99 protein-coding genes and 1 pseudogene (1 of these 100 only partly in view) are annotated in these 115,343 nt (G+C 61.5%); 52 read left to right on the top strand and 48 right to left on the bottom strand.

The genetic code is table 11. The features are described 5' to 3' along the window. The 5 genes and pseudogenes from GH665_RS28055 to GH665_RS28040 all read right to left on the bottom strand — a co-directional run. Nucleotides 1-7 carry the 5' portion of an SDR family NAD(P)-dependent oxidoreductase gene (locus GH665_RS28055; RefSeq protein ID WP_153140490.1) on the bottom strand. The gene continues 806 nt to the left of window position 1, outside the view, so only the first 7 of its 813 coding nucleotides appear in the window; it begins with the start codon at nucleotides 5-7; the stop codon falls past the left edge of the window. Beyond that, nucleotides 4-843: a carbohydrate ABC transporter permease gene (locus GH665_RS38825; protein WP_246216389.1), complete on the bottom strand. Its 840-nt coding sequence runs from the start codon at nucleotides 841-843 to the stop codon at nucleotides 4-6. Before GH665_RS38825 ends, GH665_RS28055 begins: the two co-directional genes overlap by 4 nt. Further along, entirely contained in the window at nucleotides 843-986 is a 144-nt protein-coding gene (locus GH665_RS39245; protein WP_246216388.1) for a hypothetical protein, read from the bottom strand. The genes GH665_RS38825 and GH665_RS39245 overlap by 1 nt, the downstream gene beginning before the upstream one ends. A gap of 71 nt (nucleotides 987-1,057) precedes the next feature. Then, nucleotides 1,058-1,444 (bottom strand): annotated as a pseudogene (locus GH665_RS39705) (carbohydrate ABC transporter permease); the annotation flags it as partial. A gap of 336 nt (nucleotides 1,445-1,780) precedes the next feature. Then, nucleotides 1,781-3,061, bottom strand: coding sequence for an extracellular solute-binding protein (locus GH665_RS28040; protein ID WP_167531016.1), 1,281 nt, complete (start codon nucleotides 3,059-3,061; stop codon nucleotides 1,781-1,783). A gap of 274 nt (nucleotides 3,062-3,335) precedes the next feature. Here GH665_RS28040 and GH665_RS28035 point away from each other — a divergent pair, with 274 nt between their 5' ends. The 3 genes from GH665_RS28035 to GH665_RS28020 all read left to right on the top strand — a co-directional run bounded on the left by GH665_RS28035 (nucleotide 3,336) and on the right by GH665_RS28020 (nucleotide 8,978). Further along, the gene (locus GH665_RS28035) at nucleotides 3,336-5,198 is read left to right on the top strand and encodes an SMP-30/gluconolactonase/LRE family protein (protein ID WP_246216386.1); all 1,863 of its coding nucleotides are present in this window, start codon (nucleotides 3,336-3,338) and stop codon (nucleotides 5,196-5,198) included. 440 nt (nucleotides 5,199-5,638) lie between these two features. Continuing rightward, nucleotides 5,639-6,730, top strand: a complete 1,092-nt coding sequence (locus GH665_RS28030; protein ID WP_153140487.1) for a porin — start codon at nucleotides 5,639-5,641, stop codon at nucleotides 6,728-6,730. Nucleotides 6,731-7,130: 400 nt separating this feature from the next. Further along, complete coding sequence (locus GH665_RS28020) at nucleotides 7,131-8,978, top strand: golvesin C-terminal-like domain-containing protein (RefSeq protein WP_167531015.1); 1,848 nt, start codon at nucleotides 7,131-7,133, stop codon at nucleotides 8,976-8,978. 382 nt (nucleotides 8,979-9,360) lie between these two features. Here GH665_RS28020 and GH665_RS28015 read toward each other — a convergent pair whose 3' ends face one another. The 5 genes from GH665_RS28015 to GH665_RS27995 all read right to left on the bottom strand — a co-directional run bounded on the left by GH665_RS28015 (nucleotide 9,361) and on the right by GH665_RS27995 (nucleotide 15,022). After that, on the bottom strand, nucleotides 9,361-10,290 hold the full coding sequence (locus GH665_RS28015) for a 2-dehydro-3-deoxygalactonokinase (protein WP_153140484.1): 930 nt from the start codon (nucleotides 10,288-10,290) through the stop codon (nucleotides 9,361-9,363). Between the two features lie 83 nt (nucleotides 10,291-10,373). Then, complete coding sequence (locus tag GH665_RS28010; RefSeq protein ID WP_153140483.1) at nucleotides 10,374-11,558, bottom strand: mandelate racemase/muconate lactonizing enzyme family protein; 1,185 nt, start codon at nucleotides 11,556-11,558, stop codon at nucleotides 10,374-10,376. 19 nt (nucleotides 11,559-11,577) lie between these two features. Beyond that, nucleotides 11,578-12,537, bottom strand: coding sequence for a dihydrodipicolinate synthase family protein (locus GH665_RS28005; RefSeq protein WP_153140482.1), 960 nt, complete (start codon nucleotides 12,535-12,537; stop codon nucleotides 11,578-11,580). Between the two features lie 425 nt (nucleotides 12,538-12,962). Beyond that, entirely contained in the window at nucleotides 12,963-14,312 is a 1,350-nt protein-coding gene (locus tag GH665_RS28000; protein ID WP_153140481.1) for a HAMP domain-containing sensor histidine kinase, read from the bottom strand. After that, nucleotides 14,309-15,022 (bottom strand): response regulator, encoded by a 714-nt coding sequence (locus GH665_RS27995; protein WP_167531014.1) that lies wholly within the window; start codon nucleotides 15,020-15,022, stop codon nucleotides 14,309-14,311. Before GH665_RS27995 ends, GH665_RS28000 begins: the two co-directional genes overlap by 4 nt. A 161-nt stretch (nucleotides 15,023-15,183) precedes the next feature. On the opposite strand from GH665_RS27995, the gene GH665_RS27990 reads away from it, so the two are divergent. Both GH665_RS27990 and GH665_RS27985 read left to right on the top strand, forming a co-directional pair. Next, nucleotides 15,184-16,140 (top strand): MipA/OmpV family protein, encoded by a 957-nt coding sequence (locus GH665_RS27990; protein ID WP_153140479.1) that lies wholly within the window; start codon nucleotides 15,184-15,186, stop codon nucleotides 16,138-16,140. Nucleotides 16,141-16,342: 202 nt separating this feature from the next. Further along, on the top strand, nucleotides 16,343-16,678 hold the full coding sequence (locus GH665_RS27985) for a hypothetical protein (RefSeq protein ID WP_153140478.1): 336 nt from the start codon (nucleotides 16,343-16,345) through the stop codon (nucleotides 16,676-16,678). A 26-nt stretch (nucleotides 16,679-16,704) separates the two neighbouring features. On the opposite strand, the gene GH665_RS27980 is transcribed toward GH665_RS27985, so the two are convergent. The 7 genes from GH665_RS27980 to GH665_RS27950 all read right to left on the bottom strand — a co-directional run bounded on the left by GH665_RS27980 (nucleotide 16,705) and on the right by GH665_RS27950 (nucleotide 23,314). Beyond that, a complete protein-coding gene (locus GH665_RS27980; RefSeq protein ID WP_153140477.1) occupies nucleotides 16,705-17,304 on the bottom strand; it encodes a hypothetical protein in 600 nt (199 codons plus the stop codon). A gap of 153 nt (nucleotides 17,305-17,457) precedes the next feature. Then, nucleotides 17,458-18,090, bottom strand: a complete 633-nt coding sequence (locus GH665_RS27975; protein ID WP_153140476.1) for a LysE family translocator — start codon at nucleotides 18,088-18,090, stop codon at nucleotides 17,458-17,460. 171 nt (nucleotides 18,091-18,261) lie between these two features. Then, entirely contained in the window at nucleotides 18,262-19,200 is a 939-nt protein-coding gene (locus GH665_RS27970) for a helix-turn-helix domain-containing protein (protein ID WP_153140475.1), read from the bottom strand. 123 nt (nucleotides 19,201-19,323) lie between these two features. Further along, entirely contained in the window at nucleotides 19,324-19,692 is a 369-nt protein-coding gene (locus GH665_RS27965) for a cupin domain-containing protein (RefSeq protein WP_153140474.1), read from the bottom strand. 42 nt (nucleotides 19,693-19,734) lie between these two features. Continuing rightward, a complete protein-coding gene (locus tag GH665_RS27960) occupies nucleotides 19,735-21,036 on the bottom strand; it encodes an NAD(P)/FAD-dependent oxidoreductase (protein ID WP_153140473.1) in 1,302 nt (433 codons plus the stop codon). Between the two features lie 283 nt (nucleotides 21,037-21,319). Beyond that, nucleotides 21,320-22,012, bottom strand: coding sequence for a methyl-accepting chemotaxis protein (locus GH665_RS39485; RefSeq protein WP_153140472.1), 693 nt, complete (start codon nucleotides 22,010-22,012; stop codon nucleotides 21,320-21,322). A gap of 90 nt (nucleotides 22,013-22,102) precedes the next feature. Then, nucleotides 22,103-23,314, bottom strand: coding sequence for a porin (locus tag GH665_RS27950; protein WP_153140471.1), 1,212 nt, complete (start codon nucleotides 23,312-23,314; stop codon nucleotides 22,103-22,105). 467 nt (nucleotides 23,315-23,781) lie between these two features. Here GH665_RS27950 and GH665_RS27945 point away from each other — a divergent pair, with 467 nt between their 5' ends. Both GH665_RS27945 and GH665_RS27940 read left to right on the top strand, forming a co-directional pair. Then, nucleotides 23,782-24,060 carry a DUF1488 family protein gene (locus tag GH665_RS27945; RefSeq protein WP_028194798.1) on the top strand — a complete coding sequence of 93 codons (279 nt, stop codon included), beginning with the start codon at nucleotides 23,782-23,784 and terminating at the stop codon, nucleotides 24,058-24,060. A gap of 18 nt (nucleotides 24,061-24,078) precedes the next feature. Further along, nucleotides 24,079-24,870 (top strand): phosphate/phosphite/phosphonate ABC transporter substrate-binding protein, encoded by a 792-nt coding sequence (locus tag GH665_RS27940; protein WP_153140470.1) that lies wholly within the window; start codon nucleotides 24,079-24,081, stop codon nucleotides 24,868-24,870. Nucleotides 24,871-24,896: 26 nt separating this feature from the next. On the opposite strand, the gene GH665_RS27935 is transcribed toward GH665_RS27940, so the two are convergent. From GH665_RS27935 to GH665_RS27920, 4 genes are all read right to left on the bottom strand, one after another. Then, nucleotides 24,897-26,930, bottom strand: a complete 2,034-nt coding sequence (locus tag GH665_RS27935; protein WP_153140469.1) for an acetyl/propionyl/methylcrotonyl-CoA carboxylase subunit alpha — start codon at nucleotides 26,928-26,930, stop codon at nucleotides 24,897-24,899. A 97-nt stretch (nucleotides 26,931-27,027) separates the two neighbouring features. Next, entirely contained in the window at nucleotides 27,028-27,813 is a 786-nt protein-coding gene (locus GH665_RS27930; protein ID WP_153140468.1) for an enoyl-CoA hydratase/isomerase family protein, read from the bottom strand. A gap of 28 nt (nucleotides 27,814-27,841) precedes the next feature. Next, the gene (locus GH665_RS27925) at nucleotides 27,842-29,449 is read right to left on the bottom strand and encodes a carboxyl transferase domain-containing protein (RefSeq protein ID WP_153140467.1); all 1,608 of its coding nucleotides are present in this window, start codon (nucleotides 29,447-29,449) and stop codon (nucleotides 27,842-27,844) included. A 146-nt stretch (nucleotides 29,450-29,595) separates the two neighbouring features. Beyond that, the gene (locus GH665_RS27920; protein ID WP_153140466.1) at nucleotides 29,596-30,777 is read right to left on the bottom strand and encodes an isovaleryl-CoA dehydrogenase; all 1,182 of its coding nucleotides are present in this window, start codon (nucleotides 30,775-30,777) and stop codon (nucleotides 29,596-29,598) included. Between the two features lie 288 nt (nucleotides 30,778-31,065). On the opposite strand from GH665_RS27920, the gene GH665_RS27915 reads away from it, so the two are divergent. The 4 genes from GH665_RS27915 to GH665_RS27900 all read left to right on the top strand — a co-directional run bounded on the left by GH665_RS27915 (nucleotide 31,066) and on the right by GH665_RS27900 (nucleotide 36,538). Beyond that, a complete protein-coding gene (locus GH665_RS27915; protein ID WP_153140465.1) occupies nucleotides 31,066-31,797 on the top strand; it encodes a TetR/AcrR family transcriptional regulator in 732 nt (243 codons plus the stop codon). A gap of 906 nt (nucleotides 31,798-32,703) precedes the next feature. Continuing rightward, a protein-coding gene (locus GH665_RS27910; RefSeq protein ID WP_408279059.1) for an IS3 family transposase occupies nucleotides 32,704-34,250 on the top strand; the annotation gives its coding sequence in 2 pieces (ribosomal slippage) (nucleotides 32,704-33,169 and nucleotides 33,169-34,250; 1,548 coding nt in all). Between the two features lie 251 nt (nucleotides 34,251-34,501). Further along, nucleotides 34,502-35,308, top strand: coding sequence for a DUF72 domain-containing protein (locus GH665_RS27905; protein ID WP_153140464.1), 807 nt, complete (start codon nucleotides 34,502-34,504; stop codon nucleotides 35,306-35,308). 111 nt (nucleotides 35,309-35,419) lie between these two features. Next, entirely contained in the window at nucleotides 35,420-36,538 is a 1,119-nt protein-coding gene (locus GH665_RS27900) for a 3-deoxy-7-phosphoheptulonate synthase (RefSeq protein WP_153140463.1), read from the top strand. 294 nt (nucleotides 36,539-36,832) lie between these two features. Here the strand turns inward: GH665_RS27900 and GH665_RS27895 are convergent, their stop codons facing one another. Continuing rightward, nucleotides 36,833-37,111: an HU family DNA-binding protein gene (locus tag GH665_RS27895; RefSeq protein ID WP_006049832.1), complete on the bottom strand. Its 279-nt coding sequence runs from the start codon at nucleotides 37,109-37,111 to the stop codon at nucleotides 36,833-36,835. Between the two features lie 657 nt (nucleotides 37,112-37,768). Between GH665_RS27895 and GH665_RS27890 the strand changes: the two genes are divergently transcribed. Next, a complete protein-coding gene (locus GH665_RS27890; protein ID WP_153140462.1) occupies nucleotides 37,769-39,736 on the top strand; it encodes a putative bifunctional diguanylate cyclase/phosphodiesterase in 1,968 nt (655 codons plus the stop codon). A 74-nt stretch (nucleotides 39,737-39,810) separates the two neighbouring features. On the opposite strand, the gene GH665_RS27885 is transcribed toward GH665_RS27890, so the two are convergent. Further along, a complete protein-coding gene (locus tag GH665_RS27885; protein WP_153140461.1) occupies nucleotides 39,811-40,539 on the bottom strand; it encodes a DUF899 family protein in 729 nt (242 codons plus the stop codon). A gap of 345 nt (nucleotides 40,540-40,884) precedes the next feature. Here GH665_RS27885 and GH665_RS27880 point away from each other — a divergent pair, with 345 nt between their 5' ends. Both GH665_RS27880 and GH665_RS27875 read left to right on the top strand, forming a co-directional pair. Beyond that, nucleotides 40,885-41,868: a LysR substrate-binding domain-containing protein gene (locus GH665_RS27880; protein ID WP_153140460.1), complete on the top strand. Its 984-nt coding sequence runs from the start codon at nucleotides 40,885-40,887 to the stop codon at nucleotides 41,866-41,868. A 141-nt stretch (nucleotides 41,869-42,009) separates the two neighbouring features. Continuing rightward, the gene (locus GH665_RS27875; RefSeq protein WP_153140459.1) at nucleotides 42,010-43,260 is read left to right on the top strand and encodes an MFS transporter; all 1,251 of its coding nucleotides are present in this window, start codon (nucleotides 42,010-42,012) and stop codon (nucleotides 43,258-43,260) included. An 88-nt stretch (nucleotides 43,261-43,348) separates the two neighbouring features. On the opposite strand, the gene GH665_RS27870 is transcribed toward GH665_RS27875, so the two are convergent. Further along, nucleotides 43,349-43,954 (bottom strand): peroxidase-related enzyme, encoded by a 606-nt coding sequence (locus GH665_RS27870; protein ID WP_153140458.1) that lies wholly within the window; start codon nucleotides 43,952-43,954, stop codon nucleotides 43,349-43,351. A 151-nt stretch (nucleotides 43,955-44,105) separates the two neighbouring features. Here GH665_RS27870 and GH665_RS27865 point away from each other — a divergent pair, with 151 nt between their 5' ends. After that, on the top strand, nucleotides 44,106-45,059 hold the full coding sequence (locus GH665_RS27865) for a LysR family transcriptional regulator (RefSeq protein WP_153140457.1): 954 nt from the start codon (nucleotides 44,106-44,108) through the stop codon (nucleotides 45,057-45,059). A 242-nt stretch (nucleotides 45,060-45,301) separates the two neighbouring features. Then, on the top strand, nucleotides 45,302-46,321 hold the full coding sequence (locus tag GH665_RS27860; protein WP_153142331.1) for a VTT domain-containing protein: 1,020 nt from the start codon (nucleotides 45,302-45,304) through the stop codon (nucleotides 46,319-46,321). Between the two features lie 87 nt (nucleotides 46,322-46,408). On the opposite strand, the gene GH665_RS27855 is transcribed toward GH665_RS27860, so the two are convergent. From GH665_RS27855 to GH665_RS27820, 8 genes are all read right to left on the bottom strand, one after another. After that, a complete protein-coding gene (locus GH665_RS27855; protein WP_153140456.1) occupies nucleotides 46,409-48,721 on the bottom strand; it encodes a TonB-dependent receptor in 2,313 nt (770 codons plus the stop codon). 327 nt (nucleotides 48,722-49,048) lie between these two features. Continuing rightward, complete coding sequence (locus GH665_RS27850) at nucleotides 49,049-50,119, bottom strand: ABC transporter substrate-binding protein (protein ID WP_153140455.1); 1,071 nt, start codon at nucleotides 50,117-50,119, stop codon at nucleotides 49,049-49,051. A 56-nt stretch (nucleotides 50,120-50,175) separates the two neighbouring features. Further along, nucleotides 50,176-50,586 carry an ExbD/TolR family protein gene (locus GH665_RS27845; protein WP_153140454.1) on the bottom strand — a complete coding sequence of 137 codons (411 nt, stop codon included), beginning with the start codon at nucleotides 50,584-50,586 and terminating at the stop codon, nucleotides 50,176-50,178. Then, nucleotides 50,586-51,293, bottom strand: a complete 708-nt coding sequence (locus GH665_RS27840) for a MotA/TolQ/ExbB proton channel family protein (RefSeq protein ID WP_153140453.1) — start codon at nucleotides 51,291-51,293, stop codon at nucleotides 50,586-50,588. Before GH665_RS27840 ends, GH665_RS27845 begins: the two co-directional genes overlap by 1 nt. A gap of 108 nt (nucleotides 51,294-51,401) precedes the next feature. Beyond that, nucleotides 51,402-52,241 carry an energy transducer TonB gene (locus GH665_RS27835; RefSeq protein WP_246216385.1) on the bottom strand — a complete coding sequence of 280 codons (840 nt, stop codon included), beginning with the start codon at nucleotides 52,239-52,241 and terminating at the stop codon, nucleotides 51,402-51,404. A 44-nt stretch (nucleotides 52,242-52,285) separates the two neighbouring features. Continuing rightward, on the bottom strand, nucleotides 52,286-53,371 hold the full coding sequence (locus GH665_RS27830) for an ABC transporter substrate-binding protein (protein ID WP_153140452.1): 1,086 nt from the start codon (nucleotides 53,369-53,371) through the stop codon (nucleotides 52,286-52,288). A gap of 48 nt (nucleotides 53,372-53,419) precedes the next feature. After that, nucleotides 53,420-54,601, bottom strand: coding sequence for an LLM class flavin-dependent oxidoreductase (locus GH665_RS27825; protein ID WP_153140451.1), 1,182 nt, complete (start codon nucleotides 54,599-54,601; stop codon nucleotides 53,420-53,422). A gap of 215 nt (nucleotides 54,602-54,816) precedes the next feature. Then, nucleotides 54,817-54,990, bottom strand: a complete 174-nt coding sequence (locus GH665_RS27820; protein ID WP_153140450.1) for a hypothetical protein — start codon at nucleotides 54,988-54,990, stop codon at nucleotides 54,817-54,819. 76 nt (nucleotides 54,991-55,066) lie between these two features. Between GH665_RS27820 and GH665_RS27815 the strand changes: the two genes are divergently transcribed. The 4 genes from GH665_RS27815 to GH665_RS27800 all read left to right on the top strand — a co-directional run bounded on the left by GH665_RS27815 (nucleotide 55,067) and on the right by GH665_RS27800 (nucleotide 58,992). Further along, nucleotides 55,067-56,143, top strand: a complete 1,077-nt coding sequence (locus GH665_RS27815) for an ABC transporter substrate-binding protein (RefSeq protein ID WP_153140449.1) — start codon at nucleotides 55,067-55,069, stop codon at nucleotides 56,141-56,143. Nucleotides 56,144-56,289: 146 nt separating this feature from the next. Further along, nucleotides 56,290-57,348 (top strand): ABC transporter substrate-binding protein, encoded by a 1,059-nt coding sequence (locus GH665_RS27810; protein WP_246216384.1) that lies wholly within the window; start codon nucleotides 56,290-56,292, stop codon nucleotides 57,346-57,348. Continuing rightward, on the top strand, nucleotides 57,332-58,186 hold the full coding sequence (locus tag GH665_RS27805; RefSeq protein WP_153140447.1) for an ABC transporter permease: 855 nt from the start codon (nucleotides 57,332-57,334) through the stop codon (nucleotides 58,184-58,186). The genes GH665_RS27810 and GH665_RS27805 overlap by 17 nt, the downstream gene beginning before the upstream one ends. 26 nt (nucleotides 58,187-58,212) lie before the next feature. After that, entirely contained in the window at nucleotides 58,213-58,992 is a 780-nt protein-coding gene (locus tag GH665_RS27800) for an ABC transporter permease (RefSeq protein ID WP_153140446.1), read from the top strand. Here GH665_RS27800 and GH665_RS27795 read toward each other — a convergent pair. Together GH665_RS27795 and GH665_RS27790 are read right to left on the bottom strand one after the other, a co-directional pair. After that, complete coding sequence (locus GH665_RS27795) at nucleotides 58,983-60,137, bottom strand: sigma-54 interaction domain-containing protein (protein WP_153140445.1); 1,155 nt, start codon at nucleotides 60,135-60,137, stop codon at nucleotides 58,983-58,985. The two genes, GH665_RS27800 and GH665_RS27795, sit on opposite strands and share 10 nt — an antisense overlap. Nucleotides 60,138-60,325: 188 nt before the next feature. Continuing rightward, the gene (locus tag GH665_RS27790) at nucleotides 60,326-61,006 is read right to left on the bottom strand and encodes a class II aldolase/adducin family protein (RefSeq protein ID WP_153140444.1); all 681 of its coding nucleotides are present in this window, start codon (nucleotides 61,004-61,006) and stop codon (nucleotides 60,326-60,328) included. Between the two features lie 369 nt (nucleotides 61,007-61,375). Here GH665_RS27790 and GH665_RS27785 point away from each other — a divergent pair, with 369 nt between their 5' ends. The 3 genes from GH665_RS27785 (at nucleotide 61,376) to GH665_RS27775 (ending at nucleotide 64,551) form a co-directional block, all read left to right on the top strand. Then, the gene (locus tag GH665_RS27785) at nucleotides 61,376-62,683 is read left to right on the top strand and encodes an alpha/beta fold hydrolase (RefSeq protein ID WP_153140443.1); all 1,308 of its coding nucleotides are present in this window, start codon (nucleotides 61,376-61,378) and stop codon (nucleotides 62,681-62,683) included. A gap of 126 nt (nucleotides 62,684-62,809) precedes the next feature. Further along, a complete protein-coding gene (locus tag GH665_RS27780; RefSeq protein WP_153140442.1) occupies nucleotides 62,810-63,343 on the top strand; it encodes a MarR family winged helix-turn-helix transcriptional regulator in 534 nt (177 codons plus the stop codon). Continuing rightward, nucleotides 63,340-64,551, top strand: a complete 1,212-nt coding sequence (locus tag GH665_RS27775) for an MFS transporter (protein WP_153140441.1) — start codon at nucleotides 63,340-63,342, stop codon at nucleotides 64,549-64,551. Before GH665_RS27780 ends, GH665_RS27775 begins: the two co-directional genes overlap by 4 nt. Nucleotides 64,552-64,602: 51 nt before the next feature. Here GH665_RS27775 and speB read toward each other — a convergent pair whose 3' ends face one another. The 3 genes from speB to GH665_RS27760 form a co-directional block, all read right to left on the bottom strand. Further along, the gene (gene speB, locus GH665_RS27770; protein WP_153140440.1) at nucleotides 64,603-65,577 is read right to left on the bottom strand and encodes an agmatinase; all 975 of its coding nucleotides are present in this window, start codon (nucleotides 65,575-65,577) and stop codon (nucleotides 64,603-64,605) included. Between the two features lie 136 nt (nucleotides 65,578-65,713). Then, nucleotides 65,714-67,207: an aldehyde dehydrogenase gene (locus tag GH665_RS27765; RefSeq protein WP_153140439.1), complete on the bottom strand. Its 1,494-nt coding sequence runs from the start codon at nucleotides 67,205-67,207 to the stop codon at nucleotides 65,714-65,716. Between the two features lie 89 nt (nucleotides 67,208-67,296). After that, on the bottom strand, nucleotides 67,297-67,848 hold the full coding sequence (locus GH665_RS27760) for a cupin domain-containing protein (protein WP_153140438.1): 552 nt from the start codon (nucleotides 67,846-67,848) through the stop codon (nucleotides 67,297-67,299). Nucleotides 67,849-68,257: 409 nt separating this feature from the next. On the opposite strand from GH665_RS27760, the gene GH665_RS39700 reads away from it, so the two are divergent. The 11 genes from GH665_RS39700 to GH665_RS27705 all read left to right on the top strand — a co-directional run bounded on the left by GH665_RS39700 (nucleotide 68,258) and on the right by GH665_RS27705 (nucleotide 81,160). Then, nucleotides 68,258-68,479, top strand: coding sequence for a hypothetical protein (locus tag GH665_RS39700; protein ID WP_171983793.1), 222 nt, complete (start codon nucleotides 68,258-68,260; stop codon nucleotides 68,477-68,479). A gap of 304 nt (nucleotides 68,480-68,783) precedes the next feature. Next, entirely contained in the window at nucleotides 68,784-69,578 is a 795-nt protein-coding gene (locus GH665_RS27750; RefSeq protein WP_153140437.1) for a gamma-glutamyl-gamma-aminobutyrate hydrolase family protein, read from the top strand. A 32-nt stretch (nucleotides 69,579-69,610) separates the two neighbouring features. Further along, on the top strand, nucleotides 69,611-70,945 hold the full coding sequence (locus GH665_RS27745; protein ID WP_144193447.1) for a glutamine synthetase family protein: 1,335 nt from the start codon (nucleotides 69,611-69,613) through the stop codon (nucleotides 70,943-70,945). A 37-nt stretch (nucleotides 70,946-70,982) separates the two neighbouring features. After that, nucleotides 70,983-72,419, top strand: a complete 1,437-nt coding sequence (locus tag GH665_RS27740) for an aspartate aminotransferase family protein (RefSeq protein ID WP_153140436.1) — start codon at nucleotides 70,983-70,985, stop codon at nucleotides 72,417-72,419. Between the two features lie 73 nt (nucleotides 72,420-72,492). After that, nucleotides 72,493-73,614, top strand: coding sequence for a polyamine ABC transporter substrate-binding protein (locus tag GH665_RS27735; protein WP_153140435.1), 1,122 nt, complete (start codon nucleotides 72,493-72,495; stop codon nucleotides 73,612-73,614). 196 nt (nucleotides 73,615-73,810) lie between these two features. Beyond that, complete coding sequence (locus GH665_RS27730) at nucleotides 73,811-74,974, top strand: ABC transporter ATP-binding protein (protein ID WP_153140434.1); 1,164 nt, start codon at nucleotides 73,811-73,813, stop codon at nucleotides 74,972-74,974. Then, nucleotides 74,971-75,942, top strand: a complete 972-nt coding sequence (locus tag GH665_RS27725) for an ABC transporter permease subunit (RefSeq protein WP_153140433.1) — start codon at nucleotides 74,971-74,973, stop codon at nucleotides 75,940-75,942. Before GH665_RS27730 ends, GH665_RS27725 begins: the two co-directional genes overlap by 4 nt. Beyond that, a complete protein-coding gene (locus GH665_RS27720; protein WP_153140432.1) occupies nucleotides 75,939-76,850 on the top strand; it encodes an ABC transporter permease subunit in 912 nt (303 codons plus the stop codon). The genes GH665_RS27725 and GH665_RS27720 overlap by 4 nt, the downstream gene beginning before the upstream one ends. 38 nt (nucleotides 76,851-76,888) lie before the next feature. Beyond that, on the top strand, nucleotides 76,889-78,472 hold the full coding sequence (locus tag GH665_RS27715) for a DUF3138 family protein (RefSeq protein ID WP_153140431.1): 1,584 nt from the start codon (nucleotides 76,889-76,891) through the stop codon (nucleotides 78,470-78,472). A 73-nt stretch (nucleotides 78,473-78,545) separates the two neighbouring features. After that, entirely contained in the window at nucleotides 78,546-79,838 is a 1,293-nt protein-coding gene (locus tag GH665_RS27710) for an NAD(P)/FAD-dependent oxidoreductase (protein ID WP_153140430.1), read from the top strand. Beyond that, the gene (locus GH665_RS27705; RefSeq protein WP_153140429.1) at nucleotides 79,838-81,160 is read left to right on the top strand and encodes an NAD(P)/FAD-dependent oxidoreductase; all 1,323 of its coding nucleotides are present in this window, start codon (nucleotides 79,838-79,840) and stop codon (nucleotides 81,158-81,160) included. The genes GH665_RS27710 and GH665_RS27705 overlap by 1 nt, the downstream gene beginning before the upstream one ends. A 16-nt stretch (nucleotides 81,161-81,176) precedes the next feature. Here the strand turns inward: GH665_RS27705 and GH665_RS27700 are convergent, their stop codons facing one another. Next, entirely contained in the window at nucleotides 81,177-82,058 is an 882-nt protein-coding gene (locus GH665_RS27700; protein WP_153140428.1) for a LysR family transcriptional regulator, read from the bottom strand. Nucleotides 82,059-82,390: 332 nt separating this feature from the next. On the opposite strand from GH665_RS27700, the gene GH665_RS27695 reads away from it, so the two are divergent. Genes GH665_RS27695 through GH665_RS27675 form a run of 5 tightly spaced genes read left to right on the top strand, consistent with a single transcriptional unit; the run spans nucleotide 82,391 to nucleotide 86,968 of the window. Continuing rightward, entirely contained in the window at nucleotides 82,391-82,528 is a 138-nt protein-coding gene (locus GH665_RS27695) for a hypothetical protein (RefSeq protein WP_153140427.1), read from the top strand. Nucleotides 82,529-82,560: 32 nt separating this feature from the next. Beyond that, a complete protein-coding gene (locus tag GH665_RS27690) occupies nucleotides 82,561-82,779 on the top strand; it encodes a DUF3311 domain-containing protein (protein WP_153140426.1) in 219 nt (72 codons plus the stop codon). Next, the gene (locus tag GH665_RS27685) at nucleotides 82,776-84,263 is read left to right on the top strand and encodes a sodium:solute symporter family protein (protein ID WP_153140425.1); all 1,488 of its coding nucleotides are present in this window, start codon (nucleotides 82,776-82,778) and stop codon (nucleotides 84,261-84,263) included. Before GH665_RS27690 ends, GH665_RS27685 begins: the two co-directional genes overlap by 4 nt. 5 nt (nucleotides 84,264-84,268) lie before the next feature. Further along, nucleotides 84,269-85,465 (top strand): amidohydrolase family protein, encoded by a 1,197-nt coding sequence (locus tag GH665_RS27680; protein ID WP_153142329.1) that lies wholly within the window; start codon nucleotides 84,269-84,271, stop codon nucleotides 85,463-85,465. A gap of 51 nt (nucleotides 85,466-85,516) precedes the next feature. After that, nucleotides 85,517-86,968 (top strand): amidohydrolase family protein, encoded by a 1,452-nt coding sequence (locus GH665_RS27675; protein WP_153140424.1) that lies wholly within the window; start codon nucleotides 85,517-85,519, stop codon nucleotides 86,966-86,968. Nucleotides 86,969-86,981: 13 nt separating this feature from the next. Here GH665_RS27675 and GH665_RS27670 read toward each other — a convergent pair whose 3' ends face one another. The 6 genes from GH665_RS27670 to GH665_RS39695 form a co-directional block, all read right to left on the bottom strand. Further along, nucleotides 86,982-87,818: a bifunctional allantoicase/(S)-ureidoglycine aminohydrolase gene (locus GH665_RS27670; RefSeq protein WP_153140423.1), complete on the bottom strand. Its 837-nt coding sequence runs from the start codon at nucleotides 87,816-87,818 to the stop codon at nucleotides 86,982-86,984. 82 nt (nucleotides 87,819-87,900) lie between these two features. Further along, nucleotides 87,901-89,118 (bottom strand): amidohydrolase family protein, encoded by a 1,218-nt coding sequence (locus GH665_RS27665; RefSeq protein ID WP_153140422.1) that lies wholly within the window; start codon nucleotides 89,116-89,118, stop codon nucleotides 87,901-87,903. Nucleotides 89,119-89,304: 186 nt separating this feature from the next. Further along, a complete protein-coding gene (locus GH665_RS27660; protein ID WP_167531013.1) occupies nucleotides 89,305-90,453 on the bottom strand; it encodes a porin in 1,149 nt (382 codons plus the stop codon). A 90-nt stretch (nucleotides 90,454-90,543) separates the two neighbouring features. Continuing rightward, the gene (locus GH665_RS27655; RefSeq protein ID WP_153140420.1) at nucleotides 90,544-91,323 is read right to left on the bottom strand and encodes a transporter substrate-binding domain-containing protein; all 780 of its coding nucleotides are present in this window, start codon (nucleotides 91,321-91,323) and stop codon (nucleotides 90,544-90,546) included. A gap of 70 nt (nucleotides 91,324-91,393) precedes the next feature. Further along, entirely contained in the window at nucleotides 91,394-92,389 is a 996-nt protein-coding gene (locus tag GH665_RS27650; RefSeq protein ID WP_425496057.1) for an amidohydrolase, read from the bottom strand. Between the two features lie 36 nt (nucleotides 92,390-92,425). Beyond that, on the bottom strand, nucleotides 92,426-92,557 hold the full coding sequence (locus tag GH665_RS39695; RefSeq protein WP_425496056.1) for a hypothetical protein: 132 nt from the start codon (nucleotides 92,555-92,557) through the stop codon (nucleotides 92,426-92,428). A 135-nt stretch (nucleotides 92,558-92,692) separates the two neighbouring features. Here GH665_RS39695 and GH665_RS27645 point away from each other — a divergent pair, with 135 nt between their 5' ends. The 4 genes from GH665_RS27645 to GH665_RS27630 all read left to right on the top strand — a co-directional run bounded on the left by GH665_RS27645 (nucleotide 92,693) and on the right by GH665_RS27630 (nucleotide 96,627). Beyond that, nucleotides 92,693-93,601, top strand: coding sequence for a LysR family transcriptional regulator (locus tag GH665_RS27645; protein ID WP_153140419.1), 909 nt, complete (start codon nucleotides 92,693-92,695; stop codon nucleotides 93,599-93,601). Between the two features lie 347 nt (nucleotides 93,602-93,948). Next, nucleotides 93,949-94,656: a DUF969 domain-containing protein gene (locus GH665_RS27640; RefSeq protein ID WP_153140418.1), complete on the top strand. Its 708-nt coding sequence runs from the start codon at nucleotides 93,949-93,951 to the stop codon at nucleotides 94,654-94,656. Next, a complete protein-coding gene (locus GH665_RS27635) occupies nucleotides 94,656-95,606 on the top strand; it encodes a DUF979 domain-containing protein (RefSeq protein WP_153142328.1) in 951 nt (316 codons plus the stop codon). Before GH665_RS27640 ends, GH665_RS27635 begins: the two co-directional genes overlap by 1 nt. Nucleotides 95,607-95,616: 10 nt before the next feature. Further along, nucleotides 95,617-96,627, top strand: a complete 1,011-nt coding sequence (locus GH665_RS27630) for a DUF2891 domain-containing protein (RefSeq protein WP_153140417.1) — start codon at nucleotides 95,617-95,619, stop codon at nucleotides 96,625-96,627. 218 nt (nucleotides 96,628-96,845) lie between these two features. On the opposite strand, the gene GH665_RS27625 is transcribed toward GH665_RS27630, so the two are convergent. Beyond that, nucleotides 96,846-97,271, bottom strand: a complete 426-nt coding sequence (locus GH665_RS27625; protein WP_153140416.1) for a PRC-barrel domain-containing protein — start codon at nucleotides 97,269-97,271, stop codon at nucleotides 96,846-96,848. 218 nt (nucleotides 97,272-97,489) lie between these two features. Here GH665_RS27625 and GH665_RS27620 point away from each other — a divergent pair, with 218 nt between their 5' ends. Further along, a complete protein-coding gene (locus GH665_RS27620) occupies nucleotides 97,490-99,856 on the top strand; it encodes a DNA polymerase II (RefSeq protein WP_153140415.1) in 2,367 nt (788 codons plus the stop codon). A 6-nt stretch (nucleotides 99,857-99,862) separates the two neighbouring features. Here GH665_RS27620 and GH665_RS27615 read toward each other — a convergent pair whose 3' ends face one another. Together GH665_RS27615 and GH665_RS27610 are read right to left on the bottom strand one after the other, a co-directional pair. After that, nucleotides 99,863-101,344 carry an MFS transporter gene (locus GH665_RS27615; RefSeq protein ID WP_153140414.1) on the bottom strand — a complete coding sequence of 494 codons (1,482 nt, stop codon included), beginning with the start codon at nucleotides 101,342-101,344 and terminating at the stop codon, nucleotides 99,863-99,865. A 137-nt stretch (nucleotides 101,345-101,481) separates the two neighbouring features. Further along, a complete protein-coding gene (locus GH665_RS27610) occupies nucleotides 101,482-103,440 on the bottom strand; it encodes an aconitase family protein (RefSeq protein ID WP_153140413.1) in 1,959 nt (652 codons plus the stop codon). A 363-nt stretch (nucleotides 103,441-103,803) separates the two neighbouring features. Between GH665_RS27610 and GH665_RS27605 the strand changes: the two genes are divergently transcribed. From GH665_RS27605 to GH665_RS27585, 5 genes are all read left to right on the top strand, one after another. Further along, the gene (locus GH665_RS27605; RefSeq protein ID WP_153142327.1) at nucleotides 103,804-106,104 is read left to right on the top strand and encodes a TonB-dependent hemoglobin/transferrin/lactoferrin family receptor; all 2,301 of its coding nucleotides are present in this window, start codon (nucleotides 103,804-103,806) and stop codon (nucleotides 106,102-106,104) included. 64 nt (nucleotides 106,105-106,168) lie between these two features. Further along, the gene (locus GH665_RS27600) at nucleotides 106,169-107,245 is read left to right on the top strand and encodes a hemin-degrading factor (protein ID WP_153140412.1); all 1,077 of its coding nucleotides are present in this window, start codon (nucleotides 106,169-106,171) and stop codon (nucleotides 107,243-107,245) included. A 44-nt stretch (nucleotides 107,246-107,289) separates the two neighbouring features. Beyond that, nucleotides 107,290-108,198 carry a heme/hemin ABC transporter substrate-binding protein gene (locus GH665_RS39225; RefSeq protein ID WP_153142326.1) on the top strand — a complete coding sequence of 303 codons (909 nt, stop codon included), beginning with the start codon at nucleotides 107,290-107,292 and terminating at the stop codon, nucleotides 108,196-108,198. After that, the gene (locus GH665_RS27590; protein WP_153140411.1) at nucleotides 108,198-109,286 is read left to right on the top strand and encodes a FecCD family ABC transporter permease; all 1,089 of its coding nucleotides are present in this window, start codon (nucleotides 108,198-108,200) and stop codon (nucleotides 109,284-109,286) included. The genes GH665_RS39225 and GH665_RS27590 overlap by 1 nt, the downstream gene beginning before the upstream one ends. Nucleotides 109,287-109,326: 40 nt before the next feature. Beyond that, on the top strand, nucleotides 109,327-110,157 hold the full coding sequence (locus GH665_RS27585) for a heme ABC transporter ATP-binding protein (protein WP_153140410.1): 831 nt from the start codon (nucleotides 109,327-109,329) through the stop codon (nucleotides 110,155-110,157). Nucleotides 110,158-110,165: 8 nt separating this feature from the next. Here GH665_RS27585 and GH665_RS27580 read toward each other — a convergent pair whose 3' ends face one another. Then, complete coding sequence (locus GH665_RS27580; protein ID WP_153140409.1) at nucleotides 110,166-111,071, bottom strand: LysR family transcriptional regulator; 906 nt, start codon at nucleotides 111,069-111,071, stop codon at nucleotides 110,166-110,168. Nucleotides 111,072-111,420: 349 nt separating this feature from the next. On the opposite strand from GH665_RS27580, the gene GH665_RS27575 reads away from it, so the two are divergent. The 3 genes from GH665_RS27575 to GH665_RS27565 are packed head-to-tail and all read left to right on the top strand — an operon-like array spanning nucleotide 111,421 to nucleotide 115,336. Next, complete coding sequence (locus tag GH665_RS27575) at nucleotides 111,421-112,185, top strand: gluconate 2-dehydrogenase subunit 3 family protein (protein WP_246216383.1); 765 nt, start codon at nucleotides 111,421-111,423, stop codon at nucleotides 112,183-112,185. Next, complete coding sequence (locus GH665_RS27570) at nucleotides 112,185-113,963, top strand: GMC family oxidoreductase (RefSeq protein WP_153140408.1); 1,779 nt, start codon at nucleotides 112,185-112,187, stop codon at nucleotides 113,961-113,963. The genes GH665_RS27575 and GH665_RS27570 overlap by 1 nt, the downstream gene beginning before the upstream one ends. Further along, complete coding sequence (locus GH665_RS27565) at nucleotides 113,960-115,336, top strand: c-type cytochrome (RefSeq protein WP_153140407.1); 1,377 nt, start codon at nucleotides 113,960-113,962, stop codon at nucleotides 115,334-115,336. Before GH665_RS27570 ends, GH665_RS27565 begins: the two co-directional genes overlap by 4 nt. Nucleotides 115,337-115,343 lie beyond the last annotated feature (7 nt).

Here is a 115,343-nt window from a genome sequence, read left to right as displayed (position 1 = left end):
GTCTCATGATTTCACCGCACCGGCCGTCAGGCCCTGAATGAAGAAACGCTGCAGGAATGCAAACCCGATAACGACCGGCAACGAACTGACGATCGAGGCCGCCATTGCGCCACTCCAGTCACTGCTGCCTTCGCCCATGTAGCTGAGCAGCAGGCCCGGGCCCACCGTCCGCAATTCCGGCGACGTGATAAGCGTCAGCGAAAACAGCAGATCGTTCCATGCCCACATGAACGAATACAGTCCAACCGTGACGAGCGCCGGCATCGCAAGAGGCAGCACGATGCGATGGAGGATGTACAACTCGCCGGCTCCGTCCACCCTGGCCGCCTCGATGATTTCGGTCGGTATGTTGACGAAGAAGCTGTAGAGCATGTACGTACCGCTCGGCAAAGCGAGGATGATGTACGCCAGGATCAGGCCGAACCGCGTATTAAGCAGGCCCAGCGCCTGCAGCATGGGGTACAGGCTGATGAGCAACATCGCAAAGGGAAACATCTGTGCCGACAGCATCAGCATCATCAGCGGTTTGCGTCCCCGGTAGCGGAATTTCGCAAAGCTATAGGCGGCATAGGTCGCAAGCACGACTGTCAACAACGCCCCGCCACCCGCAGTGATCAGGCTGTTGCGAAGATGCTCGACCATATCGCCACGAGAGAAGAGCTCGCGGTAGTTCTCCAGCGTGGCAGCCTTCGGCCACAACGAGGGAATCCGCACAAATACCTCGCCTTGCGGCTTTATCGACGTGAGCATCATCCAGATGATCGGCAGGAACAGAAATGCCGCGATCACCGTAAATCCCGCCGACATCGTGACGCGCGCGCGCCAGCCTTGAAGTCTCAACATCACGATCCTTCCCGCTTGAATAGAATGCGCAGATAAAACACGGTGGGAACAGCGATGGCGATAAACCACAGCACGCCGACCGCGCATGCCATCCCCATGTCCCAGTTTTCGAACGCCTGCTTGTAGACCTCGACGGACAGCATCGTGGTAGCACCGACAGGCCCCCTTGCGTGAGGGCATAGATCACGTCGAAAGCCTGGAGATTGCCCATCGCGCCAAGGATTGTCACGATGATCATGGTCGGCGCGAGGTGCGGCAGAACGACGTGCCGGAGCACGCCGAAGTTCTCGCATCCATCAACCCGGGCGGCGTCCACCTGATCTTGCGAAACCCCTTGCAGACCGGCAAGAAAGAAAGCCATGAACAAAGGTACGGAAAGCCATACTTTGGTAATGATCACGCATGCCAAAGCACCATTGCGCTCGGCCAGCCACGTCACAGGCTCGGAAATCAGGCCGAGTTCGAGGAGAATGGCATTGAGTACGCCATACTGTCCGTTGAAGATCCAGGCTGCGAGAAATGCCGTCACGGTTGACGGCAGCACCCACGGCAACAGCGATACCGCCCGTACAAAAGCACGTCCCTTGAACGTCTGGTTCATCATGAGCGCCCATGCCAGCGCGATGACAAACGTCGCAGCGGTGGCGGTCACGACGAAGATCAGCGTGTTCAGCCATACCATCGCCATCTTTGGATCACTAAGCAACTTGACGAAGTTGTCCAGCCCAACGAACTCGGGTTCGGACATCTGGAGCGTGTAGCTGAAAAGCGAAAGTCGCAGGGACTGCAAAAACGGAATCAGAATGATCGCGACAAACGCGATCATCGCGGGGACCAGGAGCATCACGCCGATCCTGCGCTCCCGTTGTTTCAGTGACGATCCGTTCTGTTTCATTTGTTCAGGCAAGTCGACAGCAATGCGTGTTGACATCATGAATCAAAGCCTCATCGTTCCGGCAGTTCCGGCCTCGAGCCGCTTTGCCATGCTTTCGATAGCCGCGGCGGGCGATTTCTGGGCAAGAAGCGCGGCCTGCACTTCTTCGCCAACGATCGTTGTCAGTTCTGCGGCGTTCCCCCAGTACGAGGTCTCATCTTTCAGGGCGGTGCGCGCGGATTTCGACCAGGTCGACACATAGGGATCGGATGCCAGCTTGGCCAGTGCGCTGTTCGTCACCGGGAACAGACCGATGTCCCGGTAGTAATGCAGTTGGGCGTCGTCGTTGAGCACCAGATAAGCCAGCAGTTTCGCTTGTGCCGACTGCGCGTCGATGGGGGTCTTGCCGTCGCCGAATATAGTCAGCAGATGCCCCCACGCCAGCGAGCGCGGCGTATCGGCTGCGCGCATCACAGGCGTTGGCATGGCAATGACGAACGAATCAAACTTGTCGCCTTGCCCCGAGTTGCTGCGAGCAAAACCACGCGCGAGCGGCGCGTCGTTATAGAACCCCGATTGATGCTGGGCGAACATGCGCCGCGCGTCTGGCCGGTCGATATCCTTGGCGGCCAGACCTTCCTTGATCAAGTCGGACATGAAGGTCAACGCGCGAACCGATGCAGGGCTATTCACCGCGACCTTACCCTTTTCGTCGAATAGCCGGCCGCCAAAAGTCCAGAGCCAGACCTGAAAATCCGGACTGAGCGTATTGTTGTTCTTGCTGCACATTGCATACGGCACGCTTTCCGGATTCGCCTTCTTGATAGACCTGAGCGCCCCGACAAAAGCCTCGACGGATTTCGGCACATCGCTAACCCCCGCGTCATGCAAAACCTTGGCATTGGCAACCATGCCGATCGAACCGGCGGTCCAGGGCAACCCGAGTTGCTTGCCCCGGTATTCGCCCAGCGCGAGCACACCGGGACTGATCTGTTTCTGGAGTTGCGCCTTGCCGAACACCTGATTCATGTCGGCGAGTCTTCCTGTGGCGCCGAACTGTGGCAGCCAGCGCTCGGCCAACTGCACGATATCGAGAGGTTGTCCCGAACGCATGCGCAGGAGCACGTTCTGCTGCATTTGCGCCCAGGGAAATCCGATCACGTCCAGTTTATTGCCAGTGGAAGTGCGATATCCATCGAACAACGCCGCAATGGTCGGCCTGCTCGCGGCTTCTTCCGGCGACCAGCCTACGAAAGTGATGCTGCGGGTCTGCGCACGAAGCCCCATGGCCGCCAGGCTTGTCGCCGCGGCAATTGTCCCGACGAAATGTCTACGTGTAACCATCATGTCTCCAAGTTTGTTCCATTCATCGGAACCAGATTGTTTGCGCACTATAGCACCGCCAACTGAGTCGTTAATCAGCGTTAACCATTATTCCGACACAAAAAATGCCACTGATCGCATGCAAATTCGTCGTTTACACGATTAGTGGCGATGCATGGATGTTTCCGCCGATTGAAACTCGCACGGAGGCATAAGCCCGCTGTTAAGGCTCCCACCTCATGAACAAGCAGTGACCGGCGCGGGATCGGATGTCTGATCGCCCCGAAAAATTTCGATGAATGAAACGTCGGCAGGAAAAATTGAACCGACGGGACGTTTTGTTCCGTTAACTGTGGAACCTGATAAAATTGGGGCCCCTTTTCTTTCTTCCATTTGCCTCTGGATACCGGTCCAAGCCCCGTCTACGGTTCCAAGCAACGGAAGCGCAATTAAAAATATGTCTGACGACGTTCGTACCGTGACCGCTTCCGCAGGCTTGGGCGTGCTCGAGAAAGCCATGGGACTGCTCAACATCGTTTCCGCCAAGCGGTTGCCGATGACTTTTACCGACCTGCTGCGCGCGTCCTCGCTTCCAAAGGCCACACTGCATCGGATCCTCGGCACACTGGTTCAGGAAGGACTCCTGAGGCATGACACGTACAACAAGACTTTTCAGCTAGGCTTTCGCTTGCTGGAACTGGCGCACGAGGTGTGGAGCGACTTTGATCTGCGGCTGGCGGCGCAAGACACGCTGATGCGCCTCAGAGATAGCCTCGGCGAATGCGTCCAGTTGTCCGTCATGAACGGCAGTCAGATTGTTGTCGTAGCCAGCGAAGAGGCGGGACGCGATGCCAACCGCGTTTCGAGCGTCGGCATGCGCCTGCCGGCACATGCTTCGGCGGCCGGCAAGGCTATCCTGGCGAATCTCGATCCGGTGCTCCAGTCGACCCTGCTCGACAGCCTCGATCTGCAGCCATTTACCTCGCGCACACTGTGCTCGATCCCCGCCTTGCGAGGCGACCTGAATCTCGCTCGAGCACGCGGTTACGCGCTGAACGATCGTGAGCTCGACGACGAAACGGTCTCGGTCGCAGCACCGATTTTTGACTACGAAGGCAGGCCCATCGGCGCCGTCTCGGTCACCGGCGATTTCACGCGGCTCGATCTGTCGCGCGCCCATAGCCTGAGCACGACGCTGATCAGCGCCGCACGCAGTATTTCGCATACCGCCGCCGGCGAAGCAATGTCGATTTCCCCCAATGCCAAGCCGCAAACGGCTGTCACGGTAGATGTACGCTGCGTGAGCCAATCCCGGGCACTGCTTGGCGAGGGCCCAATGTGGTCGCCGCGGGACAATGCGCTTTACTGGGTCGACATTCTCACGCCGTCGGTACACATCTTTCACGCGAGCGACGCCAGCAGCTTCGAGATCAAACTCGGCGCCATGGCCAGCGTGGCGATACCCAAAGCGACGGGTGGCTTGCTCGTTGCAACACCAGGCGGAATCATGACGTTGGACCCGGAGAGCAAACGGCAGACATTGCTGTGCCATCCGGAAGCCGAACGCCCCGGCAATCGCTATAACGACGGCAAGTGCGATCGTCGCGGACGTCTGTGGGTCGCGTCGATGGACATGGCGACCGCCAGCAATCGCGGCAGCCTGTTCAGGGTCGATCCGGACGGCGCGTGGAAGAAAATGGACAGCGGTTTCACGGTGCCCAATGGGATTGGCTGGAGTCCGGACGACACGCGCATGTACTTCACCGACACGTTCCGCAAGACCATCTACGAATATGATTTCGATCTGATGTCCGGCACCATTGCCAACCGGCGCGAACTCATTACGTTTGACGCGGCGGACGGCCGCCCTGACGGCCTGACGGTCGACGACGCCGGCTGCATCTGGGTCGCCATGTGGGACGCCTGGCATATTGCGCGTTTTGCTCCGGACGGTCGCGAGATGCAACGCATCCGAATGCCGGTGCCGCGCCCGACAAGCTGCTGTTTTGGTGGCAGCAGTCTTGAAACGCTTTATGTCACGAGCGCGTCCGTACGATTGAGCGAAGAGGCCCTCGCCAGCGCCCCGCTATCGGGATCGCTGTTTGCGATGGAAATTCCCGGTGTTCGCGGCCTTCCTGAAGCAACCTTCGCCGGATAAGCGCCCTCGGCTCCCGCGCACAGCGGGAGCCGTCCGCACATAGAAGATCAAGCGCGGCGCCGTAGCCGCCCCGGCCCTGAACCGGAAATCCCCCTTCTCGCGCCCCGCTTCGCAGCACGTCTTTTTCTCTTCCCGCACAGGCTATAGGAAAACGCAGGCACAGCACCGCGTTTTCCCTGCGACTTTGCTGCGCCACTGATCCTTTGCTCCGATCTCCACCCGTTTGACTCAGGCGGCGAATATCAAACGCCGTCGGCCGTCGAGTTTGCCACTCCTGACGGCGAGCGCGCCGTCCACCGGCTCCAAGACACCTCACCAGTTCGGCAGCGGATCTTTTGAACGGTAGTAGTAAGGGAAAGTACCGCTAGTTGAAACAAACAACCACAAGCAGAATTCGTCTCACGCATAAAGTTCCATTCAATGGAAAACCAAGGAGACTTATGAAAAAGTGGTCAAAAGCATCAGGCACAGAGTCCGATGCGTTCGCAGAACGGGGGAAGCGGCAAATAAAAGGCCGCAAGGCCTTACGCCGGACGCGCAACGTCTCGCTGCTCGGCTTTCTTGCACTATGCACGGCGCCAGGTGTCGCGAATGCCCAGTCCATGGTGACCATCTATGGGGTGGTCGACGTCGCAATAGCCAAATACGACGGCAAAAACACCGTCACCGAAGGTAACGGCTCAACCAGTCGTCTCGGGTTTATCGGTTCGGAAGACCTCGGCAACGGCCTGAAGGCCATTTTCCAGCTCGAAACGCAGATCAATCCGAACAACGGCACGCAGTACAACCCCACGTCATTCTGGAGCGGCCGGTCGACCGTGGGACTCGAGGGTGGTTTCGGACGGGTCACCGTCGGGCGGGAAGTGAATCCCAGTCACTATGTCGAGTCGAGCATCGACCCCTTTACGCAAGACGGGATGGCGGGCGGTTATGGGGCGCGAGGCGGCATTTCTCAGGCCAATGGTGCTCCGGGCGCAATCGACACTGTCAGAACGAACAATTCGATTAACTATTACGTCTCCGGTGCCGGCCTCACCTTCCGCGCCCAGACAGCCGTGCAGGACGGCGTCAATACATACTCAAACCGGCCACTGGCAGCCTCGCTGATATATAAGAATGGGCCGTTTCAGATTGGCGCGTCGTATCTCAACCCCTCACTGCCTAATGATCATTGGTCTTATATAGGGACTGTGTACGATCTGAATTTTGTCAAACTGTCTGCCGGATTTGGGACCGGCTCCAATACATTCAAGCAATCCATCAAGAATATGATGGTCGGTGCAAATATTCCGCTTGGCGCGACAAGCGGAATCAGAAGCACCTTCTCGCTCACAAGGTCCGAGGGCACCACGATTCAGGCTAAAACAGCACTCGGCTATTACTATTCGCTATCGAAACAGACCGTCGTATACACCGACGCCGTATACGATTCGAAAGCGGGTGCCTATACCTATACGACGAAGGGCTGGACCGCCACAGGCCAGACACTCGGAAAGCTTGGCTACGAAATGGGGCTTAAGCATCTGTTCTAGTATCCGGATTTCAGAAACGAGCACGGCTAAGCTGGCTTGCTAAAACCGGGGCAAGCGGCTCGATAAGTAGCGCCGCCTTACTGCATTTTCCGGAAAACATCAGATCACATCGAAGTCTTGCGTTCGTATGTGGAATTCATGCCTGCCGACTTGAAATCTGGCGCCATTTTTTAATACCAGCAATTCCAGGAACGTTTCAGATATACGCGAATTTCAATCGATCTCCGATCAGCTCATCATTTTAAATTCGGACAACTGAGGACTGTACCGACTTCTCGATTCCCCATCGAAAATCTGCGTGAAGATCGTGTGTTGAAGATCACTGTCCGGATTAAATGAGATTGGACATAACCAGACAAGGAGGCATCATATGTCTAGTATTACGACGTGGGCGGCGCCATTGCGCGCCGCCTTGCGGTTGCTGCTTACGATATCGGTATTCTGGATAGCTCAGGCCAGCTTCGGTGTGGCGCAGGCGGATGTCATCGTCGACAACACCGGCGCAACCGTCACGGGCAACTGGACGTCATCGTCTTTTGCGCCCAATTACTACGGGTCTGACTACCTGTATTCGACGGCGGGCGGCACCAGCGCATCCGTGGTCTGGCGTCCCAGCTTGCCGTCGGCCGGTCGCTACAACGTCTACTACTACCTGCCCAACGGCGGATCTGACCGGACAACGGCGGCAAATTTCCAAATCAACTACCAGGGCGGCGTCAAGTCCTACTCGGTAAATGAGCAGGTAGCAGGTGGGCAGTGGTTGCTGCTCGACACCCTGGACTTCGCCGCAGGCACCACTGGCTTCGTCACGCTGACCAACCAGGGCGGCCAAGGCTATGTGATTGCGGACGCAGTGAAATTCGCGCCCGCTTCAGTGTTCAGCATTACTAATAATGCCAAACAGACGATCCTTGGGCTGGGCGTTGAACTGCAAACCGACAGCATCGGATCGGGTAACAACGGCCTGCCGCCGCAAGTGGAAGGTATCCCACATGATCTGATTGCCTCGGAACGCGTGCGCTTGTACAAAGACATGCTCAGTGGCTTTCGATACGCGCGTCTGGCAATGGGTCTGTTTTACCGCGGGCTGTCCGCCGACCAGAAGACGATCGGCCCTCGCTATGCGAGCCAGAACGCCGACCTCGCCGAGCTGATCAATCAATCCGGAATGGAAGGTGTGGCTGCGGAATACTGGTCGCCCGCGCCAGGCTGGAAAACGAACAACAACTACATTAACGGCGGCAAGCTGAAGCAATTCGACGCCGGATTTCTAGGTCAGTTTGGTGACAACGTCGTGGCCGAACTCAATCAACTCAAGAACGCAGGCATCCCGGTCGTCATGTGGGGACTGCAGAACGAACCCATCTATTCCACCCCCTATTCATCGTGCACCTATTCCGACCAGGAGTATTACCAGACCTTCAAGGTGGTCGCACCCAAGGTAAGAGCCGCGTTTCCAAACACGCTTATCCACGTCAATAGCCTCGATGGGCAGGACGAACTCGTCAGCAGCCGGACTGGACCGGGACCGATTGCCTCGGACCCATCCACCCTGTCCTATGTCGACGCATGGACGTGGCATCGCATCGGCACCAACTCCTCCGAGTTGATCAACAATCCGATGTTCACGGGCAGTGCGTCGGGAAAGGCCGTGTTCAATAATGAATTCGAGTACCTCGACGGGCAAACCAGCAGCGCGCGGCTCATCAACACCGCTAACTCGATCATGAACTGGATGACGTTCGAGAACTCCCCGACCTGGTTCTGGTTACACGCGCTGAAACCGTCTCGCGACACGGTAGCTATGGGATATGGCCTTGGCGTGTGGCGCGTTCCGGCCGACTCCGACTATACGAAGTGGCCTAATGTCCAACCGGGTTACTGGGACTACATCCCCACTAACTACAACGCTGTCGCCGGCTTCCTTGCCCATATGCCATGGAATTCGGTGCGCTACGAGGTCACGGAAAGCAGTGTCGATCCTTTGCGCCGCGTGATGGCCTGGAAGACGCCTGCCGGCAAGCTGGTGTTCGCCGTGACGAACAGCATCGGTTCGGAGATGGGCTATCGCATCAACCTGCCTTCTGCCCGGCTCTTCACCGGCTACGCCTACGACTCCATGCCTCGTAACCAGACGCAAGCCGACGGCACCGGCCAATACCAGGGCAAGACGCTTGGCATCAAGTCAGGCAACGTGCTGGACATTCGCATACCGGATCAGACGATCCAGTTCTGGGTCGAGAACTGATCGGAGGCCGCTGCTTCAACCCGTAGCAGCTATGTGCGGAGAATTCCACGCAGACGATTCGAGAAGGCGTCACCTGACGGAAATTGTGGACGGTAACGGAACCCAGTTTCAGTCTTTCGAGGGGATTCTCTCAGGCGAAACTCATCCCCTCGATCTTTTAACCTGCCGCTCCCTCGGGTGGCAGGTTTTTTTTAGGGACTTTTGTATTGCAATACCGGACGACAAGGATCACAGCAGGAGCGACTCGTGGTCGAGTGGCTTTCGAGGGGAAAATGCAGCTACCTGACGTAAGTAGTTTCAGCAAAGACTGGCAGCCTGCCTCACCGCATTACCTGCCCCGGAAGTCATAGAGTATCCGATGCAGGCGCACTCCCGATACGAGTCAGGCCGACGCTCTTTCCATAATCCCCGCCTCTGTGGCGATCCGGATATGACCTCGAACCGTGGCGCCTTCCCCGGCACGGACCGACTGGAATCCGGCTAACCGTAAAACGGTCTCGTAACGCTGGCACAGACTATCGTCTCCGATCAGGGTGACTGGTTTTTCTGCAGCACTTGCGATCCGCTCCCGCTCCCTCGCACTCTTCACTTCCAGACCGATAAGAATCCCCGACAGATAGTCCGGCAATCCAGCCGGCGGCACTTCGTCCATCAAACCAGCAGTACGCGCCGCGAAGATCACGTGCGTAGCCTGTGACTGGTCGTCCAGTCCCAGTTGTGCGCCAGCCACGAAAGCCTCGTGATCGCTGGCTCCGAACTGCATCAACCGGCCCAGGATGCCGTGTTTCGTCAACAGGCCATACAACTCACCGGTCATATAGGTGGCGAACTTCCTGATGCGGGATTGCTCGCCAACAAGCGCCCATTTGCTGTGCGTACCGGGAAGAACGCAAATGGTGTCCGGGCCTACATCGGCGCCCCATATTTGCGTCTCCTCACCGCGCATCACGTCGTACATCCGGGTTCCCGCGCCGCAGCGCAATCCGGGAATAATGTGCATCGTGACCCTGTCGGACAGTGGGAACGACGTGAGCGAGCGGGCGACGCTCGCCGGCGTAGCCGGGCAATCCACGTACGGCGCCTCGACCCAGCCTTGCCGGCTACCGATCATGCCGCTCGCGATTATCGGGCAGCCATGATCAGCAATCCAGTCACTGCATAGCGAGTTGAATGACTGTAGAAACTGTCCGTCTTTCACCGCCATCACGCCGCCTTCGGCACTTCTTGATCCGACTATCCAGCCTTGCGCAGACACGAGCGTTGCTCGCAGATTCGATGTCCCCCAATCCAGGCTGATAAACGGTTGGTTCATAATTTGTAATCCTTATTATTAGTTAGAAAACTCAATGTGAACCGCAGTAGCGAAAATGCGCTTCTGCCGGGTAGCTCTAACAGCTAGATGACCGCTTTCTTCTGGACGAACTGCCACAGCCCGTCACGCGGCTCAACGCCGAGCCCCGGACCATCCGGTAGCCGGAACGCACCGTCCTCGCAACACATGGTCGTTTCGAGGTACTGGAGATTGCGATCGAAAACGGTATGCTGATATTCGTGCATCGGTACGTTCGGGAGCGCTGCGGCCGCATGCAGACTCGCCGCCTGAAAAATACCGATCCCAATGCTCGCATGTGGAATCACTTTCACATGGAACGCGTTCGCCATGCGCGCAATCTGCATAAACTGGCTGATGCCGATGTGTCCCATCTCCGGCTGGACAATCGACATCGCCCGCTTCTCGAGACGCGGACGGTACTCGTAGACAGTTCGCCACTCCTCTCCCAGAGCGAGTGGCACCCGGATGTGGCTGCCCACGTGGGCCTGGCCCTCGATATCTTCGGGTTGGCATGGGGCTTCGACGAAATACGGGCGATACGGCGTCAGCCGGTCAACCAGCTGAATGGCTTCCTGAGCCGTGAACTTCCAGTGCAGATCGACCATCAGCTCGACACTGTCGCCGAGCCCTTCACGCAATGCACGCATCTCTTCGACGATCCCGTCGGACGATACCGCAGAGTGATACTTGAACGAGCTGAAGCCTTTCTTCACGAACGATCGGGCCAAAGCGACACGTTCGTCGAGAGACTTGCCGGGGAGTCCGGAAACGTAGGCAGGTATCGACGTATGGCGCTGTCCGCCGATGAGTTTGACTACAGGTTGACCGACCAGCTTGCCGAACAGATCCCAGATCGCGATGTCGACACCCGCGATCGCGTCGACATAGTAGCCGCCAAAGAATCCGCGCACGCGCATCATGTCGTACAGGTCTTCCTGGATCACGACCGCGTCGCGCGGATCACGGCCCGTCACTGCGGGTCCAAGCACATCGTCGATGATCGCGGTCACCGCTTCCGGCGCGACAATGCCGTACGTTTCGCCCCAGCCGATCGTACCGTTTTCGGCGGTGACCTTGATCAGCACCGACATGTCAGTTGTCGGATAGATTGTCTTGTTGCCCTTTCGGATCAGATAGCCGCGGCTATTCACCTGCTCGTCTTTACCAACTCCGCCGAGATACGGTACTTCGCGAGGAATCGATATGATGAACGTCTCGACCGATGTGATCCTGAGTGAGTGATTCATATTGTGAACCTGCCTTGAGCTAGACCGTGCCATGAATACCGGCCCCGACAGCGGAGAGCACCTGCATGGGAACAAGAAGATCTTCGATGTCGCGCAGGAAACCATCGACGTCTGCTGCATCCACCTCGTCCAGCAGCGGGCCCGCCGCGCGCTGCAGCCTGCATTGAATCAGTCCGCGCCGGTGTAGCACATATTTCGTCAACGACCAGCGGAACACGGCCTGTACATTCAGTATCGGCAGCATGCGAGTAAACAGTTCCCGCACCCGATCCGCCTGCCCCGCCCGATGTGCGTTGAACAGCGCGACGTGAATCTCGGCAAGCTCGATCGCCGGCATCGTGCCGCATGCGCCGCGCCGGAGTTCGTCGGTAATGTACCGGCCGCCCGCGCCGCCAAACACGCCGAGCATCGTCCCTGGCGCATCGCGAATGACGATAGACAGGCGCTGTCCGCTCGGCAACGTCTCTTCCTTGACGTACCTGATATCCGGCACCGCGTTCAGAATCTCGATCAGCACAGCCGGATCGAGCCCGGCCCCCACCGGCGCAGGAACATTCTGCAAGACGATAGGCGTGTGAGGCAGGGCTTGCGTAATCGCGCTGAAGAATTCGATCTGCGCGTGTGCCGTCTTGCGATCTGGCGGAACCGCGATCATCAACGCCGCTGCGCCGGCATCGACAGCAGCCTGCGCGAGCTGGACGAGCAGTTCGAGATCGGTAGTTGACACCCCCGCAACCAGGGGGACCCGGCCGCCGATTTCATCGAGCACGATCCCCGCAAGCGTCAGCCGCTCCTGCGCGGTCAACTGGCCAAATTCGCTCGCGACGCCGGGATAAGTGATCCCATCCACGCCCACTGCGATCAGGTACCGCACCAGCCTGCGAAGACTTGCAACATCGGGCTTGCCATCCTCCCCGAAAGGCGTGGGCAGCACGGGAAACACTCCCGATAGCGGCTCGCGTTGTTCCGGTACATTCATTACTGATTTCTCCGCAGTGTGAGAGAGAAACGATCCCGTCGACCGTTCGCATACGTGATGCGACTCTATCACAGCAGCTCAAAAAGTTCCATTGAATAGAACTTAATGCGGAGATGCTGCCGTCTCATCCCATTTGGGAATCTGCACTTTTAAACGCTCGGCTTCAGATATTTTCCATACACAACATCGATAAAATCGCATAATTTCAATGTGTTATTAGCGAAAATGCCTTTCAGCCGAATTACATCTCGTGCCATGAACGTCAAGGAATGACGCCAAATCAACTGGGGATGATGAGATATTTGTTTCGATCAATGGACCAACAATGATAATCCGGGCACCCCACCGATGCACGCCGTCACTGCCGGCAAGGCCAGCGTCGCGAGCCTCGATTCGGCTCGCAAGACACAACAACGCCTTGTCAATCAAGACACCATGGGCATCGCAATCCTTGCCACCAATCCCCCGCCCTCGCGGTTACGAAGCGTGATATCGCCACCATGAGCCTGAATGACAGCCCGCGCTGATGTGAGCCCCAATCCCATCCCCCCAGTGGCACGATTTCGCGACTGTTCAAGGCGGAAAAAGGGGGTGAATACCTGGTTGAGTGCATGAGGCGGAATGCCGGGGCCTTCATCGCTAACTTCGACAATGATTTCCGCCATGGAGCAGTTGAGTTCCAGTTGTGCGCAATATCCATATTTCAAGGCATTGTCGACCAGGTTCATGCAGGCACGCCTGAAGGCGAATGGACGCCCACTGAACGCGAAGCGATTGGGACCCATATAGACGACAGGCTTTCCGTGGTCGCCGCAATCATCCGCAATGGTGCGCAGAAGTCCCGCGAGGTCAAAAACCGTTGCCTCCTCGTCCTTGTAGTCGTCCCTGAAGAAGGACAACGCGGAATCTGCCATGGCTTGCAAGTCGTCGACGTCCCGGAAGAGGCGCGCTCGCTGATCTTCGTCTTCGATGAACTCTCCCCGAAGGCGGATCTTTGTTAAGGGCGTACGCAGGTCGTGAGACATGGCCGCGAGCATCACAGTCCGGTCCTCCACGAACGTCCGGAGTTGCGCCTGCAATGCATTGAACGCCGCAATTGCCGCGCGCAATTCTCTCGGCCCGGTTTCGTGGACAGGGCCGGCACGCGGATCGCCACCGATCCGCCGAAGCTCCTCCGCGAACCGCCTGATTGGCTTCGAGAGAAAATAGGTGGCAAGCACGGATGCCGCGAGAATCGACAGTGCAACAAATCCTAGTGCTATAACTATCTGGGTAGGTTGCGGCCCCTCCCAGTCGCGGTGCATGCCTATAAAAACAAGCCAGCTGCTATCGCGGAGTTGAACCGCAAGAAAAAAAGCATCGGGATGTTTACTCCGATCGAATCGCACAGCATCGGATAGCGGATCATTCAAATCGAACAATACGCTTCGGAGTTGGCGCCCATCTATCCAGAACCACTTTGCCAGGTGTGGAGACGCGTCACGCGGCTTGGCCGCAGCGAGGAGCCTGGAGGTCGGCGAGGTGGCGGGATACCATTCGGCCTTATTGGAAAAAATATCGACAGCACCAGCCAGTCGCGGGCGATCGATCGCTGAAGCGGCGTCTATCATGCGGACAGTATCGTCGGCCCGGTCCAGTCCAGCCACCTCGCGAGCCGTCGGCCCGGTGAACTGGCTAAGGATTGCGCTCAGAATCAGTACCCCTATGATTGCCGCGCCAACCGTCATGGCGATCCGCCACGCGATCGTATCCGGTGGCCGCAGTCTGATCTTCATCCCCGTCGAACTGATGGAGTAAACATGTAGCCACCGCCCCGAACAGTGCGGATGACGGAAGGCGTCTCCATATCGATATCGAGTTTTCGGCGAAGACGGCCAACCTGTACGTCGATGCTTCGATCGTAGACCTCACGTGACGACCCACGCGCGAGGTCGAGGAGCTGGTCACGCGTCAGTACCCGTTGAGGGTGCTCCGCAAACGCGAGCAGAAGGTCGAATTCGCTACTGGAGAGGATAATCAGCGTGTTGTCCGCAGACCGCAGTTCCCTTCGGGCGATATCCAGACACCAGCCGCCAAACGAAAGTACCGGTCTCGTACTTGTGCCCGGCATGGCTGCCTCGGTTTGTATCGTCCTTCGCAGCACGGCTTTGACCCGTGCGAGCAACTCCCTTGCGTCGAATGGCTTTACCAGGTAATCGTCGGCGCCCATTTCGAGCCCCACTACACGATCGACATGATCGGCTACCGCTGTGAGCATGATGACCGGTACCTTCGATGTGGCGCGTATCCGCCGGCATAAGCTGAACCCATCCTCGCCCGGCAGCATGATGTCCAGAATGACGATATCGATCTGCTGGACATCAAGTGCAGCAAACAGACTTTGTCCGTCGATCGCAACACTCACGTCATGGCCATGTTTACGAAAAAAAGCCGTCAGCAAGGACCTGATGTCCTCTTCGTCGTCAACCACCAGTATGTGCGGCATGTAAGTCATTCCCTATGCTAACTCGCAGCGCGCCACGATTGATGTCAGTTGCGTGCCCCCAATATTTCAGTGCAGACACATTGTATCGACGCTGAAACATAACGCACATCATGCCGTTGAATCTCCTGCGTAGTCTTGAAGTCCCCAACTGGAGGTTTTGAATGGCAATCTCACCGAAATCCGGGCTTCGCGTCAAAGCATTCATTCTCAGCGCCTGCAATGTTTCAGCTCTGACAGGAGCGCGACAAAGAAAGCATCGGTGGGTCTTCTTCGGTAATGACCGCGGCGATGTCGTGCTGTTTCAGCCAACCAGGAGAGACCGCCCGCGAGAATATGGGGTGCTGCTGGCTGTGGCATCGTTTTTCCTGAGTTCCGGTATCGCCAGAGCGCAAAACGTCAACAACCCGGAGAACTCCAGCTTGACCATCCTGAGCAATGCCGCCAACGTTACTCACTGGGGACTCGGTGGCGGCGTGGGTATTGAACCATCGCCATACAGAGGCGACAGCATGAGGGTCCTGCCGATCCCGCTTTTCTATTTCGATAACAAATGGATAAGTGCCTTCGCGACGACCCTCGATCTAAAAGTCGGTCAATGGAATGGCGTGACCCTGGCCTTACGTGGCAGGGTGGGAATTCTGGAGGGATATAAGGCATCCGACGCACCGATCCTGAACGGTATGTCGAATCGGGACGGTGCCACGTTCTGGTATGGCCCGGCAATCGGGTGGCATTCCGGATTCGGCACGTTGACGGCCAACTACCTGATCGGTGGAAACAAGGGACAACAAGCCACCGTTGAATTCAGAAAGGCCTTCGAATTGGGGAGCTGGACCATTGAACCTCATGCCGACGCCAGGTGGCTCGACGACAAATACGTCAGCTACTTCTATGGCGTGACGCCATCGGAGGCGCTGGTGGGACGGCCTGCCTATGACGGGAAGTCCACTGTAAACGCCACAATCGGGACGAAGATCGGCTATCGGATAACGCGACATCAGTCAGTTAGTCTTGATCTACAGGTAACCCATCTCGGTAGCGGAATTTCCGATAGTCCGCTCGTTGGGAAACGTTTCATTCCCGCAGCCAGACTAGGCTACCTGTATCGATTCAAGTGAGAACAACGATGCTGCCTGGATCCGACTCCCACTGCAATCAAGTCGCCAGACGCTATTGCCCAAACGTAGATCGCATGTTTTATTGCATTGGGCGCGTGAGTAGGACGGATATTCGGGCGAACACCGCGCGATAAATACCTTGCCACCTCGCGTGCCTGTAGCGGCCGCGTGATTAACCCGCCGCTCTTTCCGGAGTAGATCAATGCTGTTTGCCGCGTCTCCAACGCCGTTTGCCACGTCTCGCACCAGACATGCTGTTCGCGAGAGATACCGGTCCAAAGAAATCACGGACTCGCCTCCAGGTCTCAGCACCCTTGCCGGCTGGTACGCATACCGTTCAGAACCGAATGAACCCGGTACGCCGCAGGACAATGACTGCATCGAATTCGCGAACCTATCCGAAGCTATTCAACAGATTATCCAGCTTCGTGAGAGTCTTCGTGAAACGCGAGAAGAGATCGCAGTCCTCGCCGAAGCGCTGGAGTATGCCCGAAGCATCTACCATGAAAAAAATGAGGATAACCAGTCGAGCAGCTGAAGACGTCGCGTCCGGGAATGCATCGATTATCGAAGCTCTGTTTTGGGAAGCAGCTTGCGCCGAACAATGATCAGGATACAAACACCAACCGACGCCACAATGTTGACCGTTGGATAAAATGCAACGGCCACGCTCCACGTTCCGAGCGCCAGCACGGCCAGAAAATATTTGAGAACACACAACGCAAAATAAGTGAGATTCTCACTCCAGGGATCGTGAACAGTCTTTCGGACGGTCGGACCAAGACCCGCAAGTTCAATGAGCGTCACAAGACAGACTGATATCGTAGGGTTCTTCGTAAGCACCCAGATCGGGATCGCTGACAACGCGATACCCAGGAATAACCAATCCGACTTTGCCCTGCTTCTCTCGCCTCTGAAAATGCTGGCCACGAGCGTGAGAAAGCATGTGATCGCGATCGCCGCCGTGCACCATGCTGAAGGACCCGCACCCGCAACAAATCGACCAGCGGCAGCGATCGCGGTCACGACCGACCAGATTAACCAGCTAAACAGATGAGGGCGAGTGGTTCGCCTATAGATCGCATAGCCATACGGAATGGCCGCTAAAAGAGACACGGCAGAGCCGATAATTCCCGCTAAAAACTGCAACTGATCGTTATCCACTACCTCGACCTTTCGCAAAAGAACTTGCCACGTGCTGTCTCATGCAAATTGACGTGTGCGGCTTCAACCTCGCCATGGCCATAGCCGGCAGCGTCCAGCCCGGAACGGCCATTCAAACACCCGATTTCACGGCCTGCCGCCGGGGAGAACCTGCTAGGCGGTGTGACGCCGGTATAGAGCCAAAGACCCCGCGAGCGCGACCAACACAGCGCCGCAAGTCCGCTCGAGCCATAGCGCGCCAGACTCCTTCAGCAGCCGAATTGCTCGTGCGCCGAGCAGCGCATAGCCGAACATGATCGAGCAATCCAGCATCGCGAAGGTTATGGCGAGTGCCACGTACTGCGGCGCAAGCGGTGCGGACGGCGCGATAAACTGGGGCAGAAATGCGGAGAAGAACAGATACCCCTTCGGATTGGTGACCGCGGTAAAGAAACTCTTGAGGAAAATGGCGGCGTTACTGTCACGGCCTGCTTCGCCAGACATGCTCGCGACGCTCAGTGAGCCTTTTGACATCAACATCCGGACGCCAATGTACGCGAGGTAAGCCACGCCCACCCATTTGACGACGTTAAACCAGAACGCCGACGCTGCCAGCAGCGCACCAAGGCCAAGCGCCACTGCGAAAATCAATACGAAATCAGACGCGACCGCCCCGATGAACCCATACGCGGCGCGGCGAAGACCATAGCGGGAGCCATTGGTCAACGCCAGCAGAACCGTCGGTCCGGGCGTTACGATACCTATAAAGGCTACAGCGGCAAAAATCAGCAACGTACTTTCTTGCATGACCGTCTTCTCCGTTTCGAATAACAGGAAAATCAACTGGTCGCCAAGTATAGTTCCGCTTTCTTACCTGCGCGTCAGATATAGCCCCAGCGAGCCGCAGCGCGAAAATGCCACGCGTCTATCGCAAGAGATGCTCGCGCTAGCATCGGCAACGGTGGCACGTGACCGGATTCAGCCCTTGCGCGGTGTCTGCGAAGGCAATTCGCCGAAGAGTTGCCGGTATTCACGGGCAAAATAACTGGGGTGCATGAAACCCCATTGCGCGGCAGCGTCACCTACCATGAGCGCTTCATGACTGGTTGAGCGCAACAGGCGGTGTACCCCGTTCAGGCGAACCGAGCGTAGATATTCCACGGGCGAAACGTTAGTGACGCGCTGGAAACTGGTTTGCAGCGTGCGGCGGCTGCACCGTAACGCCACGCACAAATCGAGGATCGTCTGCGGCTCCTCCGCATGGTCTTTGAGAATGCGCTCGCTGCGCCGGACGATTTCCGTATAGGTCGCGTGCGTGACGTCACGCTTTTCAGCGCGCCCAGGGTTGAACAGCTCCAGCAGCACGCTGAGGATTTCGTCCTTGAAACGCTTGCTGGACACGGGATTCTCGAATGCGCCGGGTTGCCGCTGAAATGCGTCGAGAAAGCGGGTCAATTCTGCGCCAACGCGCTCGCCCTCCTCATCCGCTACAGGCACCAGGTTGCGCTCGAGCAACGTGCCGGCGTTCTCACCGAGTACGGCAGTAGCAAGCGTGTGCATCTCGGCACGGGGAATGCTGACGCCCAGGTAGTGCAACGTCTCCGGAGTGTAGAAACGAAACTCCTCGCCCACATCCAGTAACCACAGTGCGTAACCCTCCAGACGATATCCCTGGAAGGTTCCCGATATCGGGCGCTGGAGTGGCAACGCGAGCGACGAAAAACCCCGCGGCGGGAAACCTGCCTGCGCGACACTGCGGTTGGTCGATTCCCGGAAAAACAGGAAGTCGGGTGCCTGCACCTGCATGACGACGCTTTCGAAGCGGCCTGGCGTGAGCTGGCTATACACCTGCTCCCATCCATTCACGGCGAACGAATGATCATGCACATCGGACATTGCCCGAACCCTGAATTCCATCCCATTCTCCTACCCGCGCGCTTCGCGCCTGCCGCCCGCCACGACGAACCGGGCATCGTTCGACCGAACCGGCGCCCCGACACGCGCGGCTCGGCATCATGGCGCCGGCATGACACGCGGCACTCAGACGAATGCGAGGTAATGCTTCACGAAGCCGTCCGAGACCACTTCCCAGACCGTCGAAGTCCCCTTCGTAACGAACCACGAATCGCCGGCCTTGAAGCTACGGGTTTCGCCCGTCGACTCGTCTGTAATGCGGACCTCGCCCTCGACCACCGTCGCTTGCTCCGAGAACGGGTAAACGAGCCGGAACTTGCCCTTGGTGGTCCCGAAGTATCCCGCCGAAACAGGATCAGTCGGCGCCCCGTGCGTCATTCTGCCGAACGCCGCGACATCGCCCCCTTCGAGGATTTGCCCACCGATGTCGCTCAGTTTTCCCCAGGCGTCGAGTTCGGAAATCTTGATGCCATGTTGAATCGCGGTAAGACTCACGTATTGGTACTCCTTATCAATCAGTTGGCGAATTAGAAAAAATCAACGCCGGCCATGCCAGTAGCCTGACGTCTGGTGCATCACTTTACCGAGCGAGACCAGGAACGCCCGATATTGATCCTTGCCCCGGATGCTCTCCCGCGGAATCGAACTCAACAGACGGTAGCGATCTGAGCCGCCTAGAATCCCCTCTGCCAGAATCTTGCAGATGATCTGGCTGGGCGTGACGCCGAATCCACAATAGCCTTGCACGAAGAACGCGTTGGGCCGGTCCGGCAGCGTGCCGATCTGCGGAAAAAGATTGAGCGTGGTGGCCATTGGGCCGCCCCAGGCCAGGTCGATCTTGACGTCCTTAAGATAGGGAAACACTTCGAGCATCAGCCGCCGGTTCCACTCTTTCAGGTCGCTCGGCATATGCTCGACGAGCGCCGTGGACGAGCCGAACAACAAACGATTCTCGTTCGTCACGCGATAGTAATTAATGACCGGCCGGATATCGCTGTACGCACCGCGAATCGGACTGATACGTTCGATCAGTTCGTCGCTCAACGGCTCCGTCATGGAGTTGAACGCGTAGACATTGATCGTGCTTCTGTGCAGTTCCGGTTCGAGTCCGTTGATGAAACCATCGCATGCCCAGACGATCTTCCTGGCCCTGACGCTACCCTTCGCCGTGCGCACATGAACCATGTCGCCGTAGGTTATCTGGAGTGCCGGGCTGTACTCGAATATACGCACGCCATAAATTTCCGATACCGCCTTCGTTTCGCCGAGCAGCAGGTTCAACGAATGCACGTGCCCGCCGCCCATATGCAGCAGGCCTGCGTGATAGACATCCGACCCGATGATCTGTTTGACGTCGGCACCTTCCACGTAGCGAATTTCGTGCTGGCTGCCGAGCGACTTGAAGTCCTTCTCCCAACTGCGCAGCGTTTTCGCCTGACGGGCGTTGTAGGCCAGATACCCGTAACCACTGCAAAAATCGGCGTCGATGTTGTATCGCTCGATGCGTTCGCGCATGATCTGCGGGCCGAGATCGCTGAGTGCGAAAATGGCACGCAGCCCCTCTTCACCGACATCCTTCTTGATCGCATCGAGGTCATGGCCGATTCCCGCCATTACCTGGCCGCCGTTGCGACCGCTTCCGCCGAACCCCAGGTAACGGGCCTCGAGTACGACCGTGTTTGTCACGCCGTTCTCAGCCAGTTCGAGCGCGGTATGAATGCCCGAAAAGCCTCCTCCAATGATGACCACATCGGCCTGGATATCCTCCTCCAGCGACGGGAAGCTCAGCTCGTATTTTTTCGTAGCCGTGTAGTACGTAGCAGTTTCGTCAATGTGCATCGTATTTCCTGCTGGCGCGTTGCGTCATCAAAGCGCGCAAAATTAATCGATCAGAGCACCAGGTCGCGTGCCCTCGTCCGGCCGAGAACGGACTCGCCGTGTTTAATGCTTGTTTAATGCTGTACATCGAGCCGCGCCGCCGGTACCTGCGGTTGCTCCCGCGCTTGCATCGCGAGGCGGTCTGCAAGATGCGATTTACTTTAAGCGCCCAAAAAGGGCGACCGTTAGCGCATATCGGCAACGCGTGACGCGCGCCACCGTGTGCACGGACGGCGCAGATCGGTCAGGTCGTCACGGAACCGGCAAGAACCTGTCGTGCCACCTTCACTCGTGCGGATATCTGCTTGGCCAGCTTGTCGGTATCGTCGGCAAGCCGTTTCATTTCCGATGCCACCACGGTGAATCCGCGCCCCGCTTCGCCCGCTCGCGCGGCTTCGACCCTCGCGTTGAACGACAGAATCGACAAGGTCCGGATCGTCTTCAGGATTTCGTCCACGTCGGCAAGAATCGGATTGGTAGCGGCCGTCATCGAGGCGAGGCGGCTCTGTGACGCCAGTTGGGCCGCCCGTTCACCCTGCACCTCAATGACAAGTCCTTCCAGAAACTGCAGTTCACCGGTTTCCGAAAACACGCCGCCGCCCACTTCACGCACCCAGATCGCTTCGCCGCCGGCTGGCCGGATCCGATAATCGATCGTCCAGGGCTCACGCCTCGCGAGGGCTTTCTGGACGACGCCGACCACGTACGTTTCGTCTTCCGCTTCTGTCAGCGAAGGCAAGGTACGGACCGCGTTGTTGACGAAGTCGGACGCCGGATAGCCAGTCAACGTTTCGATCGACGGTGTCGCGTACACCACCGTATAGTTCGTGTCATTGAGCTGGCGATAAAGGAACCCTCTCATCTTGCCCGTGATGCTATGCATGATGCCGAGTTCGTCACGCGGCTCCACGTCAGCCTTTCTGGTAATTTCCCGCATTCTCCCTGTCCCTATCCCTCAACCCGTGAAAGGCCGGCTGCGTTGCGCCCAACCGCCCGGCACGAGTTGTAAACCGATGCTGCCGCCGCATCAAAAATTCACTCGCACCCCTGCCATGACGGCGAGCTGCCGGTCGGAGTTGCTATTCACCAGGTTGGGAATCTGCGCGTAGTTGACGTTCGAACCCGTGGCCGGATCCACGCCGAGGCCCGCGCCCGACGACTTCTGCGCGATGGCGACCGTGTACAGCGCAGTCCGCTTCGAGAGCGCGTAGTTCGTGCCGAGGTTGATCTGGTGAAAGCGCGTGGAACTGCCGCCGCTCACTTTCGCGCTGTTGAAGATGTACGCGGCGGCAAGCGTCCATGCGGGCGTGAAGTTGTAGACGGCATTCAGTTCGGCAATGTCGAACGAGACACCGGTGCCACCGGGGTTAGCGGCGCTGGCAAAGTACTGGCTGTTCTGAAGGCGCGTATGCGTATAAACCAGCGCCAGCGTCGCCTTGTCAATCACAACCGATCCGCCTGCGCCCCAGGCCTTCAGCGACGATGCGCTCTGCAACGTGCAATAGTTGGCAGCCGCATTCGCGCACGAAAGGTCCCCAATGTATCCGCTCGCGCCGCCAAGGGCCGCATCTAACGGCTGGTTCAACGAAAGATAGCCGGCACTCAGGGACACGGGACCGTGGTTATATGCAGCGGCCAGCGAATAGCCGCGTTTGGCGGCGAAGTTACCGGCCTGTCCGCCTAAACTGAAGGTACCGCCGAACGTCAGACCGCCAAAATCGACGCTGGTGAATTTGAGCGCGTTGTTGAAGTTGAAGGCTTCGTTCAGATTGTCGATATCGCCGAAGTGGGACCCATATTGCGTCGCCCAGCTATTACTCGACGCATAAACGCCGAGGAAATCGGAATACGAATCGTACTGCCGGCCCGCCGTCAGCGTGCCGAAGCGCGCATCCCCCAGACCGACCCATGCCTGCCGGTTAAAGAGCGATCCGCTCTGCAGCATGGCGCCCGTCCCGGTCAGGAACTGATTTTCGAGGTCGAAACTTGCCTTGATGCCACCGCCGATATCTTCGGTACCCATCAAGCCCCAACGGGACGGTACGAGGTTGCCACCGCCCAATTGAACGGCATGACCGCCGCTGACCGAGCCGTTCGCGTTGGTCACCTGCTGGTTAGTCGAGTAAATCACGCCGGCATCGACGGTTCCATAAAGCGTGACGCTGCTTTGTGCGTACACGCTGCCCGACAATCCAACAGAAAGTACTACTAATGTGCTCCCGGCAAAGTTCTTCTTCATGGCTATGTCCAGTTGGTTTTATAGTTGGTCAATGCCGCCGCGGCACCGACATCCATGCGCCGCGGCGGTAACGCGGATCAAAGTTTCGACACGCCGAGTCGCGCGAAGGCCTGCGGGTTGCGCCACTTCAGTCTGGCAGCGGTGCAGGCGCCCAGGCGCAGGGCCCGCGCAGCAACGTGCCGTCGAGACGCAATGTAGGAAGCCAAAAATGAAGAGCGGCAGCACAAATCGGCAATCCGCGCGGACCGCGGGTTAAATCAGGGTTTGTGCGGAGAGGTCGCGGTGATGCGAAAGCCCGCTGAGTTCTCGTGCAAATGGGTGCACGAGCCGGGAAATCCGATTCGGCTCAAGGTGTCTCGCGACCTCGTACTCGCCGCGCTCTTTTGCCCTCAAATGCCGGTTTTCCCACAGACCGGAAGCTCACGCCCTGTCACCGTGATGACTCGGGCAGGTGGCAGGAGATGGCGATGTCGGTATATGTCGATGAAGGATTCAGGCCCTGTGTCACAGAATGCGCGACCGTCGCGTTCCGGGTCTGTTTTGACGATCGGGTGCGGATCTTCGAGGTCAGCGCCGAGGCACTGATGACCTATTGTGGCGCAGCAAGCAAGCGGCGCCGCGACTTGCTTGTTGCGTTCGAAGCCGCGCAACTCGAGATACTGAAAGTGGTGGAGTGTAAATGGCCATTCAAACAGAGCGAGCCCGTGCGCCTGGGACTCGACGAATTCCGAATGGTCAGACATTAGGTATGCCAGAATTGCGTCATGACCTGGATCGCCGCCCTGCCGATGTACAACGTGACGCCCGCGCTCGCGACTGCGTGGCGCGATTGGCTGGGCGACGTCTTAAGCAGGGTGAAGCCGGCCTGCCGCATCGTCGAGCCTGACGAGGAGCTGCACGGCTTCTGGCGGCGCCCTAACGTATTGCTCTCGCAAACCTGCGGCTATCCCCTCATGCATGGGTTAAACGAGCAGGTTCAATTGATCGCCACGCCGCAATTCGACGCGCCGGGCTGCGAAGGCGCGGATTATTCGAGCGTGCTGGTCACGCGGGTCGATGCGCCGTTCGATTCGCTCGCGGCGTGCCGTGGCGCACGGGCGGCCTACAATCAGGACGATTCGAATAGCGGCATGAACGTGTTTCGCCACGCGGTGGCGCCGCTTGCGCGCAACGGCGCATTTTTCAGCGCTGTCCTGCGCACCGGTTCGCATCTCGGATCATTGCGCGCGGTCGTGGAAAATCGCGCGGACGTCGCCGCGATCGACTGCGTGACATTCGCGTTTGTCTGCGATGAACTGCCGGAACTGGCGCAGCGGGTTCGGCAAATCGGCATGACGGCGGCGTCGCCGGGCTTGCCTTTGATCGCCTCCGGCAACGTGCCGTCCGCAACGATCGAGACGCTGCGCGAGGCCCTGAGCGAAGCACACCGCACTCAGCCCGAGCGCGCCAAACGCTTGCGTTTGAAGGGCTTTTCCACGTTGCCGCTGACGGATTACGAACGAATCGAGCAACTCGAAAACGAAGCGCGCGCTAACGGTTACGTGCGCCTCATTTAAGCCTTCTGAGCCTCTGGCCTGGATTACTAGCTTACGTCCAGCACCAGAAGCTGCGCCCCATCGGCGACCTGATCGCCAACCGCATACAGCACTTCCGACACCGTGCCTGCCGCCGGCGCACCGATGGTGTGCTCCATCTTCATCGCTTCCATCACGATCAGCGGCGTACCCTTCTCCACCACCGTGCCCGGCTCGACCAGCACCGCGATCACCTTACCCGGCATCGGCGCGGTCAAACGGCCTTCGCCGCCTTCGGCATCCGCGGCATGCGCGAGCAGGTTCTGCCACTCGAATGCCAGCGCCTCGCCGAGGCAGAACACGTGGAACGTGTCGGCGTCGACGAAAACGCGCCCTGTGACCCGCGCATCGCCAATCGTCGCACGGTATTCGTGCTCGCCCGTGCCGCCCGACCACGTGAAGTTCTCGCGCACACCGTCGTGTTCGAGCGTTTGCGTGGCGCCGTCACGGGCAAACGTGACCGTGAAAACGCTGTCGCTTTCGTTTGCGCTGCGGTTGCTGTCAATGTCGCGCCAGCCGAGCGTCTGCGTGTAGCCGCTGTTCAGGCGCCAGTGCGATAGCGCATCCCATGGCGACGCGCCATGCGCGCTGCCGCCTTCGCGCGTCAGCAACGCGGCGCAGGCGAGCGCCAGGGCCTCCTTGAAAGGCTTCCTGGCCGGCGCGAACAAGGCATCGTGATGACGTTCGATCAAACCCGTATCGAGATCGCCCGTTGCAAACGGTTCGCTCGTAACAATGCGTTGCAGGAATTCGACGTTGGTATGCGGACCCACCACTTCGCAGGCACGGAGTGCGCGATTCAGCCGCGCGAGCGCTTCTTCACGCGTCGCGCCGTGAACGATCAGCTTGGCGATCATCGGATCGTAGAACGGCGTGATGGTATCGCCTTCACGCACACCGCTGTCGATGCGTACCGAGGCCTTGCGGCCCGGCTCACCGATCGAAAACTCGACGCCTTCCGACATGCGCAGATGCTTGAGCGTGCCCGTCGACGGCAGGAAACCGCGTGCGGGGTGCTCGGCGTAAATACGCGCTTCGATCGCGTGACCGTCGATTTTCAGTTGCTCTTGCGAGAGCGGCAGCGGTTCATCGGCGGCGACGCGCAGTTGCCATTCCACCAGGTCCTGCCCCGTCACCATTTCCGTGACCGGATGCTCGACCTGCAGACGCGTGTTCATCTCCATGAAGTAGAAATCGCCGGTGCTGGTCATGATGAACTCGACCGTCCCTGCCCCGACGTAATTCACCGCGCGCGCGGCGGCCACTGCCGCCTCGCCCATCTCGCGCTTGATCTCCGCGGACAAGCCCGGCGCCGGCGCTTCCTCGAGCACCTTCTGATGACGCCGCTGTACCGAGCAATCGCGGTCGAACAGATACACCGCGCCGCCGTGACGGTCCGCGAAGACCTGCACTTCCACGTGACGCGGCCGCGTCAGATATTTTTCGATCAGCACGCGATCGTTGCCGAAACTGCTGGCCGCTTCGCGTTTGCACGATGCCAGCGCCGCTGCGAAATCCTCAGTGCGTTCGACGACCCGCATACCTTTGCCGCCACCACCCGCGCTCGCCTTCAGCAAGACCGGATAGCCGATCGCATCGGCTTCGCGATGCAGCAGTTGCGCATCCTGATCGTCGCCGTGATAACCCGGCACGAGCGGCACGGCAGCCGCATGCATCAGCGCTTTCGCGGCCGCCTTCGAGCCCATCGCGGCGATCGCTTCGACCGGCGGTCCGATGAAGACGATGCCGGCCGCTTCGCAGGCATGCGCGAAGTCTTCGTTTTCCGACAGGAAACCATAGCCCGGATGCACCGCCTGTGCGCCGGTGGCGCGCGCGGCTTCGATGATGCGTTCGACCCGCAGATAGCTTTCCGCCGCGGTCGATCCGCCGATGTGCACCGCCTCGTCACAGGCGGCCACGTGTTTCGCGTTGGCGTCCGCATCGGAATACACGGCCACGCTCGCGATGCCGAGCCGCTTGCAGGTCGCGGCGACGCGGCAAGCAATCTCGCCGCGGTTGGCAATCAGGATCTTGTTGAACATGAGGTGTCTCGGTGATTGTCCCGAAGTGTCCCGTTAGGGGCCGGGTTGTTCTGGTGGAGGCCTGCATATGCCTCGGAATAAGTACCTGCGCGGCGTGTCAACTGCGCCAGGACGGCGTTCGCTTCTCAAGGAACGATGCAACGCCTTCGCGGCCTTCCGCCCCGGCGCGCGTACGCGCAATGCGCGCCGCCGTGTCTTCGATCATCGCTTCGTTCAACTCGTGCCCGGCGATGTCCTGCACCAGCTGCTTGCAGGCACGCACCGCTTGCGGACCGTTTGCGCAAAGCGTTTGCGCGATCTGCTGCACGGTAGTGTCGAGTTGCTCCATGCCCACCACCTCGCTGACGAGCCCGAGGCGATACGCCGTCGCGCAATCGAACTGCTCGGCGGTGGTGAAGTAGCGGCGCGACGCCTGCTCGCCCAGCGCGCGGATCACGTACGGTGCAATGGTCGCCGGGATCAGGCCAAGACGCGCTTCCGAAAGGCAAAAACGCACGCTCTCCACCGCGACGACGATATCGCACGCCGAGATCAAACCCATGCCGCCCGCGTACGCGTCGCCATTTACGCGCGCGATCACCGGTTTGTTGCAGCGATAGATCGACGACAGCATGTTGGCCAGCAGCATGGCGTCGGCGCGGTTCTCCGCGTCCGAGTAACCGGCCATCTTCTTCATCCAGTTCAGGTCGGCGCCCGCACAGAATGCCTTGCCGTTCGCGGCGAGCACCACCGCGCGGACGTCGTCGCGTGCATTGAGCGCCGTGAAGGCCGACGTCACTTCGGCGATCATGGTTTCATTGAACGCATTGCGGACGTCAGGCCGGTTCAATGTGACCGTGGCGATCTGGCCGGCGAAAGCGAGATTCAGCGTTTCGTATTGCATCGTTGCAGCTCCTGCGCGTAGCGTTTCGTCACATTCTGAACACGCCGAAACGCGTGTCTTCGATCGGCGCATTCATCGTCGCGGAGAGGCCGAGACCGAGCACGTCGCGCGTTTGCGCCGGATCGATCACGCCGTCGTCCCACAGACGCGCACTCGCATAGTACGGGTGGCCCTGGTGTTCGTATTGATCGCGAATCGGCTGCTTGAACGCCTCTTCCTCCTCGGCGCTCCACGAACCGCCCTTGCCTTCGATGCCGTCACGCTTGACCGTAGCCAGCACCGACGCCGCCTGCTCGCCGCCCATCACCGAAATGCGCGCGTTCGGCCACATCCACAGGAAACGCGGCGAATACGCACGGCCGCACATGCCGTAGTTGCCGGCTCCGAACGACCCGCCGATGATCACCGTGAACTTCGGCACCTTCGCCGTAGCCACCGCTGTCACCATCTTCGCGCCGTTACGCGCGATGCCTTCGTTTTCGTACTTGCGCCCGACCATGAAGCCCGTGATGTTCTGCAGGAACACCAGCGGAATCTTGCGCTGGCAGCATAGCTCGATGAAGTGCGCGCCCTTGAGCGCCGACTCCGAAAACAGAATGCCGTTGTTCGCGATGATGCCGACCGGATGCCCCCAGATATGCGCGAAGCCGCACACGAGCGTGGTGCCGTAGCGGGCCTTGAATTCGTCGAAGGCCGAGTCGTCGACGATGCGCGCGATTACCTCGCGAATATCGAACGGCTTGCGTGTGTCGACGGGAATCACGCCGTACATGCTCTTCACGTCGTAGCGTGGCGGCTTCGGCTCCTGCAACGCCACCGGTACCTGCTTCGTGCGATTCAGATTGCCGACGATGCTGCGCGCAATGCCCAGCGCATGCGCGTCGTTCTGCGCCAGATGATCGACCACGCCCGATAGCCGCGTATGCACGTCGCCGCCGCCCAGGTCTTCCGCGCTCACCACTTCGCCGGTTGCGGCTTTGACGAGCGGCGGGCCGCCCAGAAAAATCGTCCCCTGATTCTTGACGATGATCGACTCGTCGCTCATGGCGGGAACATACGCGCCACCTGCCGTGCACGAACCCATCACGACGGCGATTTGCGGAATGCCCGCCGCGGACAGATTCGCCTGGTTGAAGAAGATGCGGCCGAAGTGATCGCGATCAGGGAACACGTCGTCCTGATTCGGCAGATTCGCCCCGCCCGAGTCGACCAGGTAGACGCACGGCAAATGGTTTTCGGCGGCGACCTCCTGGGCCCGCACGTGCTTTTTCACGGTCACGGGATAGTACGTGCCGCCTTTGACCGTTGCGTCATTGCAGACGATCACGCACTCCTGCCCCGCGATACGGCCAATGCCCGTAATGACGCCCGCGCCGGGCGCGTCGTTGTGGTACATGCCATAGGCCGCGAGTTGCGAGAACTCGAGAAACGGCGTACCTGGATCGAGCAGTTTCTCGATCCGGTCGCGCGGCAGCAGTTTGCCGCGGCCCGTATGTTTGTCGCGTGCCGCCTGACCGCCGCCCAGCGCGAGTTTCTCGATCTTCTCGCGAAGATCGGCGACCAGCGCTTCGAGCGCCGCCGCATTGGTGCGGAAGTCATCCGAGCGCGGATTCAGCTTTGATTCGATGATCGGCATTGCGTGGCTTCTCCAGTGTCGACCACAGTTAGCGCGTTGACCAAAGTTAGCGTGCCGACCAGAGTTGACGCTTTAGCGCCGACTCTGGTCCCAAAGCGCTTACGCTGCTCCTATAGCGCTGACTCCGGTCCCATGCAAAATTTGGTTCAAGCCGTCTCGGCAAACAGTTCGCGGCCAATCAGCATACGGCGGATTTCGCTCGTGCCCGCGCCGATTTCATAGAGCTTGGCATCGCGCCACAGACGGCCGACCGGGTACTCGTTGATATAGCCATTGCCACCGAGAATCTGGATCGCCTCGCCGGCCATCCACGTCGCTTTTTCAGCGGTGTAGAGAATCACGCCCGCGCAGTCTTTGCGTACCTGGCGCACGTGCTCCTTGCCGAGCGTATCGAGTTGACGGCCCACTGCGTAGAGATACGCGCGGCACGCTTGCAGTGTGGTGTACAGATCGGCGACCTTGCCTTGAATCAGCTGGAATTCGCCGATCGGCTGACCAAACTGCTTGCGATCGTGGATATACGGCACGACCGCGTCCATGACCGCGACCATGATGCCGGTCGGACCACCGGCGAGCACAGCGCGTTCATAATCGAGGCCGCTCATCAGTACCTTCACGCCGCCGTTCAACTGGCCGAGAATATTTTCTTCCGGCACTTCGACGTCCTGAAACACCAGTTCGCCGGTGTGCGACCCACGCATGCCGAGCTTGTCGAGCTTTTGCGCGACCGAGAAGCCCTTCATGCCCTTCTCGACGATAAACGCGGTGATGCCGCGCGAATTCGCTTCAGGATCGGTCTTTGCGTAGACGACCAGCGTGTCGCAATCCGGGCCGTTGGTGATCCACATCTTGGTGCCGTTCAGCACATAGTGGTCGCCCTTCTTGTCCGCGCGCAGCTTCATGCTGACCACGTCCGAGCCCGCGTTCGGCTCGCTCATGGCGAGTGCACCGATGTGCTCGCCGGACACCAGCTTGGGCAGATACTTTTCCTTTTGCGCCGTCGTGCCGTTGCGATGAATCTGGTTGACGCACAGATTCGAGTGAGCGCCGTACGAGAGACCGACCGATGCCGACGCGCGCGAGATTTCTTCCATCGCGATCATGTGCGCCGTGTAGCCCATATTCGCGCCGCCGTATTCCTCCGAGACCGTCATGCCGAGCACGCCCAGATCGCCGAATTTGCGCCACAGGTCCATGGGGAACTGATCCGTGCGATCGATTTCCGCGGCACGCGGGGCGATTTCTTTGGCGGCGAAGCCTGCAATGCTGTCACGCAGCATTTCGATTTCTTCGCCGAGCGGGAATTGCAAACCGGGCAGGTTGCTCATTGCGGTGTCTCCAGAGTTCGTTGGCGGCCGGTCAGCCTGGGTAGGCGCGGCTGGTCCGAGTGCGGCTCAGCGGACGGCGGCGGCCTTCTGGGCCGCCTGCACCGCCCCGCACGAGGCGCGAAACGTTCAAGCCGCATTTCACGCTAGATTTACGTAAGCGTCAATAGGTATTTTGAGTAACACTCAGAAACTGGCCCCTCTGCATCTTCCACATTTCTGGCGGGGCTATAGCGTGATAATATCGTCGCTACCGGGGCTATCTGCCTCACAAAACTGAACTTAACTCATATGACGGTTGCATTGAAGGCCGAGTTACCTGCCTCGCGCCGCCAACCGGCCGGGCGCAAGTCGCAGCAGCGCGTGAAGGAGATCCTGGAGGCGGGACGCGACGTCTTCTCCGAGAAGGGTTACGAGCGCGCGACGACGGCGGAGATTGCGCAGCGCCTGGGCATTTCCGAAGCGACCGTATTCAGTTATTTCCGCGGCAAGCGCGAGTTATGCGCGCGGGTGATTGGCGACTGGTATGACGAGATCATTGAAGCGATCGAGTCCGGGTTGCCGCGTGACGGCACGGTGCGGCAGCAGTTTGCATTTATTGTGCGCACGCATTTGCGGCTGATGCTGGTTAATGGCACTGACCTGTGCGCCCTGGTGTTGTCCGAGGGCCGGGCCCGGCATCATGAGTTGAGCGAGGCGCTGACCGAACTGCAGCGGCGCTACACGGCGCCGTTGATGCGGGTGCTGGCACGAGGCCAGGAGACTGGGCAGATCCGCGCCGACATGCCACTGAGGCTGCTACGGTCGATGGTGTTCGGGCCGATGGAACATGTGCTTTGGGATGCCACTTTGGCGAATCGGCATATTGATATTGACGCTACCGCGGATCAGTTGATCGATGTTTTGTGGGCGGCGTTAATGCCGGTGGATTTGGCTGTCAGTGCGTTGCAGCAGTTCAGGGCTGAAGTGGCTGAGGCGAATCGGCGGTTTGATGAGGCCGCTCGCGCGGCGGGTGGGGAGTAGAGGTTTTTTTTGCCTGCTCGGCGGTTTTGCTGTTGGTCTGGATTTTGGCCTTTCCTTGCTTTGTTAGTGGTCCGTTCTGCTGTTGGTCTTTTGGCCTTTCCTTGTTTTCTTATCGGTCTATTAGCGTTGCCCCTGTGCGGGGCGGCACCTACTTCTCTTTGCCAGCCGCAAAGAGAAGTAGGCAAGAGAAAGCGGCTCAAACCGCTAATTCTTAAGCGGGTCCCCCGCACAGTAGCGGTAGTGGTGCATCTGGAATCTGTGCCCTCGCACATTCAGCCCTGGCGACAAGGCCGTCATACCTCCGGCGGCGCTGCGCGCGCCGATACCCAGTTCATAAAACCGCCCGGCGGATTTTCACTTCCGCGGTTTCATCAGTTCCCCGACTCGTCGTTGTATCGCTGCCACCAGGTGCGTTCGCTTTCCCGCTTTCCCGCTTTCCCGCTTTCCCGCTTTCCCGCTTTCCCGCTTTCCCGCTTTCCCTTGCCCCCTGATTCGCCGTTGCCTCGCTGCTGCCAGCACAACGGCGGCAGCGATCGTACCTCGAATGCGATGCACCGACATTTCATTCGAAGTGGGGGTTCGCTGATCAAAGCGGGAGCACCTCGCCGAGGCGAAGCCGACGGCTCCCGCTGCGCGAGGCGAAGCCGCTGGTTTCCCTGGCAGACCCGTCCGCGACGCGCGTAGTGCGGAGTGGGAGCTGATGAGCGCCTTGTCGCTAACGCGGAGTGTGCGAGGCGACAGATTCCAGATGCACCACTACCGTGACTGCGCGGGGGACCCGCTTATGAGCTAGCGGGGTAAAGCCGCTTTCTTTGCTTATCTTTCTTTGCGGCCCTCCATGTCAGGCTAGTTGTCGCCTCACTCGAACGATTGATGTAAAGATGGAGGGCGGACAGCGAATGGAATATGAGACGCTATTCAGCAGAGACGCGGGAATGGGTAGTCAAACAGATGATGCCGCCGTTCAATCGTGCGGTCATCGAGCTGGCAGGGGCGACGGGCATCACGACGGTGACACTGCGTGCCTGGCGGCAGAGCGCGAGACAGGCTGGGGGATTCATGCCGGGCAATGGCAAGACAAGCGATCAATGGTCGAGCGCCGACAAGTTCAGGGTGGTGCTGGAGACGGCATCGCTGAACGAGGTGGAGACCTCAGAATACTGCCGTAGCAAGGGCATTTATCCGGAGCAGATCCGGCAGTGGCGTCAGGCGTGCGAGCAGGCCAACGTGCCGGAGGCGAAACTCACGGCTGCCCAGCGCAAGGAAGTGAAGGCTCACCAGAAGCGCATCCGTGAACTGGAGCGCCAGCTCAAGCGCAGCGATGCGGCCCGTGCGGAGGCGGCGGCGTTGCTGAACCTGCGAAAAAAAGCCGACGCGATCTGGGGCAAGGAAGAGGAAGACTGATCAGCAGCCCGGATCGCGATGAAGCCATGCAGTTGATCGATGAAGCCGTACGGCAAGGGGCATGCCGCTCGCGAGCATGCGAGCAGTTGGGGCTCAGCATACGCAGTGTCCAGCGCTGGCGCCTGTTGCCGCATGACGGGCGCACTCAGGTGAAGCGTGCAGCGCCGCCCAACAGGCTGAGTGAAGCCGAGCGGCAGGCCGTACTCGATGCGGCCAACCGCCCGGGCTACGCGAGCCTGACGCCGCACCAGATCGTGCCGAAACTGGCCGATGAGGGGGTTTATCTGGCTTCCGAATCGACGTTCTACCGGGTGCTGAAAGCGGCAGGACAGGGCCAGCGCCGGGGCCGCGCGCGTGCCCCGCAACGACGCACGCTCACGACGCATTGTGCCGATGGTCCGAATCAGGTGTGGTGCTGGGATATCACCTGGATGCCGACCACGGTAAGGGGCCGGTACTTCTACTGGTACATGATGAAGGACATCTACAGCCGCAAGCTGGTGATGAACGAGGTCTGGGAGCAGGAGTCGGCCGAGCACGCGAGCGTGCTGCTGGCCAAGGGGTGTCTGCGTGAAGGCGTCGCCGGGCGTCCGCTGGTGCTGCACTCTGATAACGGCAGTGCAATGAAAGGCGCCACCATGCGCGCGGCGATGATCGATCTGGGTGTGCAGCCTTCGTTCAGCCGGCCGCGTGTGAGCAACGACAACGCTTTTGCCGAATCGCTGTTCCGAACGGCGAAGTACTGTCCGTTGTGGCCAGAGCAGCCGTTCGACACGCTGGAGGCGGCTCGGCAATGGGTGCAGCGCTTCGTGCAGTGGTACAACGAAGAGCACTGTCACAGCGGTCTGAAGTATGTCAGCCCGGGCCAACGTCACCGGGGCGAAGCCAGTGACCTGCTGGCCCGACGGCGAGCGCTGTACCGGAGCGCACGCATGCGAAACCCGGCGCGCTGGTCAGGAGCTATCCGGAACTGGCATCTGGCAGACGCGGTCTATCTGAATCCGGAACGAACCTCGGCCTCGGCCCAAATGTACAGGCAGGCAGCGTAACGGTTCACGCGACAACTACCTTGACACACACCGCGGCAGGCAAAGAAAAGTAGGTGCCCCCCCGCACAGGGGGAACGCTAATAGACCACTAACAAAACAAGGAAAGGCCAAAAGACCAACACCAGAACAGACCACTACGACAGCAAGGCACCGCCCAAAACCCAGATCAACAACAAAACCGCCGAACAGGCAAAACCCAAAAAATACGCTAATCTACCCCTCCCAGCAAAGCTAAAAAACCGAGCCCCCAAATGCCCTCACCGAAAACCGGCAAAATCCGAATCGGCATAGGCGGATGGACCTATGCCCCCTGGCGAGGCACCTTCTACCCTTCAGACCTCACCCAAACCCGCGAACTCCAGCACGCGAGCAAAAACCTCACATCGATAGAAATCAACGGCACCTTCTACGGCCTGCAAAAACCGGCAAGCTACGAGAAGTGGTATCAGGAAACCCCCGAAGACTTCGTCTTCTCGCTAAAAGCCCCCCGCTACGCAACCAACCGAAAAATCCTGGCAGACGCCAACGAAACCATCGAGCGTTTCTTCGCCAGCGGTGTGCTACTGCTAAAACAGAAGCTAGGCCCAATCAACTGGCAATTCGCCACCACCAAAAAGTTCGACCCCGAAGACTTCGAAGCCTTCCTGAAACTGCTGCCCGCCAGCATAGAAGGCCAAAAGCTGAAACACGCAATCGAAGTGCGTAACGACACCTTCAAAACCCCCGAATTCATCGCGCTAGCCAGAAAGTACAAAGTCGCCGTCGTGCTGGCCGCCGACAGCGATTACCCGCAAATCGCCGACATCACCGCACCCTTCGTCTACGCCCGCATCATGGGCACGAGCGACAAGGAAGCCAAAGGCTATTCGGCCAAAGCGCTCGACAGCTGGGCCGAACGCGCCCGCCAGCTCGCCGCAGGCACGACGCCAGACGACCTCGAAACCTCGGCCGCGCCGCCCGCAAAAACCACCGCGCGCGACGTCTACCTCTATGTCATCAGCGGCTTCAAGGAACGCAACCCGGCCGCCGCCATGGCGTTGATCAAACGCCTCGAATAACGGTCATCCAGTCGGCACGCGCGAGTGTCATAATCCCGGCAGCCAGGCAACGCACCGCCCCCACGCATTCAGGCCGCAAGGCCGCTCCACATACAAGTCCGGGAGAATATTTTGAGCGCCATCGACAATCCTTTGCACGATCAGGAAGTCGGCTCGGCCGACGCCACCCAGGACACCACGCGCATCGACGACGTTCGTATCGGCGCGGTACGTCCGCTGATTTCCCCCGCCCTGCTGCAGGACGAATTGCCCGTGCCGCCGTCGGTGCAGACGCTCGTCGAGAAAACCCGCGCGGAAATCGCCGACATTCTGCACGGCCGTGACGACCGGCTCGTGATGATCGTCGGCCCGTGTTCGATTCACGACCACGACCAGGCGATCGAATATGCCCGCAAGCTCAAAGCCGCGGCGCAAACCTACAAGGACGATCTGCTGATCGTCATGCGGGTCTACTTCGAAAAACCGCGCACAACGGTAGGCTGGAAAGGCTATATCAACGACCCGCGTCTCGATGGCAGCTTCCGCATCAACGAAGGCCTGCGTCTCGCGCGGCAACTGCTGCTCGACATCAGCGGTCTCGGCTTGCCTACGGCCACCGAATTTCTCGATCTGCTCAGTCCGCAATACATCGCGGATCTGATCGCGTGGGGTGCCATCGGCGCGCGTACCACGGAGAGCCAGAGTCACCGTCAGCTTGCCTCGGGGCTGAGCTGCCCGATCGGCTTCAAGAACGGCACCGACGGCGGCGTGCAGATCGCCGCGGACGCGATCGTCGCGGCACGCGCGAGCCATGCGTTCATGGGTATGACCAAGATGGGTATGGCGGCGATCTTCGAGACGCGTGGTAATGACGACGCACACGTTATCCTGCGCGGTGGCAAGCAAGGGCCGAATTACGACAGCGCATCCGTGGAAGCCACCTGCGCGGCACTCAAGTCAGCCGGGCTGCGCGAGCAGGTCATGATCGACTGTTCGCATGCGAACTCGGGCAAATCGCATTTGCGTCAACTGGAGGTAGTACAGGATCTGGCGCAGCAACTCTCACAGCGCGAGCGCCGCATTATCGGCGTCATGCTCGAAAGTCATCTGGAAGAAGGCCGTCAGGATCTGAAAGCCGGTGTGCCGCTGCGTCACGGCGTATCGATTACGGACGCCTGCGTGAGCTGGGCGCAAACCGAACCGGTGCTCGAAACGCTGGCCGAAGCAACCCGAAAACGGCGCGCGGGCTGAACTCGCCAACGCAGCCTGCACGATCTCGCCCAACCGGCAACCGGAACTAACGGCCAGGAGGCGAGCGTGCATGACGCAAAACCAGAAGCAAACAACGACGGCATGAACGTCAGCGCGCAACCCATGCCCGCCCAACGTCCAGGCAACGCGCACCACACGCGCCGCACGCGCCGCGCTAACCGCCGATTAAACACGCTCACGGGATCAGGCAGCGCGTGATTCCTCACACCCGATGCATCGGACGCCGCGCGTTACAGCAACGCGCGTGGATGCTCCGGCGCGAGGCGCGTTGCATTACGACGCGTTGACGGCTTCCTTGAATGCCTTGCCAGCGGTGAACTTCACCGTCTTGGCTGCGGCGATCTGGATTTCGGCACCGGTCGACGGATTGCGACCCACGCGTGCTGCGCGCGCGCCGGTCGAGAAAGAACCGAAACCGACCAGTTGCACCGTATCGCCACCCACCACGGCTTTGGTCACCGCTTCGACGATAGCGTCGATGGTTTGGCCGGTGGCCGCTTTGCTTTCGCCCGTCGCTGCGGCGACTGCATCAATCAGTTCCTGTTTGTTCATAGCACTTCCCGTATGGTAATCATGGAACCGGCGCCACATCTGTTGCGCCGGGACCGACACACTAACGCATAGGCGCATATTCGCGCAAACGTTGGATGTAAGCCTTGTATCGCCCGCCCAGCGGCAATTTGACGTTTTTTTGTGCCAAAGTCCTATAAGAATCGTGCGCTTACGCATTTCTCCCGCTTTAGAGCGCCTCACGCCGTATCACAATCCGTTGCAATTTCAGTGCTTTAGGGTCGGCAAACTGACCGCCGCCATGCTTTTTTACTATGTTATGGTGGATCTAGAGATTCGACATTCAGCACCGTGCGCGCTCAGTAATAAAAAAATCCGGGAAGATTAAAATAATGAAAATTCTCCATATTGCAACATGCGCAATGCTCGCCGCATGGTCCCACGCCACCGCTCCGTCCTGTGATATCGCCCGTGCCGGCCGGGTCGGCACGGCGAATCCGCCCACTCCCGGCGCCGAAAACCGACGGCTTCTGCGTAAATCGATGCAGCATAAATGACTCACGCCTGATCGACTCTCCGGGCGTATTTACCGCTCGATCCATGCGCGCGCTTTATTTCCCGTGAAAACGCCCTCAAGGTCTGCCCGACGCTGCCGATATACAAAGCTGCGTGTGCGGCGCAAACGTTACAAGGACGGGAATGGTTCGATTAGCCAGATTGAGGGAGGCGCTGTCGGTCGCGAGAAGCGATCCTGAACTCGTACGCGCGCAACTTCAGGCATTCAGCCGCCAGGTACCGCTGCTCTATTTCATTCTGCTCGTGAACACGCTGGCGGTCGCCGTCACGCATCTGGCGTCGGCGCCCGCATGGTTGTCGATCTACTGCCCCGGAGCGCTTTGCGCACTGTGCATCATCCGTTGCGTGCGCTGGTGGCGTGTCCGGCACCGGACCCTGACGCACGCGAAGGCCGTGCTCGAACTGCGCAAGCTGATCTGGCTCTCGGGCATCTTCGGCGTCGCCTTCAGCAGTTGGTCGCTGCTACTGTTTTCCTATGGCTCGCCCTATGAGCAGGCACACGTCGCGTTCTACATGGCGACGACGGTGATCGGCTGCGTGTTCTGCCTGATACATCTGCGAGCGGCAGCGCTGCTTCCGCTTTCAATCGTCATCCTAAGCTTTTCGACGTTTCTCGTTTCCACGGGTTCGTCTGTCTTCATCGCGATGGCGCTCGACATGATGCTGGTCGGCATCGCACTCGCCTTCATCATCGAACTCTATTACCGGAATTTTGTCGGTGTGGTGCACGCGCAGCACGAGTTGCAGGTCAGCCAGCAGAACACACAAAGACTCAGCGACGACAATTTCCGGCTCGCGAGCATCGACAGCCTGACCGACCTGCCCAACCGGCGCAGCTTCTTCGCCTCGCTGCGCGCGCTATCGGAACAGGCGCTCGGCATCGGCAGCGGTTTCAATGTCGGGTTGATCGATCTCGACGGCTTCAAACAGGTCAACGACATCTACGGACATGCAAGCGGCGATCTCGTGCTGCAGGAAGTCGGCGTACGCCTGCTGGCGCTGGCCGAGCCCGGCATCTTCTTCGCGCGCCTGGGCGGTGACGAATTCGGCGTGCTGGCTCAGCACAAACTGGCGAACGAGACGCTCGTCGAGTTGGGCGAGCGTATCTGCGAAGCGCTCAGCCAACCGTATCGGGTGGCCGGCAATGTTGCCGAACTAACAGGAACGATCGGTTGGGCCGCGTTTCCTGAAGCGGGCACGACAGTGCAGCAGGTTTTCGAGCGCGCCGACGCGGCCTTGTACGTCGGCAAGGAAGGCCGTCGCGGCACGCCGGTGATCTTCTCGACCGAACATGAAACACGAATCCGGCGCTCGAGTCTCGTCGCCCAGGAACTCCGCCATGCGAACCTGGAATCCGAACTGTTCCTTGAGTTTCAGCCGATTTACGACGCGCACTCGCAACGCACGATCGGCATGGAGGCGCTCGGGCGATGGCACAACGAACGGCTAGGCGCGGTCAAGCCGGAGGAATTCATTCGGATTGCCGAGCGTACCGATCTGATTCTGCGCGTCACCGAAGTGCTGCTGCGCAAGGCACTCGATGAAGTATCGCACTGGCCGTCCGATCTCTATCTGTCGTTCAATCTCTCCGCGATCGATATTTCGACTTCGCCGCGCGCCCGCCGTCTGGTCGATATCGTGCTGGGCAGCGGCGTGCCCGCGCACCATGTCAACTTCGAGATCACGGAAACAGCGGTCACACGCGATTTCGAGCAGGCCCACAGTTCGCTCACGATGATCAAGCAAGCCGGCTGCCGCGTCTCGCTCGACGATTTTGGCACCGGTTATTCAAGCCTTAGCTACGTGCATCGCCTGCCTTTCGATACGATCAAGATCGACCGCAGCTTCATGACCGACGTGGATTCCAATAGCGCATCGAAGAAGATCGTCAAGTCCGTGCTCGACCTGTGCAGAAACCTCGGACTCGAATGCATCGTCGAAGGACTCGAAACCTCATCGCAAGCGGACGTCGTCAAGGCGCTGGGCGCCCGCGCAATGCAGGGCTATCTGTTCGGCAGGCCGATGCGGGCGAGCGCGGTGCCGACCTACCTGGAGGCGGCGCGCGCGCAGAGTCGCATTCTTGCGACGTAAACAACGCTCGCCTCCTCCTGCTTTGCGCGAATCAGCGCGATGCGCGTCAGCCGCCCACGCATGCCCCCACTCGACTAGCGTGGCACAGTGTCGTATTCCAGCTTCGGATACCAGTCGCTGCCACGGCCGCCGGGCGTCATGTCGAGCACCGTCCAGATCGGCATCACGTCGGGGGCCCCGCGCGGATCCTGACCGGGGTCCGCGGTCCACGCGCCCATCTCCGCGCCCCAGAAGTGCCGCACCGTGCCGCCTGAACGCGTGAACACGTTGAAGGCGGGAACATCGCCGCCGTCCGGATCTTCATCGGCGTAGTCGCGGTTAAAGGTGTTGCCGCCCGACGAATACAGCCGCAGATGCCGCCAGCCGCGCTCTTTCTTGAATGCCACCAGCTTGTCGATCGGCGAGCGGCCGATCACGGCAAAAGCCACGCGTTGCAGGATGTCGGGCATTTCGCCGTCGTAAGCGCTCAGCAGCGAAGTGCACATCGGACAGGGCCGCGCCCGCTGCGGACCGTACATCCAGTTGTAGGTGACGAGCGTGTCGTGCGCGCCGAACATCTCCGCCAGCGTGACCACGCCCGCTTCGCCCTCGAAGCGATAATCCTGCGGCACGACCCCGCCGGGCGGCAGCGCGCGGCGCTGCGCGGCTACGCGTTCGATGTGGCGGCGCAACTCGATTTCCTCGGCCAGCAGATCGTTGCGGGCACGGCGATATTCCGTGCTCTCGCCCGGAAACCGGCGCGGCGAATCGGCCAGCAAGCTGGCCGGTTTCAGCGTTGATGCGGATGGGTCTACGTTGCTCATCAGCCACCTCCTCTCACGTAAAAAGGGATAAAGGGCACGATTGCGGCGTGCGGCAAGCGCGCATTTTTTGCCCTTATAGAGCGACGACGAACGGCGTGCCGGCAAATCGACAACGCTTATGAATTTTTCTGTACGCGGTCCGCAATGTCCGCAACGGCATTCGAGCATCGCCGTTCGACATGCGGACAAAACCCTGGCAAGCCGTAGCCGACCCTCGGCTAACAATCGAAACCCTATTGCAAGGTATCCTTTCGCGAATCAACCCGCGCGCACCGACGCGCCCCCGCACCGTCACCGTCACCGTTACCATTACGGCGCCCGCCACGCCGCCCCTGGGGATGCACCATGCCGCTTCGTCTGCCACCTCTGCCCGCGCTTCGCTTCTTCGAGGCCGCCGGCAGGCATCAGAGTTTCAAGCTCGCCGCCGCCGAGTTGAACGTCACGCCAAGCGCGATCAGTCACGGCATCGTTGGCCTCGAGCAGTCACTCGGTGTGGAACTGTTCGTGCGCGAGCCGCGTGGCATTTCGCTTACGGCAGCGGGCGCCGATTATCTCTCGTACGTATCCGAGGCGTTTTCGCTGATCGCAATCGGAACGCAGCGCCTGCCGAACCACCGCGCGAACCGCCCGATCGCGCTAAGTTGCGCGCCCACGCTGGCCTCGCGCTGGCTGCTGCCGCGCCTCGGCGCGTTTCGCTCGCGCTGGCCGGACGCAAACATCACCGTCGACACATCGCATCGTCAGGTCGGTTTTCCCGTCGACGGTTTCGACTTCGCCATTCGCCTGAGCCGTGCCCCGGTCGCGGGAACCGCCTGGACCCGTCTGTTCGGTGAACGCCTGGTGCCGGTGTGCAGTCCCGCCTACCTGGACAATCTGCGCAACGGGCACGGGCATCTCGATCTGCGCCGCGCGACACTCATTCACGTGAACTCAGCCAGCGAGGACTGGCAGGCGTGGCTCGACGGTGTCGCCGTCGAGGGCGACACCGTCGATGGCGACACCGTCGAAGGCGACCCCGTCGACCTCAGCGATGGGTTGCGCGTCGACACGATTCAGCTCGCTTTCGAAGCCGCGAGCATGGGTCTCGGCGTCGCGCTTGGCAGAAGGCCGCTGATGGACCGCGATCTGGCGAGCGGCGCACTGGTCGAGGCCTGTCCGCAAACCATCGCCTCAGCCAACGCCTATTGGCTGGTGAGCGCGCAGAACGCGGATAGCGCGGCGCATCGCCCCGAATTGCTCGACTTCAAACAGTGGCTGCTCGGCGAGGCAAAGCAATTCGCCAATCCGTCCGGTAGCGAAGCCACTGAACTGCCTCACCCCAATCGCTGAATCTCTGAAGCGCTAAATCCCTGAATCTCTGAACCGCGCCGTCAACCCGAACAGGTGAGTCACGCTCACCTGTCGTCAAAATCATTTCCTTTGTCGCGTCTGATGCTCGCTGCGACCATGGTGTCGAAGGAGATCAGAACCATGTCCACCGCCAATAGCAAACGCTTCGCCTTCCCGTTGAGCCCAACGACACTCGTGATCATCGCCGGCGCGCTGATTCTGAGCGCCGCAATGGGCATCCGGCAGACCTTCGGCCTCTTCATCGGGCCATTTTCGTTCGATCGCGGCCTGCCGGTCACGTTGATCGCTTTCGCCATCGCACTGCACAATCTGGTGTGGGGTTTCGCGCAACCGTTCGCGGGCGCCGCCGCCGACCGCTACGGCTCGGCGCCCGTAGTCGCGTTCGGTGCCACGACGTTCGCGGCCGGCCTGGGTATCGCGGCGGTCGCGCCTTCCGGCCCAATGCTGATCGTCGGCATGGGTCTGCTGGTCGGGATCGGTGTCAGTTGCACGACGTTCGGCGTGGTGTTGCCGGCGGTCGGCCGCATCGCCTCGCCCGAGAAACGCAGCATGGCAATGGGTCTTGTCAGCGCGGGCGGTTCGGCGGGACAGGTGTTGATGATTCCGCTCACGCAGAGCATCCGGCTCAGTTCCGGCATCGCCACGTCGCTGTTCGCGCTGGCTTTTGTGATGCTGCTGGTCGCGCCGCTCGGCATGGTGCTCGATCGGCGTCAGCGCGCCGGCATGTTCGTTCAGGAGCCACCTGCCGCGCCGCTTCGCAAGGTACTCGGCGAGGCGGTCCGGCATCGCGGCTACCGGCTCCTGACACTCGGCTTCTTCACCTGTGGATTTCAACTCGCGTTCATCGCCACCCATCTGCCTGAATATCTAACGCTCTGTCATATGCCGATCGGCCTGGGCGCCACGGCGCTGGCGCTGATCGGCCTGTTCAACATGGCGGGCAGTTGGGGATGCGGCTGGCTCGGCGGCCGCTTCCGGCAGCACTACGTGCTCGGCTGGCTCTACCTGATTCGAAGCGTGACGATCGGCGCGTTCTTCCTGCTGCCGAAAACCTCCACGTCGGTCGTCGTCTTTGCGGCCGTGATGGGGCTGACCTGGCTCGGAACCGTGCCGCTTACGAGCGGACTCGTGGCAAAAGTGTTCGGCACGCGGCACCTCGGCAGCCTCTTTGGCGTCTGCTTTCTGAGCCACCAGATCGGCTCGTTTCTCGGCGCGTGGCTAGGTGGCCTGGTATTCGATCTGACGGGTTCCTATTCGCTGCTTTGGGAAGCCACGATGGTCGCCGGACTCATCGCCGCAATGCTGCATTTCCCGATCGACGACAAGACGGTCGTTACGCCGGCCATCCGGTCCGAGCCGGCAGGCGCATAGGCGAGCGCTTGGGCGTAGGGGCAAGCGTGCGTGAACACGCAGCCGCACGCCGCCCGTCAGCCCCGGCCCCACGGCAAGCGCTCCGAGGCTATTTGCGTGGCGCATCCGCCGCTGCTTTCGGCACGCGTCCCATCAGATAGAACTCGTCGTTCGGACGCATGGAAATGACGTTGGCCATCCGGTTCGACAAACCGAAGAATGCCGTGATGGCCGCGATATCCCACACGTCTTCATCGGCAAAACCATGCTCCCGCAAGGTCTGAAAATCGGCATCACCGACCGTGCCGGAGTCACGGCAAACCTTCAGGGCAAAGTCGAGCATCGCCGCCTGGCGCGCCGTGATATCCGCCTTGCGATGATTGACGGCCACCTGATCCGCCAGTAGCGGCGCCTTTTCGTAAATGCGCAGAATCGCGCCGTGCGCGACCACGCAGTACAGGCACTGATTCACCGCGCTCGTGGCGACCACGATCATCTCGCGCTCGCCTTTGCTTAAGCCGCCCTCTTTATGCATCAACGCGTCGTGGTACGCAAAAAACGCGCGGAATTCGTCCGGCCGGTGCGCCAGCGTCAAAAACACGTTTGGAACAAAACCCGCCTTCTCCTGCACGTCGAGAATGCGCGCCCGGATATCGTCCGGCCATTCGCCCGGTTCGGGCACGGGGTAGCGGCTGATCGGTTGAAGCGTTGCCATGCGGTGTCTCCGTTGTATCTGTCTATGCGGCGATTGTAGCAACCGAGCCGCGAAACACAGTTGCGCGACACGCATTCCCGTAACCCGCCTTCCGGACGTCCATGTATTCCTGTATTTTCGCTGGATTAATTCTCGAAGACCGAGAGGGTCCATGGATCGTCTGGAGGCAATGTCAATTCTGGTGGCCGCGGTGGAGACCGGCAGTTTTTCGGCCGCGAGCCGCAAACTGGGGACGCCGCTGCCCACCGTCAGCCGCAAGGTGGCGGAGCTGGAGGCGCATCTGAACGTGCGGCTGCTGGTGCGCTCCACCCGCAAGCTGACCTTGACCGACGCGGGCGAGGCCTACCTCGCCGCCTGCAAGCAGATCCTCGAACAGGTGAGCGAAGCTGAAAGCGCGGCCGCGGGCGAGTACAGCACGCCGCGCGGCGAACTCGTCGTCACGGCGCCGATGGTGTTCGGACGCCTGCACCTGCTGCCCATCATCAACGACTTCCTCGCGACCTTCCCGCAGATCGCCGTGCGTCTGGTCCTGGCTGACCGCACGCTGCATCTGCTCGACGAACATATCGACGTTGCCCTGCGCATCGGCAAACTGCCGGACAGCAGCATGGTCGCGACCCAGGTCGGCACGGTCTGCCGGGTGGTGTGCGCGAGCCCGCGTTATCTCGCGCAAGCCGGCGTACCGGAAACCCCCGCCGATCTCGCCCGCTTCGCCTGTGTCAATGTCGACTCGCTGCCGTCCGGGCCGATCTGGACCTTCGCGCCGCGCGGCGCGAAACAGCAGGCCGTGCCGGTCCATCCACGGCTGTCCGTCAATAATGCTGAGGCCGCCATCGATTCGGCTGTCGCCGGTGTGGGCCTCACCCACGTGCTCTCGTACCAGGCCGCGCGGGCTGTCGAAGAAGGCAAGCTGCAACTGGTGCTGCGGGAATTTGAACCCGAACCGATACCGGTCAGCCTGATGCACGCGGGACAAGGGCCATTGCCGCTGAAAACCCGCAGTTTTATCGACTTCGCAACGCCGCGTTTGCGCGCCGCGCTAAGGAGCGACAGGGACCGGTTACTCGGCGGCAGGGCCGCACATGTGGCCGCCCCGCCACCTTGAATTTCCGCGGGTGTTCAGCCCGCCTCGCAGCGTCTTTTCACAAACCTGTGCTTAAATCCACAATGTGCGCGGCTGCATTCGCGGCGGCCGGTGAACGAGCTGCCTCATCCCGTTTCCCGCCGTCCGGCAAGAAGCAGCAATGCGTGACGTATTCGCAGCGCACGCCGACTGAGCAGGAACCTGAGCAGGGACTCGGCGCCGACTGTGTCAAATCCTTCCAGGGCATCAAGAGGAGCGTGGTTGTGTGGCATTTTCCGGTTGCGATTCCACCCTCGCTGGGCGTATGGGCCGTCTTCATGAGCGTGCTGGTCACGCAATTGGGCCTGCCGATTCCAGCGGCGCCGATGCTGATCCTCGGCGGAACCATGGCCGCAATGGGACAGACCACTTACGCCAGCGTCGTGGGCGCCGCTGTCGGCGCAACCCTGATCGCGGACACGCTATGGTTCTTTACCGGGCGGACGTACGGCCGGCGCCTGCTGAATCAACTGGTGCGCTTCTCGCTCTCGCTCGACACCACCGTGCGTGTCGCCCGCAACACTTATGAACGGTACGGCGCGCCGATTCTCACCGTCGCGAAGTTCCTGCCCGGCCTCGGCCTGATCTCGGCGCCGCTGCTCGGCACCACGCCCATCAATGTCGGCGTATTTCTGCTGTGGGATTTTATCGGCGCGGCGTTGTGGGCCAGCGTATGGGTGATCGGCGGCGCGGCCCTGCATGATCAGATCGTGCAACTCGTGCTGCTCGTGCGCCATAACGGCGGCACGATTTTCGACGCGTTCGCGGTGATCTTCGTTGTCGCACTCCTCTATCGCTGCGTACGCCGCTGGCAGTTTCGACGCTGGCTCGCGCACGTGCGAATCTCACCGGATCAACTCGACGAGTTGATGAAATCCAATGAGCCACCACTGATCCTCGACGCGCGGCCACGCAGCATACGCGCGAAAGAATCGCACCGGATCGCGGGTGCGCAGTTGCTCGACCTCGACTCGCCGGAGCCGCTGCATCCCGAGTTACTGAAGCGGCCGATTGTCGTTTATTGCGTCTGCCCGAACGAAGCAACGGCCAAGCGGATCGTCAATCAGTTGCACCGGAAGAACATCCACCACGTCCGCGCGCTCAAGGGCGGTCTCGACGCATGGGAAAAACGCGGCTATCCGGTCGAACCGCTGCCGCCCGACTTCGAAACGGCGATGACTCATATGGCGGAAGACACGGGTGAAGAAGGCGAGTACACCGTGAGGGCGAGATTGGCAAAGTGACACCGGCACGACTGCGCGCCACGAATGATGTGGCGCGGCAGCCCGCCGTTCAATCGGACTGCCACGCCATACCGTGCGGGCTCCCGGTCAGATCCTGGCGGTAAACGTCAGGCCAAAAACACGCGGGTCGCCATACAGCACCGGATACGCGCCATAAGACGGCAACAGCTCCAGTTTTTTATAGACCTTGTTAGTCAGGTTCGTCACGTAACCGGTCAGGATATATTTCTGATTCGATGACACATAGGACACGTGCGCATTCATCACGGTATAGCCCGACTGCCACAACTGCGGAATAGTCTGACGCGTCGCGCTGAAGTACTCCGTGCTGCGATAGTTGATATCGCCCCCTACTGCAATCGAGCCGACCGGCAACGGCACACGGTACTCGCCGCCGACGTCGATCGTCGTGTGCGGCGAACGTGCGAACGAATTGCCCACTGCGGTCGGCACATTGGCAAACTCGGTGTAGCGCGTATTCAGCAGCCCGAGGTTAGCGAACAGGTAGAGGCTGTTAGTCGGCTGCGCCTTCAATTCCAGCTCAAACCCATCGGCGCGCCCCTGCCCGGCGTTCGACAAGGTAGACACCGGCGCGCCGCCCAATGGATTCGGCGCCAGTGCAAACACCTGAATGTCGCGATAGTCGTAGTGGAAGACGCTTGCGTTCACGGTCAGGCGTTTGTCGAACCATTCGCTTTTGATGCCTGCCTCATAGTCGGTCAGGTACTCGGGCGTGACCGTCGAGACCGTGCTTTGCGTATAGGCGCTGCCGTTGTAGCCACCTGAACGGAAGCCGCGCGCATAACGGATATAGGCCCGCACGTTGTTGCTGATCGCGTATTCGGGCGTCAAATCCCAGGTCGGCGCGCGCCACGTGTTGGTCTGGTTCTGCCGCGCGCTGACGGCAAGTGGCGACGTGATCGACGACGGGTCCCACCAGTTGTTCACATCGCTGAACGAAACGGGGCCGCTATTCTGCAAGCCGGTCAGATTGATCGTTTTGCGTTCGATCGTATAGCGCAGCCCGCCGGTCAGGTTGAAGCGATCGGTGAAACGATACTTCACGCTGCCGAACACCGCGGCGCTTTGCGTATGCTGGGTCAGTTCAGTCAGGTGGTAATACGTTGAAGACGGACCACCCGGCGCATCCGGCAAGCCGCCGCCCGCCCCCTCCTCGCTCAGTTCCTCGGTGAAGAAATGCGCGCCGGCGATCCAGCTCAGGCGATCGTTCTGCGGCGACTCGAGACGGAACTCCTGTGAGAACTGGTGCGATGCGAGCGTATCGTGCGAACGCGCGGCGTCGTAAGGTGAATAGTCTTCATCGTCCTGATACCAGCGGTTCAGGCCTTCCAGCGCGGTAATCGAGGTCAGCGTCAACGCGCTGTTGATATGCCAATGCGCGGTCAGCGAGCCGCCATACGACGCAATATGATCGCTCGACGGCGCATTGAGTGAAACCGTTTGCGGATCGCTCGACCCGACGAAACCGAACTGGTTGGCACCGTTCGCGCCAGCCCCTTGTGCGTGCCATGGGTCGCCGCCGCCCGTGTAATTGCGGCCATGGATGTTGAGCAGGAAATCGGAATTCGAAGTCGGCACCGCCAGTAACTGGAAGCGCACCGCGTTATCGTGGAAGCCGCCGAAACGGCCGCCCGACACGGTGTTGGTGTAGAAGCTATCGCCGTTCTCGTGATAGACGGAAAGGCGTGCCGCCAGTACGTCGTTGCTGCCGATCGGACCGCCGATCGCGGCTTCGGCGAGGCGGCTGTTGTACTGACCGATACCGACCTTGCCGTAGCCATCCACGTCGAAGGTCGGCTTCTTCGACGTCAGACTGACTGCGCCGCCAATCGTGTTCTTGCCCCATAGTGTGCCCTGTGGACCGCGCAACACCTCGATATGGTCGAGGTCGAAGAGCGGAAAGCCCTGGCCAAACACGCTGTTGATATAAACGTCGTCGAAATAGACGCCGATCGGGCTCAACGACAGGTCCGACGGATCGTTGCTGCCGACGCCACGCAGGAACCAACGCGGCCTTTCACGCCCTTCGGTGGACTGCGCCGTGAAGTTCGGCACGTACTTGGTGATGTCGTTGACCACCCGCAGTTCATTATTCTTGATGCTGTCGCCGCTCAATGCGGTCACCGCAACCGGCACCTCCTGAATGCTCTCCTTGCGTCGGCGCGCGGTCACCGTGACGGTTCCCAGATTGGTATCGGCCACGGCCTTGTTCGCGCTCTTCGCTTTCGGCTTCCCCTGTACCGCTGGTCCGGTTGCGTCAGCAGAAGCGCCGCCTGCCGCATCGGTTGACGTGTTGTCAGCGGCCCATGCAGGCGATATCAGCACGCCACCAGCAAGCACTCCCCCGAGCGCGACGACGAGTGTTTTTCTCTTGAACATTGACTTCGCTATCCTTATTCAATTGTTGTTTGATTTCGCCCGCAACGGGGCTGCCATCTTCGTGCGCGAGCGATGCACCACGCATGGCGTTCTCTAATGCAAGTCGGATGCCAGCCGAGGAGGTCCGTCACACAAGGCTTGCGTGAATGAAGCGAGGAGGTATTGCTGCTGGTGCACCCGTGAGATGGTGTTGAGGTGTTGCATACGCAGCACCTCAACGCGAACGGCTACGGATTAGCGATGGGAAAAGATGATTCTGAATCAGTCCATCAGGATGTCGAATCTGTTCTAGCGCAAGAGCCACAGCACACTTCGCAACTCATGCTGCTAACGCGGCGCCGCGTAACGATGCGATTGGGCGAGCGCGCGCGGATCGATCCACGCGTGGATATCGAAGTCAGTCGGCAGAAAATCCCATTCCACGAGGAAACGCTTGAAATCGTCGAGCGCGGCGATCGATGTATCGTCAAGATCGGTGCGCAGGCGTTGATGTACGTCGTCGCCATAAGCAAGTCGCAGCCAGTCGTCTCCCGAGCCGGTTTCCCGGCCCAGATAACCGAGCACTTCCTGCTTGTGCCCGCGCGCCCAGCCGTCCACGTCGATCACCCGGGCCAGAAAGCGGCTAACGATGTCCGGATGGTTGTCGAGTGTGGCCGCATTGACGGTCAATGGCCGTGGCGAGCCGTTGTTGATACGAACCTTCGGCTCCGGATGAAAGCCGATGTCGATCACGATGCGTGCGCCGATCAGGTAGGCACTCTCGAGACCGAGCGAGCCCTTCACATAGATCGCGTCGACTTCGCCCCGCACCAGCGCCGCGATTTCCGCGGAATAGAGACGGCGGCTGCTGACGCTGCCCGGATTGCTGAACGACGCCGTGGGCAACGCGCCACCATCCATAGGCTCGCGCACGTTGACAGCCTCGATGTCGATCAACTCGACGTCGCGCGCGGACAAGCCTTCGAGTTCCAGCACGCTGACGAAACCGCGCAACGCCGCCGCGCGAAAAATATCGATCCTCTCGCCCGCACGCTTGGGCAAACCGACGCGGCGCCCACGCAGGTCCTTCGCCGTGCGAATGCCCGATTCGGGCAACGCGACGATCGCCTGCGCTTCGTCCACCCACGTTAGCGCGATAACCCGGGTATCCGCCCCGGCCGAGCGCGCCCACAGCGCTGGAATGCTGCCACCCTGGCGAAACGAATTGTCCAATGTGTGATCGACGTGCGAGGCGCGCAGCGCCGCGTGCTGCGTTTCCTGCAACGAGCGTACGGTAATGCCGTCGCGCGCGAATTCATCGTCGAGCCAGCCGAGATGCGCGGCGATGCCAAGTGGCGTCGGCACCGGACAGCGCGTGTACCAGATCGACTGGATGTTGTCTGAAACCGAAGTGCTCATGAAGTGTTCCGGTGAGGAATCGCGAGATCGCGAGGTTGAGAAGCCGACGCGATTGATTAGCCGTTGTTGGCCGTCAATACCGATAGCCTGCTGATGCCGGCGTGCTCGATCGCCGCCATCAGCTTCGCCACGGTGCCGTAGGGCACGCCTTCATCAGCCTGCAGATTGAGCGCGACGTCCGGGTTGCTCGCCTTGAGCGCCGACAGTTCGGCGCCAATCAGGTGTAGATCGGTGGCCCGCTTGTCGAGGTACACCACGCCCTTCGCGTCGACACTGACGGTCACCGCCGGTTTCTGGTCGGCGGCTGCGGTGGCGACCGTTCTGGGCAGATTCACGTGCACTGCATTGTTCAGCAGCGGTGCGGTCACGATGAACGCGACCAGCAGCACGAGCATTACGTCGACGAGCGGCGTGATGTTGATTTCGCTCAGCACGTCGTCGTTATCGGAAGAGGATGAGAAAGCCATTATGCGAATGCCTCGTTGACGGTTTTCAGGCTCGGCTGCGCACGGGTGGCCACGCCCTGCACGCGGAATCCGGCTTTCTGCGCGAGCGTAACGAAGTCGGTGGCAAAGCCGTCGAGATCGGCGGAGGCCGCTTTCACCCGGCGTACGAAGAAGTTATACGCAAGCACAGCTGGCACCGCGACCGCGATGCCGATGCCGGTTGCCACCAGCGCCTCGCCGATTGGGCCCGCCACCACGTCGATACTGGCCGACGCGCTGTGTGTGATCGCCGTCAGCGCGTGAATAATGCCGAACACAGTGCCGAACAGGCCGACAAACGGCGCGGTGCTGCCGATCGATGCGAGCACGGCGAGACCTGCTTCGAGACGGCGGCGTTCATTCTGGATCTGCTGGCGCAGGTGACGCTCCAGCAGATCGTGGCGGCTCCAGCTATGTTCGAGGTCCTGACCATTGCCTTCGTCGGCGCGCTGCAAGGTCTCGAAGCCAGTCGCGGCCACGCGGCCCACCGGGCTCAGCCCGGGCTCCACCGCGGCTGCCGCCTGGAAACTGCTGGCCGCCCAGAATTGCCTGGCGAAGCGCCGGCTCTGCACGCTCGCGCGCACGCTTTGCACCGCCTTGACGACAATGAGGGTCCACGTCACCACCGAGAAAATCCCCAGCAGCCAGAGGGCGCCCTGCACGATAAAAGTCGTTGAAATGCCATTCATGATGATCGATTCCTTGTAGTTCAAAATCCGGCGCGAAACTCCGTTCAAGATCCGGATCCGGTGTTGAAGAGTCAGCACGCGCTTCGGCCGCCATGCGGATAGCACAGGTCAACCCAGCTTGAAGTCGATCGGTACGTTGACCCAGCCGTCGATCGCTTCGTCTCCTCGTTTGGCCGGCACGAAAATCCAGCGCCGGACCGCGGCCAATGCGGCGTCGTCCAGCATCCTGCGGCCGCTGCTGGTCCTGATATCGACCGAGTCAGGTTTGCCGTTCGCCAGCACATGCACGCGCAGCAGCACATGTCCTTCCCATCCCTGGTCCTGCGCGATCGGCGGATAGTCGGGTGCCGGGTTGTGCAGATACGCGGCGTTGCCGATCGGCGCGGTTTCGGCCAGCGGCGCGGGTGCTGCCGCCGGCACGGGCACGGGCGGCGCCGGAACATGCACGACGGCTGTGTCGGCCGGGGCCGGTGCCGGCGCGGCTGCCACAAATGGCGCGGGTGGCGCGGGCGAAGGCTTCGGCGCGGCTCGCGTCAGCGGGCGTGGCGGCGGCGCTTGCTGTTTGAGCGGCTGCGGCACGGGCGGCGGCGCCTGCCTCGCCTGTGGCAACGGCACCGGTGGCCGCGTCAGCTCGACCGTCATCGGCAGCGGCCTGGGCGGCACGACAGGCGCGAGCGGTGCATCGTGTCCATGTCGTGCCACAAGCAGGAATCCTGCGTGCAACGCGAGGATCAGCAGCGCGGCGGCGCCGGTCCCGCCCCATGTCCTGTGTGTCGCGCGGGTCTCAAGTTCAGCCTCACGTTCGACCTCATACTGCGCCGCAGGCACACGCTGCGGCGGCGGCAGCGTGACTGCGGGCGCATTGAACCGGTGCACCGCCGAGCCGCGCCAGCGCGCCGCATGACGGCGCGTATGCGTACCCGAACCCTCCATGGTGAGAAACGTCACGGTCTACTCCTTACTGGTTTGCGCGCCGCGCAAGAGCGCTCCAACTAAGCGACCCAGGCACGGCGATACTTCGATATGTCGGTGTACGGTTGCGGCTCGACCCAGGCGCGCGCATCGAAGTCGTGTTCGAGAAAGCCCCACTCGAACAGGAAGTCCTTGAACGCCACCAGACCGTCGATCGAGGTCTGCGTGAGATTGGTTTCCAGATGCCGGTGCACTTCGCTGCCATACGCGTAGCGCACCCACTCGTCCGATGAACGGGTCTCACGGCCGATGTAGGCAACGGTCTCGGCCGGATGTTTCGTCGCCCAGTCGCCGGCCGCCACCACGACGGACACGAACCGGCTGACGAGATCGGGGCGCTCGTCGATGAGCGCCTGATCCACTGTCAAAGTGCGCGGCGTGCCGTTGCCGATACGTACCAACGGATCGGGATGCGCGCCCAGGTCGATCACCACGTGCCCGTCGATCAGATGCACGGTTTCGAGTCCGGCCACGCCCTTCACGAAAATCGCATCGACATCGCCGCGCACCAGCGCAGCAACCTCGAGCCCGTACTCATGCGGCCGGCGAAACGGCGATGCATTTCCTGGCGCGTCCTCCAGGCGGCCGATAGCGATCCGCGCTTCAGCCTCGGCGCGCGTCGGCTCGGGTAGATCGACCCATTGCGCGTCGCCGTGTCCGAGACCTTCGAGCTCAAGCGCGGTTAGAAAACCCTTGAGCGCCGCAGCGCGCCAGAAGTCGATACTGATCGCATGCTGGGGCAAACCGAGACGCCGTCCGCGCAGATCGCGCGCATGGCGGATGCCACTTCGGGGCAGCGTGACGATCGCCTGGAATTCATTGGTCCAGGAAAGGCCGACGACGCGCGTCGCTGCGCCTCGTGAACGTGCCCACAGCGCCGGGATGTTGCCGCCCTGACGAAACGACGAGGGCAAGCTGTGATCGAAATGCGACTCGCGTTTGGCAGGCTCGCGGGTCTCCTGCAGCGAATTCAGGGTGATGCCGTCCGGTCCGAACTCCTCGTCGAACCAGCCACGGTGAACCGCAATGCCGAGCGCGGTCGGCACGGGACAGCGGGTGTACCACAGTGCGGTGGACGTCGCGGCTTGCGCAACGGTTGTACTCATTGTTGGATTCCTTGGTTGTTGTTGTCGGTGGACCTGAGCGCCACCGGCTTACGCCAGCGCGACCCGCAATGCCGAGGCCGTTCTGCGCGCATCGATCGCTCCCGCCACCAGCGGTAAAACCTCCTCGCCCACGCGGTACGCCTCTTCCAGATGTGGATTGCTCGCCAGAATGAAGGTCGATACGCCAATGTCCACGTACTCGGCCAGCCGCTCGGCGACCTGCTCGTGGCTGCCCACGATCACGCAGCCGGGACCGCCGCGGATCTTCGACATGCCGGCCCACAGGTTCGGCCCGACAATCAGATCGTCGAAATGCTGGGTATTGCCCTGGTGCAGCGCGAACTGCCGCTTTGCCCCAACCGACTCCGAATCGCCCACGCCTGATGCGCGCCGCGTGCCACCCAGTTGCGTCGTTTCGCTGACGGTGGCGAACATCTGCCGCAACTCGGCCCACGCCTGCTCTTCCGTCTCTCGCGCGAGAATGTCGATGCGCATGCCGAAGCGCAGATCGCGCTCCGCGTTTTGCGCATCGAGCGCCTGGCGGGCGCGGTCGATCACCTCCTTCTGTTTGGCCAGCGGCTCGCCCCAACTCAGATGCACGTCGCCGTGTTTGGCGGCCACCGCCATCGCGGCGTCGCTGGCGCCAGCCAGATAGATGCGCGGCACGGACTGACTGGAGAGCGGCGCGACCAGGCCGCCTTCTTCGACCTGATAGAAGCGGCCCTTGTGCGTGTAGGGCGCTCCGGCGGAGTAGCCCTTCACCACGTCGAGAAATTCATCGGTGCGGGCGTAACGACTGTCATGATCGATAAAGTCGCCGTACGCGCGCTGATCGGCTCCGCCACCGCCCGTCACGATGTTCCACTCCACCCGGCCGCGGCTGATCCGCTGCAGACTGGCGGCCATTTGCGCGGCATACGCCGGATGCATGAACCATGGCTGCATCGCGATCAGCAAACGCAGGTTGCGGGTTTCACGCGCCAGCGCGGCGGCCACCACCCACGGCTCCTCCGTAAAGCGGAAGATCGGAATCAACGCGCCATGAAAGCCGACCAGGTCCGCTGCGCGCGCCACCTGGGACAGGTAGTCGATGTAGCCGAACTCGTCGCTATCCGTTTTCGGCGCGACCCGCGAGGCCGTCTGGTTATTCCATTCGCCACGGGTATGCCGGTCGTGCGCGCGTCTGCCGTCGCCATGCATCGGCAAGCGCCACAGAAATTCGACAGCCATTGATCTGTTCTCCTTGGTTTAAGCGTCAGGTCGGACTCGCACTGACACGAGCCGCAACCGCTTCGGCACCTCTCTAAGCACGGCCTATGCCAATTGCAATTAACCGGTCTCCGATCGGCATGTGAATGCGCGATGGCCACACGCGTTGCGGCCCCATCGGCCCGTGTCGGTCCGCATCGATCCCGGCTCTGACGGAGCGCGCACCAGGTGCTGCATCAGCACCCCACGTGTTGCCAGCGCAACACCGCTTCGCGCAACTGCTGCTGCAGCAACACTCGCCCGCGCGGCCGCCACCCGATCCGCACAGCCTGCCCCGGCGTGCGCAGCCGAGCCGCATGCCTACCGAGGCCTGCCACGGCGACCGCGCGTGCCTGGCCTGGAATTTGCATTTATCCGTCCGCGCCGCCGCTACCGCTTTCGCGCGCCGGCCGGTGCGCAGGACGAACCTCGATATGGAAAACACACATGACAGACAGGCCCGATTCGTCATCGGACAAACAGCATCCCTTCTGGTACGCACGTTCACCGGTACCGACGCCGCTCGGCATCGCCGTGCATCTCGGCTGGCTCAACGGCGAATCGTCGGCCGACGGCGTCGCGATCCGCTCATTGCGCGACTCGGCCGGACACGACGCGTCGTCGATCAGCGATCACACGCTGGCGATGTCGTTTCGTCAGGGCGGCAGCATCCCGGCGATGTGGGCGCGCTCGCATCGAGCGGATACGCGCGTGATCGGTTTATCGTGGGTCGATGAATCGCAGTTGGTCCTGACGCTGCCGGGCTCCGGCATTCAGTCGGTGAAGCAGCTACGCGGCCGGCGCCTCGCGATTCCGCGCCGCCCGACTGATCGCATCGACATTTTTCGCGCATCCGCATTGCGTGGCTTCCTCAATGCACTGAGCCTGGAGGGCATGACAACGCGCGATGTCGAGTTGATCGATGTTGAAGCCCGCACGCTGCAGGCTGTCGGAGACGATCCCGCCACGGAGCTCTTTACCTTGCCGCTCGGCCTTTCGAGCCGCGCGTTGTATGCCGCCGAAGCGAGCGCCCTGTTGCGCGGCGCGGTGGATGCGATCTACGTGAAGGGCTCGGTTGGCCTGGAGGTGGCGCAACTGATCGGAGCGCAAGTGGTAATCGATATCGGGTTTCATCCAGAACCGCATATCCGCAATAACAACGGCACGCCGCGTCCGCTCACGGTGAACGCGGAAGTGCTCGCCAATCATCCGGATATCGTCGCCGGCTTTCTGAAGCTCGTGGTCGCCGCGGGCGACTGGGCGCGCACGCATCCTGACGAAACCGCGCAATACGTATCGCACGAAACCGCTTCGGCGGTCGAGTGGGTTCACGCGGCCTATGGCGGCAACCTGCATCACCACCTCGGCGTAAACCTCGAAGCCGAATCGGTCGCGGCGCTCGACGACTTCAAGAAGTTCCTGTTCGAGTGGGGTTTCCTCGAAGCCGACTTCGAGATCGCCGACTGGATCGATCCGCGCCCGATGGCCGATGCGCTGCATTCGCCACTTAAGCGCCGGGCATGAACGAATGCGCCGCCCGCTTCCACACACTACGTTCAAGGTCTGATCCGCACATCATGAAACGCTCATTTGCTCTCTCCCCGTTGTTGAGGCCTGCGTTAAGGCGTGCGTTAAGGCGCGCGTTAAGGCGCGCGTTCGTCGCATGGTCGATGACACTGCCGCTCACCGCTACCGCGCTGCTGGGCCCCTCCCTCGCACGCGCCGAGGACGCGCCGAAAGTCGTGCGAATCGCCGTGGTCGCCTATTCAAGCGGCGGCAAAACGCAGTACGCGGGTGCGTCCGCTTTAATCGACGCCGACAAGTCGCTGGAAAAAGCGCTTGCCGCACGCCATATCCAGCTGCAATGGGTGCCGGTCTCGACCGCCGCCGTGGGCACGCTGGTCAACGAGGCCTTCACGAATCACAGCATCGACTTCGCCGGCTACGGTGACCTGCCCTCGGTCGTGGTCAACGCGTCCGGCACGCATACGAAACTGATTGTGCCGGGCGGCGTGGGCAGCAACACCTATCTGGTGGTGCCGGCCAACTCGACGGCGAAGTCGATCGTCGATCTGAAAGGCAAGCGGATTGCGCTCAATCGCGGCCGCCCGTGGGAAGTCACGTTCGGCAAACTGCTGGCGGCCAACGGCCTGAAACTGTCCGACTTCAAGATCTACAACCTCGACCCGCAAGCGGGCGCCGCCGCCGTCAGCGCGGGCCGGGTGGACGGATTCTTTACGCTGTCGGACGCTTATCCGCTAGTGGACAAGCAGGTCGGCAAGATCATCTGGTCGACCAAGGAAGCCCCCGACGCATGGAAGATGCGTGCGGAACTCTGGGCCTCCGACGATTTCGTGCGTCAGTACCCCGACGTCACGCAATTGGTCGCAACCGCCTATGTACGAGCGGCCTACTGGATCTCGCAAACGCAGAATCGCGATGCGTTCATCAAGATTCTCAGTGCTTCGGGTCAACCTGAAAACGTGGTGCGGCGCGAGTACGACGACGAAAAACAGCCATGGAAGGAACAATGGGCGCCGCTTTTCACACCGTCGCTCAGCGCGCATTACCGCGATGTGTCGGCCTATAGCCAGCAGGCCAGACTCACGTCCGGCGGTGTGGACGTCAATAGCCTGCTCGCGCCACAGTTCGTGAACAACGCGTTGAAGGAACTCAAGCTGGAACACTACTGGGATGCGAGCGCTACGACGAATGTCGCAAACCGTTGATACGGTGGTGGATGCCACGGCATCCAACCCACCCATACCATCCACGCCATCCGCAGCGTTCGCCCAGGCGCGTGCCTTGACGCGCCACGTTTCCTGGTTGCTGTGGTGGGTTTCGCCGGCACTGCTGTTTCTGCTCTGGTGGTACGCAAGCGCGCAACACTGGTTCGCGCCGCAGCTCCTCGTCCCGCCGCACAAGGTCTACGACACCTTCCGTACGCTTGCTGCCGGCGGCGATCTGCAGGACAACCTGCTGATCACGTTGCGTCGTCTGGCAACCGGTTTTGCGTGGGGCTGCCTGTCCGGCATCGCGTGCGGCACCCTGCTCGCCGTGAACCGTACCTTCTCCGACTACGTACGCCCGCTCTTCGACATTCCGCGGCAGGTGCCGACGCTCACGCTGATCCCAATCCTGATTCTGCTCATCGGCATCGATGAACCGTTGAAGGTGGTCGTGGTCGCCAAAGCCGTGTTCTTTCCCGTCGCGCTGGCCACCTACGGCGGGGTGCAAGGCGTACCGCGCGATCTGATCGAAATGGCGCGTCACTATGGGTTGGGTCGCGCCGGGTTGTTGCGCGACGTGCTATTGCCTTCGGCCATTCCGTCGCTACTCACCGGCATTCGCATTGCGATTGCGCGTTCATGGCTCGCGCTGGTCGCGGTCGAGTTGCTGAGCGCCGACAGCGGCATTGGCGAAATGATGGAAATGGCGCGACAGATGCTGCGTATCGACATCGTGATGGTCGACGTGATCGCCATCGGCCTGATCGGCTTCACCCTCGATCAGAGCATCGCCCTCGTGCAGCGCCGCGTGTTGCGCTGGCAAACGCCCAACCGTTGAACTCTTCTTCCGGTAAAACGCCCTCCATGATCGCCCTGCACGCTACGTCCCCGCTACGCCGACGCGCCCGCGGCTTTGTTCTGCCGCTCGTCCTGCTCGGACTCTGGCAATTCGCCGCTTACCGTGATGCCGTGCATCAGTACGCGTTCGTGCCGCTCGAGCAGGTGTTCAGCGCCCTTCTCGAACTGGTCCGAAGCGGAGAACTGGTCGTCGACCTCGGCGCGAGTCTGCGTCGCACTACCTTGGGTCTTGCCACCGGTACGATCGCCGGTGTCGCGGTAGGCGCGTTGACCGCGTTGTCGCGCAGTGCCGAAAAACTGGTGCATCCGTTATTTCAGGCCCTGCGCCACGTCCCGCTGCTCGGCTTGATTCCATTGATCAGTCTCTGGTGCGGCACGGGCGAGTTCGCCAAGGTATTCATCGTCTTCCTCGCGGCTTTCTATCCGATGGTGACAAGCAGTTTCGATGGACTGCGCCGTATCGATCAGCGTTATTTCGAACTCGCGCAGTCGTACGAATTGACGCGGCGTGGCTGGCTGCGCGACGTGCTGATTCCAGGTGCGTTGCCGGACGTGTTCGCCGGCATTCTGCAAGCGGTACCGTTCGCATGGATTACGGCGACCAGCAGCGAACTGTTATTCAACGCCGGGGCTGGCGTCGGCAATCTGATGCAGACAGCGCAGGCCGGCGCGCGCGTGGACGTGCTGCTGGTATGCGTGACAGGCGTCACGGTGCTGGCGGTGGCAATGGGCATGCTGTGCGAGCGCGTCGCACAGCGCTTGCTGCGCTGGCGCGATCACGCCTGACGGCGGTCGCCGGCTTCGCTCGCGTCGGCGGAATCCGGCTCGCCGGCGTCACGCAGCTTGAGGATGCCGAGTTGCGCGAGCCGCGCCCGCACGATGTTGCGCGACAAGTCGAGCAGGCGTGAGGTACGCAGCTGATTGTTCTCGGAGAATTCGAAGGTGCTGCGATAGACGGTGTCTTCGATGTGCTGCCAGAGCCTGGGCGTGCCGAGTTCCAGCAGATCGACGATGGCCTCGCGCAAAGCGCCGGTGGCTTCCGCGATATCACGCGGACGGCGCGCCGGATTGGCCGCAAGCGCCGCCGTTGCCGCAGGCGCATCTGCTGCCGGTGTGTGAGGCGCCAGCGAGAGCGCGGAAAACTGCAGATCGGCGACATCGATGAAACCGCCGCTGCTCACCAGCAGCGCATGATGAATCACGTTTTCCAGCTCGCGAATATTGCCGGGCCACGAGTGTGCATGAAGCCGTTCGAGCGCGGCATCTGTGAGCGCCGGCGGCGTGATCCGCAAGCGCCTGGCGTAGCTCTCGAGAAAGTGCTGGATCAACGGTCCGATATCGCCCGGCCGCTCACGCAATGGCAGCAGGTTCAGTTTGACGACGTTCAGGCGGTAATACAGATCCTCCCGAAAGTGCCCGGCACGTACCGCGGCTTCGAGATTCACGTTGGTCGCAGTAACCAGACGCACGTCGATCTTGACTGTTTTGCGCGAGCCTACCGGCACCACTTCGCGCTCCTGCAATACACGCAGCAGCTTGACCTGGGCGGCAAGCGGCAAGTCTCCCACTTCGTCGAGAAACAGCGTGCCGCGATTGGCCGATTCGAACCAGCCCGGCTGACTGCTGATCGCGCCGGTGAACGCGCCTCGTTCGTGACCGAACAATTCGCTCTCGATCAGCGTCTCCGAGAAGGCGCCGCAATTTACCGCCACGAACGGCCCGTCACGGCGTTCACTCAGTGAATGCACGAGCCGTGCAATCAGTTCCTTGCCTGTGCCGCTTTCGCCGGTGACGAGTACGGTGGCGTCGCTCGGCGCGACCAGATGGATACGTTCGAGCAACACCAGCGACTTCGGGTCGTCGAATGTCAGCGCTTTCGCACGTATCGTAATGGCGTGCGACGTGGGATCGGGGAAACTGAAGACAGCCATTGATCGACCAGCAAGGAATCCAAAGGGAGCCTCGACAATATCAAGCCGATCATGCGTTGCGAACCAATACATCGAGCTAACAGTATGACGGAACCGGCAATAACGCTGCCCGGCTGCGTCGATACGACAGCAGCCCGGCTGATTGCTCCGCGCCGCCTGTCGTCACTGGCTGCCGTTCACGCCGGCTCTCAGGCTAGTCCGGTCATCTTCCATTGCTGTTCGAGCACGCCGGGGCCGAACTCCTTCGACCCGCCAAGCGACTCTGCGAGGGCCTGGAAGTACGCCCCCTCTTCGAGAATCAGAATGTACTGCGAGACGTCGAGGATGTTTTTACCCCAGAAGGTCGCGCCGCCGTTTGCCTCGAGAATCGCCGGAATGTTCGGATCGCGCCGGATCGTGTCGACGATGAAACGCGGTTCGCCCGGCCGCCGGTCGATATAGACCGGAATCTCGCGGGCTTTCGTATAACGCTGAGCCGGCGCATACAGAATCGGCAACGGACGATGCGCGCTAGCCCACGCCCCGAGATACGGGCCATGCACATGAATGACCACGTCGACTTCGGGCGCTTCCTGGAACACGCCTGCATAGCGCGGACCATGGCCCGACGCTTTCGGATCGCCGTGGATCACCTTGCCGTCGAACGACACCACGACCGCCTGAACCTCCTGCGATTGCGCCCACGGCGTGGGCGCCGACACGGCTACGACGAGGTCCGTGCCCGGCACACGCTGATAAGCCTGGAAGGTGTTGGTGGCAGACAACGTGCGGGTTTCCTTGAGCACACGCGTGGCTTGCGCGAACTCGCGCCGGATGCGTTCGACGAAGGCGACCAGTTCGCCGCTTTCCAGCGTTTGTGTGACTGACATGTTGGGTCCTTGGACAAGTGAGGGATCGATGCGAGGGGGTATTTAGCAGCAAGCGTGCCAATCCACGCATCTCTCACGGTCTCATATGCAGCGGCCTTTTCGTCGCGCACCGCACATGACGCCCTGTGCCCGGTCAAAGTCATTGTGCTGCTGGACCAACAGCACATCATCAACGGCTGTTGCGCACGATGCAAAAGAGACCCACATACCGCTCACGCCGCATCGTTGCACGCCGACGCCAGGCGGGTTTCACCATGCACGGCCACCGATGGTTCAAAACTTGCGTTGAAGCCCGCCCGGGTCCAATGCGTTCACGCCGGCAGGCTTCGTGTGGCCCGCACTCCTCTCACCATCGTTCAAGGCGTCAGCATGAAAGCAGAAAATACTCGAGCGCGGATTGTGCGCGCATCGGCTCGTGTCAAACCCGGCAGATGGTTCGCCGCGCCATTCGCGGCATTACTGGTTTCAAGTCTGGTTTTCGCGGCAGGCGCGAGAGCACCTGCCCCCGATCCGCTGCAAGGCGACGGCCGCGTGTCCGCGTTCTATACGTGGGAGAACGAGATTCCCGCGCAGCCAGGCGAGTTGCTCCGCTCGGAACAACTGCCGCCCACGCTCGGCCCCGCCAATGCCGGTCAGCAATTGCGACTGCTATACAGTTCAACCGATGGCGTCGGCGGTAAAACACCGATTGCCGTATCAGGCGCGCTGTTCCTGCCCAAAGGCCAGCCGCCGCAAGGAGGATGGCCGATCGTCGCGTGGGGACACGGCACCTTCGGTATGGCGGATATCTGCGCGCCCTCGTGGTTCGGACGCTCGTATCGCGACGTCCGCTATCTGAATGCGTGGCTTCAGCAAGGCTTCGCGGTAGTGGCAACCGACTATCAAGGGCTCGGCACGCCCGGACCCAACCCGCAACTGAACAATCGCTCGAATAGCTACACGATGCTCGACAGCGTGCGGGCGGTGTTGCACAGCGTGCCCGGACTCGCCAATCAGGTGGTGCTGGTCGGGCAATCACAGGGTGGCTCCGCGGTATTCGCCGCGGCCGGCTACGCGAGCACATACGCGCCCGAACTGAATATTCGCGGCACGGTCGCAACCGGCGTGATTTACAACGCACCGAAGCAAACCCTTGCAACGCTTGCCCCGTTCAAGACGGCTTACCAGCGTGATCCCAATCGGATCGATGCAACGCTCGCGTACCAGTTCTATTCCGTGCTGTCGGCGCAACAGATCGACCCCGCGTTGAAGGCTTCCGACATCCTCACCGATTCGGCGCTGCCCATTCTCGAACAGTCGCGCATCAGTTGCCTCGCGTCGCTCGAAGACGACGCCGCGCTCGCCGGGTTGAGCACCGCGAACACCGTGAAACCAGGCGCCAACGCGCGCTTGCAGGCATGGTGGGACGACTATCTGAAGTTTCCGACCTTGAAGATCAAGTCGCCGGTGTTCATCGGGATCGGTGCGGACGACGGTCTCGCGCCGCTGGAGCTCTCGCTGGCAAAAGACGCCTGCGCGGCGGGCACCACGGTCGAGGCGCATCTGTATGCGGGTCGCGAACATAACGGCACGGTCAACACGTCGCTGGAGGATTCGATACCTTTCGTCAGGAAGGTGCTGGCAGGCCAGCCTGTGACGCCGGTGTGCTCGCCAGTCGAGCAGCAGCCAAAGTCCTGATACGGCGCCACGCGTCTTCGGCGCGACTTGCAGCGAACGATTGACGGTCATAAAAAAACCGCTTGCGCGCCACCTCCAATGTGTGCAACATACATATATGCACATTGCACACATTGAGACATCCCCATGACGCAGCGCACAGAAAATCTGCTTGGCGTGCTCGCCCTGCTGGTCACGGACGAAATGAACGCGCAGCCTACCGAGCCGGCACTGGCGGGTTCCACGGCCCGCGCCATGCTCAACGCGATCGGTCAATATCCCGATTCATCCATTGAAGTGCTGCGTGAAGCGGTCGATCTTTCGCATCCGGCTGCGGTGCGTGCAGTCGCCGGTCTGGTGGAGGCAGCGCTCGTCGAAAAGAAATCGGGTACGGATAAGCGCTCCGTCGCGCTTGCCTTGACGGCCTCCGGCAAGCGCGAAGTCAAACGTCTGCAATCGGCACGCGACCGGATACTCCAACGCATCGTCGGGCAACTCGACGAGCGCGAGCGCGAGGTGTTCGAAAACCTGCTGATCAAGATCCTGTGGCACGAGACCCGCGATCCCGCACATGCCATGCAACTATGCCGCCTCTGCGACGACGGACCCTGCCTGAAAGCCGGCTGCCCCGTCGAATGCCGCGAACAGGGTCTGCCGATGCCCGCGCAGAGCAGCCTATGAGTGCCGCCGCGACGGTACGCTGGCCGGCGATCGCCGCGCTGACTGCGGTCTCGGCGCTCTCACAGATCGGTCAGTTCGGCATCGGCTTCATGGTGCTGCCTGTGTGGCTGGCCCATCAGGGCCTCGACGCACCGCGCGCGGGCCTGTTCTCCGCTTCGCAATGGACCGGCATGCTGGCCGGCCTGCTGATCGCGCCGTGGCTGGTGGAGCGTATCGGGGCAAAGCGCACGGTGTCACTGGGTCTCGCCGCCACGGTGCTTGCGTTCGCCACGATGAGCTCGCTGAGCTGGCCGTTATGGCTCGTGCCCGGCCTGTTGACCGGCTTCGGTATCGGCTTGCGCTGGATCGCCAATGAAACATGGCTCTACCGGCTTGTGCCGGCTGAGTCGAGTGGACGTGTAGTCGGCGTGCACGAAGCGCTAATTGCCAGCGCAGGCGTCATCGGCCCGGCATTGGCGGTGTGGTGCGCGGTCGACGGACGCATTACGTTCGCGGCCGGCGCGGCTTTCACCTTCGCGGCGGCCCTGCCGCTGTGGCTAACCGCGTCGGACGATGCGCGGCCGGCTGCCGGTGCAGCCCGGTCCGCGCGAAGCAGCAGGGCTGAAAAACATAGCGTTGCAAAACGCGTCCCGATCGGCCCCCTGGTCAGCCTCGGCATGGTGGTCGTCGCCGCGGGCGGCATTGGAGATGGCGCGCTCTATGGCCTCTTCCCGCTCTTTGCCGATGCTCACGGCCTAAGCACCACACAAACAGCTACGCTCCTCACGCTGTTCGGTATCGGCGGCATGGCGCTGCAATTTCCGGTCGGCTGGTGCGCCGATCGCGCGGGTCTGGCTGCCACGGTGATCGTCTGCGCCGCGCTCAGCACGCTGGCGATCTTCGGTTTCGCGCTCGCCGCGCCCGCCTCATGGCTCGCGGACGCAAGCGCATTGCTGCTCGGCGGCATGAACAGCGCGTACATCACGCTCGGCATGGTTGCCGCGGCCTGCAGCGACAAAGCCGCGCTCACGCGCAACATGCGGCTGGTGTCGATCACCTTCACCGCGAGTTCGATCGTGGGGCCGCTTATCGCCGGTTTCGCCATGAAAGCGCGCGGCAGCGATATGCTGATGTGGCAACTGGCGATCATGAGCGGCGCGCTCGTCGCCTATACGCTCGGCTTGCGCGAAGGCAGGCGTCAACCCGATCGATCGTCGTCGATGGGCTGAGCCTGCACTGCGCCGGTTCCGTTTCAAACCGCTTCAATTCAACTGAAGTGCCTAACGTTCAGCCGCCTGTTCAGCCACTTTCCGCTGCCGCCAAAGACACAACAGATCGCACGCAATATGCGCGGCGGCGATCGCCGTGATCTCGCTCTGGTCGTAAGCGGGCGCCACTTCCACCACATCCGCGCCCACCAGGTTCAACGCGCCGAGCCCGCGCACAATGGCCAGCCCCTGTGCCGACGACAAACCGCCCGCCACCGGCGTACCCGTGCCTGGTGCGAAGGCCGGATCGAGACAGTCGATATCGAAGGTCAGATACGCGGGCCGCTCGCCGACAATCGACGTGATCCGTTCCACCGCCGCGCGCGTGCCGTGTTCGTGGACCCACGCGGCGTCGAGGATGTTGATCCCCATGAAGTCGTCGTTCCATGTGCGAATGCCGACCTGCACCGAGGTCTTCGGATCGATCAGGCCGTCTTTCACCGCCTTGTAGAACATCGAGCCGTGATTCAGGCTGTCCGGGCTGTCGTCGGCCCAGGTATCGCAGTGAGCGTCGAAATGGATCAGTGAAAGCGGCTTGCCGTACTTCTCCGCATGCGCGATCAGCAGCGGATACGTAATGTAGTGATCGCCACCGAGTGTCAGCATCTTTGCGTTCGAACGCAGGATCGTACGCGCATGCTCGACGATCGATTCCTTGATCGTCATGGGATTGTGCGCGTCGAACCAGCAATCGCCGTAATCCGTTACGGCGAGATCGTCGAACGGATTGAAACCCCACGGATACGGATGCAACTCCGACAACTGCACACTCGCCGCGCGCACTGCCGCCGGACCGAGACGCGCGCCCGAGCGGAACGTGGTGGCCAGATCGAGCGGCACGCCGGAGACCACGACGTCGACGCCGTCGAGTTCGCGAGTGTACTTGCGGCGCATGAACGACAACACACCCGCATAGGTGTTCTCGATCGACGAGCCATAAAGCGACGCACGACGGATCGCACCGTCGCCGTAGATGAGTTCAGTCATGGATGACCTGATACCTGATAAACATGCCGGCGTTGCACACGGGGCTTCCAGGTGATGTGTGCAACGTCCGGCCCCGGATTCATTGGGAACGCGATGGCTGCATTCCTGCAAGCCGCCGCGCTGGCTTGCGAATCCTTTAGCGCAGCCGAACGAGCGTGGACTTCAGCTCGGTGTACTTCTCCAGCGCGTGCAACGACTTGTCGCGTCCGTTGCCCGATTGCTTGTAGCCGCCGAACGGGAAGTTCATATCCCCGCCTTCGTCATAGCAGTTGACCCATACCGTGCCGGCACGCAGCTTGCGCGACACTTCATGTGCGGTGGTGAGGTTCGAGGTCCACAGGGCGGCGGCAAGACCATACTCGCTATCGTTAGCGATCCTGATCGCCTCTTCAACCGTGTCGAACGTGATCACTGACAACACCGGCCCGAAGATTTCCTCGCGCGCAACTTTGGCCCCGGCAGCCGGAATCTCGAAGATGGTCGGTTCGATATAGAAACCGCCGGTCTCCTGCCTGACCCGCGATCCACCCAGCAACAGTTTCGCTTCGGCGCGGCCCGCTTCGATATAGCCGAGCACGCGTTCGAGCTGCACGTTGTCGACGATCGCACCCATCGAGGTTTGCGGATCGAGCGGGTTGCCCGGTGTATAGCTACGCGCGGCGGCGATCAGCTTGTCGAGGAACACCTCCTTGATGTCGCGATGGACGAGCAGGCGGGAGCCGGCGGTGCACATTTCGCCCATGTTGTAGAAGATCGCGCCGGCCGCCGCATTCGCTGCGCGATCGAGGTCGGGGCAATCGGGCATCACGATGTTCGGCGACTTGCCGCCGAGTTCGAGCCAGACGCGCTTCAGATTCGACTGGCCGGCGTACTGCATGATCAGCTTGCCGACGTTGGTCGAGCCGGTGAAGGCCAGACAGTCCACGTCCTGATGCAGCGCCAGCAGCTTGCCAGGCTCACCCGCGCCCGGCATCACGTTGAACACACCGGCGGGAATACCGGCGTCCAGCGCGAGCTGGGCGAGGCGAATCGCGGTGAGCGGCGATTTCTCCGAAGGCTTGAGCACGACGCTGTTGCCCGCGGCAAGCGCCGGGCCGAACTTCCACGAAGCCATCAGGATTGGAAAATTCCACGGCACCACCGCGGCAACCACGCCGATCGGCTCGCGCGTGACGAGGCCCACCAGGTGATGATCGGCCGGCGCGACTTCGCCGCCGACCTTGTCGATCGCTTCGGCAAACCACTCGACGCAGTACGCCGCACCCGGCACGTCCACCGTGGTCGTGTCGGCAATCGGCTTGCCTGCGTCCAGCGTTTCGAGCAGCGCGAGTTCGTCCATGTGTTCGCGGATCGACGCGGCCCAGCGCAACAGAATCGCCTTGCGCTTGCGTGGATTGAGGTCCGACCACACGCCGGCGTCAAACGCGCGGCGCGCGGCCGCCACGGCGGCGTCTACATCCGCCGCGCCACTGTCGGCGACTTTGGCAAGCAGCCTGCCGTCGATCGGGCTCAGGCAGTCGAACGTACGGCCGCCCGCGGCAGCACGGTATTCGCCGTCGATAAACGCACGACCTTCGATAGAAAGCGTAGCGGCTTTGTCTTGCCAGAAGGCGAGAGATTTCTTGTCCATCAGGATGCCTCAATGTTATGCGCTCGACGCACGCCGGCATCGACCTCAGGCGGCTTGAAACTGCGTCGCGGCGCGTTGGCGCGGAGTCTTTAGAACGTAGGCGGCGAGTTGGCCGACACGATCTCGCAGAGATGCTCCGCGCTGGGATTGCGAAAACGATGCGGCAGGCGGCTTTCGAAGTAATAGCTGTCACCAGGGTCGAGCAGCCACGTGACGCCGTCCACCGTCAGTTCGATCTGACCGCTGACCACCACCCCGCCCTCATGCCCCTCGTGCTCCAGCATTTCGGGCCCCGTATCCGACAGCGGTTGATAGACCTCGCGAAGAATGCCCATGTTGCGGTCTTTCACACTGGAGCCCGCAAGATAGAACTCAATCGACTCGTTACCGAGATTCGGCATGTCGGCGCGGCGCGATACAACCGAGCGCTGCACCTCGACTTCAAAGGTGAAGAACTCAGCGAGACTCATCGGTATGCATTCGAGCAGTTTCTTCAACGACCCAACCGACGGACTCACGCGGTTCTGTTCTATCAGCGAAATCGTGCCATTGGTCACTCCCGCCCGTTTTGCCAGTTCACGCTGAGACAGGCCATTCTTCTTACGGATGTATTGCAGACGGGTTGCTACTTCTATAGACATCGCTGAATTCTCTGACATGGAAGACGATCGGAACCCGTGGACTCGGGCAACAATTGCCCGCGAGTGTTGAATATTCTAATCACTTTAATCTTCGCGCCGCTGGGGAAAACCCCTGAAAGGCTTCCGAAATATAGTAGCCGCAACGAATGTTCCCATGCCCAGGTATTCTTGTGACACCCCCGGGAAAGCCCTGATAAATCTTTTATAAAAATGATTTGACGGCATTATTGGCTCGTATACGATGGTTCACAGGCGGTCGTCATGCCGGTGTCACGAGATACGAGAGTGTGTTTTTTGACGCAGCGAAGCAGTTTCGCAGCCGGTAGCCCCGACCATCCCAGCGTCCTGTTTCTTTAAACGCCCCGAGCGTTTTTTGAGCAAGGCGTTCAATAGACATTAGAGTGTAATCGTGAGAGTCCGAGGCCCTTTGGTGAGATGGAATCGAAGTCAGGCGAGTTGTCCTCGCGCTGACGGCGCCATCGCCGACGGCAGCAACGGCAGCCTTGCGTTCCGCCGCTTCCTGTCCGTCTTCACAATCCTGTCCCGCCGTTCAGTTCGACGTCACAACTCCATCTCCGCGCGCGCCTTCATTGCTGTGCGCACGGACGAAGTCGCCTCGCTGCTGCCGTAGCGCCTCCCCCTTTTTCGCCGTTCGATTCATCCGTTTGCGTGAACGCGCTCTATCGAGCCGTGCGTTCGTGCCTGTGCGGTGCTGTCTGCCGCCTGTGCATTTCACGCGAATCAGAGATGTTGCGCACCGTAGCGGAGCGAATCGAACAGCCAGCCTGATTACCACGCGCGGCGCGTTCAGTTGACGACGGCCGCCCGCACTACCCCGGTGGCCTGACGCCTCGCGTCCGGCTGCGGAATCGTGCCGCGCTGTGTTTAACGTTGTTCATGCCGCGTCCCGCGGTGAACACACACGTCTATCAGTTATGCGAAACAAACCCCTGGTCGGCATCAGCGCCGACAGAACGATGATGGGAGTTCACCCATCGCACGTCACCGGCGAAAAGTACATCGCCGCGATCGTGGACGGCTCACAGGCGCTGGCCATGTTGCTGCCGGCGCTCGGCGAGCGTCAGTCCACCGCGGACATACTGGACGCTGTCGACGGGCTGCTGTTCACCGGCAGCTATTCGAATGTCGAGCCGCACCGCTACGGCGGCCATCCCAGCGCGCCGGGCACGTTGCACGACGCCGCACGCGATGCGACGACGCTGCCGCTGCTGCGCGCGGCGATCGCCGCGGGCGTGCCGGTGCTGGCGGTATGCCGGGGCTTCCAGGAAATGAACGTGGTGTTCGGCGGGACGTTGCATCAAAGCGTTCACGCGGTGGCTGGCTTGAACGACCATCGCGAGAACAAGGAAGACGACCTCGACGTGCAATACGCACCGTCGCATTCGATCACGCTGACGCAGGGCGGCTTGTTGCAGCGCCTCTCGGGCGGCACGAATGAAGCGCGTGTGAATTCATTGCACGGTCAGGGCGTCGAGCGGCTGGGCGTGGGCCTGGTGGCAGAGGCCACCGCCCCCGATGGATTGATCGAAGCGGTGAGTGTGAAAGATGCGCGTGCCTTCGCGCTGGGTGTGCAGTGGCACCCGGAATGGAAGCATGCCAACGACGCGCTTTCCACCGCGATCTTCCGCGCCTTCGGCGACGCCTGCCGCGATCGAATGCGCACCAAGGCCGGCTATGGCGCGGCATCCGCCGCTGCCACGCATGCCTGAGCCGGTCGCGCACCAAAACTGAGAGAATAACCATGCATGAAATCGACGACTTCCTGAAACAGAACCGCGTCACCGAAATCGAAGCGATCATTCCGGATATGGCCGGGATCGCACGCGGCAAGATCATTCCGCGCAGCAAATTCGAATCCGGCGAGTCCATGCGCTTGCCGCAAGCGGTGATGATCCAGACCGTCACAGGGGACTATCCGGAAGACGGCACGCTCACCGGCGTCACCGACCCGGACATGGTGTGCGTGCCCGACCCGAGCACCATCCGTATGATTCCGTGGGCCGTCGATCCGACCGCCCAGGTGATCCACGATTGCGTTCATTTCGACGGCACGCCCGTCGCCATCTCGCCGCGCCGGGTACTGCGCCGTGTGCTCGAACTCTATAAGGCCAAAGGCTGGAAGCCGGTTATCGCGCCCGAACTCGAGTTCTACCTGGTCGACATGAACAAGGACCCGGATCTGCCGCTGCAACCGCCGATCGGCCGTACGGGCCGTCCGGAGACCGGACGCCAGGCCTATTCGATCGAAGCGGTGAACGAATTCGATCCGCTCTTCGAAGACATCTACGAGTACTGCGAAGTGCAGGAACTGGAAGTCGACACGCTGATTCACGAAGTCGGCGCCGCGCAGATGGAAATCAACTTCATGCACGGCGATCCGCTGAAACTCGCCGACAGCGTGTTCCTGTTCAAGCGCACGGTGCGTGAAGCCGCGCTGCGCCACAAGATGTACGCGACCTTCATGGCCAAGCCGATGGAAGGCGAACCGGGCTCGGCAATGCACATGCACCAGAGCCTCGTAGACGAAGAAACCGGCCACAATCTGTTCACCGGTCCGGACGGCAAGCCTACCTCGTTGTTTACGGGCTATATCGCGGGTCTGCAGAAATACACCCCGGCACTGATGCCGATCTTCGCGCCGTACATCAACTCGTACCGCCGCCTGTCGCGCTTCATGGCCGCGCCGATCAATGTGGCATGGGGTTACGACAACCGCACAGTGGGTTTCCGGATTCCGCATTCGGGCCCGGCCGCGCGCCGCATCGAAAATCGCATTCCGGGCGTGGACTGCAATCCGTATCTTGCGATTGCCGCAACGCTGGCCGCCGGCTATCTCGGCATGACGCAAAAGCTCGAAGCCACCGAACCGCTGCTCAGCGACGGTTACGAGTTGCCGTACCAGTTGCCGCGCAACCTCGAAGAGGGTCTGACATTGATGGGCGCGTGCGAACCGATTGCCGAAGTACTCGGCGAAAAATTCGTCAAGGCCTACCTGGCACTGAAAGAAACCGAATACGAAGCGTTCTTCCGCGTGATCAGTTCGTGGGAACGCCGACATTTGCTGCTGCACGTTTAAGACGTCAACCGCAAACGCAAAAAAACCTGGAGGCAGTATGAGCTACAGAACAGAAGAAGTCGCTTACGTGCAACCCGCGGTACTCCCCGCCGCGAACGCGCAAGCCACACAACGCAGCACCGCTGAATACCGCGCACTCGACGCGGCCCATCACATCCATCCGTTTTCGGACATGGGGTCGCTCAATCGTGCCGGCAGCCGCGTGATCGTCAAGGCGCAAGGCGTGTACCTGTGGGATTCGGAAGGCAACAAGATCATCGACGGCATGGCCGGTTTGTGGTGCGTGAACGTCGGTTATGGCCGTAAGGAACTGGCCGACGCCGCCTACCGGCAAATGCAGGAACTGCCCTTCTACAACACCTTCTTCAAGACGACGCACCCGCCGGTAATCGAACTCTCGGCCTTACTCGCGGAGCTGACGCCGGAACCGTTCAATCACTTCTTCTATTGCAACAGCGGTTCGGAAGGCAACGACACCGTGCTGCGCATCGTTCACCAATACTGGGCAACGCAAGGCAAGCAGTCGAAGAAGGTCGTCATTTCACGCAGGAACGGTTATCACGGTTCGACGATCGCCGGCGGCACGCTGGGCGGCATGGGTTACATGCATGAACAGATGCCCTCGAAAGTCGAGAACATCGTTCATATCGACCAGCCGTATTTCTTCGGCGAAGCCGAAGGCAATCTGACGCCGGAAGAATTCGCGCTGGCCCGTGCGCAACAACTCGAAGCGAAGATTCTCGAAATCGGCGCGGACAATGTGGCCGCGTTTATCGGTGAGCCTTTCCAGGGAGCCGGCGGCGTGATCTTCCCGGCCTCGACGTACTGGCCGGAGATCCAGCGCATCTGCCGCAAGTACGACATCCTGCTGGTCGCCGACGAAGTGATCGGCGGTTTTGGCCGGACCGGCGAATGGTTCGCGCATCAGTACTTCGGCTTCGAACCGGATCTGATCACGCTGGCCAAGGGCCTAACGAGCGGCTATATACCGATGGGCGCGGTCGGCCTGCATGATCGCGTGGCCAAGGCGATCATCGAGCACGGCGACTTCAATCACGGCCTCACCTACTCCGGCCATCCGGTGGCCGCCGCCGTGGCGCTCGCCAATCTGAAGCTGCTGCGCGACGAGAAGATCGTCGAACGCGTCAAGACCGACACGGGTCCGTACTTCCAGAAGAAGCTGCGCGACACCTTCGCCAATCACCCGATCATCGGCGAAATCTCCGGCGCGGGTCTGGTGGCCGGCCTGCAACTCGCAGCAGACCCGAAAACGCGCAAGCGTTTCGCCAATGGCGGTGACGTCGGCACGATCTGCCGCGACTTCTGCTTCAACGGCAACCTCATCATGCGCGCTACCGGCGACCGGATGCTGCTGTCGCCGCCGCTCGTGATCAATAAGCTGGAAATCGACGAGATCGTTTCGAAGGCCAAAAAAGCCATCGACGCGACCGCACAACAACTCGGAATTTCGTAACGGCAGTTCGTTCCGGCATGCGCGCACCCACGATACACGCTCATGCCGGTTCTTCACATCAAGGGAAAAAACCATGAGCGTTTGTCATCTTCGTCATGCGGTCGCGGGGGCCGCGTTTCTCGCCTTCACGGGTTTTGCGGCGTTGTCGGTCACGCCGGCCCTTGCGGCCGACACGGAACTGAATGTCTACAACTGGTCGGATTACATCGCGAAGGACACGATTCCGAACTTCGAGAAACAGGACGGCATCCACGTCAAATACGATAACTACGATAGCGACGATACGTTGCAGGCGAAGCTGCTCGCGGGCAGCTCCGGCTACGATATCGTGGTCCCGACGTCGAACTACATGGCCAAGCAGATTCAGGCCGGCGTCTATCAGAAGCTCGATAAATCAAAGCTGCCGAATCTCGCGAATCTCGACCCCGTGTTGATGAAGATGATTACCGACGCCGATCCGGGCAACCAGTACGGTGTGCCCTGGGCGTACGGCACGGACGGTATCGGCTACAACGTGCAAGCCGTGCAGAAGGCGCTCGGCGCCAATGCGCCGGTGGATAGCTGGGCCCTGGTGTTCGACCCGGCCAATCTGTCGAAGTTGAAAGGCTGCGGTGTGTCGTTCCTCGATCAGCCCGTCGACGTCTTCGCTGCCGCACTGCAGTACATGCACAAGGACCCGAACAGCACCAACCCCGCCGACTATCAGGCAGCGTTCGAAATGCTGAAGAAAGTCCGCCCGTATATCACCCAGTTCAACTCGTCCGGCTACATCAACGACCTCGCCAACAACGACATCTGCGTCGCGGTGGCCTGGTCGGGCGACGTCGGCATCGCCGGGCGCCGTACCGCCGAAGCAAAGCGTTCATATCAGGTGAAATTCTCGAACGTCAAGGAAGGCGGTCTGCTGTGGTTCGACGTGATGGTGATCCCGAAAGACGCACCGCATCCTGAAGCCGCGCTGAAGTGGATCAACTACATCGAAGATCCGAAGGTCAACGCCGCGATCACCAACGAAGTGTTCTACCCGACCGCGAACAAGGCCGCGCGCCAGTTCGTCACGCCGGGTGTCGCACAGGACACGACCGTTTATCCGGGCGACGAAGTATTGAGCAAGATGACGCTCATGAAACCCGTGCCCACTGACATTCTGCGGCTTGAAAATCGTCTTTGGGCGCAGCTTAAAACCGGCCATTAATCAAACCAGACCAGAAACTTTGATCCCGCGCTCAGGGATCGCTCGAACCCTGAGCGCATGAATGGCAGTAACGGCAGTCAGCCTGCGCCGTCCACGCGCAGTCCCATGTTTTCCGATCGCAGCGCATCTTGCGAGACGCTTCCCGCGCCTCGTATGGAGACACTTGCGCTCGCGATCCGCAAGGAATGGTCACATCATGAACTCGACGACACAAACAAGCGTAGCCGGCGCCGCCCAGACGGCCCGCCCCGCCCCGACGACAAAATCGAAATCGGACGAATTCGTTCGCATCGAAAATGTCGTGAAGAAATTCGGTGACAGCACTGCTGTCGACAACGTCAACCTGAGTATTGCCAAGAACGAGCTGTTCGCCCTGCTCGGCAGCTCCGGCTGCGGCAAGTCCACACTCCTGCGCATGCTCGCGGGGCTCGAGACGGTGACGTCCGGGCGCATTTTCGTCGACGGCGAAGATCTCGCCGCGATGCCGCCGTACAAGCGGCCGGTCAACATGATGTTCCAGTCGTATGCGCTATTCCCGCACATGACGGTCGAAGCGAATATCGCCTTCGGCCTCAAGCAGGAAGGCACGCCGAAGAACGAAATCAAGGAACGTGTTGCCGACGCGCTCAATCTCGTGCAAATGGGTAAGTACGCGCAACGCAAGCCGCATCAGCTGTCCGGTGGACAGCAGCAGCGCGTGGCGCTGGCCCGCTCGCTCGTCAAGCGCCCCAAGCTGCTGCTGCTCGACGAGCCGATGTCGGCGCTCGATAAACAGATCCGCCAGAAGACCCAGCTCGAACTGGTGAATATCATCGACAAGGTCGACGTGACCTGCGTGATGGTCACGCACGATCAGGAAGAAGCCATGACGATGGCCGGGCGTCTCGCTGTGATGAGCGAAGGCCGCATCGTGCAGATCGGCTCGCCCAGCCAGGTGTACGAGTTTCCGAACAGCCGCTTCTCGGCCGAGTTCATCGGCTCGACCAACCTGTTCGAAGGCACGGTGGTCGCGGATGAGCCGGACCACATCTTCGTCGAAAGCGAAGACCTCGAAACGCGCATTTACGTGAGCCACGGCATTACCGGGCCGCTCGGCATGCCGGTGGGCATCTCGGTGCGCCCGGAACGCGTGAAGGTATCGCACGAAAAACCGGCTACGCCGCACAACTGGACGCGTGGCGTGGTCTCGGACGTGGCCTACATGGGCAGCTATTCGCTGTACCACGTGCGCCTTCCGAGCGGCAAGACGGTCGTGTCGAATCTCTCCAGCTCGCACCTGATGAGCGAAGGTGCCCCTTCCTATAACGACGACGTGTTCGTCTACTGGTCGCCGGCTAGCGGCGTGGTGCTGACGCAATGAGCAATCCCACTACCTCCCCCGCGGCGCTCGGCGCGCCGTCCAGCGGCCGTCTCGCCGGCTGGCTGAAGAAACGCTTCGCGCCCCTGGTGCCGTCGGGCCGCACGACCGTAATCGGCGTGCCGTTCCTGTGGCTCACGGTGTTCTTCGCGTTGCCGTTCGTGCTGGTGCTGAAGATCAGCTTCGCCGATCTGCGCCTGGGCATTCCGCCGTACACGGATCTCGTGACGGTCAAGGACGGCATGGTGCATTTCGCCATGCAGCTCGGCCACTACGCGTTCCTGCTGCAAGACGATCTGTACGTCGCGACGTATATCAGTTCGCTGAAGATGGCGGCGATCTCGACCTTCTTCTGCCTGCTGATCGGCTATCCGATTGCGTACTACATCGCCCGCTCGGAGCCCACCAAGCGCAACCTGCTGATGATGGGCGTGATGCTGCCGTTCTGGACGTCGTTCCTGATCCGCGTCTACGCATGGATCGGCATCCTGAAGGACGACGGCCTGCTCAATCACACGCTGATGGCCGTCGGCATGATTCATTCGCCGTTGCGCCTCTACCACACGGATATTGGCGTGTATATCGGCATGGTCTATTCGTACCTGCCGTTCATGGTGATGCCGCTGTATGCGCATCTGGTGAAGATGGATCTGACGCTGCTCGAAGCCGCCTACGACCTCGGGTGCAAACCGTGGACCGCGTTCACGCGCATCACCTTGCCGCTGTCGAAGAACGGCATCATCGCCGGCAGTCTGCTGGTGTTCATTCCGGCGGTCGGCGAGTACGTGATTCCTGAACTGCTCGGCGGCGCCGACACGTTGATGATCGGCCGTGTGATGTGGGATGAATTCTTCAACGATATGGACTGGCCGATGGCATCCGCCGTCACCGTCGCCATGGTTCTACTGCTGCTCGTGCCGATGGCCGTGTTCCAGTACTACCAGGTCAAGGAACTGGAGGGCGCGAAATGATCAAGCCAAATAGAACGCTTTCCAATAGCGTGCTGACGTTCGGGTTTCTGTTTCTGTATATCCCGATCATCAGCCTGGTGGTGTATTCGTTTAACGAATCGAAGCTCGTCACGGTCTGGTCCGGCTTCTCGCTGAAATGGTATGGCGCGCTGCTGCAGGACGACGAACTGCTCAATGCCGCATGGCTGTCGCTGAAGATCGGTCTGCTGACCGCGTTCGCCTCGGTGGTGATCGGCACGTGGGCGGGTTTCGTGCTGGCCCGCTTCGGACGCTTTCGCGGCTTCACGCTGTTCGCCGGCATGATTAACGCGCCGCTCGTGATTCCTGAAGTGATTCAGGGTATCTCGCTGCTGTTGCTGTTCGTCGCGCTCGAACAGATGCTCGGCTGGCCGAAGGGCCGCGGCCTCTTCACGATCTGGATCGGCCACGTGATGCTGTGCGTGTCGTACGTGGCGATCATCGTGCAATCGCGGGTGAAGGAGCTCAACAAGTCGCTCGAAGAAGCCGCACTCGATCTCGGCGCCACGCCTTTCAAGGTGTTCTTCCTGATCACGCTGCCGCTGATCTCGCAGGCACTGATGTCCGGCTGGCTGCTGTCGTTCACGCTGTCCTTCGACGACCTCGTGCTCTCCGCGTTCCTGTCCGGTCCCGGTTCGACCACGCTGCCGCTCGTCGTGTTCTCGCGTGTGCGCCTCGGTTTGAATCCGGAAATGAATGCGCTCGCCACGATCTTCATCACCACGGTGACGATCGGTGTGATCGCCGTTAATCGCTGGATGCAGGTGCGTGAACGCAAACGCAACCGCGACATGCAGATGGCTTTTGCACTTGCCGAAGCCGCCGACCCGTTGCCGACAGCACCACAACAAGCCACCGTACGGAAATCACTCGATACGGCACGCGCATAAGAAGTCCTTTTGCAATACGACCAATAAGGAGAATTTGCATGAGAAAGAAGCTCATCTGTCTGTTGGTGGCGGGGAGTTTGCCTGGCATGGCCATGGCAGACGCCACCAGCGACCAGATCAAGGCACTCCAGGCCCAGCTGAACGCGCTGCAAAAGGAGGTGAAACAGTTACGCTCCGAAGTTGCCGCCAAACCCAAGGCGGCGGCAACGGCGACCGCGGCCCCGGCTCCTGCGGTGGCCGCCGCGCCGGTCGACATCTCCTCGCCGGATTACGGCAAGGCGCAAGCGACGCTGACCAACGATCAGGTCGATTCGATGAAGCAGCAGATCGCCAATCAGCAGCTGAAGGTCGATTCGCTGGTGGACGCGCAGAATACCGGTCCGATCGCGGGCCTGTCGGTGACGGGCTATATCGATCCGACGTTCATGTATAACCGCGCGGCAAGCAGTTCATCGTTCCTGTTCGCGAACCACGAAAGCAGCTACAACTACTTCAACAGCACGTTCGGCGATCTGTACCTCGATATCAAGAAGACCTTCGGTGTCGGCCCGATGGCGCCGTCGGCCGAGATCACCCTGATGCCGAACCGCGGCAACGGTATTACGCTGCTGCAGAACGAGCATGGCAATATCGGCAACAACATTCTGAATACGGCTGTCGTGACCGTGCCTATGACGGCCACCACGACCTTCGTGGCCGGTTTGATGCCGAGCTTCGGTGGCTACGAAGTGCAGCAGTCGAACCAGATGCTGACGCTCACGCACAACCTGCTGTATGACTTCTCCGATCCGGGCAGCTATATCGGTGTCGGCGTGAACTACACGGGCGACAGCAGCAACTGGGCATGGAAGTTCATGCTGGGCAACGAGCAGTACCGCACCTATGGCTCCGTGGTACAGACCGGCACGAACGCGCTGGGCGACCCGATCACCAGCAGCAACAAGATTCCGACCTTCACTGCGCGCGTCGATTACACGTGGTCCAGTGCGCTGGATATTGGCGGTTCGTTCAATATCGGCCGTCAGACGCTTTCGGCCGCCACGCAGAACGTGAATGGCAATACGATTCCGGTGTATGGCGTGGGTGGCCAGGCACCGAGCGCGTTCGGCACGTTCTTCTTCGGCGAAGCAGACCTGGCCTACACGCTGGCGGACGTTCAATACAACGCCGAAGTCGACTACGGTCAGCAGCAGAACGCCGCGTTCAACGGTGGCCAGGCACAGTGGTACGGCCTGTCGCTCCTCGCGCACCGCAAGTTCAGCATGCCGGTGGTGGGCCGTATGGGCGTGACCGCTCGTTATGACCTGCTGGTCGACAGCAAGAACGGCGGCGGCGGTGGCGGTATTGCCTTGAATTCGAATGGCATGGACACGTCCAACGGCTTCGGTATTGGTGCGGACTGCCTCGCCAATTCGAAGGCGAGCGGCGGTCTTGGCTTCGAATGCAAGGGCGCCACCCGTCAGGACGTTGCGCTCGATCTGTTGTTCTACCCGACCCAGCAGATCACGGTCAAGGTGGAATACCGTCACGACTGGGCCAACAAACAGGTGTTCCTGAAGAACGACGGTTCGTACGGCAAGTCCAACGACCTGCTCGCGACGCAGTTCATCTACGCGTTCTAACACGACTCGCCTCATCGCGTGGCCCGGCTCTATTGCGGGCCACGCGCCAAGGCCTCTTCTGCATGCTCTGCCTATGCTCCGATTCTCAAACCAGCCTCACGTCGCCTCGTATTACGCAGCAACCGCCAACGACAGCACACGCCACCCTGCGCTCGAAGAAACGCTCAACGTCGATGTCTGTGTGATCGGCGCGGGCCTTACCGGCATCTCGGCGGCGTTGAATCTTGCCGAACGCGGCCACTCGGTCGCGGTACTCGAAGCATCGAAAGTCGGCTGGGCCGCGAGCGGCCGCAACGGCGGCCAGTTGATCGGCGGCTTTGCCTGCGATATCGATACATTCGCGAAGTTCTTGCCCGCGGATGACGTGAAGCGTGTTTGGGACATGGGGCTCGAAACCCTGGATATCGTCAAGGAGCGCGTCGCGAAGCATCAGATCGATTGCGATCTGACCATCGGTTATCTGACGGCGGCGAACAAGCCGCGCGATACGAACGCGTTGCAAAAATGGCGCGACGAAGCGCAACGCCGTTTCGGTTACGAGCGCTTCAGCTATGTCGACGCCGATGGCGTCGGCGAGTATGTTCAATCGCAACGCTATCTCGGCGGCCTGTTCGACGCGGACAGCGGCCATCTGCACCCGCTGAACTACACACTCGGCCTGGCGCGTGCGGCACGCGCCGCCGGCGTACGGATTTTCGAAGACAGTTGCGTCACCGCGTTGCGCGAGGAAAACGGCCGGCATGTGGCCGAAACCGCGCGCGGCCAGGTCAATGCGCAATTCGTCGTGCTTGCCTGCAATACCTATCTCGGCCAACTCGCACCGGATGTCGCCAGCAAGATCATGCCGGTCGGCACCTACGTGATCGCCACCGAACCGCTCGACCCCGATCGCGCCGAAGCGCTGATGCCGGCGAAAGCAGCCGTGTGCGACAGCCGCTTCGTACTGGACTATTTCCGCCCGGCGCCCGATAACCGCTTGCTGTGGGGCGGTAAAGTCAGCTACTCGACGTTCGCGCCTCGCAACCTCGGTGAGGCGATGCGCCGCGATATGCTGAAGACCTTCCCGCAACTCGACGATGTCAAAATCGACTATGCATGGGGCGGTTTCGTCGACATTACGATGAATCGTGCGCCGCATTTCGGGCGCCTGTCGCCTACGGTATATTTCGCTCAAGGCTTCTCCGGTCACGGCGTGAACACCACCGGCCTCGCGGGCAAGCTGATCGCCGAAGCGATCGACGGCCAGGCATCGCGCTTCGATCTGTTCGGCAAGATTCGTCACCGCGACTTCCCTGGCGGCGCTACACTGCGCACCCCTGCCCTCGTGCTCGCGATGGCCTGGTATCGAATGAAGGATCTGCTCTGATGAATGCTCCGACTCCCGGCTTCAACACCCTCGACCACCGCGCCGATGCGCTGATCGCCAACTCGTACTACGAGGCGAGCGCGACGCGGCCGCTTACCGACGATCCGACGCTCGACGGCACTGTGGAGGCAGACGTCTGCGTGATCGGTGCCGGCTTCGCCGGTTTGTCGGTGGCGCTCGAGTGCCGGGCGCGCGGCTTGTCGGTGATCGTGCTCGATGCGCACCGTCCCGGCTGGGGAGCGTCCGGCCGCAACGGCGGACAGACGCTGGTGGGTTTCGCGAAAGACGAGATCATCGAGCGTCAGCTCGGTCTCGACGGTGCGCGCGCCGCGTGGGCGATGTCGGTGGAAGGCGTCGCTTTGGTGCGCGAGCGCATTGAACGTTACGGCATCGATTGCGATTTCACCGCCGGTTATCTGACGGTCGCAACCAAGCCCAAACGCGTGCCGGATTTGCGTTCGTGGATGGAGTCGGCCTCGCAACGCTGGGGTTACACGAAACTCTCGTGGCTCGATACCGATGAGGTGCGTTCACGGGTCGCGTCGCGACGTTATCTGGCGGGGGTCTACGATCCGTTCTCCGGCCACCTGCACCCGCTCAAATACTGCCTCGGTCTTGCCGATGCAGCGCGTCGTGAAGGCGCGCAATTGTTCGCGCATTCGCCGGTGATCGAAGTTGTGCGCGGCGCGCGGCCAGTTGTGCGAACGGCCGGCGGCGAAGTGCGCTGCCGCTTCGTCGCCGCGTGCGGCAACGCCACGCTCGGCGACGTGCTGCCCGCGCCGGTGGCCGCACGTATCGCGCCGATCGCGTCGTATATCGTCGCCACGGAGCCGCTCGGTAAGGAGCGCGCGGACGCCCTGATCAAAGGGCGCGAAGCGATTTGCGACAACAACTTCTTCCTCGATTACTTCCGTTTGTCGGCGGATCATCGGGTGCTGTTCGGTGGACGCGCGAGTTCGACCGGTGCGTCACCCGCGCAACTCGGCGAAGAGATTCGCCAGCGCATGACTGGCGTGTTTCCGCAACTCGACGACGTGCGAATCGACTATGCGTGGGGTGGTTTTGTCGACGTGACGCGCAATCGGGCGCCCGATTTCGGCTCGATCGACCCGAATTACTTCTACGTGCAGGGGTTTTCCGGTCACGGCGTGGCGCTGACCGGAATCGCCGGGCGCGTCGTTGCGAAGGCCATGGCCGGTGAGACTGCGGCCTTCGATCTGTTCGCTCAATTACGGCATGCGCGCTTTCCGGGTGGGCCGGCGTTGCGCGGACCGGCTCTGGAACTTGGGATGATGTATCACCGGATTCTGGAGTTGTTTTAGGCCGTGTTCGAGTGCTTCACCGCCGCTGCGCCCCCAACATTCGGGCCAACGCACGCGCGAGTTCCTTGACGGCGGCATCGGCGGTCGGGCGATGAAGCAGCGCGATATCCATGGTTTCAATTGCAGGCAGCCCGCTTTTCGGTGTCAGCACAGCATGGTCCGCCGTCACGGCGCGCGCAGGAAGCAGACTGATCCCGAGACCGTCGGCAACCGCCGCCTGAATTCCGCTCAAACTGGAACTAATGAAGCTGAGCCGCCAGCGGCGTCCGATCCCTTCAATCGCATTGGTCATGTCGTCGCGATACAGGCCGCGCGGCGGAAACGCGACGAGGGGAATCGGATCGAGCTGGATCGACGGACTCTTCGCACTGTCGATCCACCTCAATTGCTCCGGCCAGCAGGCAACCGTCTCGCGGCTGTTGCGCCGCTGCTTGATGAGTATCAGATCGAGATCGCCACGATCGTAGCTATTGGTCAGATCGCGGCTCAATCCGCTGGTGACTTCCAGCTTGACCTGCGGATGCTTGCGGTTAAACACGGCGAGCATATGGGTGGTCGGTCCGCCGACAAAATCTTCCGGCACGCCCAAGCGGACCGTCAGTCCCACCGTTGCGCCCGACAGCGCCTCGATCATTTCGTCGTTCAGAGCAAGCATCCGGCGCGCATAGGCGAGCAAGGTTTCGCCGGCATCGGTCGGACTCACGTCGCGACTGCCGCGCTCAAGTAGCTTGTGCCCTGCCATATCCTCGAGGCGCCGCACCTTCTGACTCACGGTGGACTGCGTGGAATGAAGCCGTGCGGAAGCCGCCGTGAAGGTGCCGCAATCGGCCACCATGACAATGGCTTTCAGCAGATCCAGATCGAACAACGGTGTACGTGCTTTGGCGTTGTGTTTCATCGAATCATTTGATCTTTGAATGCAGACGCTGACTTCTATCACGCATCAAGCAGGCTGGCAATCGCGCACGGGGCTTGTGAGCCGCATATGACTGCCCTGCTCGAATCGGATTAATAGTATTCGATTTTCAACTGACAGGCATTTGAACATTTAATTTTTGAATGCCGGGCGAGATGGATAACATCCAGCGATGCCGATGCGGTGGCCATTCAACAGCCGGCCACCGCACCCAAACATCAGACAAAAAGAACTCGAATGTGGGCGCAACACGGCTCGGCACCGCCGCGCCGGCGAAAGAAAGCCCTCGACGAGACAAATACCCGGAGACAGTCATGAAGAAACCGCAGTTGAGCAACCGCAGGAAGAAACCCCTCGTGGGCATTGGTCGTGCACGGATCGACGGCACCGCAGCGCCGTCGCCGGCAACGCCGCTACGGGCGTTCGTCGCCGGCCTGCGTCAGAAGTTCTGACGCGATACCCACGACTCCTCGGGAAGAATTCCATGAAACTGCGCTTTCTATTGGCGGCGCTGCCGTTCATCGGCATCTATTCGGGCGGCTCACTCGCCGCCGCTACGCCACTCCTGTTCGGCCTGCCGTTCCTGCTCGTATGGAATCTGCTCTGGATGGCCGCAACGGCCGCCATCCTCGCCATCATCTATTGCCTCGACAACCGCGACGAAGCAGCGCGCGCGAGCGAGCGCACGGGAGACGGACAATGAACGCGGCACTCGTCATCATCGTTCTGTTTGCCCTCTTCGCGCTGGCGGTTGGCCTGTATGCGCGGCGCGGCAAGACCCTCAGTCTGGAACAATGGGCGGTGGGTGGACGCGGCTTCGGGTCGCTGCTGACCTTCCTGCTGATGGCCGGTGAGGCTTTCTCGACCTTCTCGTTTCTCGGCGCGAGCGGCTGGACCTACAGCAAAGGGGTGCCGGCGTTCTACATCCTGTCGTACGGCTGTCTGGCGTACATGTTCGGCTACTGGATGCTGCCCGCCATCTGGCGCTACGCGAAAGACCACGGCCTCGTATCGTTCGCGGATTATTTCGCCTCGAAGTACAACAGTCGCGCCATCGGCGTGCTGGTGTCGATCGTGGCCGTCTTCGCGATGGTGTCGCTGCTGATCATCCAGTTGCGCGGTCTCGGCATTATCGTCTCCGAGATGTCATATGGCCTGATCTCGCAGGACACGGCCATCTGGATCAGCGCGACACTGATGGTCCTGTACATGAGCGTGTCAGGCATCCACGGTTCCGCCAGCATTGCGATCTTCAAGGACGTGCTGATCCTCGGTCTCGCGATCTTCCTCGGCACCTATTTGCCGCTACACTACTTCGGCGGTTTCGGCGAAATGTTCGCGCGCATCGACGCCGTGCATCCGGAACTGCTGCGCATGCCGGAGCGTGGTTTCAATCTGAGCTGGTATAACTCGACGCTGCTGTTGACGTCGCTTGGCTATTATCTGTATCCGCACGGCTTCACTGCCGTCTACGTGGCGCGCGACGCGTCGGCGCTGCGCAAGAACACCATGCTGATGCCGATCTACCAGGTGTTGATCGCGTTTCTGTTCCTCGTCGGTTTCGCCGCCGTATTGACCGTGCATGGGCTCGAAGGCGCGCAAACCGATCTCGCGCTGCTGCGGCTCGTCAAGCAGACCTTCCCCTCGTGGTTCGTCGGGATCGTCGGCGGCGCGGGTCTGCTCACCGCGCTCGTACCCGGTTCGCTGATCATGCTCAATGCGTCGACGATGATTGCACGCAACATCTACCGCGAAGGCTTCGCACCGCAGGCAAGCGACCGGCAAGTCGCGCGTGTCGCTCGAATCGCGTTGCCGCTGTTCACGCTGGTTGTCGTTTACTTCGTGCTGCATGGCGGTTCGAACTTTGTCGCCCTCGCGATCTTCTCGTCGAGCCTGCTGACGCAACTCGTACCCATGCTCGCCTCGAGTTTCCTCAAGCGCCCATTCGGCACGCGGGAAGCGGCATTCGGCGGCATCTTCGCGGGCGCCGTCGTGCTGGCGCTGGTGAACTGGCGCGGCATGACGCTTGCCTCTGTTTTCCCATCCGCGCCCATCGCCTTCACTTCCATCAATACGGGGCTCGTCGCGTTGTTCGCCAACGCCGTGGTGTTCATCGCGATCAGCGCCGCGCAGCGCGCGCTGCGGCCCCCTATTACTAGCTCCGCCACTTCCGTCGAATCGGCATGACCAATATGACCCGCTCCCTGCTTCTCTCCAATGTCCGGCTGGCTGACGGCCAACCGGTTTCCGTTTCCATCGCCGACGGCCGCATCGCGGCACTCGGCGCGCAGGTCGAAGCGCAACCCGGCGGGCTCGTTGAAGACGGCGGCGGCGCGTTGCTGTTGCCGGGTTTTGTCGAAGGGCATACGCACATCGACAAAACCAACTGGGGCCAGTCGTGGTATCGCAACGAGGTTGGACCGGCGCTAACCGACCGGATCAGCAACGAGCGCGAATGGCGCAAAACGTCGGGGCACGATGCGGCCACCCAGTCGCTCGCGCTGGCACGGGCATTCGTGCAGGCAGGCACGACGCGCCTGCGCACTCACGTCGATATCGATACCGATGCGCGGCTGCGTTACCTCGATGGCGTGTTCAGCACACGGCAGACACTGAGCGATGTGCTGGACATGCAGATCGTTGCATTTCCCCAATCGGGAATGTTGATCCGCCCCGGCACGGTCGAACTGCTCGGCAGCGCGCTCGCCGCAGGCGCCGACGTGCTTGGCGCGCTCGATCCCGCCTTGATCGACGGCGATCCCGTCGCCTCGCTGAACGCGACGTTTGAGCTAGCGGAACGCTATCACAAGCCAATCGACATTCATCTGCACGAACCCGGCGAAGTCGGCGCATTCACGCTGAAACTGCTGCTCGATCGCGTCGAGGCGATGGGCATGCAAGCCCAGGTGGTCGTGAGCCACGCGTTCTGCCTCGGCGCCTTGCCGGAACGTGAACGTGACGCGCTGCTGGAGCGGATCGCGCATCTGCGCGTGGCGCTTCTGACCAGCGCGCCGCCGTCCCGTCCGGTTCCACCGCTCAAGCTTTGCAGAGACAAAGGCATCACCATCTTCGGCGGCAACGATGGCATTCGCGACACCTGGTCACCGTATGGCGTACCGGACATGCTCGAACGCGCAATGCTGATCGGCATGCGTTACGACTTGCGACGCGACGACGACATCGCGATTGCGTTCGACTGCGTGAGCAACGCGGCCGCCCAAGGTTGCGGTTTCAGCGACTACGGTCTGCACGTCGGCGCACGCGCGGATCTGGTGCTGGTCGATGCTCAATCCGTCGCGCAGGCCGTGGTTAGCCGGCCCAAACGCCGCCTGGTCTTGGCGAATGGACGCATCGTCGCGCGTAACGGCGAACTGGTCGATGCTGTGTAACGGTGTAATGGTGTAACGGCGCACGAGCAACCTCACACGAAGAACCCGTATATGAACGATAAGCAACAGGTCGACATACTGATCGAACACGGCTGCGTGATTACGCTCGATCCCGCACGCCACGTTATCGAAGACGGCGCGGTGGCAATCAGGGGCGATCGCATCGTCGCCGTCGGCGAGACTCGCGCACTTGCGCAGCAGTACCAGGCAGACCGCGTGGTCGATGCCCGCCGCAAAGCCGTTCTGCCAGGCCTGATCGACGCTCATGCCCACGCCGGTCACGCCATGCTCAGAACCATAGGCGGCGCGAACGGCAATGCGTGGTCGGCGGCGTGCGAGGCGATCTATACACGCGCCTCGGACGAAACGTTCTGGGAAATGGAATCGCATCTTGCGGCACTGGAGCGCCTGAAGGCCGGCGTGACGACAGGCGTGTCGCTGCTCGGCGGCGGAGACTCGATCATGCGCGTCGACGACCCCGTCTATGCGCGGCGCCACTGTGACGCGGTGGTTAAAACGGGCACTCGCTCGATCGTCGCGGTGGGACCCTCGCGACCGCCCGAGCCGCGCGCCTACACCCGGCACGATGCGAACGGCAGCGTGACGCGCGAGATCGATTTCGAGCAAATGTACGACGTATGCAAGGACATCGTCGACGCATGCCATGGCGACGCCAATGGCCGCATCCAGATTGCGCTGACGCTGCCCGTCTATGCACCGCAGCACTACCCGGAGCACGCGGCACACGAACAGGTTTTCCGGCATCAAGCCGGGCGCTACGCGGAGTTGGCCCAGGAACGCGGCCTAAGCCTGACGCAGGATGGTCACCGCACCGGCACGCTGGATTTCGCACATCGGGAACTGGGACTGCTGAACGCGAAGTCGTTCATGTCGCACGCCATCGATCTGAACGCCGCGGACATCGCCGCGTGCGTCGAAACAGGCGCCTCGATCGTGCATAACCCAAGCGCGATCATGTCGATTATCGGCCGTTGTCCTGTGCCGGAACTCATCGACGCCGGCGTGACGGTGGCGATCGGCTCGGATGGCGCGGCGCCCGATCGCGGCTACGACATGTTCCGCCACATGTGGCAATGCATGCATTACCACCGTCGTCATTTTCGTGACCCGGACATCCTGCCGCACGGCAAGGTGCTCGAAATGGTCACGATCGACGCCGCCAAAGCCTTGTCGATCGATCATGAACTCGGTTCGCTCGAAGCGGGCAAGCTGGCCGACATCATTCTGATCGACCTCTATAAACCGCACCTCATGCCGATGAATATGCCCGTTCATCGCGTCACCTGCTTCGCGAATGCCGGCGACGTGTGCATGACGATGGTCGGCGGCAGAATTCTGATGGAGAACTACCGGGTGCTGTCGGTCGACGAAGGCGGCATTCTCGAACGAGTGACGGCGGCTGCGGATCTCGCGTTCGACCGCGCAGGTCTGCGTCATCTGCTGGAAACCCCGCCAACGCTGTGGCGAGGCAGCCACTATTGAGGCCGGAGCGGTTTTATCGCGGAGCGTTGAGCGTCAACTTCATATGCCGGTTGACGTCCTTGTACAGGAGGTAGCGGAAACGGTCGGGTCCGCCGGCGTAGCAGGCCTGCGGGCAAAAGGCACGCAACCACATGAAGTCACCGGCCTCGACTTCGACCCAGTCCTGGTTCAATCGATAAACCGCTTTGCCTTCCAGTACATACAGGCCGTGCTCCATCACGTGGGTCTCGGCGAACGGAATCACGCCGCCAGGCTGGAACGTGACGATGTTGACGTGCATGTCGTGGCGCATGTCGTTCATGTCGACGAAGCGCGTCGTCACCCAGCGGCCGTCGGTGCCGGGCATGGGGATCGGCTCGATGTCCTGCTCGTTCGTCACGAAGGCCTCCGGCAGCGGCAGACCCTCAACGCGCTCATAGTGCTTGCGAATCCAGTGGAAACGGGCCGTGTCGCCGCTGCGATTGCGCAACGACCAGTCCGTGCCGGGTGGAATGAACGCGTAGCCACCGGGCTTCAGAACATGCGCGGCGCCGTGCAGCGTGACTTCGATTTCACCGTCGACAACAAAGAGTACGCCTTCGGCGTTCTCGTCCTGTTCGGGATGCTCGCTGCCGCCGCCGGCGCCGACTTCCATGATGTACTGCGCAAACGTCTCGGCAAATCCGGACAGCGGGCGCGCCAGTACCCACAGGCGGGTCTTCTCCCAGAAAGGCAGATGGCTGGTGACGATATCGCGCATAACGCCTTTGGGAATGACCGCATACGCTTCGGTAAACATCGCGCGGTCTGTCAGCAGTTCGGTCTGGGCGGGATGACCGCCGTGAGGTGCATAGTAAGTGCTCCGTGACATTCGCCACTCTCCTTGATAATTCACGTTGATGTTCCGATGCCGGCGCGCACGCCATGTATCGGCTCCCTGCCGGACGGCATTTTCAGGCGACGATGCCAGATCCTGGCGTCATGACCTTGAACTGCAGACGGGACGCATCGCCCCAGAATTGCCCGCTTCGGACAATGGCCCGATCAGCCGGTACGGCAGCGACGGCAGCCGCGGCGTTCGGCGCTTTCACCACGACGAAGGTCGCCTCATGACCGACCTTCAGTCCGTAGCCACTTTTCTCCAGCACCGCAGCGCCCGCTTCCGTCGCCATGTGCAGCGCAACGCGCAGTTCTTCGTCGGTATAGAAACCGGAGCGGTAACCAACCAGCATGGCTCGTTGCAACATGTCGCCGTTGCCATACGGCCACCACGCGTCCTGAATGTTGTCGTTACCGGTGAACACGCGCACCCCTGCTGCGCGCAGTTGCAGGATCGGCGGGAACGCCCGATCGCCGGGAGCATTCGTCATAATCGATACACCGGCTTCGGCAAGCGCAGCGGCTATACGATCGGCCACTTCGGGCGCGACGTCGCCGAGCCCGTAGGCGTGGCTCACCGAGACCCGGCCGTTCAATCCCAACGCCTTGGTACGCGCGGCAATACGGTGCAGCTGATCGATACCTTGCTGCCCCGGTTCATGGAGGTGAATATCGATTTTCACGCCGCGCTTTTCAGCAATGCCGAAGACAATGTCGAGTTGACCCTCAGCGTCACCATCCAGCGTGGTCGGATCGATACCGCCCACGACCTGTGCCCCTTCGCGGGCTGCCGCATCGAGAATTTCCGCCGTGCCGGGGCACGATACGACGCCCGCCTGCGGGAACGCGACGAGTTCGATATCCACAACGCCGCGCCATTTCTCCCGCGCTTCCATCACGGCATGCAGATTGGTCAGTCCCGTCGTTGCGTCGACGTCGACATGGCTGCGCATCGCAATCGTGCCGAACGACGCGGCCTGGCGAATCAGTGCGTCGGCACGCTCGACGATAGGCGCGGCACTTGCCAGTTCCTGCTTTTCGATAGCGAGACGCTCACGCAGGCTCCCGACGTGCCGATGCGGACGCCAGCGGTCGCCCACGAAGCTTTTATCGAGGTGAATATGGCCATCGACAAATCCGGGCAACACCAGATGTCCTTCCAGATCGACGATCTCCGCACCGTCGGTCTGCGGACGCACCGGACCGATGCCGGCCAAACGGCCCTCACGCACAGCGAAGTTGAGCGGATTGCCGTCGGCGTCTACGGCATTGACGAATACGCGGTCGAACATGGTTCTGCCTCTGCAAATCAGGACTCGAGGACTCATCCGGCGCGCCCTGATCGGATAGCGTTCGTCGCGCTGCAATGGCCCTGTATGGAATAGGTCACTGCACCATATCGGACAACGGCAGTATCTACAAATTAAATGTTGCGATGGACTATATTCATTTTCCAAATAGATATGAATTCGCGCACGTTAGAAGAAGTGCCGCAATCCGATTCCGACTACCGACTGAACGTCGCCTGAGGCAGGCGAAAGCGTATTGATCTGCGCGTGCGCGAACGGCGACCCATCCCCGGTGACGCGTTGATAAACGCCTTGCGCATAGACACTGGTGCGATGCGACAGCGCATACTCGGCCACTAGCCCGAGCTGGTTCCAGTGTGGCGCGCTGCCGTTCACTTTGGCCGCCGTGTAGGTGTACGCACCTTCAACGCTGAAGGTGGGCGTCAGATGATAGACCGCATTGATTTCGACATTGTCGAAGCTCATCGAACTCGCGCCGTCAAAGCCCGGGCTCTGGTACTCGCTGGTGGGCTCCGACAATGTCGTGCGCGTGATGTTGGCATGCAGTTCCGCACGCTGGAACGCATAGCCAATACCGATGCCATAAATGCGCTGCCCGTTCGATGTGAAATTCGCGTCCGCCGCATCTACCGCACCCAGGGTGCCAGCGCCGTCGTCGCCTGGATGGTCGAGCTGTTCGTAGACAAGCGCGGCACTGAACGGACCGGCCCGATAGCGTGCGGCGGCTTCCCAGACGCGGTTGTCGGCGAAACCCGAGCCAGTTCCCGAGCTCGACCCGGCCTTGTTGCTGAATGCATAGGTGGCGCCGACGTCAAATCCGGCAACGCTGATGCTCTCGTATCGCACCGCATTGTTCAGCAGGAAAGAGTCCCACAGATTGTCGTTGTCGAACGGGTGCGCAAAGAACGTTCCGCCCCAACTGCCGACCGCGGAGAAGTCGCCGAGATAAGCGATCATCGAATCCGACTGACGGCCGAGTTTGAGTGTACCGAGACGGTCATTCGCGAGACCGAGCCATGCGTAGTCGCCAAACATCCGGCCGCTCGGCCACGAAGTGCCGTTATTAGCGGAGAAAGTGGTGGACAGCATGAACAGCGCCTTGTTGCTGCCGCCGAGATCTTCGGTGCCGCGCAGGCCCCATTTGGTTGGCGCCGTGGTACCGCTAACCATCTGGACCGCGCGTGAGCCGCCCTGGTTCGGGGTATAGACAATGCCCTGGTCGATGATGCCGAATAGCGTAATGCTGGTGTCGTCGCTTGCGTGTGCGCCGAGCGCGACCGCGCTCAGCACGCAGCCCAATAGTGCGTGTCGTTTCATGGTGTGGTTCAGCAGGTAGAGGTCGAACGCCATGCCGCGCGCGAGGCGGGTCTCGCGCGCCGGCAACAGCGCAACTGGTGGATGCGACGTTTACTTCGTACTGGCCCCTGCGTCCAGGTATTTGTGCGTGAGCCGCTCTATCGTGCCGTTCTGCTTGAGTTGAGCGATCGCTGCGTCGAGCATCTGCAGCGTGTGCGCGTCGGTCTTGCGCACGCCGATCACGCTGCTTGCGGAGAGCATCGCGGGATCGACGATCTGCGGCCCGGCCAGTTCGAAATTCCTGCCCTCCGGCTTTGCAAGGAAACCCAGTTGAGCGGCGGCGCCGACGACCAGTGTACCGTCGAGCCGTCCGTTCAGCAGGTCGGCATACACGCTGTTCTGATCCTGATACTCGACGATCGACACACCGTGCGTAGCCCAGTTCTGCTTCGCGAACACCGCCTGCGTCGAACCTTGCAGCACGCCGATACGCTTGCCGGCCAGCGACGTCCCATTGGGCTGCAAGTGAGCGGTCTTCGCGGCAACGAGGCGAATATCCGCGGGATACAGCGGCGTCGTGAAATCCATCACCGCGCGTCGTGAAGCCGTGGCCGCAAGCGACGCATTGATCGCATCGAATTTGCGCGATTGCAACCCGGCGATCAGTCCGTCGAAACTGCCCTCCACCCATTCGCATTTCACATGCGCGGCAGCGCACAGGCTATTGCCGATCTCGATGTCGAGCCCCACGAGCTGGCCGCTCGGCAATTTGTATTCGTACGGCGGATAGGTCGGATCGGTGCCGAAGCGCAAGGTTTCGGCCTGCGCCGGCTGGGCGGCAACAAGGGCAAGGGCGGCGGCAGCGAGTGCCGGCAGCAAGCGCTGCTTCATAGGTGTCTCCTGACTGGAACAAGTGGCTGTATTTGTGATGCGGCCGATGCGGCTGATGCGAAAGGACGGGCTAGGCGTCGAGACGCGCGAGGGCCAACGTCACGAAGAAGCGCACGCCGAGCGGCAGCACTTCGTCGTTGAAATCGAACTCGGGGTGATGGCAATAGACCCCGCCCTGGCCAAGCAGCACATAGGCGCCGGGGCGACGCAATAGAAACTCAGAGAAGTCCTCGGAGCCGTTGAGCGGCGGAAAATCGCGCAGCACGTTCTCCGCGCCGAACACTTCCTCCGCCGCTGCTGCCGCAGCTTCGGCCTGCACACGATGATTGATCGTCGCGGGCGAGCTGCCATAGAACGTCACCGCGATCTCGCATTCGGTCGCGAGCGCGACGCCCGCGCAGATCGACTCGATGCGCGCCTTCATCCGTTCGCGCACGCTTTCGTCGAACGTGCGCATGGTGCCCGTCATCTGCGCATGCGAAGGAATCACGTTCGACGTGGTGCCCGCATGAATGCTGCCGATGCTGAGTACGACAGCCGAAGCAGGATCGATCGCGCGGCTCACCACAGTCTGCAGCGCGCAAATGAGTTGTGCGGCAGCCGCGATCGGGTCCCGGGTCTTTTCAGGCGACGAGCCATGACCGCCAACGCCGGTCACGTCGATCCGCATCTCGTCGCACGACGCCAGCATGGCGCCGTCGCGTACGCCGAACGTACCCGGTGCGAAATGCGGCGCATTGTGCATGCCGTAGATCTCGTCGTACGGAAAACGGCTTTCGAGCCCGTCGGCCAGCATGGCCAGCGCACCACCGCCGGTTTCCTCGGCGGGTTGGAAAATCAGCACGAGCGTCCCGGCGAAATCTCGATGACGACTGAAATGGCGTGCCGTGCCGAGCAGCATCGCGGTGTGGCCGTCATGGCCGCAACCGTGAAATACCCCTTGCCGCAACGAGCGGTGCAACGGACGGCCCTCTTCTTCCATCGGCAGCGCATCCATGTCGGCGCGCAATGCGATGGTGCGCCCCATGCCGGGCGTCGTACGCGTGCCACGAATGACGCCGACCACGCCCGTTTTGCCGATACTTGTGTATGTTTCGATATCCTAGGCGCGCAGTTTCGCGGCGACGAGTTCGCTTGTGCGTGTCTCGTCGAAGGCCGTCTCCGGATTGGCGTGAATGTCTCGCCGCAATGCCACCAGTTCGTCGATGTCCGCATCGATAACGTTCAGTCCCACTTTCGCTCCTTGTCTTGAGTGCTGCCGGCCGCGCGCCTCGTGAACAGCGGCGGAGTGGCTATACTAGCCAGCCCCGCGACTGGTCAATTTCCAGTTTTTTATGTACATAGCCAACGCTTATGGGCCGCGGACACCATGAAAACCACTCAATTACGCACCCTCGTGGCGATTGCCGAGCACGGCACGCTGATGGCCGCCGCCGACGCGCTGTGCCTGTCGCAGCCGGCCGTCACCAAGAGCATCAAGGAACTGGAGGCGCGCCTCGGCGTGCAACTGCTGTTGCGCAGTGGCTCGGGGATTCGTTTGACACCGTATGGCGAAGCACTGCTCCGGCGTGCGCGGACTATCGTGACCGAGATCGCGCGGGCCGAGCAGGAGTTGGAGGAGATGAAGTCGTCGGCCGGGCGAACACTCGAGATCGGCGTGTCGCTGCTCGCGGCGTCGATCGTCGTGCCTGAAGCAATTCACGCTTTCCGCAAGCGATTTCCCGATGTGCAGCTCGACGTGCACGAGTACCAGACCACGCGTCTCATCGACGGCCTGCGCGACGGCTCATTCGACATGTGCATCGGTTTTACCGGCGAAGGGGACCCCAGCAACGAGTTCCGCGTAACACCGCTCGGCAAGGTGTCGCAATCGCTGGCGGTCAGGTCGGGCGATCCGCTGGCCGGCGCAACACAGCTTGCTGGTTTGCGGGAAGCGCACTGGCTCTACAACTACACGCGCAAGAGCGTGCCCGCATTCTGGGCCGCGTTAACCGCGCGCGCGGGTGATACAGGCGGGACGCTGGCCCCGCCTTCGAAGATCACGGTCTGCACCGCGCGGCGGCTCTATGCCGAGCTCGCCAGCGAAGCTGGCGTGGTGAGTGTCTGGCCGGATTTCCAGTTGAACGAGGAAATCGAGTGCGGGACGCTGGAACGCGTCGCGCTCGATTTCGCACTGCCGCCCCTCGCGCTCAGCCTGATTCATCGCAAGGATGGCGTGCTGGGCGATGCGGCGGAATATTTCATCGACTGTCTGAAGAACAACGCGCTGCCAGCCTGAACGCGCGACGCGGCGCGAAACCGAACTCCGCCGTGCCGCGCTGTGTCGTGCCGCGCCGTGCCCTGCCGACGCGAGACACGCTACCGGCTTGAGCCACGCCTCCCGAACAGCGAATCCCGTTCCCCCTGCAAACTCACCGGCCCATCAGCCTGCCACCTGGCGTTTACCCGAAAAACGCATTTTGTCGACTATTTATCGATAAATTATCGTGTTAGATTTCGTCGCCCGCGCATCATTGCAACCTGGCGCAACCCGTCGCATCACGGGTGCAACCAGTCTGCGCGAGGCATCTGAAACAACACGCACAGCGGCAAAACAACGACATAGCAGCGACACAGGAGAACAGCATGTGGGTCTTAATTGGCGTGCCGATCGTCGTACTCGGCTTCGCATTGCGCTTCAATGCGCTACTGGTGGTGACGATCGCGGGAATCGCCACCGGCATCGCCGGGGGCTTGCAACCGGTGGAGATCGTCAGCGCGTTCGGCAAGGCATTCGCCGATAACCGCTACATGGGCCTGATCTGGCTCACGCTGCCCGTGATCGCGCTGCTCGAACGCAACGGCCTGAAAGAACAGGCCAAACACCTGATTTCGCGCCTGCACGCCGCCACCACGGGCCGCGTGCTGATGCTCTATTTCGTGATTCGCCAGATCACCGCCGCGCTTGGGCTCACTTCGCTCGGCGGCCATGCGCAGATGGTGCGTCCGCTGATCGCGCCGATGGCCGAGGCGGCCGCCGCGAACCGCTATGGCGAACTGCCCGACGCGGTGCGTCAGCAGATCCGCGCGAATGCGTCGGCGGTCGACAATATTGCCGTGTTCTTCGGCGAAGATATTTTCATTGCGATCCAGTCGATCCTGCTGATCAAAGGTTTTCTCGAACAGAACGGCATCGTCGTCGAGCCCTTGCACGTGTCCGTATGGGCGATTCCCACGGCGGTGGCGGCACTCATAATTCACGTCGTGCGCCTGATGCTGCTCGATCGCAATCTCTCGCACAAGATGAATGCGCTGGGCGCGGCGTCGGGACAGCAACGAGGTATTGCACGATGATGATCAAGCTCGAATCCCTCTACGTGCTGGCCGGTTTGATGTTTGCCGCGTTCGCGCTCTTCAATCTGCAAGACCGCTCGAACCCACGCCGTATCGTCAACTTTCTGTTCTGGGGTATCTACGCAATCACCTTTATGTTCGGCGGAGAACTGCCGCATTTCGTGACCGGCTGTCTCGCGATTGCACTCGCCCTGATCGCCGGGTCCGGCAAGCTCGGCAAAGGCAAAACCAACGGCAATAGCGAAGCGGCCGCCACGCGCCGCGAAGCCAACGCACGGCGCTTCGGCAATAAGCTTTTCATCCCGGCGCTGCTGATTCCGGTCATTACCCTGCTCGGCACCTTGACGCTGAAATATGTACCGTTCGTCGAGCCGAAGAACGTCACGCTGATTTCACTGGTGCTGGGCACGCTGGTCGCCTTCGGCGCCGCGCTGTTTATGTTGCGCGACTCGCCGGTGCATGCGCTGAAAGACGCGCGGCACACCATGGATACCGTGGGTTGGGCCGCGATTCTGCCGCAGATGCTGGCCGCCCTCGGCGCGCTGTTTGCGATTGCCGGTGTGGGCCACGTCGTGTCGGATCTCGTGAAAACGTGGATTCCGGTCGACTCCGCTTTCGCAGTGGTCGCAGCTTATACATTCGGCATGGCGATCTTCACGATGATCATGGGTAACGCGTTTGCCGCGTTTCCGGTGATGACAGCCGGCATCGGCCTGCCATTGATCGTGCATCAGTTCCATGGCAACCCGGCCATTCTCGGTGCGATCGGCATGTTGTGCGGCTTCTGCGGCACTTTAATGACCCCAATGGCCGCCAACTTCAATATCGTGCCGGCCGCGCTGCTTGAACTGAAAGACCAGAATGGCGTGATCAAGGCTCAGTGGCCAACTGCTTTACTATTGCTGATCGTCAATACCATACTGTTGTACCTGTTTGTATTCCGCTTTTGAGGAGGCGCCGATGACTGTTCAACTCACGCCCGAATTCGCGTCTAAATTCGCCAATCTCGCACTCGCCCATCTCACGCGCGAGTATCCGAACAAGCTGACCCATTCGCTTGCCGGTCCGCAAGACGTGCAGGGCCCGCGCGCGCTGCATCCGATTTTTTACGGCAGCTACGATTGGCATTCGTGCGTGCATGGTTACTGGCTCATCCTGCATCTGCTCGACCGCTTCCCCGATCTGCCTGAAGCAGCGCGCATTGTCGCGGTGGTCGACGAGCATTTCACCCCGGCAAATGTGGCCGGCGAGCTGGCGTATCTCGATCTGGCGCATAACCGCGGTTTCGAGCGCCCGTATGGATGGGCCTGGCTGCTTGCACTAAGCGCGCAACTGCACACGCTGAAGCTATCGGAAGCGGCGCGCTGGTCCAAGGTTTTTGCGCCCTTGACCGAGGCCTTTGTCGAGCGCTTCGAGGAATTTCTGCCGAAAGCGACCTACCCGTTGCGCGTCGGCACGCACTTCAACATGGCATTCGCGCTTGCGCTCACGCTCGATTTCGCGCGGCAAACCTCGCGTGAATCGCTCGAAGCGCTGCTGGTCAACACGGCGGAGCGCTGGTTCCTGAACGATGTCGCGTGTCAGGCCTGGGAGCCGGCCGGCGACGAGTTCCTGTCGCCTTCGCTGATGGAAGCGGAATTGATGCGGCGGGTGTTGCCGCCCGCGCAATTCAGCGAATGGTTCAGGCGCTTTCTGCCGGATCTCGGCGCGAAGAACCCGGCCACGCTGTTCGAACCTGTCACCGTGACCGATCGCACCGACGGCAAGATTGCCCACCTGGATGGCCTGAACCTGAGCCGCGCGTGGTGCCAGCGTTCGCTGGCGCGCGCATTGCCGGCCGGCGACGTGCGCCGCACCGTATTGTTCGATTCGGCCGAACGTCATCTTCAGAGCGCCCTGCCGCACGTGGCCGGCGACTACATGGGCGAACATTGGCTGGGCACGTTCGCCACGCTCGCGCTGGAAGCATAAGCGTGTGGCAATAGAACCGTCGTTAAGCGGGCCGGATTTGAAGCGCGCTTAATGCCCCCGGTCGCCAACCCTATAAAAAACGGCGCCGCGTACGTGAATCGGTTTTGGCAAGCTACCGATTCGCGCCGCGAGCGCCGTTTTCGTTTGCTGTTTCTTTTGCTACGTGATTCAGGAGCCGTCTGTTGCGAGCCGGCCGGCGAACTCGCCGGCTCGACACATTACTGGCCAGTCAGCTTTTTAGGCTTCGGCGGCGCCTGAACCTTGTTGTACTGAAACGCGGGCGTCGCCTTCAATGCATCTTTCGTCGCGCCTGCCAGATAGAAATTCCCCGAACGAATATCCAGTGCGGCGATAGGCACGGCTACGTCATGCGACGCCACGCCGAGGAATCCGCCGGCGGAGACAATGGCGGCGGACAGCGAACCATCGGGAGCGACCACCAGATCGCGGATCGTACCGATCTTTTCGTTCTGGTCGTTATACACGCCCTTGCCGAGAATGCTCTTCTTCACACTCCAGCCGCTCAGCAGCGCATTCGATTGCTCGACCGTGACGCTCAAGGGCTGCGTGCCGGCCACTTGTGCCTGCGCGCCAAAACTGGTTGCAGCTACCGCGACCACAATAACAAGCTTGCTCAACTTCATATCGTTCACTCCGTTTCTGATGGGCTTGACCGGCGCATGATCCGCGCCGAAGGAATCGCTGCAAAACGATCATACAGACTACGCGGCGCGTCTGCATCCAGTGCGGCCATCCGAACGAACCCGCCACTCATTGCTGCCACGGAAAAAGTGGCGGCACGGCCCAAAGCGCATAACGGTAAAATCGAACCAGGCGATGACGCCCGTTTAGAGGTGGCAGTTTGACTGAGCTTGAACAGGGTTTCATTCTGACCCGACATTGGCGGGATACCCCCGCCGGCACGGAGGTGGATTTCTGGCTGGCAACAGACGGCGGGCCTCGTCACATCCGCTTGCGCCCTCAGCCTTCAGTGGCTTTCATTCCGGCCGCGCACCGGGAACGCGTGGAAACGATCCTGCGCCGTGAGGCGCCGCTCGATCTGCGTCCGCTCGATCTATGCGATTTCCAGCATCGGCCGGTCATGGGGCTCTACTGTCCGCAATACCGGCAATTGACCGGTCTCGAGAAGCGCCTGCAGCAAGGCGGCGTCGACGTCTACGAGGCTGATATCTTCCCGCCCGAGCGCTACATGATGGAGCGCTTCATCACCGCGCCGGTATGGTTCGGCGGCGATGCGCAGCAAGGCGGCCCGCTGCTGAACGGCGAATTGAAACCGGCTACGGACTACCGTCCGTCATTGAAGCTGGTGTCGCTCGATATCGAAACCAGCGCGCACGCCGAACTCTATTCCATCGCGCTCGAAGGATGCGGACAGCGTCAGGTCTATATGCTCGGGCCGCCGAACGGCGACGCCGGCGGTGTCGACTTCGACCTCGAATACTGCGAAACCCGCGCACAGTTGCTCGAAAAACTGAACACGTGGCTGGAACGGCACGACCCCGATGCGATCATCGGCTGGAACCTTGTGCAGTTCGATTTGCGTGTGCTGCAGCAGCACGCCGAACAGTATCGCGTGCCGCTGCGACTTGGCCGCAGCGGCGCCGTGATGGAATGGCGCGAGCACGGCCATAAACAGAATCATTTCTTCGCGGGCGCTGCGGGACGATTGATCATCGACGGTATCGAAGCGTTGCGCTCCGCAACGTGGAGTTTCCCTTCGTTCAGCCTCGAATATGTGGCGCGTTCCGTGTTGGGCGAAGGCAAGGCGATCGACAATCCTTATCAACGCATGGACGAAATCCAGCGCCGTTTCGACGAGGACAAGCCGGCCCTGGCGCGCTACAACCTGAAAGATTGCGAGCTGGTCACGCGCATCTTTGCGAAAACCGAACTGCTGTCGTTCCTGCTGGAGCGCGCCACCGTGACCGGCCTGCCCGCGGACCGCAGCGGCGGATCGGTCGCGGCGTTCACGCATCTATATATGCCGCGCATGCATCGGCAGGGTTACGTCGCACCGAACCTCGGCGACGTAGCCGGCGCCGCGAGCCCCGGTGGCTTCGTGATGGATTCGCGGCCCGGCCTCTACGATTCCGTGCTGGTGCTCGACTACAAGAGCCTGTACCCGTCGATCATCCGGACGTTTCTGATCGACCCGCTAGGACTCGTGGAAGGCATGCTGAATCCCGCCGACGATCAATCGGTACCGGGTTTTCTCGGCGCACGCTTCTCACGCACACGCCATTGCTTGCCTTCAATCGTCGGCCAGGTGTGGCAGGCACGCGAAGCCGCCAAACGCGGGCACAACGGGCCACTTTCGCAGGCCTTGAAGATCATCATGAACGCCTTCTACGGCGTGCTCGGTTCCACCGGCTGCCGGTTCTTCGACCCGCGCCTCGCGTCGTCGATCACAATGCGCGGCCATGAAATCATGCACGCCACGCGCGAGCTGATCGAGGCGCAAGGCTATGAGGTCATTTACGGCGACACCGATTCGACGTTCGTGTGGCTGAAGCACGCGCATAGCGAAGAAGACGCGAGCCGGATCGGCCGCACGCTGGTCGAGCATATCAATGCGCAATGGCGGCAGAATCTGCAGGCGCGCTTCGGCCTCGAGAGCGCGCTGGAGTTGCAATTCGAGCGGCACTACAAGCGCTTTTTCATGCCGACGATTCGCGGTGCCGAGGAAGGCAGCAAGAAACGTTATGCCGGGCTGACTGTTTTGCCGGATGGCAGCGAAGACATTGTCTACAAAGGGCTCGAAACGGTGCGCACCGATTGGACGCCGCTTGCCCAGCAGTTCCAGCAGGAACTCTACGGGCGAATCTTCAGGCAACAGCCGTATCAGGACTATGTGCGCGACTATGTGCGCGATACGCTGGCGGGAAAACTGGACGATCAGCTCGTGTACCGCAAGCGCTTGCGCCGTTCGCTCGGCGAGTACGAACGCAACGTGCCGCCGCATGTACGCGCTGCACGCGTGGCCGACGAGTTCAACCGGCAACAGGGACGTCCGTTGCAATACCAGAACGGCGGCTGGATCAGCTATGTGATGACAACCGCCGGACCGGAACCGCTCGAAACCTTGCGCTCGGCGATCGACTACGAACACTATCTGACACGGCAGTTGCAACCGGTTGCGGATGCGATCCTGCCGCTCTTGCGCGACGATTTTACGACGTTGATGTCGGGGCAGAAACAGTTGTTCTGACTCGTTCTACTTCGAAATCTTCTCCAGCTCCAGACCCTTCGTACGCGGCCCCATCAGACCGATCGCCAGCATCACGATCAGCATCGCACCGGCGATGAACACGAACACGCCTGTGGTACCGAAGTGCTTCAACACTGCCGCGATCAGAAAGGCTGTGAAAATCGCCGAGAAACGGCTCCACGAATAAACAAAGCCCACTGCCCGCGCGCGGATGCTGGTCGGAAAGAGCTCGGTCTGGTACGCATGGAAGCTGTACGAAATGATGTTGCCCGCGAGCGTCAGACACACCCCGAGGCTCACCAGCAACACCGCGCCGGATGCCTGGCTGAACCAGAGGCCGCACACGATATTCACGGCCGCCATCACCACGATTACCGTCTTGCGCTCGAAGCGGTCGCCGATAAAGAGGCCGATTATCGGACCGATCGGCGCGGCCAGCGCAATCACGCTCGAGTACATCAGGCTTGTGGTGATCGTAATGCCCTGCTTGATCAGCAGCGTCGGCACCCAGTTCGCGAAACCATAGAAGCCGACCGTCTGGAAAATATTGAAGAGCGTCATCATCACGGTACGGCTGCGGTACGGCGGCACCCACATATCGCGGAAGCTGCCGCGCGGCGCAACTGGCACCGGCGCTGCGGGCGGCGGCAGTTCACGGCCGTATTCGCTGCGCACCTTCGCTTCAAGTTCGCACATCACGCGATCGGCTTCGGCAAGACGCCCTTGTTGCGCGAGCCAGCGCGGGCTTTCCGGCAACGCTCGCCGGATCCACCACACGAACAGCGCACCGTGCGCGCCGATCAGCACCACCCAGCGCCAGCCGTCGAGGCCAAGCAGCGTGCGCGGCACCAGCACGTAAGAGAGAAACGCGACCACCGGCACCGCCGTGAAACCGACAGCCTGTTCGCATGCGAAAGCCCGGCCGCGGATCTGCTTGGGTACCAGCTCCGAGATATACGTGCCGATCGTCACCAGTTCGACGCCGATGCCGATCCCCGCCACGAAGCGCCAGAAGTTCAAACCCGTGGCCGTTTCCTGAAACGCCATCACGACGTTGGCTGCCGTGTACCACAGCAGCGAGTACGTGAACACGGCGCGGCGCCCGAAGCGATCCGCCAGAAAACCGCACGCGATCGTACCGATGAACAACCCGCTGAACAGCGCGGCGATGAAACTCGCGACACCGGTCGAGCCGAACAGACCGTGCGTGGTTGCCGTCAACAGGCCGCTTTTGACGAGGCCGGGCGCGACATAGCCGGAGTACAGCAGGTCGTACAGTTCGAAGAAGAAGCCGAGGCTTAGCAACACCACCAGCTTCCAGATGGAGCGCGTAGCGGGCAGCCGGTCGAGACGCGCGGAGATGCTGCCGGCGTCTAGCGTGATAGACGCAGCCGACGCCACGGATGCAGCGGACGCCGTAGCCGTTGCGGAAGACGCCGCACCGCCGGCGCTGCGCGCGGCCGACCCGGCGTGATCGGGGGATGCCATATTGTTTGTCTCCTGGTAGTGCGCTCATGCAGGCGATGCACGATGATGCTCGCCGGGTCCGGTCTTGTGCCGGCCTTCTGGTTACTTTCGCGTATTACACGCACCACGATGCCGGGCCGCAAGGTCCGGCCAGCATTCTAGCCGCGTGCGCGCTTCAATTGTTCGAAGGTGGTGATTTTTCCAGCCAGCGCGCTCGCTGCAACGGTGTAGGGGCTCGCGAGCCACACATTGCCCGGACCGGACCGGCCAGGGAAATTGCGGTTGATCGCGCTGATCGTTACCTCGTTCGCGTTGGCCGACTGCCCCGGTCCGCAGTTCGCACACGAGCCGCAGCCCGGCATCACGAGCGTCACACCCGCGCGCTCGAAAACCGGCAAATAGCCTTGTTCCTCACAATAGGCGCGCACCGCCATCGTGCCGAATTGCAGAAAAAGGCGCGTGCTGCCAGGTACATGCATGCCGTGCTCCACACCCCAACGCAATACCTCGTGGTAGAAGTCGAAGTCTTCGCGTTTGCCTGCCGTGCACGAGCCGCCATACGCGATATCGATCGCGACATCGTTCTCAAGTTGCGGCGCCGGCACGCCATTGCCCGGATCGCCCGGACGCGCGAGCATCGGTTCGATGGCGGTAGCGTCGATACGAATCGTGTCGCGATACGTGGCGCCGGCATCGCTTTTCATCCAGCTTTCAAGGCTGAAGTCGACCCCGCGACGCTCCTTCAGAAACGCCACCGTGCGTTGGTCCGGTTCCACGATGCCCGTGAAGCCACCCAGTTCCGCAACCATATTGGTCAGCGTGGCGCGTTCGTCGATCGACATTGCGCGCACCGCCGCGCCGCCGTATTCGAACACCAGGCCGATCGCACCGCCCGAGCGGATCGCGTCCATCTGCAACAGATGCAGCACGACGTCTTTCGCGGTCACGCCGTCGCGCAATACGCCGTCGATCTCGATGCGCAAGGTTTCCGGCACTTTGCAGCGCACATAGCCCGTCACCCAGCTATTGGCGATTTCCGTCGCGCCCGCACCGAATGCGAGGCAGCCGAGCGCGCCCGAATGCGGCGTGTGCGAATCGGTGCCGCACGCCACCTGCCCCGGCAACGCGTATTGCTCGGCCATCAGCGCATGACAGATACCCTCGGAACCCGGCGAGTTATCGAGCGCGCCGTGCGAGCGCACCGGATAATCGCGCGAGAACGACGTGTGCCCTTCCATCAGATTGGCGACCCCCGGCAGCAATCCGTCACGTACGTGCGGAATGCTTTGTGAAGCGAGCACCAGATGATCCTGAAACGCGATGATGTGATCAGGCGCATGCAGCGGCGCCGGCTTGCCGAACGCGCGATGCATCAGATGCGCGCACATGCCGGTGAAGTAGTCGTGGCTGAAGCGCCAGTCGGCGGCGATGAACACACCGTCGCCGCGCTGCGCGCGCTCGATGCCAGGATGAAGATGACGCTCGATGATCTTCTCGACCAGCGTCTTCGGCTCGGCCGCGCCTGCCGCAGAAGCGGTATTCTCCACGCTCCGTACACGCGGCGCGGGCCAATCGGCGAACTTGCTGTACGCGAGCAATCCGCCGCTGCGAATGATCTGCTGCGTGAGCGCGTCGCGGCCTTTGAGAAACTCGTCGATCGGCACCGCCTCTCCCGCGATCAGACGGTCGAGCACGGAGAAATCGTTGGTAGTAAGGATACCGATGTTGTCGCAATTCTGCTGATAGATGCGCTCGAAACTCTCGGCAACGATCAGGCGGATGCCCGCCGACAACTCCGCCAATGGACTCGATTCACGCGAAGAGCCCTTGCCGTAGCGCTTGCCCGCCACCGTTACCTGAAAACCGGCGTCCTTGACCGCATTGCGACCAACCGGCAGACGCTCACCCGCCTTGAAGCCCACGTACGGATACTGGCCGAGGCGTTCGTCATAGGTGAGCATGACGGTGACCGGTGTGATTTCGTCGGTCGAGACGTTGTCGCGCAGCGGGCCGGCGCTCGCACGCGTGAAGTTTTCGCCCGCCAGTTGTGCCTCGATCACAGCGGGGTCCTGGGACAGGTACAGCACGCGGCCGTCCAGACGAATCGTGTCGCTCATCAGCATTCTCCTTGCACTCACTATACGGCGCATATCGGCGATGCCGAAGTGCTGGTCGAGCAACGCAGACGTCTCGTTTGGCGATGATCGGCGCCCGACCATTCACGCCGGACAGCACTCGCCCCAGCCTCTTTCAAACAACACTTCGCAGAAATTTACGCCCACTCAATTGACATTGATTCTCATTTACAATAAATTTGTAAGGCTTTCGTTACCTCTATTTATCCAATTCACATACACAGTCCGCACATCGTTGCGAACTGCCAGCCAGGTGCTTCTCGTCACCCAGCCAGCTACGGGCTTGTTTGATCGGGAGAACCACACGTGCATCACCTCAATACAGCGCGACGTCCGCTGTGCGCCATGCTGTCCGGCGTTTTTGGCGTCGTCGGACTATGGGCCGCGCAGCCGGCTCACGCAGCGGATACCACGCAAGCTCAGGACCGCGCCGCGTCACTGGCGACCCAGGCCGCGCCATCGGCCCAGCAGGCTCAACAGCCACCATCGACCCAGCCGGCTAAAGCACCGCTCTATCTCGCGTCGGCGCGCTCGCTGGACCCGGTAACCGTCACCGCCACGCGCACCGCTACGGTCCAGAGCCGCACCGCCGCATCGGTATCGGTCATCACGGACGAAGACCTCGAAGAACAGCAGTCCGAAAACATCAAGGACGCCTTGCGCTACGAGCCCGGCGTCACGGTGCGCCGCGCGCCTTACCGGCCCTCGTCGGCCGCGCTGGGCGGTGGCCGCGACAACGATTCGAGCATCAATATCCGCGGCCTCGAAGGCAACCGTATCCTGCTGCTGGAAGACGGCATCCGCCTGCCCTATTCGTTCACCTTCGGCCCGCTCGAAGCGGGTCGCGGCGACTACGCCGATCTCGGCACGCTCAAGCGCATCGAGATTCTGCGCGGCCCGGCATCGGCGCTATATGGCAGCGATGGGCTAACCGGCGCAGTGAACTTCCTGACCAAGGATCCGCAGGATCTGCTCGACATCTACAACAAGCGCACCTATTTTTCGCTGCGCCCGAGCTATGACTCGACCGATCGCAGCTTCGGCGCGACCGTACAGGCAGCCGGCGGCAACGACATGATCCAGGGCATGCTGATCGCCGACGGCCGGCGCGGCCATGAAGTGGACAACCAGGGGACCAACAACTCCGCCAGCACGAAGCGCACCACGGCGAATCCCCAGGACACCTACTCTGAAACGCTGCTCGGCAAGCTCGTCGTCAAGCCGACCGCGCACGATACTTTCAAATTCACCGCCGAAACCGTACGCCAGCGGATCGATTCGAACGTGCTGTCGGCCGTCAATCCCCCCACCACACTCGCCCTGACCGGCAACGACAAGCTCGAACGCAACCGCTATAGCCTCGACTACGACTTCAATAACAACGCTGCCCGCTTTTTCCAGACAGCGCATATTCAGGTGTACTACCAGGATGCGTGGCAGGATCAGAACTCGTACGAGACGCGCGGCTCCTCGGCGTCGCGCACCCGCCTGAGTCACTATGGCGAGCGTGTGTTCGGCGGATCGGCATTTGCGGAGAGCAACTTCCAGACGGGGATTCTTTCGCACAAGCTGCTCTATGGCGGCGACGGCAGTCTCGATCGCGTGAGCGCGATGCGTGACGGCACCGTGCCGGGCGTGGGCGAGGCCGCGTTCCCGAACAAACCGTTCCCCGATACCGACTACCGTCTGCTCGGCGCGTTCATTCAGGATCAGATCAGCTACGGCGCGTTGACCGTCACACCGGGCTTGCGCTTCGACACCTACAAGCTAAGCGCGAAAACCGGCGATCCGCAGTATCTGGGCACCCCGGTTTCATCGAGCGACAACGCGTTGTCGCCGCGTCTGGCCGTGCTATACGAAGTGTCGCCCGCGCTGATTCCATACGCACAGTATGCGCATGGCTTCCGCGCCCCGGCGCCGGACCAGGTGAACAACAGCTTCGCCAATCCGCTCTATGGCTATACCTCGATCGGCAATCCAAACCTGAAACCGGAAACCAGCGACACCATCGAAGCCGGTTTGCGCGGCAAGCTCGGCACCGGGTTCGGTCCGCTGCGCTACAGCGCGGCGATCTTCGCCGGCCGCTATCGCGACTTCATCTCGCAGCAAACCGTGGGCGGCAGCGGACGCCCCAACGATCCACTGGTGTTCCAGTACGTCAACTTTTCCAAGGCCTACATTCACGGTCTGGAAGGACGCGCGGAATGGGCGCTGCCGCACGGCTTCTCGCTCAAGACCGCGATGGCTTTCACCAAGGGCAGCCTGGACAGCGGCAACGCCGCCAGCCAGCCGCTCGACACGATCAACCCGTTTTCGGCGGTGTTCGGCATTCGCTATGAACCGGGCGAACGCTGGTTCGCACAAGCCGATCTGCTGTTCCAGGCGGCGAAAAAATCGAGCGACATCACGCCAAAGAGTTGCTCTTCGCAGACCTGTTTCGCACCGGGCTCCTCGTTCGTGGTCGACCTGCGCGGCGGCTATCGCTTCAACAAACACGTGGTCGCCTATCTCGGCGTATTCAATCTGTTCGACCGCAAGTACTGGAACTGGTCGGACGTGCGCGGCATTGCCGATTCGTCGCCGGTCAAGGACGCCTATACGGCGCCCGGCCGCAATGTGTCGGTCAGCATGAAGATGGATTTCTGATGCTGCGCACCCATACCGCTTTCTCCTCTTTCAACCCGTCATCCGGCATTGCGAGGCACCCATCATGCTGAATTCCGCTCCTAACGACGCAGCTTCATTGCATCAGTTGCGTCATGATTTTCTCAACCTGAAGAGCGCGCAGAAGTTGCGCAACCGCGAGGCAGCGCACGCGCTCGGCATTAGCGAAGGCGAGGCGCTCGCCGCGTTCGTCGGCGAGCATGTGGTGCGGCTCGAGGCGCGCTTTGTCGAACTGTTCGAACAGATGCCGCAACTGGGCGCGGTGATGGCGCTCACGCGCAATGAAGCCGCCGTCCACGAAAAAGATGGCACCTACGAGGATATGAGTCACGACGGCACGGTCGGTCTCGTGCTCGGCAGCGCGATCGATCTGCGGGTGTTCTATCACGCGTGGGCCTCGGGTTTCGCGGTGCGCGAGGAAACCGCGCACGGCGTGCAGAAGAGCCTGCAATTCTTCGATTCGCAAGGTCATGCCGTGCACAAGGTGTTTCTGCGGGAACACAGCAATCACGCCGCCTTCGACGCCTTCGTGGAGCGTTGGCAAATGCGCGACCAGACGCCGGGGCTCAGGCTCGGCGACCCTGTCGCACCGCCCGCTCTGAATCTGGACAGCGATATCGACGTCCCCGCGTTTCAGGCCGCGTGGCACGCGATGACGGATACGCATCAGTTCTTCGGTCTGCTGCGCAAGTTCGGCCTCGCTCGCACCCAGGCGCTGCGGCTGGCCGAACGCCGCTACGCGTATCCGGTCGCCAACGACGCGCTGCAAGGCCTGCTCGAACGCGCCGCCGATAGCGCGCTGCCGATCATGGTATTCGTCGGCAATCGCGGCATGATCCAGATCCATACCGGCCCCGTCAAAAATATCCGTCTGATGGGACCATGGGTCAACGTGCTCGACCCGGGCTTCAATCTGCATCTGCGCGGCGATCTGATTGCGAGCGCATGGGTCGTACGCAAGCCGACCAGCGACGGCATCGTCACGTCGCTCGAACTGTTCGACGCCAACGGCGAGAACATCGCCATGCTGTTCGGCGCACGCAAACCCGGCACCCCTGAACTCGAGGGCTGGCGCGAGTTGATCGCCGGCATCGCGCCACTCGAAAACGGAGCGGCAGCGTGAGCGGCCACATGAGCGGCCAAACGAACGGCAAAACGAACGACGAAATGAGCCGCAGCCGCATCGGCCGGCAGCGGCGCCGCCTCATGTTCGGCGGCGCCGCATTGTTGCTCGGTGCGCTGCCGCCGCGCGCGTTCGCCCAGCCGCAGCGGCGCGTGATCGTGGTCGGCGGCGCGCTCGCCGAGATCGTCTACGCGCTGGGCGCACAAGGTACGCAAGGCGGCGCGAGCAACCTGCTGGTCGGTGCGGATACGACCTGCAGTTACCCCGCCGCCGCGCGCGCGTTGCCGAAGGTCGGCTATCAGCGCGCGTTGTCGGCGGAAGGTTTGCTGTCTCTACGGCCCGATCTGATCCTGGCCTCCGAGGAGGCGGGACCGCCCAACGTGCTTGCGCAAGTCAAACAGGCGGGCGTCAGCGTCGTATCGTTCGCCGAGCAGCACGATGCCGGCAGTGTGCGCGACAAGATTACCGGCATCGCGACGGCGCTCGATGCGAAACCGCAAGGCGACGCGCTCCGCGCCCGTTTCGACGACGAATGGCAGCGCGCCCGCGACACGGTCACCAGCTCGCCACTGGCCACGCGCAAACAGCCGCTGCGCGTGCTGTTCGTGCTGAATCACACCGGCAATGCGGCGATGGTCGCGGGTCAGCGCACTGCCGCCGACGCGATGCTCGCGTATGCCGGTGCGCGCAACGCGATGCAGGGTTTCAACGGTTACCGGCCGCTCTCGGCCGAAGCGCTGGTGAGCGCCGCGCCCGACCTGATTCTGACGACCGACGAAGGGCTGAGCGCGGTGGGTGGCGCGGCGGCCATGCTGGCAAGCCCAGGTTTCGCCGCGACGCCCGCGGGACAGAACAAACGCGTCGTGGCGCTCGACGCGCTGTTCCTGCTCGGCTTCGGCCCCCGCCTGCCGGGCGCCGTGACCACACTGAACCAGCGGCTCGTGGAGGCGTGATGGATACGGAAATCGCTGCGTTCGCATCCGCCCCGCCGCGCACGCTCGCCGAACGGCGGCGGCGCGCGGCGCGCCTCGTGCTGGGCGCGCTCGGCATCGCGACCGGGCTGGCGACGCTCGCGGCGATCTGCATCGGCGCTTATCGAATCAGCCCTGCGCTGGTCTGGTCCGCGTTGCTCGCAAACCCCGCCGAGCTGGCGAGCGATGCGTCGCTTCAGCAGGCCCGCGCGGTCCTGCTGGAAATTCGTCTGCCGCGCGTGCTGCTGGCCTTGCTGGTCGGTGCGGGTTTCGGCTCAGCCGGCAGTGCGTTGCAGGCACTGTTTCGCAATCCACTGGCCGACCCCGGGCTGATCGGCATTTCCAGTGGCGCGGCGCTCGGCGCGGCGACGCTGATCGTGCTCGGTCCCGTGATCGGCGCCGTAAGCCTCGGCTGGCTGCCGGTCGCCGCGTTCATCGGCGCGCTGCTCGTGGCGACGCTGGTGTACCGGCTCGCCGCCGCGCGCGGCAGACTCGCACTGCCGCTGCTGCTGCTCGCCGGCATCGCGATCAACGCGCTGGCAGGCGCGGCGATTGGCCTGCTCACCTATCTCGCCGACGATGCGCAACTGCGCTCGCTCACCTTCTGGAGCCTGGGCAGTCTGGGCGGCGCCCAGTGGCGCGTACTCGCCGCGGTCGCGCCATTCGTGCTGATCGGCGCCGCGCTGATCGCGCGCAACGGCCATGCACTGAACGCGCTGCAACTCGGCGAAGCCGAAGCGCAGCATCTCGGCGTACCGGCTCAGGCGGTCAAGCGCACGGTGCTGGTGGCGTCGGCCCTGGGGGTAGGCGCGTTAGTGTCGTGCACCGGGGTCATCGGTTTCATCGGCCTCGTGGCGCCGCATTGCGTGCGGCTCGCGTGCGGTCCCGACCAGCGCGTAGTGATGCCCGGCGCGATGCTGCTCGGCGCGACGCTGACCGTGCTCGCGGATCTGGCCGCGCGCACCGTCGCCGCGCCCGCTGAAGTACCGCTCGGCATTCTGACCGCGCTGATCGGCGCGCCCTTCTTCCTTGCGTTGTTGTGGCGCAGCCGCAGCCAACTCGGTCTGTGAAACATGCAGATGTCCCTGACTTCATGACGGAGAGCATGCGATGCTCATCACCAGCCACCTTTGCATCACACGCGGCAACCGGTCCATCCTGCGCGATCTTTCGCTGACGATCGAGCCAGGGCGCCTGACCACGCTGCTCGGCTGCAATGGCGCCGGAAAAAGCACCCTGCTGAAAGCGCTGGCAGGCGAATTTCATGGCCATGGTTCAAGCGACGCCGCCCAGCAGAGCGGATCGACCACGCTCAACGGCGCGGCGCTGGCCGACCTCTCGCCGAAGCATCTGGCGCGGCTGCGAGCCGTGCTGCCGCAAGCGTCGAACCCGGTGTTTCCCTTCACCGTCGAAGAAATCGTGTTGCTCGGCCGTTATCCACATGCGACGAGTGGCGCGGTATCGCGCGAAGATCGCAGGATCGTCGCCGAGGCGCTGACGCTCGCCGGCGCCGGGCCACTGACGGGTCGCGAGATCACCACGCTGTCCGGCGGCGAACTCGCCCGTGTGCAGTTTGCACGTGTGCTTGCGCAAATCTGGCCGCGTGCCGGCATGGCGGGAGACAGGGCGGATGAAGCGCCACGCTATCTCCTGCTCGACGAGCCGACCGCCGCGCTCGATCTTGCGCATCAACATCGTTTGCTCGAAACCGTAAAAGCGTTGACGCGCCGCTGGCACATCGGCGCACTCGCGATCGTGCACGACCCGAACCTCGCCGCCCGCTATGCGGACGCAATCGCGTTGCTGGCGGATGGCACGATCATCGCGCAAGGCTCGCCACACGACATCATGCAGCCGGCGCTGATCGAGCGATGCTTTGGATTCGCCGTGCGAATGCTGGATACAGGGGACGGCTCGGCGCCGGTCGCGGTGCCGGCCTGATCGCCCGGCTAGGCCCCGCCGCCGAGGAAGCCGACAAGCGCCGCCGCGCTCGCGCTTAACTGGTCGCGCGACTTGAAGATCATGACGAGACGCCGTAACGCCCAGGCATCGCTCAGGGACAGCAGACGCACGTCGAGCGCATTCACGTAGAGCAGCCCCACTTGCTCCGGCACGATCGCGATGCCGAGGCCGGCATGGACCATCCGGCACAGCGCGTCGAGGCTGCTGACGCGGATCTTCACGTCGATCTGCCGTCCCGCGCCGGCCACCGCCTGCTGCGCAAGCAACTGGGTCAGCGCGCTCTCGCTGCGCAGGCCGACAAAGCTGTCGTCGAGCAAGGCCTCGAACGCCACGTGCGACGCGTCAGCGAGACGATGACCGTACGGCACCAGCACCGCGAGGCGATCTTCCCGATACAGCACCTGCTCGAAGGCTTCACTGCCCGCCACCGGGTTGCAGATGCCAAAGTCCGCGCCATGTTCGCCGACTATCCGCAGCACGTCCGCGCTGTTCTCCTCCTCCAGTTCGATCGACACCTCCGGGAACACCCGCCCGAATGCCGCTACGTCTTCGGGCAAGAACTGCACGATCGACGAAAGATTCGCCACCACCCGCACCCGCCCCTTCGCCCCCGACGAAAAACGCGACAACTCCGCGCTCATCTGTTCGATGCTGCCGATGATCGCCAGCGCATAGCGCAGCACGGTTTCGCCGACCGGCGTCACCGTAATGCCGCGCGACTGCCGCTGGATCACCGGTAAGCCGATCAGCGCCTCGATCTCGGCAATGCGCCGGCTCACGGCGGACGACGCAATGAACTCGCGCTCGGCCGCGCGCGCGATGTTCTGCTCCTGGCAGACGGCGACGAACAGGCGCAGCGAGGTGAGATCGAGTTTCTTCAGAAGGTTTTCCATGGGCTCGCCTGGCGGGGAATCCCTCGATTGTGACGTGCGTTGGCTGATTCGCCAAAGCACCTCTCGGGAGGGTCGGGCAGGCCGGCGAGCGGCGCCGGCATGCCACCAGGAAGGCTTCCTTTGCCGCGTGCAGCCCGAAGCGTCGCTTTTTCGCGTCAGTTTCAACTCCGGCCCGCCGCTGCACCCGCAGGCCACACTGGCTAAAAAACACCTATGATTTAAAAGCGCTTTTTGTCAAAAAGCAGCATTTAATCACTTCAGGAAACAGCTTATTGTAAAAAAGTAGAAACACTTTGGAACCGGTTCCATTTACCATGACGCCGCAATCCGACGACTGCCTCGGAGCGTCATGGCGCGCTCCCTTCTCGTGACAAAGAACAATATGGCTCAATCTCCTCTTACCTCCCGCCGCGGCTTCTTACGCACGGCCATCGCGCTGGTTCCCGCCGGAACGCTCGCCGGCTGCGAAGTCAAGCAGGCGGACACGGCCGCCCAGGGCGCGAGCGGCGCAGCTACCGCAGGCCAGGCTTCCGGTGCCGACTACAAGCCACATTTCTTCGACGCGAAGGAATGGGCCTTCGTCCACGCGGCGGTCGACCGTCTGATCCCCGCCGACAGCGAAGGCCCCGGAGCGCTCGAAGCCGGTGTGCCCGAATTCATCGACCGGCAGATGGACACGCCGTACGCGCACGGCGCGCTCTGGTACATGCAGGGCCCCTTCCAGCAAGGCGCGCCGGAGCTCGGCTACCAGTTGAAGCTCGTGCCGCGCGATCTGTACCGGCTGGGCATCGCCGCGGTGAACGCCTATTGCACCAAAACCTATTCGCATCCGTTCGACGCCCTCGACGCGCCCACGCGTGACACCGTGCTCGCCGCGCTCGAGACCGGAAAGATCGATCTGGCGGACGTCCCGGCTACCGTTTTCTTCGGCCAGTTGCTGCAAAACACCCGCGAAGGCTACTTCTGCGACCCGATCCACGGCGGCAATCGCGACATGGGCGGATGGAAGATGATCGGCTTCCCCGGCGCGCGCGCCGATTTTATGGACTTCGTCAACCAGGACGGCCAGGCCTATCCGTATGGCCCCGTGTCGATCGAAGGAAAGCGCACCTGATGACCACGCAAACCAAACCCCACGCCGACGCGGTAATCATCGGCTTCGGCTGGACCGGTGCGATCCTCGCGAAGGAACTCACCGAAGCCGGCCTCAACGTGGTCGCGCTCGAACGCGGCGAGTATCGCGACACCTATCCGGACGGCGCGTACCCGAACACGATCGACGAGCTGACCTACAACATTCGCAAGAAGCTGTTCCTCGATCTTTCGAAGACCACCGTCTCGATCCGTCATAACGTCGGCGAAACGGCGCTGCCTTATCGTCAGCTTGCCGCGTTCCTGCCGGGCGAAGGCGTTGGCGGCGCCGGTCTGCATTGGTCGGGCGTGCATTTCCGCATCACGCCGGAAGAACTGCGTCTGAAGAGCCACTATGAAGAACGCTACGGCAAGCGCTTCATTCCGGAAGGCATGACGATCCAGGATTACGGCGTCAGCTACGAAGAACTCGAACCGCATTTCGACTTCGCCGAGAAGGTGTTCGGCACCTCCGGCCAGGCTTATAAGGTCAACGGCAAGATAGTCGGCGACGGCAACGTGTTCGACGCGCCGCGCAGCGACAACTTCCCGCTTCCCGCGCAGTTGAACACTTACTCGGCCGAGCGCTTCGGCAAGGCCGCGCATGAACTCGGGCTGCACCCGTACCGCCTGCCCTCGGCGAATACGTCGGGTCCGTACACGAACCCATATGGTGTGCAGATGGGGCCGTGCAACTTCTGCGGATTCTGCAGCGGCTACGCGTGCTACATGTATTCGAAGGCCTCGCCGAATCTGAACATTCTGCCCGCGCTGAAGCCGTTGCCGAACTTCGAACTGCGTTCGCGCTGCCACGTGCTGCGCGTCGAACTCGACGATACGAAAAAGCGCGCCAAGGGCGTGACGTACGTCGATCCGGCGGGCAACGAAGTCTTTCAACCCGCCGATCTCGTGATCGTCGCGGCGTTCCAGTATCACAACGTGCATCTGCTTCTGCTGTCGGGCATCGGCAAGCCGTATGACCCGATCTCGGGCGAAGGCGTGGTCGGCCGCAATTTCGCATATCAGAACCTCTCGACGATCACGGCGTTCTTCGACAAGGACACCTTCACCAATCCATTCATCGGCGCGGGCGGCAATGGCGTCGCGGTGGACGACTTCAACGCCGACAACTTCGATCACGGTCCACTCGGTTTCGTCGGCGGCTCGCCTTTGTGGGTGAACCAGGCCGGCACCAAGCCGATCAGCGGCATCGCGACACCGGCCGGCACGCCGAACTGGGGCGTGGACTGGAAGAAATCGGTGAAGGACCACTATGCGCACACCGTTTCGATGGATGCGCACGGCTCCAACATGTCGTACCGCGACGTGTTCCTCGATCTCGATCCGACCTATCGCGATTCATACGGCCAGCCGCTGCTGCGCATGACCTTCGACTGGAAGGACAACGACATCAAGATGGCGCAATACGTGACCGGGCAGATGCACAAGATCGCGCAACAGATGGGGCCGAAGTCCATCGGCGTCTACACGCGCGAATTCGGCGCGCACTTCGATTCGCGCCGCTATCAGACGACTCACCTGGTGGGTGGCGCGATTATGGGCACCGATCCGAAGACCAGCGTGCTGAACCGTTATCTGCAGAGCTGGGACGTGCACAACGTGTTCGTGATGGGCGCGTCGGCATTCCCGCAAGGCATCGGCTACAACCCGACCGGCCTCGTCGCCGCGCTTGCCTACTGGTCGGCGCGCGCGATCCGCGAGCAGTATCTGAAGAACCCCGGGCCGCTGGTGAGCGTATGAAGAAAATCGACATCCAACGCCTGGGACAGGCATTCAAGCGCGTAAGCGCGGCGTCTGTTTGCGCCGTTGCGACGCTGTGCGCACCGCTCGCCGTGCAAGCGGCAACTCCGGCAGCCAATCAGCCGCAATCCGCCGACGCTGCGTTGATCGCGCACGGCGAATACCTCGCGCGTGCCGGCGATTGCATTGCGTGTCACACGGCGCAATCGGGCAAACCGTTCGCGGGCGGCCTGAAATTCGACACGCCGATCGGCGCGATCTACTCGACTAACATCACACCCGATCGCGACACCGGTATCGGCTCGTGGACCTTTGCGCAGTTCGATCGCGCGGTGCGCGCGGGCGTGCGGCCGAACGGCGACACGCTGTATCCGGCGATGCCGTACCCGTCGTATGCGCGCCTGAGCGACGACGACATGCACGCGTTGTACGCGTACTTCACTCACGGTGTCGCGCCGGTGAACCAGGCGAACCGTGCGGTCGATATCGTCTGGCCGCTGTCGATGCGCTGGCCGCTCGGCATCTGGCGTCATCTGTTCGCGCCGGATCCCGTGACGTTCGACGCACAGCACTATGCCGATCCGGTGGTGGCACGCGGTGCGTACCTCGTGCAGGGTCTCGGCCACTGCGGCGCCTGCCACACGCCGCGTGCGGTGACGATGCAGGAGCGCGCGTTGAGCGATCTGGACGGCAGCGAATTTCTTGCCGGCGGCGCGGCTATCGACGGCTGGGTTCCGTCGAGCCTGCGCGGCAACCCGCGTACCGGCATCGGCGGATGGAGCGAGGCCGATCTCGTGCAGTTCCTGAAGACCGGACGCACCCAGCACAGCGCGGCATTCGGCGGTATGACCGACGTCGTTCAGCACAGCATGCAGCACATGAGTGACGCCGACCTGAGCGCGATCGCGCGCTACCTGAAGACGCTGCCGTCTACCGATCCGCAGGAAACGCCGTACGTGTACAACGATACGGCCGCTCACGCGCTGCGTACCGGCGACGCTACGGCTCCCGGCGCCGCCGTCTACCGCGACAACTGCACCGCCTGCCACCGCAGCGACGGCCGTGGTTACACGCGCGTTTTCCCGGCACTGGGCGGCAATCCGGTCGTGCAGGGCAAGGACGCGACCTCGCTGATTCACGTGCTGCTGACCGGCAACACGCTCGAAGGCACGAAGACCGCGCCGTCCTCGTTCACGATGCCGCCTTTCGGCTGGCGTCTGAACGATCAGGAAGTCGCCGACGTCACGAACTTCGTGCGCACTAGCTGGGGCAATACCGGTTCGACGGTCAGCGCCGCGGATGTCGCGAAGGTCCGCAAGACCGTTAAGGTGACTGCGCCCGAGATGCCTCCCGGCGCTTCACTAAGCCGATAAGCCCGCG

The sequence above is a fragment of the Paraburkholderia agricolaris genome, from assembly GCF_009455635.1.
Classification (GTDB): Bacteria; Pseudomonadota; Gammaproteobacteria; order Burkholderiales; family Burkholderiaceae; genus Paraburkholderia; species Paraburkholderia agricolaris.
Note: the sequence above shows the minus strand (reverse complement) of the source record. Positions and strands in the feature narration are given on the sequence as shown.

Coding starts and splice junctions, on each gene's coding strand:
- GH665_RS27875 (WP_153140459.1), top strand. CDS start 42,010: ATGTCCACCGCCAATAGCAAACGCTTCGCCTTCCCGTTGAGCCCAACG.
- GH665_RS39485 (WP_153140472.1), bottom strand. CDS start 22,012: ATGCGGGAAATTACCAGAAAGGCTGACGTGGAGCCGCGTGACGAACTC.
- GH665_RS27705 (WP_153140429.1), top strand. CDS start 79,838: ATGAATGCTCCGACTCCCGGCTTCAACACCCTCGACCACCGCGCCGAT.
- GH665_RS27580 (WP_153140409.1), bottom strand. CDS start 111,071: ATGGAAAACCTTCTGAAGAAACTCGATCTCACCTCGCTGCGCCTGTTC.
- GH665_RS27750 (WP_153140437.1), top strand. CDS start 68,784: ATGCGAAACAAACCCCTGGTCGGCATCAGCGCCGACAGAACGATGATG.
- speB (WP_153140440.1), bottom strand. CDS start 65,577: ATGACTGAACTCATCTACGGCGACGGTGCGATCCGTCGTGCGTCGCTT.
- GH665_RS27710 (WP_153140430.1), top strand. CDS start 78,546: ATGCTCCGATTCTCAAACCAGCCTCACGTCGCCTCGTATTACGCAGCA.
- GH665_RS27975 (WP_153140476.1), bottom strand. CDS start 18,090: ATGCAAGAAAGTACGTTGCTGATTTTTGCCGCTGTAGCCTTTATAGGT.
- GH665_RS27840 (WP_153140453.1), bottom strand. CDS start 51,293: ATGAATGGCATTTCAACGACTTTTATCGTGCAGGGCGCCCTCTGGCTG.
- GH665_RS27795 (WP_153140445.1), bottom strand. CDS start 60,137: ATGGCTGTCTTCAGTTTCCCCGATCCCACGTCGCACGCCATTACGATA.
- GH665_RS27615 (WP_153140414.1), bottom strand. CDS start 101,344: ATGGCATCCCCCGATCACGCCGGGTCGGCCGCGCGCAGCGCCGGCGGT.
- GH665_RS27565 (WP_153140407.1), top strand. CDS start 113,960: ATGAAGAAAATCGACATCCAACGCCTGGGACAGGCATTCAAGCGCGTA.
- GH665_RS39245 (WP_246216388.1), bottom strand. CDS start 986: ATGCTGTCCGTCGAGGTCTACAAGCAGGCGTTCGAAAACTGGGACATG.
- GH665_RS27690 (WP_153140426.1), top strand. CDS start 82,561: ATGAAACTGCGCTTTCTATTGGCGGCGCTGCCGTTCATCGGCATCTAT.
- GH665_RS27790 (WP_153140444.1), bottom strand. CDS start 61,006: ATGTCAGTCACACAAACGCTGGAAAGCGGCGAACTGGTCGCCTTCGTC.
- GH665_RS27820 (WP_153140450.1), bottom strand. CDS start 54,990: ATGCAAATTCCAGGCCAGGCACGCGCGGTCGCCGTGGCAGGCCTCGGT.
- GH665_RS27870 (WP_153140458.1), bottom strand. CDS start 43,954: ATGGCAACGCTTCAACCGATCAGCCGCTACCCCGTGCCCGAACCGGGC.
- GH665_RS28005 (WP_153140482.1), bottom strand. CDS start 12,537: ATGAATGTACCGGAACAACGCGAGCCGCTATCGGGAGTGTTTCCCGTG.
- GH665_RS27625 (WP_153140416.1), bottom strand. CDS start 97,271: ATGAAGTTGAGCAAGCTTGTTATTGTGGTCGCGGTAGCTGCAACCAGT.
- GH665_RS27700 (WP_153140428.1), bottom strand. CDS start 82,058: ATGAAACACAACGCCAAAGCACGTACACCGTTGTTCGATCTGGATCTG.
- GH665_RS28035 (WP_246216386.1), top strand. CDS start 3,336: ATGAATGAAACGTCGGCAGGAAAAATTGAACCGACGGGACGTTTTGTT.
- GH665_RS27985 (WP_153140478.1), top strand. CDS start 16,343: ATGCTGTTTGCCGCGTCTCCAACGCCGTTTGCCACGTCTCGCACCAGA.
- GH665_RS28030 (WP_153140487.1), top strand. CDS start 5,639: ATGAAAAAGTGGTCAAAAGCATCAGGCACAGAGTCCGATGCGTTCGCA.
- GH665_RS27675 (WP_153140424.1), top strand. CDS start 85,517: ATGAACGATAAGCAACAGGTCGACATACTGATCGAACACGGCTGCGTG.
- GH665_RS27640 (WP_153140418.1), top strand. CDS start 93,949: ATGTGGGTCTTAATTGGCGTGCCGATCGTCGTACTCGGCTTCGCATTG.
- GH665_RS27940 (WP_153140470.1), top strand. CDS start 24,079: ATGACCTGGATCGCCGCCCTGCCGATGTACAACGTGACGCCCGCGCTC.
- GH665_RS27885 (WP_153140461.1), bottom strand. CDS start 40,539: ATGAGCAACGTAGACCCATCCGCATCAACGCTGAAACCGGCCAGCTTG.
- GH665_RS28015 (WP_153140484.1), bottom strand. CDS start 10,290: ATGAACCAACCGTTTATCAGCCTGGATTGGGGGACATCGAATCTGCGA.
- GH665_RS27720 (WP_153140432.1), top strand. CDS start 75,939: ATGATCAAGCCAAATAGAACGCTTTCCAATAGCGTGCTGACGTTCGGG.
- GH665_RS27905 (WP_153140464.1), top strand. CDS start 34,502: ATGCCCTCACCGAAAACCGGCAAAATCCGAATCGGCATAGGCGGATGG.
- GH665_RS27735 (WP_153140435.1), top strand. CDS start 72,493: ATGAGCGTTTGTCATCTTCGTCATGCGGTCGCGGGGGCCGCGTTTCTC.
- GH665_RS27800 (WP_153140446.1), top strand. CDS start 58,213: ATGATCGCCCTGCACGCTACGTCCCCGCTACGCCGACGCGCCCGCGGC.
- GH665_RS27995 (WP_167531014.1), bottom strand. CDS start 15,022: ATGCCGCACATACTGGTGGTTGACGACGAAGAGGACATCAGGTCCTTG.
- GH665_RS27930 (WP_153140468.1), bottom strand. CDS start 27,813: ATGCAATACGAAACGCTGAATCTCGCTTTCGCCGGCCAGATCGCCACG.
- GH665_RS27915 (WP_153140465.1), top strand. CDS start 31,066: ATGACGGTTGCATTGAAGGCCGAGTTACCTGCCTCGCGCCGCCAACCG.
- GH665_RS27600 (WP_153140412.1), top strand. CDS start 106,169: ATGCTGAATTCCGCTCCTAACGACGCAGCTTCATTGCATCAGTTGCGT.
- GH665_RS27935 (WP_153140469.1), bottom strand. CDS start 26,930: ATGTTCAACAAGATCCTGATTGCCAACCGCGGCGAGATTGCTTGCCGC.
- GH665_RS27815 (WP_153140449.1), top strand. CDS start 55,067: ATGACAGACAGGCCCGATTCGTCATCGGACAAACAGCATCCCTTCTGG.
- GH665_RS27570 (WP_153140408.1), top strand. CDS start 112,185: ATGACCACGCAAACCAAACCCCACGCCGACGCGGTAATCATCGGCTTC.
- GH665_RS27660 (WP_167531013.1), bottom strand. CDS start 90,453: ATGAAACGACACGCACTATTGGGCTGCGTGCTGAGCGCGGTCGCGCTC.
- GH665_RS27725 (WP_153140433.1), top strand. CDS start 74,971: ATGAGCAATCCCACTACCTCCCCCGCGGCGCTCGGCGCGCCGTCCAGC.
- GH665_RS27605 (WP_153142327.1), top strand. CDS start 103,804: ATGCTGTCCGGCGTTTTTGGCGTCGTCGGACTATGGGCCGCGCAGCCG.
- GH665_RS27950 (WP_153140471.1), bottom strand. CDS start 23,314: ATGAAGAAGAACTTTGCCGGGAGCACATTAGTAGTACTTTCTGTTGGA.
- GH665_RS27590 (WP_153140411.1), top strand. CDS start 108,198: ATGGATACGGAAATCGCTGCGTTCGCATCCGCCCCGCCGCGCACGCTC.
- GH665_RS27925 (WP_153140467.1), bottom strand. CDS start 29,449: ATGCCGATCATCGAATCAAAGCTGAATCCGCGCTCGGATGACTTCCGC.
- GH665_RS28000 (WP_153140481.1), bottom strand. CDS start 14,312: ATGAAGATCAGACTGCGGCCACCGGATACGATCGCGTGGCGGATCGCC.
- GH665_RS27970 (WP_153140475.1), bottom strand. CDS start 19,200: ATGGAATTCAGGGTTCGGGCAATGTCCGATGTGCATGATCATTCGTTC.
- GH665_RS27730 (WP_153140434.1), top strand. CDS start 73,811: ATGAACTCGACGACACAAACAAGCGTAGCCGGCGCCGCCCAGACGGCC.
- GH665_RS27745 (WP_144193447.1), top strand. CDS start 69,611: ATGCATGAAATCGACGACTTCCTGAAACAGAACCGCGTCACCGAAATC.
- GH665_RS28040 (WP_167531016.1), bottom strand. CDS start 3,061: ATGGTTACACGTAGACATTTCGTCGGGACAATTGCCGCGGCGACAAGC.
- GH665_RS27585 (WP_153140410.1), top strand. CDS start 109,327: ATGCTCATCACCAGCCACCTTTGCATCACACGCGGCAACCGGTCCATC.
- GH665_RS27825 (WP_153140451.1), bottom strand. CDS start 54,601: ATGGCTGTCGAATTTCTGTGGCGCTTGCCGATGCATGGCGACGGCAGA.
- GH665_RS27830 (WP_153140452.1), bottom strand. CDS start 53,371: ATGAGTACAACCGTTGCGCAAGCCGCGACGTCCACCGCACTGTGGTAC.
- GH665_RS27865 (WP_153140457.1), top strand. CDS start 44,106: ATGGATCGTCTGGAGGCAATGTCAATTCTGGTGGCCGCGGTGGAGACC.
- GH665_RS27630 (WP_153140417.1), top strand. CDS start 95,617: ATGACTGTTCAACTCACGCCCGAATTCGCGTCTAAATTCGCCAATCTC.
- GH665_RS27655 (WP_153140420.1), bottom strand. CDS start 91,323: ATGAAGCAGCGCTTGCTGCCGGCACTCGCTGCCGCCGCCCTTGCCCTT.
- GH665_RS27895 (WP_006049832.1), bottom strand. CDS start 37,111: ATGAACAAACAGGAACTGATTGATGCAGTCGCCGCAGCGACGGGCGAA.
- GH665_RS27960 (WP_153140473.1), bottom strand. CDS start 21,036: ATGCACATTGACGAAACTGCTACGTACTACACGGCTACGAAAAAATAC.
- GH665_RS27880 (WP_153140460.1), top strand. CDS start 40,885: ATGCCGCTTCGTCTGCCACCTCTGCCCGCGCTTCGCTTCTTCGAGGCC.
- GH665_RS27775 (WP_153140441.1), top strand. CDS start 63,340: ATGAGTGCCGCCGCGACGGTACGCTGGCCGGCGATCGCCGCGCTGACT.
- GH665_RS27990 (WP_153140479.1), top strand. CDS start 15,184: ATGGCAATCTCACCGAAATCCGGGCTTCGCGTCAAAGCATTCATTCTC.
- GH665_RS27695 (WP_153140427.1), top strand. CDS start 82,391: ATGAAGAAACCGCAGTTGAGCAACCGCAGGAAGAAACCCCTCGTGGGC.
- GH665_RS27760 (WP_153140438.1), bottom strand. CDS start 67,848: ATGTCTATAGAAGTAGCAACCCGTCTGCAATACATCCGTAAGAAGAAT.
- GH665_RS27805 (WP_153140447.1), top strand. CDS start 57,332: ATGTCGCAAACCGTTGATACGGTGGTGGATGCCACGGCATCCAACCCA.
- GH665_RS27780 (WP_153140442.1), top strand. CDS start 62,810: ATGACGCAGCGCACAGAAAATCTGCTTGGCGTGCTCGCCCTGCTGGTC.
- GH665_RS27645 (WP_153140419.1), top strand. CDS start 92,693: ATGAAAACCACTCAATTACGCACCCTCGTGGCGATTGCCGAGCACGGC.
- GH665_RS27665 (WP_153140422.1), bottom strand. CDS start 89,118: ATGTTCGACCGCGTATTCGTCAATGCCGTAGACGCCGACGGCAATCCG.
- GH665_RS27890 (WP_153140462.1), top strand. CDS start 37,769: ATGGTTCGATTAGCCAGATTGAGGGAGGCGCTGTCGGTCGCGAGAAGC.
- GH665_RS27685 (WP_153140425.1), top strand. CDS start 82,776: ATGAACGCGGCACTCGTCATCATCGTTCTGTTTGCCCTCTTCGCGCTG.
- GH665_RS27810 (WP_246216384.1), top strand. CDS start 56,290: ATGACACTGCCGCTCACCGCTACCGCGCTGCTGGGCCCCTCCCTCGCA.
- GH665_RS27945 (WP_028194798.1), top strand. CDS start 23,782: ATGTCGGTATATGTCGATGAAGGATTCAGGCCCTGTGTCACAGAATGC.
- GH665_RS39225 (WP_153142326.1), top strand. CDS start 107,290: ATGAGCCGCAGCCGCATCGGCCGGCAGCGGCGCCGCCTCATGTTCGGC.
- GH665_RS27845 (WP_153140454.1), bottom strand. CDS start 50,586: ATGGCTTTCTCATCCTCTTCCGATAACGACGACGTGCTGAGCGAAATC.
- GH665_RS27765 (WP_153140439.1), bottom strand. CDS start 67,207: ATGGACAAGAAATCTCTCGCCTTCTGGCAAGACAAAGCCGCTACGCTT.
- GH665_RS28010 (WP_153140483.1), bottom strand. CDS start 11,558: ATGAATCACTCACTCAGGATCACATCGGTCGAGACGTTCATCATATCG.
- GH665_RS27740 (WP_153140436.1), top strand. CDS start 70,983: ATGAGCTACAGAACAGAAGAAGTCGCTTACGTGCAACCCGCGGTACTC.
- GH665_RS27635 (WP_153142328.1), top strand. CDS start 94,656: ATGATCAAGCTCGAATCCCTCTACGTGCTGGCCGGTTTGATGTTTGCC.
- GH665_RS27920 (WP_153140466.1), bottom strand. CDS start 30,777: ATGAGCAACCTGCCCGGTTTGCAATTCCCGCTCGGCGAAGAAATCGAA.
- GH665_RS27670 (WP_153140423.1), bottom strand. CDS start 87,818: ATGTCACGGAGCACTTACTATGCACCTCACGGCGGTCATCCCGCCCAG.
- GH665_RS27680 (WP_153142329.1), top strand. CDS start 84,269: ATGACCCGCTCCCTGCTTCTCTCCAATGTCCGGCTGGCTGACGGCCAA.
- GH665_RS27850 (WP_153140455.1), bottom strand. CDS start 50,119: ATGAGCACTTCGGTTTCAGACAACATCCAGTCGATCTGGTACACGCGC.
- GH665_RS27855 (WP_153140456.1), bottom strand. CDS start 48,721: ATGTTCAAGAGAAAAACACTCGTCGTCGCGCTCGGGGGAGTGCTTGCT.
- GH665_RS27575 (WP_246216383.1), top strand. CDS start 111,421: ATGGCGCGCTCCCTTCTCGTGACAAAGAACAATATGGCTCAATCTCCT.
- GH665_RS27715 (WP_153140431.1), top strand. CDS start 76,889: ATGAGAAAGAAGCTCATCTGTCTGTTGGTGGCGGGGAGTTTGCCTGGC.
- GH665_RS27610 (WP_153140413.1), bottom strand. CDS start 103,440: ATGAGCGACACGATTCGTCTGGACGGCCGCGTGCTGTACCTGTCCCAG.
- GH665_RS27785 (WP_153140443.1), top strand. CDS start 61,376: ATGAAAGCAGAAAATACTCGAGCGCGGATTGTGCGCGCATCGGCTCGT.
- GH665_RS38825 (WP_246216389.1), bottom strand. CDS start 843: ATGTTGAGACTTCAAGGCTGGCGCGCGCGCGTCACGATGTCGGCGGGA.